The following is a 112045-nucleotide window of genomic DNA, read 5'->3' on the forward strand; positions in this document are numbered from 1 at the left end:
CGGTCACCACGGTCGTCACGCCGGTCGTCCCGGCGGAAGCCACCGCGGTCGTCACGACGCTCGAACGAACGGCCACCACGGTCGTCACGACGCTCGAAGGAGCGACCCCCACGGTCACCACGGTCGTCACGCCGGTCGTCCCGGCGGAAGCCACCGCGGTCGTCACGACGCTCGAACGAACGGCCACCACGGTCGTCACGACGCTCGTTCCGGTCGTCACGGCGGTCGAAGGAACGGTCCCGGCCGTTGCCGCCGCTCCGCTCGGTCTTCTCCACGTCCCGCGCACCGGGCTGCTCGGGCACCACGACCTCGGCCTGGGCCTCGGTCGCGGCGGCCACCTCGGCCAGGACCGTCTCCGGGTCCTCGCCGCGCTCCCGCGCGACCCTGGCGACCAGGCGGTCCGCCTCCTCGCGCAGCTCGGTGGCGCGGCGCTGGGCCCGCTCGAGCTCCTTGGTGAGCTGGGTGACCTCGCGCTCGGCCTGCTGCGCCGCGTTGCCCGCGGACTCGGCCTGGACCTCGGTCATCGACCGGGCGCCGGTGATCTCGGCGACCTCCGGGTCGAAGGCCGCGCCGCCCTGGATGATGTGGCGCGTGGCGTCGACGCCCGCGTCCTCCATCAGCCGGAAGATCTGGCGGCGCTGGTGCGGCAGGGAGAGCGAGACGACGGTGCCGGTACGGCCCGCGCGCGCCGTACGGCCGGCGCGGTGCAGGTAGTCCTTGTGGTCGCCGGCCGGGTCCACGTTCAGGACCAGGTCGATGCCGTCGACGTGGATGCCGCGCGCGGCGACGTCGGTGGCGACCAGGACGTTGACGTACCCGTCCTTGAAGTCGGCCAGCGTGCGGGTGCGCGCGCCCTGGGTCATGCCGCCGTGCAGCGCGTCCGCCTTGGCGCCGGCGTCCCGCAGCTGCTCGGCGACGCGGTCGGCGCCCAGCTGGGTGCGGACGAAGATGATGGTGCGGCCCTTGCGGGAGGCGATGGCCGCGGTGACCGGAGCCTTGTCCTTGGGCTTCACGACCAGGATGTGGTGCGACATGGTCGTCACCGCGCCCTGGGCCGCGTCGACCTCGTGGCTGACCGGGTCCTTCAGGTACCGGTCGACGAGGGTCTTGATCTCGTTCTCCATCGTGGCGGAGAACAGCATCCGCTGACCGCCCGCCGGGACCTGGTCGAGCAGCTCGGTGACCTCGGGCATGAAGCCCAGGTCGGACATCTGGTCGGCCTCGTCGAGGACCGCGATCTGCACGTTCTCCAGGGAGCAGGCGCCGCGGTTGATGATGTCGCGCAGCCGGCCCGGGGTGGCGACCAGGATGTCGACGCCCTTCTCCAGGGCGTAGATCTGGTTGCCCATCGAGGTGCCGCCGCAGACGACCTTCATCCGCAGGCCGACGACGTCGCCGTACGGCTGGAGCGCGTCGGCCACCTGCATGGCCAGTTCGCGGGTCGGGGTGAGGATGACGGCACGGGGCTTGTGCTTCTCGGTGCGGCCGCCGGCGAGCTGCGCCAGCGTCGGCAGACCGAAGGAGAGGGTCTTGCCGGAGCCGGTGCGGCCCCGGCCGAGGATGTCCTTGCCGGCCAGGGCGTCCGGGATGGTCGCGGCCTGGATCGGGAAGGGGGTGGTCACGCCGTTCTGCGCGAGCTTGCGCACAACGCCCTCGGGGAGACCGAGGTCCGCGAAGGTGGCCTCGGGGGCCTGCGGGGTCTCGGGGGTCGCGGAGGCCTCGACGGCCTCCGGGGTGCCCTCGACGCCCTCGGCGTTCTCGGGCACGACGACGTGGTCAGTACTGGTCATGGACATGCGAATGCGAAACCTTCCGGAGTCTCTCGTCGGCACGCGCCCGTCAACTCCGTGAATCGCGATTCGCAATACGACCGCCTCGATGCGGTCCACCACGGCAGGGGGAGAGTACGCGCCACACGGCGCGCTCTGCGGTGGCGCCGGGCAAATGGGATCAAACGATCTACCACCATACGCACCCCACACCCCCGAAGGCAAACCGATCAGCGGCCGAGTAGCACACGCCCAGCTCAGCCGGGCCGCCGGGCTCCGTCCACTACGCCGGTGCCCCGGCCGTCGGCGCCGGCTCCCGTTGCGCGAGTTGCGTTCCCGGCGGCTCGTGCGCCGACGACGACGGCTCCGCCGTCGAGGGCTCCGGCGACGGCGAGGCCGGCGGCTCCGCGGTCGGCGTCGGCTCGGGCTCGGGCGTCCGCGTCGGCTCCGCGGGCGGCGTCCGGGTCGGCGCGGGTTCGTCGTCCCCGCCCTTCACCGGCGGCGGCTGCGTCACACCGGCGGGCGGCTCGGCGGCGGGGGACCCGCCCTTCGGCTTCCCGCCCTCACCACCGCCCTTTTCCTCGTCCTCGCCCTTGCCCTTCTTCCCCTTGCCGCGCCCGCGCTTCTCGTCGGCCGCCGCCGCTCCGTAGCCGACGCTGCCGCCCGACACGGCGGGCCCGCCGTCCGGCACCGCACCGCCCTGCTCTCCGGCGGAGTGCGACGGCCTGGCGCCCCCGCCGGGCGCGTCGTCGCCGACGCTCATACAGCCGGCGGCAGCGGCGACGGCCACGGCGGTGGCGGCCAGACGGACGGGTACGTACAAGGGGCGCACGGGCGGCCACCTCCGGGGGTCAGGAGTCGCCGTGCCCAACTCCCGTCACCCACAAGAGGACACGCGCCACGCCCCCCGGATCTTGACCCGAGCGCGTCAGCGGTATCCGGCCGGCCGAAGAAGATCACCGAACCGGTGACGCTCACCCGTACCCGAGGGCGTGCAGCCGCGCGTCGTCGATCCCGAAGTGGTGCGCGATCTCGTGCACCACCGTGACCTCGGTCTCCGCGACCACGTCCTCGCGCGTCTCGCAGAACCGCAGCGTCGGCCCCCGGTAGATGGTGATCCGGTCCGGCAGCACCCCCGCGTACCACTCCCCGCGCTCCGTCAGCGGCGTCCCCTCGTACAGCCCGAGCAGCTCGGGATCGTCGGCCGGCGGCTCGTCCTCGACGAACACCGCGACGTTGTCCATCAGCCGCGTCAGCTCCGGCGGAATCCGGTCCAGGGCCTCTGCTACCAGTTCCTCGAACTCCTCGCGCGTCATCTCCAGCACAGGCCCATTGTCGGGTACGACCGTGGCGTACGACACAGACCGCACCGAAGCCCACCGCATACCCGTCCCGGGCCTTGGGCATACGGGACCAATGGCCCGCGTCCCCGCCGCAGTCCTGCACGTCCTGGCCGAGGTGATGAAACCCGTCCGCAACGCGCCGCGCGCCCTCATCCACCGCCACCGCACCCGTCGGACGCCCACGGCGGTCGGACTCGCCCCCCGGCCGCGCCCCTGGACCCGCGCCGCCGGCCTCGTCGCCGTCGTCCTGCTCGGGGCCTGGCTCGGCCTGCTGGTGGTGGGCGACGTCCGCGTGCCCGTCGGCCCCATGGACACCACGATGACCCTGCGCCCGTCCGTCAGCGGCGGCACGAAGATCAACGTCTCCCCGCTGGGCGCCCTCCAGCTCGACAGCCACGTCGCCCCCGTACGCCTCGACGTCAACGTCGACCAGCTCGACCCGGACCGCGCCGCCGCACTGGTCGACCGTCCCGAACGCCTCTCCGGCCTCCAGGACGAGGTCGCCCGGGACGTCGAACGCGGCACCCTCGACCTCGCGGTCCGCTCCTGCGTCGCCGTCGTCACCGGTGCCACCGCCCTCGGCCTCGCCGTCTACCGCCGCCCCCGGCGCGCCCTCGCCGCCGGCGGACTCGCCCTCACCCTCCTGGTCGCCTCCGGCGGCACCGCCTACGCCACCTGGAACCCCGACTCCGTCCTGGAACCGAAGTTCTCCGGCCTGCTCTCCTCCGCGCCGTCCCTGGTCGGCGACGCGCGCAGCATCGTCACCGAGTTCGACGTCTACCAGAAGGAGCTGGCCCGCCTGGTCACGAACGTGACCAAGCTCTACGACGCCACCTCCACACTCCCCGCCTACCAGCCGGACCCGACCACCATCCGCGTCCTGCACGTGTCCGACGTCCACCTGAACCCGGCGAGCTGGAAGATCATCGCCTCGCTGGTGGAGCAGTACCAGGTGAACGTGATCGTCGACTCCGGCGACACCATGGACCACGGCACGGCCGCGGAGAACGGCTTCCTGGACCCCATCGAGGACCTCGGCGCCCCCTACGTCTGGGTCCGCGGCAACCACGACTCCCGCGTCACCCAGAAGTACCTCCAGGACATGGAGAACGTGCACGTCCTGGACGACGGCCGCGCCCGGACCGTCGCGGGCCTGCGCTTCGCCGGGATCGGCGACCCGCAGTACACCCCCGACCGCTCCAAGCCGGACGGCGCCGAGGCCTCCCAGGAACTGGCCGGCGCCCGTCTCGCCTCCGCCCTGCGCGACCAGCGCGCGGCCGGCACCCCCGTCGACGTCGCCGTCGCGCACGAGCCGTCGGCCGCCCGCGAGGTCGACGGCGAGGTGCCGCTGGTGCTCGCCGGTCACCTGCACCGCGAGGACATGGAGGTCATGGAGTTCGGCACCCGGCTGCGCATCGAGGGCTCCACCGGCGGCAGCGGCCTGCGCGCGGTCGAGGGCGAGTACCCCGACCCGATCCAGGCGTCGATCCTCTACTTCGACCGCGACAGCCGGCGCCTCCAGGCGTGGGACGAGATCAAGCTCGGCGGCCTGGGCCTGACGACGGCCGAGGTCAGCCGCCACCTCCCCAAGGAGAACCAGCCCGGCGCGACCCCGTCCCCGACCGGTTCCGGCCCTTCGCCCACGGGGAGCACGCCCGCGCCCACCGCCCCTTCCCCGACCGCTCCGTAAACCGTTTTGGCGATACCTCCCGCCATCCCATATGCTTCTCACGTCCCCGACGCGCTGAGAAGCGCCCAGGCGGGCCGATAGCCCTCATCGTCTAGCGGCCTAGGACGCCGCCCTTTCAAGGCGGTAGCACGGGTTCGAATCCCGTTGGGGGCACGCAGTAGATGTGCGACACTGTCGTACGAAGCTTGGTCCTGTGGAGCAGTTTGGAGTGCTCGCCACCCTGTCAAGGTGGAGGCCGCGGGTTCAAATCCCGTCAGGACCGCTGAGGTTTCACGTGAAACCTCGCGGCTGGGTAGCTCAGTTGGTACGAGCGATCGCCTGAAAAGCGATAGGTCGCCGGTTCGACCCCGGCCCCAGCCACAGCAAAGGCCCCGATCTCCGGATCGGGGCCTTGTTGTGTCCGGCCCGTCCGGCCCGTCCGATCCCGCCGCCCGCTGTCCGGCGGACAAAAGCGTTCGCCAGGTTTTTCCGTCGGATGAGATCCTGGAAGCCGTATGTCTACGCATCCCGCCCCCACTCTCGGCACTCTCGCCCCTCGGCTGACCGAGCTGTCGCTGCGCGACGCGCACCGGCTCGGCCGGAGGCTGGAGGGTGCGCGGAAGATCCGTAAGCCGGAGGCCCGGGCCGCCGTTCTCGCCGAGATCGAGGCGGAGGTGGCCAAGGCCGAGCAGCGCGTCGGTGAGCGTCGGGCGCGGGTGCCCGCCGTCAGCTATCCCGAGCAGCTGCCCGTCAGTCAGAAGAAGGACGAGATCGCGGCGGCCATCCGTGATCATCAGGTCGTCATCGTCGCCGGTGAGACAGGCTCCGGCAAGACCACGCAGATCCCGAAGATCTGTGTGGAGCTGGGGCGCGGCGTGCGCGGCATGATCGGGCACACCCAGCCCCGGCGGATCGCGGCACGCACCGTCGCCGAGCGAGTGGCCGACGAGCTGGACACGCCGCTCGGTGAGGCCGTGGGCTGGAAGGTGCGGTTCACCGACCAGGTGAACCCGGACGCCACCTTCATCAAGCTGATGACGGACGGCATCCTGCTCGCCGAGATCCAGACCGACCGCGAGCTGCGCGCCTACGACACGATCATCATCGACGAGGCGCACGAGCGGTCCCTCAACATCGACTTCCTGCTGGGGTACCTGGCGCAGCTGCTGCCGAAGCGTCCGGACCTGAAGGTCGTCATCACCTCGGCGACCATCGACCCGGAGCGGTTCTCCCGGCACTTCGGCGACGCGCCGATCATCGAGGTCAGCGGGCGGACGTACCCCGTGGAGGTGCGGTACCGGCCGCTCCTCGAAGAGGACGGGGACGACGCCGACCGGGACCAGATCACCGCGATCACCGATGCCGTCGAGGAGCTGATGGGCGAGGGGAAGGGCGACATCCTCGTCTTCCTCTCCGGTGAGCGCGAGATCCGGGACACGGCGGACGCGCTGGAGAAGAAGAAGTACCGGTTCACGGAAGTGCTGCCGCTGTACGCGCGGCTCTCGCACGCCGAGCAGCACCGCGTCTTCCAGCAGCACACCGGGCGCAGGATCGTTCTGGCGACCAACGTCGCCGAGACCTCCCTGACCGTCCCCGGCATCAAGTACGTCATCGACCCCGGCTTCGCCCGGATCTCCCGCTACAGCCACCGCACCAAGGTCCAGCGGCTGCCGATCGAGCCGATCTCGCAGGCCAGCGCCAACCAGCGCAAGGGCCGCTGCGGACGTACGTCCGACGGCATCTGCATCCGGCTGTACAGCGAGGACGACTTCGACGCCCGCCCGGAGTTCACGGACGCGGAGATCCTCCGGACCAACCTCGCCTCCGTCATCCTCCAGATGACCGCGGCCGGCCTCGGCGACATCGAGAAGTTCCCCTTCATCGACCCGCCGGACCACCGCAACATCCGCGACGGCGTACAGCTCCTCCAGGAGCTGGGCGCGCTCGACCCCGCGCAGAAGGACGTACGCAAGCGGCTCACCGACACCGGGCGCAAGCTGGCGCAGCTGCCCGTGGACCCGCGGCTGGCCCGGATGGTGCTGGAGGCCGACAAGAACGGCTGTGTCCGCGAGGTCATGGTCATAGCGGCGGCGCTGTCCATCCAGGACCCCCGGGAGCGGCCGGCGGAGAAGCAGGCGCAGGCGGACCAGCAGCATGCCCGCTTCAAGGACGAGACCAGCGACTTCCTGGCGTTCCTGAACCTGTGGCGGTACGTGCGCGAGCAGCAGAAGGAGCGCGGCTCGTCGTCCTTCCGCCGGATGTGCAAGCAGGAGTACCTGAACTTCCTGCGCATCCGCGAGTGGCAGGACATCTACACCCAGCTGCGCACGGTCGCCAAGCAGATGGGCATCCACCTCAACGACCAGGACGCACCCGAGGACCGGGTGCACGTGTCGCTGCTGGCGGGCCTGCTCTCCCACGTCGGCATGAAGGACGTGAAGGAGGGCGCGAAGAACGAGTACCTGGGGGCGCGGAACGCCAAGTTCGCGATCTTCCCGGGCTCGGCGCTCTTCAAGAAGCCGCCGCGCTTCGTGATGTCCGCCGAGCTGGTGGAGACCTCCCGGCTCTGGGCCCGCGTCAACGCGAAGATCGAGCCCGAGTGGGTGGAGCCGCTCGCCGGGCATCTCCTCAAGCGCACCTACAGCGAGCCGCACTGGGAGAAGGACCAGGCGGCCGTGATGGCGTACGAGAAGGTCACGCTGTACGGCGTGCCGATCGTGGCGCAGCGCAAGGTGAACTACGGACGGATCGACCCGGAGGTCAGCCGTGAGCTGTTCATCCGCAACGCCCTGGTCGAGGGCGACTGGCGTACGCACCACAAGTTCTTCGCGGACAACCGCAAGCTGCTGACCGAGGTCGAGGAGCTGGAGCACCGCGCCCGGCGCCGGGACATCCTGGTCGACGACGAGACGCTGTACGACTTCTACGACCAGCGGGTGCCCGAACACGTCGTCTCGGGCGCCCACTTCGACTCGTGGTGGAAGCACAAGCGGCACGACCAGCCCGACTTCCTGGACTTCGAGCGCGAGATGCTCATCAACGAGAAGGCGGGCGCGGTCACCAAGGACGACTACCCGGACTCCTGGCGGCAGGGGCCGTTGAAGCTCCGGGTGACGTACCAGTTCGAGCCGGGCGCGGACGCGGACGGCGTGACCGTCCACGTGCCGCTCCAGGTGCTGAACCAGGTGACGGACGAGGGTTTCGACTGGCAGATCCCGGGGCTGCGGGAGCAGGTGGTCACGGAACTGATCCGGTCGCTGCCGAAGCCGATCCGCCGCAACTACGTCCCGGCCCCGAACTACGCGCAGAAGTTCCTGGAGCGGGCGGTACCGCTCCAGGAACCGCTGACGGTGACCATGGCGCGGGAGCTGAAGCGCATGGTGGGGGTGCCGTTCGACGCGGAGGACTTCGACTGGGCGAAGGTCCCCGACCACCTCAAGATCACGTTCCGGATCGTCGACGAGCGGCGGCGCAAGCTGGCCGAGGACAAGGACCTCGAAGCGCTGAAGCTCCGGCTGAAGCCGAAGGCGCGCAAGGCGCTGTCGCAGGCCGCGGCGGCCACCGCCGTGCGCAGTGGCGGCGAGTCCCTGGAGCGCTCCGGTCTGACCGACTGGACGATCGGCACCCTGTCCCGGGTCTTCGAGACGCGCCGGGCGGGCCAGCCGGTGAAGGCTTACCCGGCGCTGGTCGACGACGGCGACACCGTGTCCGTGCGGCTCTTCGACACCGAGGCCGAGCAGGCACAGGCGATGTGGAAGGGCACGCGCCGGCTGATCCTGCGCAACATCCCCGTCAACCCGGCGAAGTTCGCGTCCGAGAAGCTGACCAACCAGCAGAAGCTGAACCTGTCCGCGAATCCGCACGGTTCCATCCAGGCGCTGTTCGACGACTGCGCCACGGCGGCGGCGGACAAGCTGATCGCCGACTTCGGCGGCCCGGCGTGGGACGAGGAGTCGTACCGGAAGCTCTACGACAAGGTCCGCGCGGAGATCGTCGACACGACCGTCCGCACGGTGGGGCAGGTGCAGCAGGTGCTGGCGGCCTGGCAGGCGTGCGAGCGGCGCCTGAAGGCCGTACGGAGCCCCGCGCTGCTGGCGAATCTCCAGGACGTGCGGGGGCAACTGGACGCGCTGGTGAAGCCCGGCTTCGTGACGGAGGCGGGGATCAGGCGGCTGCCGGACCTGATGCGCTACCTGGTCGCCGCCGACCGGCGGCTGCAGCAGATGCCGACCGGCGTCCAGCGGGACACGTCCCGGATGGAGAAGGTCCACGAGATGCGGGACGAGTACGCCTGGCTGCTGGAGCAGATGCCGCCGGGCCGGCCGGTCCCGCAGCAGGTCCTGGACGTGCGCTGGATGATCGAGGAGCTGCGGGTCAGCTACTTCGCGCACGCGCTGGGCACGGCGTACCCCGTCTCCGACAAGCGGATCGTGAAGGCGATCGACGCGCTGGCGCCGTAACCGCCAGAGGTGACGAGGCGCGCACGGAGGGTGAGTTCGACCCGGGGCTCCCCCTCCTGTACAGTCTCTTCTCGCAGCGCAACGCAGAACAAGCGCCGCGAAACCTGGTCCTGTGGAGCAGTTTGGAGTGCTCGCCACCCTGTCAAGGTGGAGGCCGCGGGTTCAAATCCCGTCAGGACCGCAGCAGAAGAGACCCGCATCCATCGATGCGGGTCTCTTCGTATCTCCCCGCCCGGAAGTGCCCGCCACTCCGTCAAGGCGGAGGCCGCGCCCGCGGCGCAGCCGCTGCCCGGTACGGCAAATCCCGTCAGGACCCCAGCAGCAGGGGCCCGCATCCATCGGTGCCGGCCTCTTCGCGCACTCCACAGCCCCTGGCCCCACCGCCCCCAGAAAGCCCTCAGCGCCGCTCTCCCGGCCTTGACGGCGTCACATTCGCTCGGTACTCCAAAGGACAGGGAACGTCCCTGTACGGCCCTGGAGGTGGCGTATGGCGGCATCGGTCAGGCACGAGACGCGGGCCCTGCTCCGCGCGCATCTGTCGGCCGCGTCGTCCTACCGCCATCTGACGCGCCACTGTCCGATCTGCCACCGGCTGCTGCGGCTGGCGCTGGACTCGCCCGCCCCACAGTCCCCGACGGGCCGTCAAGAGGGCGTCGAGAGCGAGACCGCGTCCCCGGCGTGAGGCCCGCCGGCCCCAACACCCTTGCCACACCAGCCTTCTGGAGCGCGGGCCTCCATTAGCGCACCCGTGCGGCACCCAACAAGGACCGCGCGCTGTGACGGGTGTCACCGCATGAGTTTTTGAAACCGTGGCACTTACGGCTCCCCTACAACTGGTCAATTTAATATGTGCAATTGCACTGCTTCCCCCGGCCTCCCCCCAGCCATCGCACAGCCGTTCCGACACCCCTCCCCAGACTCCGACAAGGCCGCTCACAGAGGGCATCGGACGGCCCCTCACCAGGCACAGGACCGCACCCAAAAAGATCGCGCTGGACCCGGCGGAGTCCAGCGCGATCCACGACGCACCCCTGTTGGGGCAGGAACGGCGTCGTGTGGAGCTGTGGTTCCGAGCGCCTCGGCGGGTTGGGGGACCTGCCGTTTTGCCCGGTTATTCAGTTATTCAGGCCTCGCTGCGCTGCTGCGGGATGCCCGCGAGCAGGGCGCGGACCTCGGCCTCGCGGTAGCGGCGATGCCCGCCGAGCGTGCGGATCGACGTGAGCTTGCCGGCCTTCGCCCAGCGCGTGACCGTCTTCGGGTCGACGCGGAACATGGTGGCGACCTCAGCCGGGGTCAGCAGCGGCTCGGCATCAGGGGTGCGAGCGGTCATGAGCGGCCTCCTCGGGAGAACCGAACCTTCTCGGTTCTTTCCTCTAAATTCTGCACCTTGACCCGCGTTGCCCGGAATGAGAGACGCGAGTCGAGTCGGTTATAGGACGAACGGCTTGTCCTCGGCACTACAACTACACCATCTGTCCAGCCGCGTCGGCCAAACCGATGGAATTGCCCTCCCAGGTGTTCATCAGCGACGGAAGCCGATGGACCATGCCATAGCGGACAGTCACGCCACTGTGACGATCAGTCACAGGACGATCAGGCGTCACCAGACCCCCCAAAGCGTGCAAACCCAGGATTCCGCCCACAGTGCATCACAATGGGACGGAACGAGCCCTCCCCGGGCTCCTTGTCCTATTTTGGCACGAGGAGGGGGAACGGGCGCAAGAGTGATGTACGTGCGGTCCGTCACGCTTGATACATACGCCCGGATCGGGACCTACGTCCCTTGTCGACAAAACATCAGCCCACACCGGGCGAGTGTCGGATCGGAAGACGAAACCTCACATCGGGCGGTACGTCAAACGTCAGTTCGCCGACCGGCGGTCCCGGACCGCGCGCCAGCGCTCCACCAGCCGCCCGTACGCCGCCCCCGCCGCGACCCCGTCGCCGTGCCGCAGCGCCTCGATGCCCTCGGCCACGTCCGCCGCGGAGTGGTCGTCCTCCAACTCACCGGCGGGCACGGCGTGCACGAGCCCGCCGTAGTCGAGCTCGACCAGGGAGCGCGGGTGGAACTCCTCCAGCCAGCGCCCCACGTCCACCAGGCCGTCGATGAGCGGCCCCTCGTCCACGGCCTCCTTGAGCGCCCGCAGTCCCCGCGCCACCCGCCGGCGGGCCTGCACCATCGGCGTCCGGTAACGCAGCACCGGCGCGGCGGCACCCTCCCCGTCGCCGCCCCGGTCGTACTCCCGCTCGGCGTCGGAGACCAGCACGAACCAGTTGATCGGCACCTGCCAGGTGGCGGTGCGGATCCAGGGGCGGGCGTCCGGGTTGCGCTCCAGCCACCGTTCGTAGTCCTGGGCGCTCTGGCGGCGTACGACCGGAGGCAGCAGGGCGTCCAGCACCGGCTCCGGGAAGTCCTCGGCCAGCTCCGCCAGGGCCTGCCAGCCGCGCAGCCGGGTCCGCCAGGGGCAGACGCAGACCACGCCGTCGACCTCGGTCACGAAGGCGTCGGCGCTCTCGTGCACCGGCACCGCGACGGGCGGGGTGGGCAGCAGGTCGGCCAGGGAGCGGCGCAGCTCGTCCTGGTACGAGGGGAGGTCGGTGCGGCGGGCGTAACGGGTCCAGTGGGCGCGCTCGTCGTCGGGGAACGCGGCCAGCGGCTCGTACACGCGCAGGTACGCCGCGTAGGGGACGATCACCGAGGACACCTTGGGCACGCCTGCTCCCTCCCCCGCGCACCGCTACGAAAACCTGCCGGAACCGATCACAAACGCGCGGGAACCTCAGCAAATCGTCGCACGCCCGTACTCCGTGCGGAGGTGATCCTGAGCACTGTGCGGCGGGGGGACGCCTCCAGGCTCTAATCTCATGCCACAGTCCCCGCCACCCCTTGGGGACAGGTCTCCACCCGCCGCAACTACACAGGAGTCACCACCGTGACCGACGTAACCGGCGCACCTGCTGATGTACTGCACACCCTGTTCCACTCGGACCAGGGGGGTCATGAGCAAGTCGTGCTCTGCCAGGACCGGGCCACCGGTCTCAAGGCCGTCATCGCCATCCACTCCACCGCCCTGGGCCCCGCGCTCGGCGGTACGCGCTTCTACCCGTACGCGAACGAGGCGGACGCCGTCGCCGACGCGCTGAACCTCGCGCGCGGGATGTCGTACAAGAACGCCATGGCCGGCCTCGAGCACGGCGGTGGCAAGGCCGTGATCATCGGTGATCCGGAGCAGATCAAGAGCGAGGAGCTGCTGCTCGCCTACGGCCGGTTCGTCGCCTCGCTCGGCGGCCGCTACGTCACCGCCTGCGACGTCGGCACCTACGTCGCCGACATGGACGTCGTGGCCCGCGAGTGCCGCTGGACGACCGGCCGCTCCCCCGAGAACGGCGGCGCGGGCGACTCCTCCGTGCTCACCGCCTTCGGCGTCTACCAGGGCATGCGCGCCTCCGCCCAGCACCTGTGGGGCGACCCGACGCTGCGCGACCGCACCGTCGGCATCGCGGGCGTCGGCAAGGTCGGCCACCACCTGGTCGAGCACCTGCTCGCCGAGGGGGCGCACGTCGTCATCACCGATGTGCGCAAGGACGTGGTGCGCTCCATCACCGAGCGGCATCCGTCGGTGGTCGCCGTCGCCGACACCGACGCGCTGATCCGGGTGGAGAACCTGGACATCTACGCCCCCTGCGCGCTCGGCGGCGCGCTGAACGACGACACCGTGCCGGTGCTGACCGCCAAGGTCGTCTGCGGCGCGGCAAACAACCAGCTCGCCCACCCGGGCGTGGAGAAGGACCTCGCCGACCGCGGCATCCTCTACGCGCCGGACTACGTGGTGAACGCCGGCGGGGTCATCCAGGTCGCCGACGAGCTGCACGGCTTCGACTTCGACCGGTGCAAGGCGAAGGCCGCGAAGATCTACGACACCACGCTGGCCATATTCGCACGTGCGAAGGAGGACGGCATTCCGCCGGCCGCCGCGGCCGACCGGATCGCAGAGCAGCGGATGGCGGAGGCACGGACCCGTCGGTGACCGGACGGTGACCGCGGGGCACCGCGTCGGTGATCCGGGCGGCCGGTATTCGAATGTGTGAGCGGTACCCGCCGGGGGGCGGTTGGAGAGAACTCTCACTTATCCCGGCGGGTCGACCGTCGAAAGGTGGTTAAAATCGCCCTTGACCAGCGAGGACGGGGCACCTCGACGGTCCTGGACGTGGTCACGTCCTGTGGGCGACGTACCGTATGGGCGTGGGCTCAGGTACCGTGGAAGCCCTACGGACCGGTCTCTCCACGGAGAGCCCGTTCCGGACCATGAACGCGTGTCAAGACTCTGGGGCCGTCGAGCCCCGTCGTTGAGGGGGTCGAGCCATGGGGCGCGGCCGGGCCAAGGCCAAGCAGACGAAGGTCGCCCGCCAGCTGAAGTACAACAGCGGTGGGACTGATCTCTCCCGCCTGGCCGAGGAGCTGGGCGCATCGACGTCGAGTCCGCAACCGCCTAACGGCGAGCGGTTCGAAGACGATGAGCAGGACGACGACGTGTACGCACGGTACGCCGACCTTTACGAGGACGACGACGAGGACGAGGACGGCCAGTCCCCGCAACAACGTCGCGGCGCTTGACCTCGCACTGAACACCCGCCCGGTCGGTGACTCAGGTCACCGACCGGGTTCTGTGCTACCCGCGGGTACCGCAGCGGCTCAGGCGGCGTAGTCGCCGACGAGGGCCGCGCCGGTCCCGTGGTCGCCACGGTCGGTGATCTCGCCGGCCACCCAGGCGTCCACGCCGCGGTCGGCCAGGGTCGCCAGTGCGACGTCCGCCGACTCCTCGGGCACGATCGCGATCATGCCCACACCCATGTTCAGGGTCTTCTCCAGCTCCAGGCGTTCGACCTTGCCCGTCGTACCGACGAGGTCGAAGATCGCGCCCGGGGTCCAGGTGGAGCGGTCGACGGTCGCGTGCAGGCCGTCGGGGATCACGCGGGCCAGGTTGGCGGCGAGTCCGCCGCCGGTGACGTGGCTGAAGGCGTGGACCTCGGTGGTGCGGGTGAGGGCCAGGCAGTCCAGGGAGTAGATCTTGGTGGGCTCCAGCAGCTCCTCGCCGAGGGTGCGGCCGAGGCCGTCCAGGTGGGCGTCGAGCGACAGACCGGCCTCGTTCAGCAGGACGTGGCGGACGAGCGAGTACCCGTTCGAGTGAAGACCGGAGGCGGCCATGGCGACGACCGCGTCACCCTTGCGGATGCGGTCGGGACCCAGCAGCCGGTCGGCCTCCACGACGCCCGTACCGGCGCCGGCGACGTCGAAGTCGTCCGCGCCCAGCAGGCCCGGGTGCTCGGCCGTCTCGCCGCCGACCAGGGCGCACCCGGCCAGCACACAGCCCTCGGCGATGCCCTTCACGATCGCGGCGACGCGCTCGGGGTGGACCTTGCCGACGCAGATGTAGTCGGTCATGAACAGCGGCTCGGCGCCGCAGACCACGATGTCGTCCATGACCATGGCGACCAGGTCGTGGCCGATGGTGTCGTAGACGCCCAGCTGCCGGGCGATGTCGACCTTGGTGCCGACACCGTCGGTGGCGGAGGCGAGCAGGGGGCGCTCGTAGTTCTTGAGGGCGGAGGCGTCGAAGAGGCCGGCGAAGCCGCCGAGGCCGCCGAGGACCTCGGGGCGGCGCGTCTTCTTCACCCATTCCTTCATGAGCTCGACGGCGCGGTCGCCCGCTTCGATGTCGACGCCCGCAGCTGCGTAGCTGGCACCAGTTGTGTCAGACATGACGATGAGAACCTTTGTGTCGTACGGCAGGTGGTGCGGGCGGCGCTACGGGCGACGGATGGCGTCGGCGGCGGCCGTCGCGGCGGGCCCGGCGGCCAGCTCGGTCTCCAGGAGCTGCTTGCCGAGCAGCTCGGGGTCGGGGAGCTCCATCGGGTACTCGCCGTCGAAGCAGGCGCGGCACAGGTTCGGCTTGGCGATGGTGGTCGCCGCGATCATGCCGTCGATGGAGATGTACGCCAGGGAGTCGGCGCCGAGCGAGGTGCCGATCTCGTCGATGCTCATGCCGTTGGCGATGAGCTCGGCGCGGGTGGCGAAGTCGATGCCGAAGAAGCACGGCCACTTCACCGGCGGGGAGGAGATCCGGATGTGGACCTCGGCGGCGCCGGCCTCGCGGAGCATGCGGACCAGGGCCCGCTGGGTGTTGCCGCGGACGATGGAGTCGTCGACGACGACCAGCCGCTTGCCCTTGATGACTTCCTTCAGAGGGTTCAGCTTCAGGCGGATGCCCAGCTGGCGGATGGTCTGCGAGGGCTGGATGAAGGTGCGGCCGACGTAGGCGTTCTTCACCAGGCCGTTGCCGAAGGGGATGCCGGAGGCCTCGGCGTACCCGATCGCGGCGGGCGTGCCGGACTCCGGGGTCGCTATGACCAGGTCGGCCTCGGCGGGTGCCTCCTCGGCCAGCTTGCGGCCCATCTCGACGCGCGAGAGGTACACGTTCCGGCCGGCGATGTCGGTGTCCGGGCGGGCCAGATACACGTACTCGAAGACACAGCCCTTGGGCTTCGCTTCCGCGAATCGCGAAGAGCGGAGGCCGTTCTCGTCGATGGCGACGAACTCGCCCGGCTCGATCTCGCGGACGTAGGAGGCGCCGCAGATGTCGAGGGCGGCGGACTCGGAGGCGACCACCCAGCCGCGCTCGAGGCGGCCGAGGACCAGCGGGCGGATGCCCTGCGGGTCACGGGCGGCGTAGAGGGTGTGCTCGTCCATGAAGACGAGGGAGAAGGCGCCCATGACCTGGGGGAGCACCCTGTGGGCGGCCTCCTCGATGGTCAGCGGCTTGCCGTCGTCGTCGACCTGCGCCGCGAGCAGCGCGGTCAGCAGGTCGGTGTCGTTGGTCGCCGCGACCCGCGTGGCGCGGCCGTCCTGCTTGGGCAGGTCGGCGACCAGCTCGGCGAGCTGGGCGGTGTTGACGAGGTTGCCGTTGTGCCCCAGCGCGATGGAGCCCTGCGCGGTGGCGCGGAACGTCGGCTGGGCGTTCTCCCACACGGAGGCGCCGGTGGTCGAGTAGCGGGCGTGACCGACCGCGATGTGACCCTGGAGCGAACCGAGCGAGGTCTCGTCGAAGACCTGGGAGACCAGGCCCATGTCCTTGAAGACGAGGATCTGGGAGCCGTTGCTGACCGCGATTCCCGCGGATTCCTGACCCCGATGCTGGAGGGCGTAGAGCCCGAAGTACGTGAGCTTTGCGACCTCTTCACCCGGAGCCCAGACACCGAAGACGCCGCAAGCGTCCTGGGGGCCCTTCTCGCCGGGAAGCAGATCGTGATTGAGTCGACCGTCACCACGTGGCACGCCTCCGAGTGTAGGCGAGGTCGACCACTGGTCCGAATTGGGGACAACGGCTCACGCGTGGATCACCGATCGGCCCAGGCCTCCAGGGTCTTTCCGTCTTCCCTGGTCAGCGTCAGGCTTTCATGATCGATGCGGTATTCGACCCGGCCCTCGAAGAAGCCCAGGATCCGCTTCTCCGCGTCCATGAGTGAGCCTTCGCACATCATTCGGGTCGTCGCCGGGGCGCCCAGGGTGATGTGGCCGTCGCCGACCGTGGCCTTGGCGTTGACGTGGTTGCAGGGAAGGCGGCCCGCCACGGTCTTCGCGTCCTTGTCGAAGGTGAGGTGGGCCCGGCCCTCGTGACCGGGGGCCGTGACGGTCCACTTCGTGCCGTACAGGGACGCGTCCTCCTGCCTGCTGAGCTCGACGGTGTCGCCCTCGGCGGTGGTGAGGGTCAGGCGGTCGCCCTCGGCCTTGGCGGTGAGGTCGGTGGCGAGGGTCCGTCCCAGGGACTTCTCGAAGTCCGGGGGCGTGTCCGTGCAGCCCTTCTCGGTGAACACGGCGTCGCTGAGCCGGATGCGCTCGCCGTCGACGTCGGCGCGGGCGCTGAAGGTGTTGCAGCCGGTGCTGCCGGACGCCTCACCGCCGTCGTCGATCCGGACCCGCGCGGAGTCGGGGGCCTTGTGGGTGGCACCGTCCACGGTGACGGAGTCGATGCTCCACTGCACGCCGGTGACGGATGTGCCGGCGCCGACGGAGCCGCTGCCGCCGTCGGCCTTCTCGGTGCCGCAGGCCGCCGCGAGCGGCACGAGCGCGGCGACGGCGGCCACGGTCAGGGGGATGCTGCGCTGCTGCTTCTGCCTGTACATGCCGATTCGACGGAGGTCCGGAGGATCTGGTTCCCCTCTTCCGCTCACCTGAGCAACGGCAGCAGGTCCCCCAGGTCGGCCCGCTCCCCGCTCGCGCTCACCTTCGCGTCGGCCACGGCGTCCTTCCAGGCCAGCCGCCCGGCCGCCAGCCGGACCCAGGTCAGCGGGTCGGTCTCGACGACGTTCGGCGGGGTGCCCCGGGTGTGCCGCGGGCCCTCGACGCACTGCACGACGGCGTACGGCGGGACGCGCACCTCGGTCGAGCCGCCGGGCGCCCTCACGGCGAGCGCGTCGGCCAGCAGCCGGGTCGCGGCGGCCAGCGCCTGCCGGTCGTACGGGATGTCGAGGCCGGGCACGGCGGCGTTCAGGTCGTCGGTGTGGACGACCAGCTCGACGGTGCGGGTGACGACGTAGTCGGCCAGCGGGAAGGCGCCGGCGCCGGTGGGCAGCAGCCGGGTGCCGGGGTGGGTGTCGAGGCGGTCGGCGAAGCGGCGCTCGACGCCGTCGAGGTGGGCGTCGAGGTCGGGGTGCTCGGCCGCGAGGCGCCGGGCGGTGGCGGCGATGGCGTCCGCGTCGGCGGCGATCGCGAACGGCCAGTCGAGCAGCCGCCCGTCCTGCCGCGCGGGCTCGGGCTCGCCGAGCAGCCGGTCCACCGCCGTGAGCGCCGTCCCGACGTGCGCCACCAGCTCCCGCACGGTCCAGTCCCCGAGCCGGGTCGGCAGGGCGAACTGCTCGGGGGTGAGGGTGCGCACGGCGGCCCGTACGTTGCCGAACTGGGCCAGTACGGCGGTGCGGGTGCGGGCGGGGTCGTAGGCGCGGGGGCGTTTCCTGGCCGGGGGCATGCAGTGAGCCTATGCGGCCGTGGTGGCCGGTGCGGGCGCCTCGAAGATCTCGCCGTTGCGCGGGACGCCGATGCCCTGCCAGGTGAAGGGGACGCCGCGGGCGGTGTCGGGGTCGGGGCCGTCCATCAGCTGGAAGTGGACGTGCGGTTCGGAGGAGTTGCCGGAGTTGCCGCACCGGGCGATCAGCTGACCGGCGCGCACCCGGTCGCCCTCGCGCACGGCGAACGAACCGCGCCGCACGTGGGCGTACATCGCGTACGTGCCGTCGCCGAGGGCCAGCACCAGGTGGTTGCCGACGATCCGGCGGACCCCGCCCAGCTCGCGCACCGAGCCCTCGACGAGCATCAGGTACAGCAGTCCGGGCAGCGAGTTGCGGCTGAGGTGGTCGCGCTGGCCGTCGGCGGTCCGTACGACCGTGCCGTCGGCGACCGCGAGCAGCGGCGCGCCGAACGCCGGGAAGCGGTGACCGCGGCGCGCGACGGGCCACAGGGCGCGGAAACCCGGGCGGGCGCCGGGCTCCGGCTCGGCGACGAGGTCGATGGCGAAGGTCTGGCCGTAGGCGTGGAGGCCGTGGCTCGGGGTGCGGTCGGCGGGGCTGTTCAGCGCGGACCAGCGGCCGGTGACGGGCGGGCCGGTCTCCACGGGTTCGCGGACGACGCCCGGGGCGTCGGGGGCGCCTCCGCCCCAGCGGTTGACCACGGCGACCAGGACGTATGCCAGGACCAGCGGAAGGAAGTCCAGCCAGAAGGGATGGGCCAGGTCGAAGACGACATCGGCGGCCACCAGGGCCAGGAAGGCGAGTTGCAGCACCCGGAAGGCGGTCATGGCGATCTTGCGTACGGACATCGTTCCCCCTTGTTCGTGACGGTCCCGGTCAGTCCCGCGCGATCGACAGCGCCACCAGCAGCGGTACGACCCGCCCCGCCGGCACCTCGTGGCGGCCCCGGCCGGTGGTGTGCAGCCAGCCGGCGCCGGTGAGCAGGCGCAGGTGGTGGTAGATCTGGCCGGTCGTGCCCATCCCGTCCAGCTCGGCCAGCTCGGCGGCGGTGCGCCGGCCGCCGAGGATCTCGCGCAGCAGCCGCAGGCGGACGGGGTGGCCGAGCGCGGCGAACGCGTCGGCGGACTCGGCCCAGTCGTCGTCCAGCAGGCCGTCGGTGAGCGCGCCGTGCTGCCAGGCGTACTGCTCGCCGGACGGCAGGCGTACCGAGCCGGTGAACAGGACGCCGCCGGCCTCCGCACCCAGCTCGGTGAGCTGCTCCTTCAGCCCCTCAAGGGCCCAGAGGTCGCCCTCCTTGGGGCGGGGTACGGGCCGGTCGGCGGCTTCCAGGGCGGCGAGGCGCCGTTCGAGGTCGGCCACGCGTTGTTCCAGTCGCTCCACTCGTACGAGATTACGTAGCTACGTAATCTCGCGCAAGAGTTACTCGTACGTGTGTCTGGCCGCGAAAGGCGGCCGGGGACGCCGCAGCCCCGGAAACACTGGTCCGCGCCTGGAAGGAGGTGCAGCATGACGGTTATGGCCGAGCACACGTCTCAGATGTCGGTGGGCGAGTTCGAAACGACCGCTTCCGCCGCCCCCGAGACCGTCACGTTGGAGTTCATTGACGGACGGATCGAGGTCAAGCCGGTGACGGACGGGGACCACAACACCATCGTGTCCTGGCTGGCCAAGCGCTGCATGCAGGCCCGGCCCGACTTGGATCTGTACGCCGCACAAGGCCTGCGGGTCGACGCATACCGGCAGAGCAGGGCGCGGCCGGACGCCGTGCTCGCGCCCGAGGCCCACTTCGCGGACACGGCGAGTGGGCCGAACCGGACGGGGCACTGATGGTCGTCGAGGTCACCCCGTACGACTCGGACACCGACCGACGGGACCGGCACGAGAGACCGGCGGCGTACGGGCAGGCCGGAATCCCCCTGTACCTGCTGATCGACCGGGACAGCGGCACAGTCACAGTGCACAGCAGCCCCGACCGGCGGGTCGGCGGCTACCGGGATGCCCGCGTCACGAAGTTCGGCGAGACGTTGGTTCTCCCGGACCCGATCGGCATCGGACTCGACACCGAGGTCCTCAAGAGCCACGTGCGCTGAAGCGGCGGGAACGCCGAGGTCCCGCCCGGAACCGGACGGGACCTCGGGCTCTCGGGGACCTGCGACTACGCCAGCAGCCCCGGGATCGTCGCCTCGTGGGTCTCGCGCAGTTCCGTCAGGGGCAGGGTGAACTCGCCCTGGACCTCCACCGCGTCGCCGTCAACGACACCGATGCGGGTGGCCGGCAGGCCCCGGGCACCGCACATGTCGTTGAAGCGCACCTCCTCCGAGCGCGGGACGGCGACGACCGCGCGGCCCGCCGACTCCGAGAAGAGGAAGGTGAAGGCGTCCAGCCCGTCCGGTACGACCAGCCGCGCGCCCTTGCCGCCCAGCAGCGCCGACTCGACGACCGCCTGGACCAGCCCGCCGTCGGACAGGTCGTGGGCGGAGTCGATCATGCCGTCGCGGGAGGCGGAGATCAGGATCTCGCCCAGCAGGCGCTCGCGCTCCAGGTCGACCTGCGGGGGCAGGCCGCCGAGGTGGTCGTGGATCACCTGGGACCAGGCCGAGCCGCCGAACTCCTCACGGGTGTCGCCGAGGAGGTACAGCAGCTGGCCCTCCTCCTGGAAGGCGACCGGCGTGCGGCGGGCCACGTCGTCGATGACGCCGAGGACGGCCACCACCGGGGTCGGGTGGATGGCGGCCTCGCCGGTCTGGTTGTAGAGCGAGACGTTGCCGCCCGTGACCGGGGTGCCGAGCTGCTGACAGCCGTCGGCCAGGCCGCGCACGGCCTCCGCGAACTGCCACATGACCGCCGGGTCCTCCGGCGAGCCGAAGTTCAGGCAGTCGGAGACGGCCAGCGGCTTCGCGCCGGTCGTCGCCACGTTGCGGTAGGCCTCCGCCAGGGCCAGCTGCGCGCCCGCGTACGGGTCGAGCTTGGCGTAGCGGCCGTTGCCGTCGGTGGCGATGGCGACGCCGAGTCCGGACTCCTCGTCCACGCGGATCATGCCCGAGTCCTCGGGCTGGGCGAGGACGGTGTTGCCCTGCACGAAGTGGTCGTACTGCTGGGTGATCCACTGCTTGGACGCCTGGTTGGGCGAGCCGACCAGCTTGAGGACCTGGTCCTTGAGCTCGTCCGACGTCTGCGGCCGGGGCAGCTTGTTCGCGTCGTCGGCCTGCAGCTCGTCCTGCCAGGACGGACGGGCGTAGGGGCGCTCGTAGACCGGGCCCTCGTGCGCGACCGTGCGCGGGTCGACGTCGACGATCTTGCCGCCGTGCCAGTAGATCTCCAGGCGGTCGCCGTCGGTCACCTCACCGATGACGGTGGCGATGACGTCCCACTTCTCACAGATCTCCAGGAAGCGGTCGACCTTGCCGGGCTCGACGACCGCGCACATGCGTTCCTGCGACTCGCTCATGAGGATTTCCTCCGGCGAGAGGGTCGAGTCGCGCAGCGGGACGTCGTCCAGGGTGACGCGCATGCCGCCCGAGCCGTTCGACGCCAGCTCGGAGGTGGCGCAGGACAGGCCCGCCGCGCCGAGGTCCTGGATGCCGACGACCAGCTTCTCCTTGAACGCCTCCAGGGTGCACTCGATGAGGAGCTTCTCCTGGAAGGGGTCGCCGACCTGGACCGCGGGGCGCTTGGACGGCTTGGCGTCGTCGAAGGTCTCCGAGGCCAGGATCGACGCGCCGCCGATGCCGTCGCCGCCGGTGCGGGCGCCGTACAGGATGACCTTGTTGCCCGCGCCGGACGCCTTCGCGAGGTGGATGTCCTCGTGCCGCATCACGCCGATGGCACCGGCGTTGACCAGGGGGTTGCCCTGGTAGCAGGCGTCGAAGACGACCTCGCCGCCGATGTTGGGCAGGCCCAGGCAGTTGCCGTAGCCGCCGATGCCCGCGACGACGCCGGGCAGGACGCGCTTGGTGTCGGGGTGGTCGGCGGCGCCGAAGCGCAGGGGGTCCACGACCGCGACCGGACGCGCGCCCATCGCGATGATGTCGCGCACGATGCCGCCGACGCCGGTGGCGGCGCCCTGGTAGGGCTCCACGTACGACGGGTGGTTGTGCGACTCGACCTTGAAGGTGACCGCGTAACCCTGGCCGACGTCGACGACACCGGCGTTCTCGCCGATGCCGACGAGCATCGCGTCGGACTCGGGGGCCTTCTCGCCGAACTGGCGCAGGTGGACCTTGCTGCTCTTGTACGAGCAGTGCTCGGACCACATCACGGAGTACATGGCCAGCTCCGCCCCGGTGGGGCGGCGGCCGAGGATCTCCACGACCCTCTCGTACTCGTCCTTCTTCAGGCCCAGCTCGGCCCAGGGCAGCTCGACGTCGGGGGTCTCGGCCGCGTGCTCGACCGTGTCCAGAGGCGTCCGGCTCATGCGTTGACCAGCTTCTTGAGGATCGAGGTGAAGAACGGGAGGCCGTCGGTGCGGCCGGTGCCGATCAGCGGCTCGACGGCGTGCTCCGGGTGCGGCATGAGGCCGACGACGTTCCCGGCGGCGTTGGTGATGCCGGCGATGTCGTTGAGCGAGCCGTTGGGGTTCATGTCCAGGTAGCGGAAGGCGACCCGGCCCTCGGCCTCCAGCTCGTCCAGCGTCCGCCGGTCGGCGACGTAGCGCCCGTCCATGTTCTTCAGCGGGATGTGGATCTCCTGGCCCGCGGTGTAGTCGCTGGTCCAGGCGGTGCCCGCGTTCTCCACCCGCAGCTTCTGGTCGCGGCAGATGAAGTGCAGGTGGTCGTTGCCCAGCATGCCGCCGGGGAGCAGGTGCGCCTCGGTGAGGATCTGGAAGCCGTTGCAGATGCCGAGGACCGGGAGGCCGGCCCTGGCCTGGTCGATGACCGTGTCCATCACCGGCGAGAAGCGCGCGATGGCGCCGGCGCGCAGATAGTCGCCGTACGAGAATCCACCGCACAGCACCACGGCGTCGACCTGCTTGAGGTCCTTGTCCTTGTGCCAGAGGGCGACGGGTTCCGCGCCGGCGACGCGGATCGCGCGCTGCGTGTCGCGGTCGTCGAGAGAGCCGGGGAAAGTGACGACGCCAATACGAGCGGTCACTTCGCGGCCTCCGCGACTACGTCCTCGGCCTCGACCTTGACGGTGAAGTCCTCGATCACGGTGTTGGCGAGGAAGGATTCCGCAAGATCATGGATGCGGGCGAGGGCGGCGTCGTCGACCGGCCCGTCAACTTCCAGTTCGAATCGCTTTCCCTGACGGACGTCCGAGATCCCTTCGAAACCCAGTCGCGGCAGTGCGCGCTGCACCGCCTGGCCCTGGGGGTCGAGGATCTCCGGCTTGAGCATGACGTCGACTACGACGCGTGCCACTGGCACTCCCGGTGTGTGGTGCTGAGCAGGTTCCTTCAGACTACCCGTACAAAATTTCTACGCGCGTAGCCTTGGAGGAAACTACGTGAGCCCAGTCACGATCGGGTATCGGAACGGGGTGGCCACGAAAAGCTTCGGGAAAGATCCCGGATCACCGCCCGCCACCTATTGCGCGCGGACACGCGGAGAGATTTAGTCGGGCTTCCCATTGCAATGCCGGGCACTGTACAAATGAAATGTCATTAGCCGATACTTTGCCCAATTACAGGCGAACAGTCGGCATCATCGCGGCGTCTTGGCACGTTCGGGCACGCCATCGCGGAGATGCCGCACGAAGGGACCGATATTCGTGGCGCAGCGTGTCGTGGTCACTCTCTTTGACGACATCGACGGCTCGGAAGCGGCGGAGACGATCGCCTTCGGAGTCGACGGCCGGATGTACGAGATCGACCTGAACGAAGCCAATGCCCGGAAACTGCGCACGGCCCTCGAGCCGTACGTGTCGGCCGGCCGCAAGCGGTCCCGGTCCGGCAAGGCGTACCGGCAGACGGAGGTCGCCCCCGACCCGGCGGCGGTCCGCGCGTGGGCCCAGGCGAACAAGATGGACGTGCCCGCGCGGGGCCGGATCCCGAAGCGGGTGTACGAGGCGTTCGCCGCGGCGCAGTGAGCCGTACCCGGCCAGGAGGGGCCGACGGGCGCTCAGCCGCCCCTCGCGGCAACCGACTTGCGCGACACCCCGGGTGATCAGCTAAAGTCTGGAGCACGCCGAGGGGCGAGGCCGAAAGGCCCAGCTCACGGAACATGCGGGTGTAGTTCAGTAGTAGAACATCCCCCTTCCAGGGGGAAGGCGCAGTGTGCAATTCCTGTCACCCGCTCTGCACCGCCGTACCGGCCACTCGATTGGATCAGGTAGGCTGGTGCTCGCACCGATCGGTGAAGGCCGGTCGGGGGCAATGCGGACGTAGCTCAGTTGGTAGAGCGCAACCTTGCCAAGGTTGAGGTCGCGAGTTCGAGCCTCGTCGTCCGCTCGGGAATCAGACCCCGGTCCTTCGTGGACCGGGGTCTTTTCGTGCGCCCGGCGCGACTCGCCCCCGGCGGCCGCCGTCTGACATTTGTCATGCCCGGTGATGACGGCCCGCACTGTTCCCGCCCCCGCGCCCCCGGGATGCTTGAGGCATGCAATCAAACGGACACGAACACGTGATTGAGGTCACCGACCTGCGGCGTGTGTACGGGGGCGGGTTCGAGGCCGTGCGGGGGATCGACTTCTCCGTGCGCCGCGGTGAGGTCTTCGCCCTGCTCGGCACCAACGGCGCCGGCAAGACGTCCACGGTCGAGCTGCTGGAGGGCCTCGCCCCTCCGGCGGGCGGGCGGGTGCGCGTCCTCGGGCACGACCCGTACACCGAGCGGGCCGCCGTACGCCACCGCACCGGGGTGATGCTCCAGGAGGGCGGCTTCCCGTCCGAGCTGACCGTCGCGGAGACCGCGCGGATGTGGGCGGGGTGCGTGAGCGGGGCCCGCCCGCCGGCCGAGGTGCTTTCCCTGGTCGGACTGGAGACGAAGGCGAACGTCCGCGTGAAGCAGCTCTCCGGGGGCCAGCGGCGCCGCCTGGACCTGGCGCTCGCGCTGCTCGGCGACCCGGAGGTGCTCTTCCTCGACGAGCCCAGCACCGGACTGGACGCCGAAGGCCGCCGGGCGACCTGGGAGTTGGTGAGCGCGCTGCGCGACGCCGGTACGACGGTGCTGCTGACCACGCACTACCTGGAGGAGGCCGAGCACCTCGCCGACCGGCTCGCGATCATGCACGACGGCCGGATCGCCGCCACCGGCACCCCGGCGGAGGTGACCGCCTCGCAGCCGTCCCGGATCACCTTCGAACTGCCCGACGGCTACTTCGCGGGTGACCTGCCGCCCCTGGGTGAACTGGGCGTGAGCGACCACGAGGTGGACGGCCGGCTGATCCGGCTCCGCACCCACGAGCTCCAGCGCGCGGCCACCGGCCTGCTGACCTGGGCGGAACGGACCGGCGTCGAGCTGCGCCGCCTGGACGTGCGGTCGGCGTCCCTGGAGGAGGCGTTCCTGCGGATCGCCAAGGAGGCCTCCGGGAAGGACGCCTCCGCGCGGAACGCCTCCGCACAGGCCTCCGACGCCACGACGAAGAAGGAGTACGCGGCATGAGCGCCACGGAGACCAAGGCCCCCGCGGCGCGCGCCGCCAAGGGCCCGGCCACCACGCCGATGAGCCGGATGACGGCGCTCGCCCGCGCCGAACTGACCCTGCTGGTACGGAACAAGGGCACCGTCTTCGCCGCCCTGTTCGTGCCGCTGGTGCTGCCGTTCAGCGTGTACTCGGCGTCCCAGGAGATGGACCTCGCCGAGGCCGGGCTGACCCCCGGCATGCTGGTGCTGCCCGCCGCGGTCGGCTTCTCCCTGCTGTTCGCCGTCTACTCCTCCCTCGTCGGCGTCTTCGTCGTCCGGCGCGAGGAACTCGTCCTCAAGCGGCTGCGCACCGGTGAACTGCGGGACGCCGAGATCCTCGGCGGCTCCGCGATGCCGGCGGTGCTCACCGGCCTCGTGCAGAGCCTGCTGCTCGCCGTGGGCTGTGCCGTCCTGCTGGACCTGTCCGCGCCGTCCGCGCCCCACCTCGCCGTCCTCGGCCTGCTGCTGGGCCTCGTGATCTGTACCGCGCTCGCCGCCGTCACCGCGAGCTTCACCCGCACCGGCGAGAGCGCGCAGGTCACACCACTGCCGTTCACGTTCGTCTCGATGATCGGCTCCGGCATGTTCGTGCCGCTGGACCTCTTCCCCGACCAGGTGGCCTCCGTCTGCGAGCTGCTGCCGCTGACGCCCGTCGTCACCCTGGTCCGCGGCGGCTGGGCCGGCGACCTCTCGGCCTCCGAGGCGCTGGGCGCCCTGGCGACGGCGGTGGCCTGGATCGTGGTCGCGGTGTTTGCTGTACGGCGGCGGTTCCGGTGGGAGCCGCGGCACTGACGAGCGGGGCGAACGGGATGAGCGAGGGCATGCGCAGGCCGACGCGCTGGTGGGGGCGGAAGAGCACGCCGGCGAAGGTGGAGACGTACACGCGGTGGTCGTTCCACTTCTTCGGGGTCGCGGAGATCGTCGCCGCGGGGCTGTCCGCGTTCGGTCAGGTCGACGCGCGGCTCGCGGTCGTGCTCTTCCTGGCGGTCACCGCGCACGCCGTCGTCCTCATGGTGGTCGCGTCCCGGACCTTGGACTGGGAGCTCGGCCTGCGGGCAAAGCCCGTGCGACTGCTGTGGGTCCTCGCCGTCCTCACCATGGTGATCGCCGCCGCCGCGCTCACCTTCGCCAAGCGCGGCCCGGACAACGACGCCGCCGCCGCGGCGGCGGGTGGCGTCTTCGGGTGCGTCGTGACCATCGGGTCCGGTGTCCTCGCCCTCGGGGTGCGCAGCCACCGGCACACGGCCGCGCTCGTCCTCGGTGTCGCGGCCGGGGCCGGAGCCCTGTCGCTCGTGCTGGGCGTTCCGGGCCCCGCCGCGCTGTTCACGGCGGGCGTGGTGCTCGTGGGCGGCGGTTTCATCTCCTTCACCTGCGTGTTCTCCGTGTGGCTGCTCAACGCGGTCTACCAGCTCGACGAGGCGCGGGAGACCCGCACCCGGCTCGCCGTCGCCGAGGAGCGGCTGCGCTTCGGCCGGGACCTGCACGACGTGATGGGACGGAACCTGGCGGTGATCGCCCTCAAGAGCGAGCTGGCCGTCCAGCTGTCCCGGCGCGGCCGGCCCGAGGCGGTGGAGCAGATGATCGAGGTGCAGCGCATCGCCCAGGAGTCGCAGCGGGAGGTCCGGGACGTCGTGCGCGGCTACCGGGAGGCCGCCCTGGAGGTCGAGCTGGCCGGTGCCCGGGGCGTGCTCTCGGCGGCCGGCATCGACGCGGAGGTCACCGGCGAGACGGACGGGCTGCCCGCCGAGGTGCAGTCGGCGCTCGGCTGGGTGGTGCGGGAGGCGACGACCAACGTGCTGCGGCACGGGAACGCGCAGAAGTGTGCCGTGGCGGTACGAGTTTCGGAGGGACGTGCGGTGCTGACGGTGGAGAACGACGGCGTGGCGGAGGCGACGGAGGACGGCGGTGCCGCGCGGCCGGGCGGCTCCGGGCTCGCGGGGCTGCGGGAGCGGCTGGCCGCCGTGGACGGCACGCTGGAGGCCGGAAGCGCGGGCAGGGGCGTGTTCCGGCTGAGGGCCGAGGTCCCGCTGCCCGCGCCCGCCGGGGCGGGCGTGCTGGAGGCCGCGTCGTGACGATGCCCGTACGGGTGCTGCTCGCCGACGACGAGCACCTCATCCGCGGGGCGCTGGCCGCCCTGCTCTCCCTGGAGGAGGACCTCACCGTGGTCGCCGAGGCGGCCACCGGGCCGGAGGCACTGGCGATGGCGCGGGCCCACGAACCGGACGTCGCCGTGCTGGATCTCCAGATGCCCGGCGCCGACGGTGTGAAGGTCGCCACATCGCTGCGGGCCGAGCTGCCCGCCTGCCGGGTGCTGATCGTGACCAGTCACGGGCGGCCCGGCCATCTGAAGCGGGCGCTCGCGGCGGGGGTGCGCGGATTCGTGCCCAAGACGGTCAGCGCCCAGCGGCTCGCCGAGCTGATCCGCACCGTGCACGCCGGAAACCGTTACGTCGACCCCGAGTTGGCGGCCGACGCGATCTCCGCCGGGGACTCGCCGCTGACCGCGCGGGAGGCCGAGGTGCTGGAGCACGCCGCCGACGGGGCGCCCGTCGCGGAGATCGCCGAGCGGGCCGCGCTCGCCGAGGGAACCGTGCGGAACTACCTGTCCTCGGCCGCCAGCAAGCTCGGCGCGGAGAACCGGCACGCGGCGGTGCGGCTCGCGAGGGAGCGGGGTTGGGTATAGTGGCTGTCGCGCCACGGGGAAACCCACGGCGCGGAGTGCGAACGTAGCTCAGTTGGTAGAGCGCAACCTTGCCAAGGTTGAGGTCGCGAGTTCGAACCTCGTCGTTCGCTCCACATGAGGAAGCCCCCGGTCCCGGCCGGGGGCTTCTTAGTGCCTACGACCAGCTCAGGCCGGTCAGGCGCTCGTAGGCCTCCACGTACTTGGCGCGGGTCGCGTCCACTACCTGCCGGGGCAGCGGCGGCGGGGGCTGCTCGCTCTTCCGGTCCCAGCCGGACTCCGCCGAGGTCAGCCAGTCCCGGACGAACTGCTTGTCGTACGACGGCTGCGCGCGGCCCGGCTGCCACTGGTCGGCCGGCCAGAAGCGGGAGGAGTCCGGGGTGAGCACCTCGTCGGCGAGGATCAGGTCGTCGCCGTCGAGGCCGAACTCGAACTTGGTGTCGGCCAGCACGATGCCGCGTTCGCGGGCGACGTCCCGGGCGCGGGAGTAGACGGCGAGGGTGGCCTGGCGCAGGCGGGCCGCGGTGTCCGCGCCGACCTGATGGGCGACCTGCTCGTAGGAGACGTTCTCGTCGTGCTCGCCGACCTCGGCCTTGGTGGCCGGGGTGAAGATCGGGGCGGGCAGCTCCGAGCCGTCGACGAGGCCCTCGGGCAGGGCGAGGCCGCAGACCGTACGGGTCTCGTTGTACTCGGCCAGCCCCGAGCCGGTGAGGTAGCCGCGGGCCACGCACTCCACGGGGACCATCCGCAGGGACTTGCAGACCAGGGCGCGGCCCTCCCAGTCGGCGGGGGCGCCGGGGGGCAGCTCGGTGCTCAGCACGTGGTTCGGGACCAGGTCGGCGAGCTGCTCGAACCACCACAGGGAGAGCTGCGTGAGGACCCGGCCCTTGTCGGGGATCTCGGTCGGCAGCACCCAGTCGTAGGCGGAGATGCGGTCGCTGGCGACCATCACGAGGTCGCCCGCCTCGTTCTGGTACAGCTCGCGCACCTTGCCGGTGTGCAGATGCACCAGACCCGGAACCTGGAGCGGCTCGGGCTTTTCGACGAATCCGGACACGGTTCCTCCCCGTGGTTCTGTCCAATGGGTCGATTGTCCCGTACATCCCGGGGAGCGGGGACGGCGGGTCAGTCCCGTTTGCAGATGCGGTCCAGGAGGTTGGCGGTGGCCCGCTGGACGCGCGGGTCGACGTGGCCCGGACGGTCCAGGGCCGGGGACCAGGCGAACGTCCCGGACGCGAAGACCCAGGCGCCCGACGGCGCCCGGTACAGCGACGTCTCCTGGTGGCGGCGGGCGCCGTCCGCGTCGGTGTAGGGGCTGTGCGCCAGCAGGACCCGCTCGTCGTGCTCGGGGAGCGGGGCGCGCGGGAAGTAGCGGTCGGCCTCACCGGCGACCATGTCCTCGATCTCGTCGCCCTCGTGGGCTCCGGTCGCCTCCCACAGCCAGTGGCCGGCGTTGCGGACGATCATCGGATGCGGTTCGGGGACGCGGCCGGCGTACTGGATGCCGAGGAGCTGCTGCTCGGGCCGGTCGATCTCCCGCCACAGCACCGGCTTGCCCGGTCCCTTGCGCTTGCGGCAGGTCAGCAGGCGGTCGGGGGTGCCGGACGGGGACGGGCCGAGCTCCACCTGCCAGTACATGGTGTTGGCGGAGAGGAAGACCAGGGAGGTGCCGTGCTCGCGGGCGAGTTCCGTGGTGCGGCGCATCGGGACGGACCAGTACTCGTCGTGCCCGGGGAAGACCAGGCCCCGGTAGCGGGTGGGGTCGATGCGGCCGGAGTGCAGGTCGCGGGCGTCGGCGTAGGCGAGGTCGTAGCCGTAGCGCTCGGCGAAGCGGATGAAGTCGTAGGCGTGGCCGACGTGCAGGGGGAGCCCGGCGCCCGCGTACGGGCGGTCGAACGAGACGGTCGTCGCGGCGTCCGCCTCGCCCAGCAGGCGGCCCTCCTCGTCCCAGGCGTGATACAGGCTGGCGCCGGTGCGGCCGTCCTCCGGATAGAGGTTGTACGCCTGCCAGGTGATGTCCGGCAGGAGGAGCAGCAGGTCGGCGGGGTGGCTGTCGCGGACCGTGAAGGGCACGTGGGAACGGTGGCCGTCGGCGGTGGTCAGGACGGCGACGTACGCGCCGATGTTCCAGTACGACGGGATCTGCAGCCGCCAGGACAGCCACCAGTGGTGGCAGGAGACCGTGCGGTCGGCGGTCAGCGGCGGGGGCTGGACGATGCCGGACAGGCGGGGACTGGTGGTGATCTTGGCGGCGCCGTCACCGCCGTAGTGGCCGATGCGGTAGACGTCGACGCTGAACTCCTGCGGCGGGTCGACCGTGATGTGGAAGTCGATGGCCTCGCCGGGGGCGGCGGCTCCGGTGGCGGTGAAGCCCTTGATCTGGCGGCGGACGTCGTCGGCGGCGCGCGGGCCGACGCCGACGGTGCGCCGCTCGCGGGCCCTGGTGCCGTCCGTGTCCGGTGCGGCGTCCGGGTCCGCGTACCAGGCGACGACCTGGCCGGTGTCGCCGAAGTACGTCTCGCCGCCGCGCAGCCAGGGCACGGGCCCCTGTCCGAAGGGGTCCGTGACTGCGTGCGCGAGTGCGCCGGACTCCCAGCGGCGGATCTGCTCGGGCCCCATGGGACAGTCCCCTCCCTCGTGCCCCCGTGGTCGTGCGTATGACGAACGCCTTTGCCATGTGCGCGATCGGTCCCAGCACATCACATTTCGCGCGCGTGCGGTCACTGTTCGTCGCGAAGCGGCCGAAAGTGGAATCCAGGGGTCCGCTTTGAGCGGGCGGGATGACATCGAGAGGGGGCGGACCTGAGTCTGGCGCTGGGGCTGCGGCTGGGTCAGACGAGGCGCACCGGCTTCTCGGGGCGCACGCCGAGCTCGGCCAGCCAGGCGCGCAGCGGGTCCGGGTCACCGGTCTCCACGAGGCTGCGGACGTGGGAGGCCAGATCGGCGGCTCGGGCGCCGTCGACCAGGAGGGACGGTCCGTCGAGCCAGTCGAGGCCGGGGGCCGCGCCGACGGTGTCCATGGCCGCGCAGCACACCATCGCCGTGATGTGGGCGGTGAGTATCTCGCGACCGGTGCGCGGGGGCTGCAGGGGGAGCAGGGGGAGCGCGCGGTCGTCCCAGAGGGCGGTGTCCGGGGCAACCGGCCCGGCGTCCGCCCCTGAGACAGCGGACGGGGCCGGGGCTCCCGAGGGCTGTGCCTGTACTTCCTCGCGGGCCAGCTCGGCACTGAGCCCGGCGGCGAGGGCGGCACCGCGGGTGGTGGTACCGGCGAGGTCGTCATCGTCGTCGGGGACGAGAGCGATGTCGTCGGGGACGAGGGCGATGCCGTCGGGGACGAGAGCGATGCCGGTGTCGGTGCAGGACTCGGCCGCCGGGCCGTCCGCGGGTGCGGGGCCGTCCGGGGGCGCGGTCGTGAGGTGGTCCAGGACACGGGACAGGGTCGGACCGTCCGTGCCCGGTGCGGCCCCCTCGGCGGCGCGGCGGACACCCAGCGCGTCCAGGACGCGGTGGAGGCGGGCCGCGTCCGTGCGCCAGGTCCGGTCGACGACCTCCTCGGGATACTCCTCCCAGCCGACCGGCGCCCAGTCCGGGCCGGTCCCGGCCGGGCCCCCGTGGAAGAGACGCGCGGCCAGGAGCGAGACCGCCTCGTCCATCGCCCCGGGCTCCTCCAGCAGGTCGCACGCGGGGCGCTCGCCCAGACGGGAGGTGAAGCCCTCGGCCAGCCGGTCGCGGCGGGACAGCTCCGTGAGCGCGGCGACGACGCCCACGTCCAGCCGGGAGGGCCAGCGGCCCATCCGCCAGGCGGGCAGCGCCACCCGGGTCAGCAGCCGGTCCCAGCCCGCGTAGGCAAGCCCGACCTGCTCCTGGGCGACGATCCGCAGACCGTAGTCCACAGCCTGTGCACGCTCCGCGGCGGCCGCGGCGACCCCGCGCTCCATCTCGGCCGCGTGCACCCGGCAGCTGCGCAGCAGGAGCCGGGACACCCAGCCGAGGCCCGCGCCGACCGCGCGGGACAGCGGCCCCCGCCCGACGTCCGACGCCGCCGCCACCGCCGCGTCCAGGCCCCGTATGAAACGGCGGGCCGCGGCTATGTCGGGGTGGGCCGAGGGCCCCGTACCGGCGACGACCGGGGCGAGGACGGCGCGCAGCTCCCCCACCCGCATCCACCACAGGAAGGGCGAACCGATGACGAGGACGGGCGCGGCGGCACTCCGGCGGCGGGCGGGTCCGCCCGGTACGGACGCGTCGTCGCGCTCCTGGGCGGACGGCGGGCCGTGGGCCGGGTGGGTGCGGTCCTCCAGCCAGCTGTCGCAGTCCGGAGTGAGCGCTATCGCGGAGGGAGCGGGGACGTCGAGCCGGTCGGCCAGGTCGCGGACCATCCGGTAGAGGTCGGGGGCCGACTCCTCGGCGACCGCGACCGTCGGCGTGACGGCGGGCCGGGAGCGGGTGACGACCAGGGCGACCGCGGCGGCGGCAGCCAGAACGAGGAGGGCGAGCACGGACACGGCCCAGCGGACGATGTCCCAGCCCCCGCCCACCAGGTGCCCGGTCGAGCCGCCCGCCAGCAGGATCACGGCGGCGGCAGCGGGCAGCAGGGCGACGGCGATCCCCCTGCTCCGGATGCGCAGCACGGCCAGCGCCCGGGAACGCGCGGCCTGCGCGCCCAGCTCCACTTCACTACCGATAGCGGTCACGACCGGACCTCACCCCCTCCTCGCTGTCCTGTCCGTCCAGGGCTGTCCTGCTGCTCTCCCGCTCTTGCTCACTCACCCCACTGTGGCACCCGCCACTGACATCGCAATGCCGGTGGGCCAAGTGCCGGACGCTTGCGCGGCACCCTAGTTGGGGGTCGTGCACCCGTCAGCCGTATAGCCCATCGGTCACTCGATGGAATGGCTTTGGGGAAAGGTGGGTGACGGACGGCAAGGATCAGGCCCCGGCTCCTGAGACGGAGCCGGGGCCTGTCGGGTTCGGGTTCGGGTTACGCGCCCGCCGCCTTCGCCGCGATGTCCGTGCGGTGCTGGGAGCCGTCGAGGCCGATGCGGGCGACGGCCCGGTACGCGCGGTCGCGGGCCTCGGTGAGGTCGGTCCCGGTGGCGGTGACGGACAGCACGCGGCCGCCGGCGCTGACGACCGCGTCGCCCTCGCGCCGGGTGCCGGCGTGCAGGACGTAGGCGTGCGGGGCGTCCTGGGCGGCGACCTCGTCGAGTCCGGTGATCGGGTCGCCGGTGCGCGGGGTGCCGGGGTAGTTGTGGGAGGCGACGACCACGGTGACGGCCGCGTCGTCGCTCCAGCGCAGCGGCTCGAGGTCGGCGAGGTTGCCGGTGGCGGCGGCCATCAGCAGTCCGGCGAGCGGGGTGCGCAGCCGGGCCAGCACGACCTGGGTCTCGGGGTCGCCGAAGCGGGCGTTGAACTCGATCACGCGGACGCCGCGCGAGGTGATCGCCAGACCGGCGTACAGCAGCCCGGAGAACGGGGTGCCGCGGCGGCGCATCTCGTCGACGGTCGGCTGGAGGACGCTCTCCACGACCTCGTCGACCAGCTTCGGGTCGGCCCACGGCAGCGGCGAGTACGCGCCCATGCCGCCGGTGTTGGGGCCCTCGTCGCCGTCGAGGGCGCGCTTGAAGTCCTGGGCGGGCTGGAGCGGGCGGACGTTCTCGCCGTCGGTGATGGCGAAGAGGGAGACCTCGGGACCGTCCAGGTACTCCTCGATGACGACGCGGTCGCAGGCCGCCGCGTGCGCGCGGGCCGCCTCGACGTCGTCGGTGACGACGACGCCCTTGCCTGCGGCGAGCCCGTCGTCCTTGACGACGTAGGGGGCGCCGAAGGCGTCCAGGGCCGCGTCGACCTCGTCCGCGTTCGTGCAGACGTACGAGCGGGCCGTGGGCACGCCGGCGGCGGCCATGACGTCCTTGGCGAAGGCCTTGGAGCCCTCCAGCCGAGCGGCCTCCCCGGAGGGGCCGAAGACCGGGACGCCCGCCTCACGCACGGCGTCGGCGACCCCGGCGACGAGGGGCGCCTCGGGCCCGACGACGACCAGCTCGGCACCGAGCCGGGTGGCGAGCGCGGTGACGGCCGCACCGTCGAGGGCGTCGACCTGGTGCAGTTCGGCGACCTCGGCGATACCGGCGTTGCCGGGTGCGCAGTGCAGCGCGGTGACGTCGGGGTCGAGGGACAGGGAACGGCACAGGGCGTGTTCGCGGGCGCCGCCGCCGATGACAAGGACCTTCACGGGGGTCAGCCTAATGGGAACGGGCCGGTGTGCTTTGTGCGGGCTTCCGAAGGGACGGGGAGTGGAGGCTTGTACCTTCCTCCAGCTCGGGCTCGGCCGTGCTCGTCACCCGTCCACGTGCTACTCGTTCGCGATCTCCTCGACCACGGTCGCTCCCAGTTCCCGTACCAGCAGCTCCTTGCCGGAGAGGGCCGACTCGTCCAGGTCGGGGTCGTCGTCCTCGGGGATGTCGTCCTCGGGGGAGACCGGTCGCGGCTCGGGCGCCGGGGGTCTGGGCGCGGGGGCGGGTGCGGCGGGCGGGGCGGACGCGGGGGCCGGGGCGGACGGTGCCGGGGCCGGAGGCCGGGCGGCGGGCGAGGGCTCCGACGGGCGCGGCGCGGGCGCACCGCCGCCGAAGCCGCCACCGCCTCCACCGGCGGTGTTCCCGAAGCCGCCGGTGCCGCCGGGACCGCCGTACCCACCGGGGGCCGCGGGTGCCGAGCCGCCCGACGGATCGACGACCGCCTCGATCTTCCACTGCACGTTGAACTGCTCGGTCAGGGCCTGCCGCAGCACGTCCTCGCTGCCGCTGCTCAGGAAGTTGTCGCGGGCACCGGCGTTGACGAAGCCGACCTGGAGGGTGGTGCCGTCGAAGCCGGTCACCTGGGCGTTCTGGCTGAGCAGGATCCAGGTGAACCGGCGGCGGTTCTTCACCGCCTCCAGGATGTTGGGCCAGATCTGGCGGGGGTCCACGCCGGACCCCGGCGGCGGGGCGGCGGGCGCGGCGGCGGCCGGCGCGGGGGCGGCCGGGGTACGGGGCTGGCCGCCGCCCGCGGGTGCCGCGGTGGGCCACCCTCCGGGCCGCCGTCCGCCACCCGCGGGCGTCGCGGTGGGCCACGCACCCGGCGCGGGCGACGAGGCGGGCGGAGCGGCGTCGGGCGCGGGAGCCGGCGCCGGAGGGGAGGCAGGGGCGGGAGCGGGAGTGGCCTGAGGCGAGCCGCCGCCGTCCCCGAGGGAGTGACCGGCACCGCCACCGGCACCGGCAGGCGGCTCCGGGGCGGGGCCGCCCTGGCCGGCCGCCGCCGGGCCGCCGGCCCCGCCCGCGGGCCCACGCACCGCCGCCCGCGCGGCGGCGGGCCCACCGCCCGGCGGAACCGGAGCGACGGGAGTGGAGGCGGAAGCGGAGGGAGCCGTGACGCCGGCGTGCGCCTCGGGCCCGGGCGCGTATCCCATGGCGGGCGCGCCCGCACCTGCCGAGAACTGCACGCCACGCTCGATGCGGTCCAGCCGCGCCATCACCGAACGCTCGTCGCCGTACGCGGCGGGCAGCAGCACGCGCGCGCAGATCAGCTCCAGCTGGAGGCGCGGCGAGTGGGCGCCCCGCATCTCGGTGAGCCCCTCGTTGACGATGTCGGCGGCGCGGCTCAGCTCGGCGGCGCCGAAGGAACCCGCCTGGGCCTGCATCCGCTCCACGACGTCGGCGGGGGCGTCGATGAGCCCCTTCTCCGCGGCGTCGGGCACGGCGGCGAGGATCACCAGGTCACGCAGGCGCTCCAGCAGGTCGGTGACGAAGCGCCGCGGGTCGTTGCCGCTCTCGATCACCCGGTCGACGACCTCGAAGGCGGCCGAGCCGTCCCCTGTGACGAACGCCTCGACGACGGAGTCGAGAAGCGAGCCGTCCGTGTAGCCGAGCAGGGCGGTCGTCATGTCGTACGTCACTCCGTCGGCACCGGCGCCCGCGAGCAGCTGGTCCATGACGGACATGGAGTCACGGACCGACCCCGCGCCGGCCCGCACCACCAGGGGCAGCACGCCCTCCTCGACCGGGATCTCCTCCTTGCCGCAGACCTCGCCGAGGTAGTCGCGCAGGGTGCCGGGCGGCACGAGACGGAAGGGGTAGTGGTGGGTCCGCGACCGGATGGTGCCGATGACCTTCTCGGGCTCGGTGGTCGCGAAGATGAACTTGAGGTGCTCCGGGGGCTCCTCGACGACCTTCAGCAGCGCGTTGAAGCCCTGCGGCGAGACCATGTGGGCCTCGTCGATGATGTAGATCTTGTACCGGCTGGAGGCGGGCCCGAAGAACGCCTTCTCTCGCAGGTCACGGGCATCGTCCACGCCTCCGTGGGAGGCGGCGTCGATCTCGATGACGTCGATGGAACCCGGGCCGTTCCTGGCCAGGTCACGGCAGGACTGGCACTCGCCGCACGGGGTGGGGGTGGGGCCCTGCTCGCAGTTCAGACAGCGCGCCAGGATGCGGGCGCTCGTCGTCTTGCCGCAGCCGCGCGGCCCGCTGAACAGGTACGCGTGATTGACCCGGTTGTTCCGCAGCGCCTGCTGCAGCGGGTCGGTGACATGCCCCTGACCGATGACCTCGGCGAAGGACTCCGGGCGGTAACGGCGGTAGAGCGCGAGAGACGACACGCATACGAGGTTATAGGCGCCCGCTGACAACCGGACCGCCCCGGGAACGCAGGCGCCCCCCACGCACCCGCCAGAGCCAACCTACCCTTGCTGCCTTCCGGCCCTGGGGGAGTTCAGTCAGATAGCGCCGCGTGAGGGGCTGGACCACACGTTACCCGATCCGGGGCCCCGGGAACGAGTTCGCGAGCACTCTCCGACGTCATGTAATGTTCTCTGCGGAGGATTCGCCTAGAGGCCTAGGGCGCACGCTTGGAAAGCGTGTTGGGGGCAACCCCTCACGAGTTCGAATCTCGTATCCTCCGCCAGTGCCTCACCGGGCACGATGTCGAAGGGCCCCCTGGAAACAGGGGGCCCTTCGACATGCCTGGTGCATCAGCGCCGCCGCGCGGGCCACCACGGGCACGGTGACGGCGGACACGCTGCTCGTCCTGCTGTCCTTGGCTTCGGGCGGGGGGACGCGGTCCGCCCGGTCGTCGTCGTCCTCGTGAAGGGAAATGGTCCTTTCCGGCCGTCGTTCATCCCGGACCTCGTGGGAAACGGAGTGTGGCGCGCTACCTCTCGACGCGGATCCGCCTCGACTCGCTCACCTGGTCGATCTCCGACACCCGGACCGTCGTCCTCATCGTCCAGGTGCCGGGGAGCGGGAGGGTGAGGGAGTTGGCGCTCCAGTAGCCGCCCCGGTCCACGAGTTCCGCGTCGATCGGTCCCACCTCCTGGTCGGGCAGGGTGAAGGAGAGGCGCAGTTCGGGTACGGCGGCCAGGCTGCCGTCGGGGCCGAAGACGACGGCCTGGACGGCGTTGTCGCCGGTGCGGCCGGGGTCCAGGGTGATCTGGACGGTGCCGCGGCCGATGTCACCGATCTCGAAGGGGATCGTGGTGACGGACGCGGGCAGCACTCCGCCCGCCGGTGCGGTCCGCGCCGCCTCGGCCGCCGCGCGGCCCGGGACGGTGCTGGTGAGCACGGTCGTGACTGCGAGCACGACGGCCGCGACGGTGGCCTCGGCGACGACCGACCTCCGCAGTCCCCGGCGGTGGGCGTCCACGGCGGTCCCGGCCGCCGGCGCCGGCCCGGGCGGCTCCGGGGCGGGCCCCCCGCCCCCGGCCTCCCCTCCCCCGGGCGGCCCGCCCACCCGTTCCGGCACCCTTTCGGGGGCCCGCTCCCGCTCCCGTTCTCGTAGGACTGTGCCGGAGTCAGCCAGTGCCGCCGTCCACCGTCGCGAGACCGCCGCCGCGGCCAGCAGCACGGCGACCGCCGCCAGCTTGGCCAGCAGCAGCCTGCCGAACGCCGTCCCGGTGAGCGCCTGCCAGGAACCGAGGCCGCGCCAGGACTGGTAGACGCCGGTGACCGCCAGGACGGTCACGGAAGCGAACGCGACTCGGGAGAAGCGGGCGACGACGGCGGCGTCCGTGGTGCCGCGCAGGGTGACGAGGAGGGCGACGAGGCCGCCGAGCCAGACGGCGGTGGCGAGCAGGTGCAGCACGGACGACGTCATCGCGACCGGCACCTGGATGCCGGCGGAGGCGTGCTCGGCCGCGGCCCAGGTCAGGGCGAGACCGACGGCGAGCGCGACGCCCGCCGCGGCGGAGACGGGGGTGCGTACGCGGCGCCGGGCGGCGCGGACCAGGAGGAGCGCCACCGGTACCAGCAGCGCCAGCCTGGCCAGCAGCAGCGCGCCCGGCCGGGTCGACGCCGTGTCGCCGAGGGCGGAGACGTCCAGGACCGCCGACGGTCCCGTCCCCGCCTCGTACGGGGCCCTGAGCAGCAGCAGGGCGGCGGTGGACGCCAGCAGGGTCCACCAGGACGCCACCAGCGGACGGCGCAGCGGGGCGGGGTCCGGTGGGCGGCACAGGGCGACGAAGGCGGCCGCGCCGATGAGCAGGGCGGCGGCGAGGTGGGCGAGGTAGCGGGCGATGTGGTGGAGGGCCGCGGTCGCGGGGTGCTCGGTGGGGCCCGGGTCCACCGCCGCCGTCGCCGCGGAGGGCTTGCCGACGGAGAAGGTGAAGGCGCCGGAGACGGGGTGGCTGTCGGCCGACACCACCCGCCAGGCCACGGTGTACGTGCCCTCGCCGAGCTCGCCCGACAGCGTGACGCGGGCCGTGTCGGAACGGCCCTCGGCACGTCCGGCCTCCCCCGTGCGCACCCGGTGGCCCCCGGGGTCCAGGACGCGGAAGGAGTCGTCGCGCAGGCCGACGGACTCGGTGAAGGTCAGGGTGACGTGGCGCGGGGCCGACCGGAGCACGCTGCCGTCCCCCGGGTCGGTGGAACGGAGGGCGGCGTGGGCGGACGCCGGTCCGGCGGCGCCGACGCCGAGCACGAGCAGGGCGAACACGGCGCCCATGAGCACCGGCCACCGCCGCTCCCATGGCCCCCGCACTCGCCGGTTCACGGCACGCGCACCGCCATCACGCCTCACGTCGCATCTCCGTCGTCGGGACCCACTGCCTCGGGGATACGTACGGTTGCGGGGGCCGCGCCGCTCAGCGGATGTCCGGCCGGTTCCTCACCACGACGAGCGTGCCGTCACCCCGCCGTCCACCACGAGGTCGTGGCCGGTGATCCAGGACGCCAGCCGCGAGGCCAGGAAGACGCAGGCGTCGCCCACGTCCTCCGGCCGGCCCAGCCGCCCCGCGGGCGCCGCCCGCCGCCACCGCCGTACGCCCTCCGGCCAGGCCCGGTCGAGGCCGTCCCGGTCGATGAGGCCGGGCGAGACGGAGTTGACCCGCACCCCCCACGGCCCGTACTCCAGGGCCGCCGAACGGGCGTGCATCACGACCGCCGCCTTGGAGGCGCTGTAGTGCGCGTGGGCGGGGGCCGGCGCGCCCGCCTCGATGGACGCGATGTGGGTGACGGTGCCGCCGCCGTCCTGGTCCCGCATGATCCCGGCGGCGGCCTGCGTGCACGCGAAGACGCCGGTGAGATTGGTGTCCACGACCTCCCGCCATTCGGCGGCCGTCATGCCGGGCAGCTCCCGCAGCGGCTGCACGCCGGCGTTGTTGACCAGCGCGGTCAGCCGTCCGCCGCCCCAGTCGGCGGCGTCCTCGACCAGGGCGCGGCAGGCGTCCTCGTCGGTGAGGTCGGCGCGCAGCACGGTCGCCCGGCCGCCGTGGTCCCGGATCCGTGCGGCCACGTCCCGGGCCGCCGCCACCGCCGTACGGCAGTGCACCGCGACCGCCGCGCCCTCCTCGGCGAACCGCAGCGCGATGCCCCGGCCGATGCCGCCGCCCGCGCCGGTGACCAGGGCGACCTGTCCGTCGAGGAGAGTCATGGGCGGCACAGTTCCACGATCCGCGCCGCCTGGTCCGGGTAGCGCGCCGTGAGTCGGGCCGCGTCGCCGTGCTCGTAGTCCCCGTAGGTGAAGCCGGGCGCCATCGTGCAGCCGAAGAGCGACCACGCGCCGCCCGTCCTCACCCGGCCGCCCATCCAGGTCCCGGCAGGGACGGTGAACTGCACGTGCTGCCCGCCCAGGACGTCCGGCCCCAGCACGGCGGTGCGCGTGCCGCCGTCCGGGTCGAGGAGCAGCAGCTCCAGCGGGTCGCCGAGGTAGAAGTGCCAGACCTCGTCGGAGGGCAGGCGGTGCAGTGCGGAGAAGTCGTCCGGGCGGGCGGTCAGCAGCGCCACGATGGCGGAACCGGCGGGGCGTCCGTCGGGGCACCCGGGACCGGCCCAGGTACGGCGGAACAGGCCGCCCTCTCGGGGGATGGGTTCCAGCCCGTAGTGCGCGATCAGGTCCTCGGCGGTCGGCGTGCGCGTCACGCCGGGAAGGCTACCTCCCGGCGGAGGAAGGCGAGTTGCGCCTTCTTCTCCGGCAGGTACACCTCCGGCAGGTCGACCTCGGGCAGCACGACGGCCGGACCGGCGGTGAAGCCCTGCTTGAGGAAGCGGGCGATCGCCTTCTCGTTGCCGACGTCCGGGTCGACCACGATGCGTTCGCGGTCCAGGCCGATGAGGACGTACGCCATCAGGGCCGACGCCAGCGCGGCCGTCCAGCCGGGGCGCGCGCCCTCCGGCCCCGCGGGCGCGAGCAGCAGGTGGACGCCGATGTCACCGGGTTCGGCCTCGTAGCACTCGCTCACCCGGTCGGCCTCGGGGTCGTAGGTCTGGAGCAGCGCGACCGGCGCGCCGTCCTTCACGACCAGGAAGGCGTGGTGGGTCTCGAGCGTGTCCATGTGGGCGTAGACGCCCGCGACCTGATCGCGCGTGAGGCCGGTCATGCCCCAGAAGGCCGCGCGCTCCTCGCTCACCCAGCGGTGGATCACATCGGCGTCCTCGGCGGGGTCGAGGGGGAGGACGCGGACGGTGCCGAAGCCGCCGAGCTCCTGCTCGTGGACGGGGGTGCGGGAGGCGTACGGCGGCGTGGGAGCGGCCTGGCGCGGGTCAGTCATCGGTTTCCTTCGTGAGCCGGTCGAAGTCGGTGACCACCGGGGCGAGTTCGCCGCCGAGCCACAGGGGCTGCTGGTCGCGGTGGTGGGGTGAGCCGGGGACGCCCGAGGCGCCGAGGGGCACCACCCAGCGGCTGTGCTCCCGGTCGGCCAGGTCCCAGATGTAGCGGGCGGCGGGGCCGCGCGCGGCACGGTCGGTGAGTCCGGGGACGGCGGAGGTGCAGAGCACGCAGTCGTGGTCGCCGGACAGGCCCGGTTCCGGGCGGCCCGAGGTGTCCGGCAGAGCCCGCCAGGGGGCGAGGCGGTGGGTGTCGCCCCAGGTTCCGGCGGGGGGCCGGGCGGCCACCTCCTCCAGCGCGGCGCGGACGGTCTCGGCGCGGTCGATGCCGTAGAGGTCGTCCGCGCGCAGGAGGTGTTCGAGGGCGTAGGCGACGCGTGGGACGAGGGCGAGCCAGGGTTGGAGCACCTCGGGGTACGCGGGCGGGACGGCCGCCGGTGCGAGCGCCGGGTGCGCGACGAGGCGCCGCACGACGGCCGCGCGGACGGCCGCGTACGCCGCCGCGTCGGCGCTGTCCGCGTCCATGTGCCGGTCCCAGGCGAGGAGGCGGTCGCGCAGGACGGCGGCCTCGGGGGACAGGACAGCGGCCTTGGGGGGCGGGGCAGCGGCCTCCGGGGGCGCGGCGGTGGCCTCGCGGGGCGGGCCGTCGAGTGCGGCGAGGCGGTCCAGGAGGGGGCCGGCCGAGGCGAGGTGGGTGTCCGTGTGGATCGCGGACATGTCGGCCGCGGACCAGCGTTCCCTGCCCGCGAGCAGGGCGGCGATGCGGTCGGCGCGGTGCGGCGGGGCGAACTCGACGCCGAGCGGGGTGGCCGGGCCGCGCTGGTTGGCCATCACGGCGACGCCGTCGGTCAGGCCGGCGCGGGGCGGGGTGTGCCAGCCGGTCCACTCGTGGCCGGGCTCCCAGGCGGGTACCGGGCGCAGGCCGTTCGCGGCGGGGCGCACGGGTACGCGGCCCGCCACCCGGTGCAGCAGCCCGCCCTCGGTGTCCGCCGCCTGCACGACGTTGACCGGCTCCGCCCACGCGTCCAGGGCGCGGTCCACGTCGGCGACCCGGCGGGCCCGCAGCAGCGGCAGCAGGGCGCTGAAACCGAGGTCGGCGGTGACACGGGGCGGGTGGCGCAGGCTGAGGGCGGCCGGGGTGCCGTCGTCGAGGCCCTCGGGTCCGCCGGCGATCACCGGGCCGCGGTCGGTCTCGATGATCTCGACCTCCACGGGGTCCTCGCCCGCGACGTGGATGGTCTCCGTGTGCCGGGCGGCGCGGTGCCAGGTGCCGTCGGGGCCCAGCGCCTCGACGCCGGCGCCGGTGCGGCGCAGCCGTTCCCGGTAGAGGTCCTGGTAGTCGGCCATGGCGTTGGTGATGGCCCAGGCGACCGTGCCGGTGTGGCCGAAGTGGGCGATGCCGGGGACGCCGGGCACGGCGAGGCCGACGACGTCGAACTCCGGGCACGACAGGTGGATCTGCTGGTAGACGCCGGGGTCCTCGATGAAGCGGTGCGGGTCGCCGGCGATGAGCGCGTGTCCGGTGACGGTGCGGTCGCCGGATACCAGCCAGCCGTTGCTGCCGGCGGTGCCGGGGCCGTCGGTGGCGAAGAGGGCCACGGCGTCCGGGCCGAGGCGGGCGGTGATGTGCTCGCGCCAGAGCTTGGCGGGGAAGCCGGCGAAGAGGATGTGCGTGGCGAGCCAGACGGCGAGCGGGGTCCAGGGTTCCCAGTGGCCCGGGGTGAGGTCCACCCGGGCGAACTCGGGGGCGTCGCAGGCGGCGAGCCCCTCGTTCACGCCGTCCGCGTACGCCCTTGCCCAGGCGGCCGTCTCCGGGTCCTTGTCCTCCAGCGCGGCGAGGCAGCGGCGGGCGGTGTCGGCGAGGCGGGCGCGGCGGGCCAGGCGGTCCCAGGACAGGGCCTCGGGGCCGAGGAAGGACGCGGAGGTGCCCTGGGCGCGGTGCCGCTCGACCTCCAGCTGCCAGGCGCGGTCCCGGGCGGTGACCCGGCCCTGGGCGTGGGCGAGTTCGTCCGCGTCCTGCGCGCGGAGGTGGGGGATTCCCCAGGCGTCGCGGTATGTCTCGGCGCTCACCCCTGTGCCCCTACTTTCCTTTAGGTTAGGCTCACCTAAGTGTTTGGTCGTGGCCGAATAGTACGTGAAGGGTGAAGAAACGATGGGGCAGGGGCGGGGTTGGGAGGGCGCGGTCCTCAAGCTGATGCGGGGCAAGGACTTCGAGTTCACCGTGACGGACGCTGAGGACGTGACGCCGGACTTCCGGCGGCTGCGGCTGACCGACGGCGGCATGCTGGCGGCGACCGGGGTGCACCCGACGATGTGGGTGCGGCTGTGGTTCGAGAACGCGGGCAAGCCGCACCAGCGGGCGTACACGCTGGTCGACCCGGACCCGGAGGCCGGCACGTTCAGCATGGAGTTCGCCCTGCACGAGGGGTGCGCGAGCGACTGGGCGCGGGCGGCGAAGGCGGGGGACACGATCGAGGCGACGGTCCAGGGCACGGGGTTCGAGGTGCCGCAGCCCCTCCCCTCCCGGGTCTTCGCGGTCGCGGACCCGGCGTCGCTGCCCGCGCTGAACTCGCTGCTCGACGCGATGGGGGCGGTGCCCGCGACCATCTGGTTCGAGGGCGGCGGCGCGGAGGACGGCCTGCCCTTCCGTACCGTCCCCGAGCGGCACGAGGTCCGCACGGTGCCGCGCCGGGACGCGGGCGCGCATCTGGTGGGGCGGGTGAAGGAGGAGCTGCCGGAGCTGCTGCGGGCGGCTCCCGAGCCGTACGTGTGGATCGCCTGCGACACGGCGACGACGCGGGCGCTGGGGGCGTACGTCCGCAAGGAGCTGGGGGTGGCCAAGCAGCGGGTGAACGCGCTGGGGTACTGGCGCGCGACCTGAGCCGTTGCTTGCGATCATCGGGGGTATGGACGTCACACTGCACCTCGCCCAGGACCCCGAGGCCGACGAGCTGCTCGGCCGCAGTCCGCTCGCCGCGCTGGTGGGCATGCTGCTCGACCAGCAAGTGCCCATGGAGTGGGCGTTCAAGGGGCCGTCGACCATCGCGCGGCGGATGGGCGCGGAGGACCTGGACGCGCACGACATCGCGGCGTACGACCCGGAGGCCTTCGCGGCACTGCTCTCCGAGAAGCCGGCGGTGCACCGTTATCCCGGCTCGATGGCGGGCCGGGTTCAGCAGCTGTGCCGGTACCTCGTCGAGACGTACGACGGTGATGCCGAGGCGGTGTGGCGGGGTGTCGGCAGTGGCAAGGAGCTGCTGAAGCGGCTCCAGGACCTGCCGGGCTTCGGCAAGCAGAAGGCCCAGATCTTCCTGGCCCTGCTGGGCAAGCAGCTCGGCGTCCGGCCGGAGGGCTGGCGGGAGGCGGCCGGGGCTTACGGCGAGCCGGATTCCTTCCGGTCGGTGGCCGACATCACCGGGCCCGAGTCGCTGACGAAGGTGCGGGCGTACAAGCAGGAGGCCAAGGCTGCGGCGAAGGCCTCCGGCGGTTGAGCGGGGTGCCTGCGGCGCCTGTGCGGGTTCGGTGGGGGTGCGGGTAGCGCGGGGCGTGGTGTTGTGGGTCGGGGCCGCGCCGGGGGTGTCCGTCCTCGGAACGGCGCGGAATCGGTCGGCTACGGGGCTGAACGGCGCGGACGCGCCAACCGCTGCGGACACCCCCCGACACGTCCCCCTTCCCGCCGTACACGGCTTTCCGCCCGTGCGCGGTGCGCGGGTGGGCGGGGGACCGCGCCATCGCGCGCGGCTGCGGGCGGCGGGGCGCTACGCCGCCGGGCTGCGGACCCGTCCGCTCAGCTGCCCCAGCTGCGGGCAGTCGTGCCGCGGGGGCGCCTCTCGCTCAGGCAGCGCCGGGAGTGGGGGAGGCACCCCGTCGCGCCGGGCCGCGAGACGCATCCCCGCGCCCACCCCCACGCCGGACTCCCCCGGAACACCCGCGCCCCGGGCACCGTCAGCCTGACAGCCCACCCCAAGTGGCGCGGCCCACCGCGCCGTTCCCAGCATGGAGCATGACCGAGCCACCGAGCGGCGCTCCCGGTAGTCAGCCGTACGACGACCGCGGGGTGCACACCCGGACCGCCGGCCGGGGCGAGCGCGAGCACGAACCCGAGCCGGCCCTCGAGGGACCACTGCACCTGCTGTCCCGCACCGCGTGGCAGACCGTGCTGCTCACCGGGGCCGCCTCCCTGGTCCTCGGCGTGCTGGTCCTGGTCTGGCCGGGCGCGTCGCTGCTCGCCGCCGGAGTGCTCTTCGGCCTCTACCTCGTCGTCAGCGGCGTCCTCCAACTGGCCGCCGCCTTCGGCACGCACCGGACGACCTCGCTGCGGGTCCTCGCCTTCATCAGCGGTGCCGTGTCGATCCTGCTCGGCCTGTTCTGTTTCCGCGGGCACCTGCAGTCGGTGCTGCTGCTCGCGCTGTGGATCGGCATCGGCTGGCTGTTCCGCGGTGTCACACAGATCGTGGCCGCCGTGCACGACCCCGCGATGCCGGCGCGCGGCTGGCACGTCCTCCTCGGCGTCGTCACCGTCGTCGCCGGGATCGTCCTGATCGACTCGCCGGTCGAGTCGGCCACCGTGCTCATGCTGGTCGGCGGCTGGTGGCTGGTCGTCGTCGGGGTGGTGGAGATCGTCACGGCCGCGGGCCTGCGCCGTCGCGCCCGCCAGGTCCCGCGCACGCTGTGAACGGCGCGCGCTACGCCGAGCGGGCGGTTCTCGCACCGGCGCGGTGGGCGCGGTGCGCCCGGCGGGGACACGGACCGACGTGAGCTGCGCACCGTACGCCACCCTCCGCACCGGGCGTCGTGTCGCGTGGCTGCGGGTCCTCGTCCTGCTGCTCGCCCTCGCCGTGCCCTGCGCCCACGTCACGGGCCAGGCGGCGCCGCCCGTGACGGTGGCGGGCGCGAGCGGCGGGGGCGCCGGCGAGTACGACCATCTCGACACCGCCACGCGGGCACCGGCCCGAAGCGTCCGGCGCGGGGTCCTGCCCCCGCGCGTGGCACCGGCTCCGGCGGCCGGTCCTCGGCAGTCGTCCTTCGCGCCCACGGTGCCGGCCGGGCTGCCGTCCACCCCTCGTTCCGTGGTCCTGCGCTGCTGACGGGGCCGGTGCCGGGCGTCCGCCCGGTCCGTCCGTCCCACGACAGGATCAGGAAGAGGAACGAGGGAAACAGCCATGCCCAACGACCCCTACGCAGTCCTGCGCGCCCTCCTGCGCGCCGAAGGTGCCCGACGTACTCCGAATCCCGGCACCGGCAAGCCGCAGGTCCCGAGCGAACCCCGGCCGTCCGCGCGTGAGGGGAGGCGGGACTGACCGAGGCGGCCGAGCGGGGCGGTGGCGGTCCGACCGCCTCCGCCCCGGTGCGCCCGGACCTCTTTGCCCCCGTTTACGGCGTCATTTCCAGCGCCGTACTCCGCCGCCATGGCTGCGCCCGCGACGTTCCGGCCGGTAGGCTTTCCGTGTGATCTTCAAGCGCATCGGAAACGGCCGGCCGTACCCCGACCACGGCCGGGAGAGCACCCGGCAGTGGGCGGACGTCGCGCCGCGCCCGGTCCGCCTCGATCAGCTCGTGACGACCAAGGGCCAGCTCGACCTGGAGACCCTCCTCGCCGAGGACTCCACCTTCTACGGCGACCTCTTCGCGCACGTCGTGAAGTGGCAGGGCGATCTGTACCTGGAGGACGGGCTGCACCGCGCGGTGCGCGCGGCCCTGCAGCAGCGGCAGGTGCTGCACGCGCGGGTGCTCGAGCTGGACTGAGCTCGGCCGACCGATCCCGCGGCGTTCGGGTTTGGCCCGTTCGGGTTGCGTCGCACCGGGTTCCGGAACGTCGACTGATCATCTAATAGGCATCGCCGCCGGAGCGCACTACGCTGCGCCCATGAGCATGCTCACTCCCCCTGGCATGGGCGGCCAGTACAAGATCACGGGGGACCGGTACCCGCGGATGCGACCGGCCCGGCGACGCGGCAGGTTCGCGGTCGTCGTCGTCGCCTGCGCCACCGTTCTCGGGGTGCTCGGCTGGGGCACGCTCCAGCTGGTCGACGTCTTCACCGGCGGGGACAAGGCGAGCGCGGTCGGTGCCGCCGCGGACTGCCCGACCACCGGCCCGAAGGCGAGCGCCGCGCCCGTGGCGGCGAAGCTGCCGAAGCCCGCCCAGGTGACCGTCAACGTGCTCAACGCCACGACCCGCAGCGGCCTCGCCCAGAAGACCGCCGACGAGCTGAAGAAGCGCGGTTTCCGGATCGGTGAGGTGAGCAACGCGCCCAAGGAGTACGACAAGAAGATCAAGGGCGCGGGGGTCCTGCTCGGGCCCGCCGCCTCCCTGAAGAGTTCGCTGGCCGTGCTCGGCACCCAGCTGCCCGGCGCCGAACGCCGCACCGACGCGGCACGCGAGGGCGCCGAGGTCGACCTGATGATCGGCGACGCCTTCCAGGGGCTGGCGAAGCCCGCGGCCGCCGACGCGGCGCTGACCGCACTGGCCGCGCCGCAGCCGACGGCCGCCGCGGAGAAGAAGGGCTGCTGAGCAGCCGTACGGCTTATTCGGCCGCGCCGTACATGCGGTCGCCCGCGTCGCCGAGGCCCGGGACGATGTAACCCAGTTCGTTCAGACGCTCGTCGACCGAGGCCGTCACGACCGTCACCGGGGTGCCGGCCAGCTCGCGCTCCATCAGCTCGACGCCCTCGGGCGCGGCGAGCAGCACCACGGCCGTCACGTCGTCGGCGCCGCGCTTGATCAGCTCCTGGATCGAGGCGACCAGGGTGCCGCCCGTGGCCAGCATCGGGTCCAGGACGTACACCTGGCGTCCGGAGAGGTCGTCCGGCATGCGGGTGGCGTACGTGGAGGCCTGGAGCGTCTCCTCGTTGCGCACCATGCCCAGGAAGCCCACCTCGGCGGTCGGCAGCAGCCGGACCATGCCGTCCAGCATGCCGAGACCGGCCCGCAGGATCGGCACCACCAGCGGGCGCGGGTGGGAGAGCTTGACGCCGGTGGTCTGCGCGACCGGCGTGTGGATGTCGACCTGTTCGGTGCGCACGTCGCGCGTGGCCTCGTAGGCGAGCAGGGTGACCAGCTCGTCGGCGAGGCGGCGGAAGGTCGCGGAGTCGGTGCGCTGGTCGCGCAGCGTGGTGAGCTTGTGGGCGACCAGGGGGTGGTCGACGACGTGGAGACGCATGCCCACCACAGTAACCGGGCCCCCGAGCGGACGCTTCACTCGCTCGCTGGAGTCAAACCGCCCGGTCGGGGGAAGGTGGGAGGGACGGACGCTGGGTGGTGAGACTGTGCCTGACCGGGACTTCTACGACACTCCGTCCCTCGGCGAGCAGCCGGGGGCCGGGAGCGGGGCTGAGCGGAGCACGGAGCCGGACCGGGAGGCGGCCCGACGGCGGCGGCGGGCCCAGTTCCTGCGGGACCTGGCGGAGGCCCGGGAACTGCGTGACCGCGTGCAGCCGCGCCGCGCCAAGACCGCACGGCTGCGCCACGCGATGCGCATGCGCACCTTCCGCTGGTAGTTCCGCCGCCCGGTGGGGGAAGATCGCGCGCCGCGCCGGTGTCGGGCGGACGGGAGTACGCGGGTGACGGGAGAAATCCGCGTACGATCCGCACGTGGTGGCGACGAGTCGGGGTCCCCGGTCAAAACTGCCGGACACAGGGCGCCGAAGCCGTCCCCTGACGGCCTTGTTTCTGCCACGATTCCGAGTGGGTGGGGCTCGGAGCACCGCTCCCCCGCCCGCAGCCTCCGCCGGGGGGACCCCCAACCGGCACGCCTATGACCAGTGGGAGAGTCACGGTGTACTTCGCCGCACTGCTCGCGCGCACCGAAGAGGGATGGGTAGCGAGCGACACTGAGCTCGACGATGTGGAGACCCTGTCGGATCTGGCCGACCTGGCCCGGGAAGCCTCTCCCGACGAGGACACGGTGCTCGTGCTGATCGAGCAGGAGGACGCGTGGTTCGGAGTCGTCCGGGTGGACGGCGAGGAGGACCCCCGTATCTACGTGTCGGACGCCGCCGCCGCGGCCCGCAGCAGCTACGGCGAGATCCTGCTCACCGACGAACTGCTGGGCCGCGAGCCCGGTGACGACGGCGCCGACCTCGACGCCCTCGACCTCGACGGCACGGAGGACGGTGAGTCCGAGGACGACGAGGACGGTGCCGACGGCGGTGACGCGGCCGCCGGTGCCGGGGAGGCCGTGCCGCACGGGCCGGTCGGTGACGCCGAGGTCCTGGACGACCTGGGCGTGAGCGAGAAGGAGCTGCGCTCGATGGCCGGGGACGCGGTCGGCGAGATCGCCGAGGCGCTGGGCGCCTCCGAGGTGCTGGAGACCGTGCGCTGACCGGACGTGACGTGGGAGAGCAACCGGCGGAACGTTCCGCGCCGCCCGACCCAGTGCGCGACCCGTGGCGGGCGGCCATGCGGCTCGCCCTGGCCGAGGCCGGGCGGGCCGCGCTCGGCGGTGACGTGCCCGTCGGTGCCGTCGTGCTGGCACCGGACGGGCGGACGGTGCTGGCCGCCGGGCACAACGAGCGCGAGGCCGGCGGCGATCCCACGGCCCACGCCGAGGTGCTCGCCATCCGCCGGGCGGCCGAGGCGCTCGGGGAGTGGCGGCTGGCCGGGTGCACCCTCGTCGTCACCCTGGAGCCGTGCACGATGTGCGCGGGCGCGCTGGTGCAGTCCCGTGTGGACCGCGTCGTCTACGGCGCCCGCGACGACAAGGCGGGCGCGGCCGGCTCCCTGTGGGACGTCGTGCGCGACCGGCGGCTCAACCACCGGCCCGAGGTGATCGAGGGCGTCCTCGCGGACGACTGCGCGCGGCTGCTGACCGAGTTCTTCCGCGACCGCTGACCGGCCCCGAATACCGATTTCGAACCATGCGGCACTGTGCTGTAAGGTCTGTCTCGGTAGCGTGTCCGAGCGGCCGAAGGAGCTCGCCTCGAAAGCGAGTGTGGCGCAAGTCACCGAGGGTTCAAATCCCTCCGCTACCGCAGGTAGACGAAGGGTCCGGCTCATCGAGCCGGACCCTTCGTGCATCTCCGTCTCAGTTTCCGTCTCAGTTGGCCGGTACGAGCGCCCCGGCGGCCCCGTCGTCATCCTCGCCGGAACCCTTGGCGTCCGGCTTCCAGATGAGCCCGTCAACCTGTCGGGCCACGTCCACTCGAACGGTGTCGACCATGTGCTGGTACCGCGCGGCCATAGCCGTTGTGGACCATCCCATGAGGCCCATGACGGCACGCTCCGAGACTCCGAGGATCAGCAGCACCGTGGCGGCGGTGTGTCGGGCGTCGTGCAGACGGCCGTCCCTCACCTTGGCGGCGGCCAGCAACTCCTTCCAGTCGTCGTAGTCGGTGCGGGGCGGAGTGCCGCGCCCGTCCGGGGTGGCGAACAGCCATCCCTCATCCGCCCACTTCTCCCCCGCCGCCGTACGTTCGGCGTCCTGCTTCGCTCGGTGGACCCGGAGCAGGTCAACGAGCTGAGCGGGCAGGCCGACCGACCGCCGACCTGCGCGGGACTTCGTGTCGGCCGTCTCCGGGTTGGTCCGTTGGCGCTGCGGGCAGTACCCCGCCTTTCGGCCGCACGTGTCGCCGCATCCGTGGGCGTATCGCGGGCGGCGTCGACTACGACGGACCATCAAGACACCGCGTTCCATGTCCACGTCGGCCCACTTGAGCCCCAACGCCTCGCCCTGTCGCAGGCCGAGGGCGAGAGCGACGGCCCAGCGAGCGGAGTTGCGCCGGTCATCGGCGGCCCGCAGGAGCCGCTTGACCTCCTCGACGGTGAACGGCTCGATCTCCTCCTCACTGACCCGGGGGGCCTTGGCAAGCTGCACCGGATTGCGGGTGAGGTGGCCACGCCGGACCGCCTCATTGAGCGAAGTGCGGAAGGTGCGGTGAATCTGGTGAATCGTGCCCGCCCGCCGGCCGTCCGCCTGCATCCGCCCATAGAAGCGCTCGATGTGCTCCGGCCCGAGCTTGTCGAGACGGTGGGCCCCGAGCGCTGGGATGAGATGCTTCCGCACGGCGACGCCGTACCCGACCATAGTGTTCTCGTTGACGGCGAGCGGGGCGATGGTCTCGACCCAGTGGGTCAGCCACGCCTCGACCGTCCAGGCGCGGCCCGCCTTGCGTACCGCTCCACCGTCGCGCCGCTTCTCCAGCTCACGGACCGCCGCCGTCACCTCGGCCCGGGTCTTGCGTTCGACATGGCGGCGGTCGGGTCGGCCGTCGTCACGGATTCCGACGGTGACGCGTCCGTGCCACTTGCCGTCTTTGCCCTGGTAGATGGAGGAGCGGCCGTTGGGCTGTCGGGTGCGCTTCTTGTCTTCCGCCACGGGCGGACTCCTTCGAGTTGGGGTGAAAGCGACCGGGACACCACCCGGTGAGGTGGTGTCCCGGTTCGGGGCGAGATCAGGCAGCGCGCTGTTCGGCGCGGCGACGGGCGAGGTAGGCCGCCGGGGCGTCGGCGGGGACGCGTCGGAGTCCGCCGATGGTCAGGGACTCCAGCTCTCCGGTGCGGATGAGGGCGAAGCAGGTCGTTCGACCGATGCGGAGGCAACGGGCGGCCTCTTCGACGGTCAGCAGCACGGGGGTCGGGTCGCCAGACTCAGCGAGCGGTGCGATGTCCACGGTGGCGATGCTCATGGAACGGTCTCCTCTGGGACTGTCCGTCGGGGGCGGAGCCTGTATCGGGAGTTCGCGCCTGTCCGAAGTTCGGATTTCTGCGTCATTGCGTCATCAGCGTCATGCGCGCCTCTGACCTGCGTATTTGCATGACGCAGAGACTCCGGGGTGCGTCATGGGCTGCGTCATTCCATGACGCAGATGACGCAGCCATGACGCAGGCGTGGCCGTCTGCGTCATGGCTGTAGCCGCAGGTCGGGGGCCGTTTTTCCCGCCTGCATGACGCAGATGACGCAGAGTTTCCCTCTTAGGAAAAAGAGGGGGTGTCTGTGGTGGTGTAGTGCGCTCAGGGGCTGATGAAGGAGCCGCTTCGCGGCGCGACCATCGCAGGGCGGCGCCGCCGCCGAACAGCAAGAGGAGCACGCCGCGCCGCGATGGTGCTCCTCTTGCTTGTCCAGTGATCACCAGCGCGGTCAGAACATCCGTTTTGCCTCGTGCGGCTGTGGCGCTTGCAGCCGGGTCATTTCGAGGTAGCGGCCCTCCATGGTCCGGCCCGAGTCGATGACGACGCCACGGGCGGCGAGGGTGGGCTGAAGCCGCTTGAGCCGATCGGACAGCACCTTGCCGGTCGTCGGCCACCCCTTGGGCAAGGGACGGAAGTCCTCGCCGGTGTAGAGCTGACTGAGGCAGTGCAGCCACTCCGTGGAGGTCATCCGCTGCTGTGCGCCCGGTTCGAGGTCGGCGGCGTGCCTCAGGACGGTCTGTGCCAACAGGTCGCCCTCGATCACGTCGTCGTTCAGGTCGTCCAGGCTGGCCCGGTAGGCGGCGAGCGCCCCGAGACCGGTCGCGGCGTCGAGCTGCGCGCACAGGTGCGCGAAGTCCGCCATCCGCAGATCGGTCGGGGTCTCCGCCTCAGCCGCGCGGACCTTGACCGTGAGGTCCAAGAGCGATCCGAGGATCACGGGCAGAACCTCCGCGTACTCCGCCCACAGCTCCGCCTCAGTACGCCGGACCTTCGGCCGTTCCAGGCGGAGCGGCAGGAGGCGTTCGGCGAGGTCGGGCCGGATGACGCCCACGTCGATACCAGTCAGGAGCAGGGGCCGACGGTAGCGGGCGCGGAAGACGTCCCCGTCGGTGAACAGCGCGCGCTTGACGCTCTCGGCACCGGTGACGATGCAGCACATGGCATCCGAAAGGTCTGGGGTCATGTGGGAGAGGTTGTCCAGAGCCGTGACCCACCCGGCGGCCACGGCCGCGATCAGGTTCTCCTCATCCTTCGGTGCCCGGCGCAGGTCCCCCGTCATGCCCTCGATGATCCGCACGAGCATTCGTCCGCCGGTGGACTTGCCGGCGCCCTGCGGGCCGGTGAGGAACGGGGCCGGGACGGGCACGGACGGTCCGAGACAGCCGATCAGCCACGCGATGGCCAGGCACTCAGTCTCGGCGGTGGCGAAGTTGCACAGCCTCAGCAGGAGATCAATGCCCTTGCCGTCGGTGTCCTTGACCGGCAACGGCAGCTCTCCGGTGAGCTGTGTGCGGCGCCAGCACACCTCGCGCGGGTCGGGCACGGCGATGTCCCACCCGGTGGGGTGGATCCGTACCGACCGGCCGTCGGCCCGTCCCAGGTCCAGCCACGTGGCGCCGTCGAATCCCGGGGCGACGCGGATGTGCACGGGCTGTACGTCCTCGGTCAGCGCCAGAGCCTCGATCAGGTCCAGCGCTTCCTTGAGCGCGGTGCCGTTGAACACGCCCTGCCCGTCGCGGAAGAGACCGACCATGAGTTCCTGCCGGTGGCTTCCCGTGGTGCCCTGGGAGCGGATGGGGCGGGCCACGGGGTGGCCGTTGCGCTGCGCGTAGACGGTGCCGTCGGCGGTGCGGAAGTACCGGAAGTGGGATTGGGCGTAGTCGGTGATGATCTCGCGGGCGGGGTTCTTCTCGTCGTCGGCCATGGTCACAGTCCCAACGTGGTGCGGGCGTTGGTCCACGCGTCCGTGCAGTGCCGGGCCGTTTCGCCCTTGCTCTGCGCGGCGGTGAACAGCCGGGCGATGTGGGTGTCGGTGAGGCAGCCGCACCGGCCGTGCCTGGACAGCACGGCCAGGAACGTGCGGTACACGGTCGCGTGGACAGCGCTGGATGCCTCCGTGATGCGCTGCACGGCCATGGCGATGCCCCGTTCCAGGAAGACGGGCGTGCGGTGCGGGCACTCCCCCTGTCCGCCGCTCAGGGGCCCTGAGAGCGTCTGTGACGCCCTGGGGGCGGGGGACGGCTCCTTTACTGCCAGGGCGCGCACAGCGTCCGGGAGGGCGGCGATGGTGCCGGTGCCCGGTCCGAGCCAACGGGCATAGGCCATGGTCGACTTGATGTCGACGCCGGGGCGGACCGCGTTGCGGGAGGTCATGGCGCCCCGGTAGATCCAGTGTTCACCGCGGGTCGTCGGCACGGTCCGGGTGGCGGGCAGGGCGGTGCGGGCCCAGGCGATGGCGTCGGCGTCGTCGAGGTCGACGACGGTCAGTCCGGCGCCGCCGGGGTGGTAGGCGACACACACCGCCTGCCGCCAGGCCGCCGCCCACTCGGGGGAGACGATGACGGCGGGGTCGGTGGTGGCGGCGGCCCATCCGTGGCAGACGCCGGGGCAGCGGCAGGGGCCCGGGGTTTTCATGTTCGGCCGTCCGCCGCACGCGTTGTCGGCGCACGCCGTGCAGTTGCCGAACGGGACCTTGCCCCGGCGCAGGGGCAGCACGGGGACGCCGGATGCCGCGAGACTCAGCGCCGTGTGCTGCGGGTAGAGCGGGGGTTGCGTCATGCTGGGGTATCTCCAGTTCCTTGACGGGTTCTGGCGAGCAAGGGCGGCCCCGCGTTCTTGGCGGAAGGTGGGGGCCGCCCTTGGCGTAGCTAGCCGTGGAAGTGGTTGCGCTTGATCACGGCCTTGCGGATGTTCACGGTCGTGCCGCCCTGGTGGCCGCTCGCGCTGAAGAGCTGCACGGCGATCCATCCGCCGAAGATCACGGCGGCCAGGATGATGAGCTGGGTGATGAACGCGGTGAGCGCGGCGATGAACGAGGTGAGCAGGACCAGCCCGCCACACACCGCGAGGAACCCGGCACCCCCGAGGGCGACGTTCACGGCCGTGCGGGACACGGCCGGTTTGGCGGCGATCGGTTCGGGCTGGGTGGGGTTGATGGCGTAGCCGGTGACGACGCGGCCGTCCGGCAGGACGACGCTCGCCACCGCCGGAACGGCGTTCGGCTGCACCGGAATGACCGGCGCCGTCACCGGCACGGCCAGCGGGAGCGGGGTGGGCTGGTGGACTTCCACGGCCCGCTGTACGGGCACGTGCGGGGTGTGCTCGGGGTACATGCGGAATCCCTTCAGGCCGGTGGCCAGGGAGGCAGAGACACCCCCTTCGGGGTGCTCTGCAGAGGGGTGTTTCGGGGGTCTGACCTGCGTGCCTCCCTGACTCCCTGAGCGATCATTCGCGCAGGTCAGAGCCAGGGAGGCGGATCAGGGAGGCGGTCAGGGAGTTCTCCCTGCCTCCCTGCCCCGTCCGGGGTCGGCTCCCTGCCGTCAGTCGGCGGAAGCGGAACCTTCCCCGTCGCGGTTGGCGAGCGCGCGGGCCACTCGGTCGCGGGAGACGACCATGACGCCGTCGGACTTGTACGGCTCCGCGCCGACGTCGTCGAGAACGCGCTTGAGGTCGAGGAACGACCAACCGCCGTAGGCGTCCGCGTTCCGCGTGGCAAGCCGTGCGAGCACGTCCTTGGTCCGCACCCGCGGTGCGTCGCCGATGACGGCGGCGATGTCGGCGAGCGGGTCGTGCTCCGCGCTCCGGTCGATGGCGTGCAGGGTGGTGACGCCGTCGCGCAGGGCCTTGGCCCGGTCGGTGATGGCCTTGGCGGCGTCGTCGTCGATGTAGTGCGTGCGCACCGTGATGGACGACTGACCCGCCGGAATGCTGATCCCGTCGGAGGCCACGACCAGGGTTCCCCGGTCCAGCCCGGGCCGGAGCAGGTTCGGGGCGGCGCCCCCGTCGACGGCCTTGTCCCCGAGGGCCATGCGGGCCTGCGACTCGGTGCCCAGGGCGAGGGAGGCGCGGGTGTGGGCGCCCTCGCGCACGAGCTTGGGCAGGTTCTCGTTGGTCGGGTCCTGCGTGCCCTGCCACATCAGCACGTTCACGGCACGGCCCTGGTTGTGAATCTTGCGCACGGCCATGAAGTACCGGGAATCGGCCTTCGCTCCGCCGTAGGGCCGCTTGTCCTTGCCCGTGCCCTTGGCGGGGCACATGAACGCGACCTGCGCTTCGTCAACCAGCACGATCAGCGGCGGGAACACCGTCCCGGGCGGCGCCTGGATCCGGCGGTTCATCTCGTCGACCGCGCCCTCGACCATCTCGGTCACCTGGATGACGTGCTCATCCGTCGGCCCCTGGATCAGCGCCGTGGCCAGGCCGTCGAACATGGCCCAGTCGCCCACGCCCTTGAGGTCGCCCATGAGGAACTGCACGGACTTGTCCAGGGACAGCCACAGGGCCAGGGAGCGCAGGGCCACGGTCTTGCCCTGGTTCGACAGACCCGTGATCAACAGGTGGCGCTGGTAGAGGGACAGGGCGGCGGCATCCCCGCGCAGGTCCTGCCCCCACGGCGCCTTCCCCTTGGTGTAGTCGGCAGTCATCGTCTCGTCGGTGACCAGCGGAGACGGCCCGATCGGCTCGTCCAGCGCCCCCGAGTCGGCGACCCACAGCCGCACCGTCCGCGCCGCCTGCGGGATGGTGATGAACACCTCGTGCTCGTGCCGGGTCAGGTTTTCGGCAAGCTTGCGCCGCTTGTTCTGCACCTCGTTGGTCGACACCCCGGAGGGAAGGGTCACGTCGACCTCGACACCGCATCCGGCGATCGTGATCGGGCCGAGCATCGAAGCGCCGGCGTCGCCCATCTCCTTGATGGCGCGGGCCAGGGCCGGGACTCCGAGGTCGCGCAGGGCCTTGACCACGATGGACGGGGTGATCGGCTCACCCTCGCCGTTGCGGACGTTCGCCGGGAGGGCCCAGTTCGGCGCGGCCTGCTGCTTGCGGCCGACCGACCACAGGGCGAGCAGGGCCAGGAAGGGGCCGATCGTGAGCGCCGGACCCCATACGACCTGCACGATCCGCATCAGCAGCGCGATGAAGTCAATGGTCGCCGACAGCGGCGTGATGACGTCACCGACCTGGCCAGTGTTCAGGGCCATCACGACCCCGAGGGCGACCAGGACGCCGATGCTCATCCCGGCGCCGACGGCGACGCCCTTGGCGGCCTCGACCGGGGAGTGCAGGAGGTCCATGCGGCGGTGGTGGCGGGCGGCGCGGAAGCGCTGAAGCCGCTCCTCCCACTCCTCGGCCGCTTCGAGGTTCCCGGCGGCTTCCGCCGCGCGGATCATCCGCTCGTACCGGGAGCCGGTACGGCCGTCCCACGCGCGGCGGGCCACGATCCTGCCGCCGTTGAAGGTGTAGAGGCCGTGCCGGGCCGCCGCGCGGACCGTGGCCCGGGTCGTCTCGTGGGTGGCGGCCGTCTTCACGGCGCGGCCGGAGCGGACCCACAGCGGCACCGGGCGGGCCGGGGGCGCGTCGGGCACGACCGTGAGCACCGTCGGGGCGGTGTCGGCGGTCGGGGGGTCGGTGGCCTTGTGGAGGTGAACGACGTTCTCGGACATGCTGAAACTGCTCCTGACTGCCCCTTCAGGGCGGGAGTAAGGGAGAGCGCCGGGGTGGCCGTGTCCGTGGAAAGTCCCGGTCACCCCGGCGCGGGAAACGGGCTGGTCAGAACCAGCCGGACGACTTCTTGGCGGCCTTGTCGCGGGCGGCCTCGGTCATGAGGCGCTGCCGCTCGCCGTGCAGGGCGGTCAGCTCCGCGTTCAGCCGCATCTCGGCGCTGTCGCCGGTGGCGTCCATGCGCTGTTCCTCGCGGCCCGCGCTGCGGCCCCGGGCGACCTTGTAGCCGCCGACGGCCAGCGAGCGGGCCATGGCCCGGCGCTCACTGCCGTTCAGCGGCCACCACTCGCCCCGGCGGACCGCTTCGAGCTTCTTCTGTGTCGCCTGGATCTCGCGGTCCAGGCGGCGTATGTCGGCGTTGCGCATCGGTTGGCTACTCCTCGAAGGATCGGGACGCCTCAGGCGGCCGTACGGGCGGGGAGGGCGGCGGGCGCGAGGAAGCGAAGCGCGGCGGTGGCCTGTTGCGGGACCACGCCGTTGCCCAGCGCTTTGAGCTGTGCGGAGCGGGACAGGCCGGGGACGTCGGTGACGTGCCCGGCAGGCAGGCCCATGAGCCATTCGACGAAGACGGGGCTCAGCCGTCCCACAGCGTCAACTGGCCCGGGTGCGGGGCGCTGGAGGACCGCCTCCCACCGCGCGACCGCTTCGGCGTACTCGCCCCACCCGACGGGACCGTCGGGAACGCGCTCACCGCCACCTCCGGCAGGTTCGCCGTTCCAGACTGCACCCGCCGGTCCGTCGCTTCCGTGCGCGAGACCGCGCCGTTCGAGCCGTCCGTGGCCCGCGGGGTCGGCAGGAGCGAGCCCATCTCGGCGGCCAGGCTCTTGCCGTGCGTGCCCGCTTCCTGCGAGGGGCTGCGCTTGGTCTGCCGGTTCTCGTTCTCCGACGCGCGCGGGGTGGGCAGCAGCGAGACGACGTGGCGCAGGTTCATCCCGCCCTGTGCCGCGTGTCCGGCTCCGGTGTTCTCCGAGGTCGACGGGGTCGGCAGGAGCGAGCCGACGGCGGTCGGAAGCTGCCCGCGCTGTCCGCCGCCCTTCCAGTCCCGTGCTGCCGGAGTCGGCAGGCCAGGCGAGGACGAAGAGCCGTTTGCGCTGGTGAGCCGCTCCCACGTCAGATGCGCGAAGAGTGCACCACCGCGCATCGAACCCGAGGGCGGCAAGGTCGGAGAGGACGGAGTCGAATCCGAGAGAAAGGTGCCCTGCGACGTTCTCAAACACCGCGAGACGGGGTCGTAGAACCCCAAGGGCACGGGCGATGTCGGGCCAGATGTGCCGCTCATCAGCGGTTCCCCTCCTCTTGCCGGCGGAACTGAACGGCTGGCACGGATAGCCGCCCGTCACGATGTCGACCGGCTCCACCTCGCCCCAGGGGGCGGTGGTGATGTCGCCCAGGTTCGGCACGTGCGGGTGGTGGTGGGCCAGGATGCGGCAGGCTCCGGCGTCGTTGTCCGCGACCCAGGCCAGCAAGCCGCCGAAGACGGCCTGGACGGCCATGTCCAGGCCGCCGTAACCGGAGCAGAGCGAACCGATGCGCGGCCCGCTCATGCCGCCGCCGTCCCGGCGCGCTCCGCCCGCAGGGTGTCGCGCAGCGCCCGTGCGTTGACCGGTGACGTGCGCACCGCCCGCCGGATGCCCTCTGCGGTCACCTTCGCGTCCGGCCAGTCGGCCGTCGCCTCGCGTGCTTCGGCGAGCAACTGATCCGGCGTGCGCTTGGGCCGACTCGACTTCGCCACCGCCGGGACACGGCCCGTTGCACGGCGCGGCCGGGTCGACTCCGCCGCCACCGCACGCCGCTCGATCGAGGCGACCGGAGCGGGGTCGATCTGCGGAAGCGGCTTGGCCAGGAGCGTCGACTTGAGGAAGCCGACGGCCACCGGACGGGGGAGAGCCGTGCCGTTCGGGGTGATCGGCGCGGGGGTCGATACCGGCAGGTCAGCCGTAGACCGTTTCATCTCGGTCTCGGTCGATTCCTCCGCATTCGTGCTCAAGGCGGGAATCGGGGCGGGGCGGTGGTGCAGCACCTTCGCCACGAGGTCGGAACCGAAGTAGATCGACCCGACCGGCAACGAGGTGGCCAGCAGCACGAGCGCCCAGTTCGCCGGGTCCCACTCCGCCAGCCGCGACCAGTCGACCGTACGGCCGTGCAGCTCGGGGACCAGCCCGTGCACGTAGTTCAACACGAGCGAGGCGATCGTGTACGCCCCCAGCACCCGCAGCGCGAACGTGCGGTCGCGGTCGGCCAGAACCAGCGTGGCGATCAGGGCGAGCGCCATGAGGCCGTCGACCACGAACGGGTACAGCATCGCCGCCGTGTCGTCCGCGCCGACAGCGCCGGCGATGTCCCGCAGCGCGTTCCACGACACCCGGAACGCCATACCGACCACGGCGACCAGGGCGAGCACCAGGGCGGCGCGCCCCTTGCGGTGAAGGCTCATGACCGGCCCCCCAGCCACGCGAAGGGGTGGGTGTGGTGCGCTGCGCGGAAGATGCGCAGGGCCACCCCGGCGGGGGCGTCGGGCTTGGCGACCGGGCGGGCGCCGGTGATCGAGGCGAGCATGCGGGCGGCGTGGTGCTCGCATCCGTCGGCGCCGGCGTTGTCCTTGTCGACGATGGTCACGACGACCGGGCCACCGCACGGCGTCGGGTCCTCCGGGTGCGCGGCCGGACACCGGACGACGTTCCCGGAGGGCGTCTCGTCGACCATCTCGATCAGCCGCTCCACGGCGACTTCGAGACGGCCGATCATGCGGGCCATGGCGCTGCCGTCCAGCAGGTTCACGCGGTCCGCAGCCGCCAGGGCTTGGCGGGCGGCGACGATGGTCCAGCGGTCGTACTCGGTGAGGTCGAAGCGGGACATCAGGCGGCACCCCCCGGCACGGACGCGCCGGCCGCGCGGTTGACCAGCGCGACCCGGGCGGCCAGCGCGCGGCGGCGGGCCCGGCGGATGCGCCGCTCGTCCACCTCGGTCGGCGTGCGGTCGAGGGTGACGATGTGCGCGTCCAGCAGGTCGACGTCCGCGAGAATCACGGGCATCTCCTGCTCGATCGCGTCCAGCTCAGCGGCCGTGGGTTCCATCCACGGCTCGAACGCGGTAACAGCGTCCTGAACAGTGACGATGTGGTTCATGGGTCGTGCTCTCCCTTGCAGGTGAAACGGCCCGAACAGCACCCCCGGAGTTGCCGCTCCGGGGGTGCGCGCCGTTGTAGGTGATCAGCCACGCCAGACGCGCGGCACGGCCATATGAAGCGGCCGGAGTGCCCCGGGCGAGATTCGATCTCGCGCCCTTCACGGCTGAATGCCGGGGCGACGTGCATGTCTCCTTCGGGGGTGCCGCGCCCGTATCAGGTAGCGCGGCTTGACCCGTGGTAGGCGTATGGAGACGTGACCTTTCGGTCTAAGCCCTCCCGAATGACAAGGGTCGGGTGCGCCCTCGGCCCGCTCTGTCCCGGGCCCCTTGACCCCGAATGAGCCCTGAAACAGAGCGCATTGAGGTCCGGCACCCGCTTGCCGGGCGAACCGACCGGCGGGTACATCCCTAAGGTTCCCTAGGGTTCCCTGCGGTGTCAAGCGGTAAGCTAGGGAACCCCAGGGAAGTGACGAAGAGGAGCGAGCGACATGGCAGGCCAGGCCGACAATCGGGCCCCGTACGCGAAGATTGCCGCCCACTATATGGAGCTGATTTCGTCCGGTGAGCTACAGCCCGGAACGCTCCTGCCGAGCATCAAGAACCTGTCGGAAGAGTGGAAGGTCAGCACCGCCACAGCCGAGAAGGCGCTTCGCAAGCTGCGCAACGAGGGACTTGTGCGAGGCATCCACGGCATCGGCACCGAAGTCCTGGACCGGCCGACCCCGATGTCCTCGGGTGCCCAGCGGCAGGACCGGGGACGCCGTACCGGCTCTAGCTGGGGGGCAGGAGAACGTTCCGACTCCCACCAGGCGGCCGTGGTGCCTGCCCCGGCCGAAGTGGCGCAGGCTCTGGACATCGAGCCCGGATCGGACGTTGTACGGCGTAGCCGGGTATACAGGGACCGGCATGGCATCGTGGCTCACAGCACCTCTTGGATCCCCGCCCGGTACGGCAAGCTGATCCCGCAACTAGCAGCGAGCGAGCGTCTGACAGGGGGAACCTCGCTTCAGCTCATCGCCCAGGCGACCGGCCACCCGATCAGCCACCGCATCGACACGGCGTCCGCCCGCATGCTGACGCCGGATTACGCACGGCTCTTGGAACTGGACTCTGACAACCCGCCGGCGGAACCGGTGGTCGTGATGACCGCGAAGTTCGTCGACAGCGAGGGCAACATCGTGGAGTACGGCGTCGACCTCGGAGGCCCGGGCCGTACATGGCGCACAGAATCGGAGGTCACCCCGTGACAGTCGCGGACGACACTCTAGTCAGCGTGCTCGAAGACCGACTAGATGCGCTGCTTGCGGCCCGCCGGACTGGCACAATCACGCCGGAAGCCGAAGCAGAGGTGGCCACCATCTCCCGAGCCATGACGAGACCGATGTCCCCACGCCCCCCGTTCTGTGTCCTGATGGCCGGACTCCCCGGGTCAGGCAAGACCACGCTTTCCCGCACCCTCACGGATCGCGGATTCGTACGGCTGTGCCCGGATGAAGAGATGTACCGCCGGCATGGCGTCTACGGGGTCGACTTCCCTCGGGGTACCTTCCCCACCCTCGAACGGCCGGTCCTGGAAGACGTAGCGGTTGAACTACGGGAACACCTCAAGGCCGGGCACGATGTCGTCGTTGACCACGGCTTTTGGACTCCCGAGGACCGGGCCAAATGGCAGGCAATCACCACCGACGCCGGGGCCGTCCCCGTACTCGTCTACCTCGCCGCCAGCCATGAGGAGCTGTGGGCGAGGATCAGCAAGCGCAACGAGTTCCACGCGGACGATCCGAACTCGATCTACTTCGCGGAGAGCGACCTCCAGCGATACCGCAGCCGGTTCGTACCGCCCACCGCAGATGAGCCGCACTTGTTGTACGAGGGTGACCCCGCCGCCGTGGTCGCGGCCGTGGAAGAGTCCGACCACTGACACTCCCAGGGGTAGACGCGCAGGTCAGCCGTGACGCTCTCCGTCTCAGTTTCCGTCTCATTCAACCCCGTTCGGCACCGTCCGGAGCCGTTCACGCGGCGCGCGAGGAACCGGGAACGAACGGGCTTGAACGACCTTGAACAACCCCCTGACCAGCACGAACAGACCTCGAAAGCGAGTGTGGCGCAAGTCACCGAGGGTTCAAATCCCTCCGCTACCGCTTCCGAAGGGCCCCGTCGAAAGACGGGGTCCTTCGTGCGATCATGTGCGATCGAAAGGCGTGCAACAAGGGACAGGGGAGGCCGCGGTGGCGGTGAACGCGAAGAAGATCGCCGTCTACGCAGTCGTTGTCTTCGTGCTGTATGTGATCATCACCGATCCGGAGACTGCCGCCGACTACGTCCTCATAGGCTTCCAGGGCATCTCCGACGCGGCGGGCGCCGTGGGCGACTTCATGACCTGGGCCGCCAAGGGAGGAAATTGATGATCCGCCACCTGGTGCTGTTCAAGCTCAACGACGGTGTGCAGCGCGAAGACCCGCGCGTCGTGGAGGGCGTCGAGGCGTTCCGCGCGCTCGGCGACCAGATCGCTGAGCTGCGTTTCTGGGAGTGCGCCTGGAACATCAGCGACCGGCCCATCGCCTACGACTTCGCCATCAACTCGGCCGTGGACGACGCCGACGCCCTCAAGCGGTACCTGGAGCACCCCGCCCACCAGGCGGGCGTCGCGCTGTGGCGGGAGTTCGCCACCTGGGTGATCGCCGACTACGAGTTCTGACGCCCCGCCGCACCACGTCCCACGACGCCCCGGCCCCGTACCCGCCCGGTACGGGGCCGTTCTGCGTTCACTCAACACGACGTTATGCGGTGCTTGCACACAGTGCACATGTCTTGTGATGCTATGACCGCTTTTGACGGATGAGTGACGGAAGAGTTGACGATCACGAGGTGGAGTTGACCGTGCCGGCCAGTACTGCGCCTCAAGCACCGCCCGCGCCGCCCGCCCAGGCCACTGAGGCGCCCGCGCGGGAGACCACGCAGCAGCGCAGCCGGGGTGCCGACACCCGGGCCCTGACCCAGGTGCTCTTCGGGCAGCTGAAGGGGCTCACACCGGGCTCACCGGAGCACGACCGGGTGCGCGCGGCGCTCATCGAGGCGAACCTGCCCCTGGTGCGCTACGCCGCCGCCCGCTTCCGCTCCCGCAACGAGCCGATGGAGGACGTGGTCCAGGTCGGCACGATCGGGCTCATCAACGCCATCGACCGCTTCGACCCCGAACGGGGCGTGCAGTTCCCGACGTTCGCGATGCCGACCGTCGTCGGCGAGATCAAGCGCTACTTCCGCGACAACGTCCGCACGGTGCACGTACCGCGCCGGCTGCACGAGCTGTGGGTGCAGGTCAACAGCGCCACCGAGGACCTGACGACCGCCTTCGGGCGCTCCCCGACCACCGCCGAGATCGCCGAGCGGCTGCGCATCACCGAGGAGGAGGTGCTGTCCTGCATCGAGGCGGGACGGTCGTACCACGCCACCTCGCTGGAGGCCGCACAGGAGGGCGACGGGCTGCCCGGTCTGCTCGACCGGCTCGGTTACGAGGACCCCGCCCTCGACGGGGTCGAACACCGCGACCTGGTGCGGCACCTGCTGGTCCAGCTCCCGGAGCGGGAGCAGCGGATCCTGCTGCTGCGCTACTACAGCAATCTGACGCAGTCGCAGATCAGCGCGGAACTCGGCGTCTCGCAGATGCACGTCTCCCGGCTACTGGCGCGCAGTTTCCAGCGGTTGAGGTCCGCCAACCGCATCGAGGCGTAGTCTCGCGACAGCGCGGGAAGCATTCGAAGGCGCGAGCGAACGGTCACCGGGGCGAGCGAATCGCTCACCAGGGCCGTTGCGGGCGGATTCGGGCCGAAAGCCCGTCAGACCCCCTGTTTCCAGGGGGAATTCGCGTCTCGGATGTCGACATGTCACTACAGCGCGTTGCCGACATGTGACATTCTGCCGGAGACGCGTTTGCCGGAGCTCCGGCTCCGGTATTCAGGTGAAGGCTGCGTTCCCGTCCCGGGAGCGTGCGCCGTGACCGTCCCGCGACCCAAAGGGGGTGGCATGTCCGCAGACCAGGGCAGCTCGAAGGTGCTCGCGCTCGCGGAGAGCGAGACCGCGCCCGACACGCTCGAGGCGCTCGGCCCCGTCGGCTCCATCGACTCCGTCGGTTCCCTCGACGACGGTCAGGCCGTCGAAGCCGTACCGACCCTCGACGCCGTGCCGGCCCAGGCCCTCGCGGCCCCGGAGGCCATCGACACCCGCACCCTGTCCCGCTCCCTGTTCCTGCGGCTCGCCGCCCTCGACGCGGACAGCCCCGAACGTGCCTACGTCCGGGACACCCTGATCGAGCTCAACCTCCCGCTGGTGCGCTACGCGGCCGCCCGCTTCCGCTCGCGCAACGAGCCGATGGAGGACATCGTCCAGGTCGGCACCATCGGCCTGATCAAGGCGATCGACCGCTTCGACTGCGAGCGGGGCGTGGAGTTCCCGACCTTCGCGATGCCGACCGTCGTCGGCGAGATCAAGCGCTTCTTCCGGGACACCTCGTGGTCGGTGCGCGTCCCGCGCCGGCTCCAGGAACTGCGCCTGGCCCTGACCAAGGCCAGCGACGAGCTCTCCCAGAAGCTGGACCGCTCCCCGACCGTGGGCGAGCTGGCCGCCGTGCTGGGCGTCTCCGAGGAGGACGTCGTCGACGGCCTCGCGGTGGGCAACGCCTACACCGCCTCCTCACTGGACTCCCCGGCCCCGGAGGACGACGGCGGCGAGGGCTCGCTGGCCGACCGCCTCGGCTACGAGGACACGGCGCTGGAGGGCGTGGAGTACCGCGAGTCCCTCAAGCCGCTGCTGGCCAAGCTGCCGCCCCGGGAGCGGCGGATCATCATGCTGCGCTTCTTCGCCAACATGACCCAGTCGCAGATCGGCGAGGAGGTCGGCATCTCGCAGATGCACGTCTCGCGGCTGCTGACCCGCACCCTGGCGCAGCTGCGCGAGGGACTCATCTCGGACTGACGCCCGGTCCTCGGCATTCCGGCGACCGCCGCGGCCCCTCGGGGGGTGCCGCGGCGGTCGCCGTCACACATGCGCGCCCGTGCCCGGAGGCCGGTCGCGTTCCGGCGCTACGCCAGCGCCAGCCAGGCCACGGCCGCGACGACCGCCACGGCGACCACGACGCCGACGATCAGGCCGATGCGGGGGCCGGAGGAGGCGGCGGGGGCCGCCTGCCGGGACTGGGGGGCGTCGTCGACGAACGCGCGGAACATCTGGGTGCTGCCGGCGGGGTCGTGGTTGCCCTGGGGGCCCTGGTTGTTAGCCATGGGCCGAGACACTAGCGAATCCTCGGTGGGGTCCCAAGTGCGGGGCCGCCGAACCCTCTTGAGGTTCCCCACCACTCGCCACCTGCGCGTTTACTTTCGCAATACTTGCCTTTGCCAACTTTTTGTGGCCGCATGACCGTTTTTGTTTGCCTGTAGCAACCAACCGCTTCTATGGTTGCCCTAAGCAACGAATGCGGGAGGTGCGCATGGCCGAGAGGGCGCAGTACGAGGAGCTGATCCGACAGTTCAGCGCCTTCGGCGCCGTCAAACGGGAGATGGGCCGCATCCTGCCGGCCGACTGCCCCAGTGGCTCGGCCGCCGTACTGACCCTCCTCGGCCGCCACGGGGACATGCGCATCAGCAAGCTCGCCGAGCTGCTGGCCGTGGACATGTCGGTGACCAGCCGCCACGTCGCGCACATCGCCGACCGGGGCTGGATCCAGCGCTCCGCCGACCCCGCGGACAAGCGCTCGCGCATCCTGCGCCTGACGCCCGCGGGCCAGGCCCAGCTCGACGAGCTGTCGGAGCGGACGACCCAGCTGCTGGCCCACCGCCTGAGCGACTGGAGCGACGACGAGGTCGGCCAGCTCACCCGGCTGATGACCAGGCTCAGGGCGAGCTTCGACGACTGCCGGTCCGCACCGGCCCGGCCCTCCGCACCACCCGAGGTCGAACAGACCACCCGTACACCCGCGACCACCACGAAGTAAGCAAAGGAAGTCCATGGCAACGACCACACCAGCCGGTGTGCGGGCTCATGCCAAGCACGGGGGAGGCTCCGCCGGAGACGCTCCGATGTCGCACCGGCAGATCATGGAGGCGCTGTCCGGGCTCTTGCTCGGCATGTTCTGCGCCATCCTGTCCTCGACCATCGTCACCAACGCACTGCCCGAGATCGTGGGCGACCTCGGTGGCGGCCAGAGCGCCTACACCTGGGTCGTCACCGCGTCGCTGCTGACGATGACCGCCTCCACCCCGCTGTGGGGCAAGCTCGCCGACCTGGTCAGCAAGAAGGCCCTGGTCCAGATAGCCCTCTGCGTCTTCGTCCTCGGCTCCGTCGTGGCCGGACTGTCGCAGAACGCGGGCATGCTCATCACCGCGCGGGCCATCCAGGGTCTGGGCGCCGGCGGCCTGTCCGCCCTGGCCCAGATCATCATGGCCGCGATGATCTCCCCGCGCGAGCGCGGCCGGTACTCCGGCTACCTCGGCGCCACCTTCGCCGTCGCCACCGTCGGCGGTCCGCTGCTCGGCGGCGTCATCACGGACACCAGCTGGCTCGGCTGGCGCTGGTGCCTCTACGTCGGCGTGCCGTTCGCGATCATCGCCCTGATCGTGCTGCAGAAGACGCTGAACCTGCCGGTGACCAAGCGGAAGGTCAAGGTCGACTGGGCCGGCGCCTTCTTCATCACCGCCGCCGTCTGCCTGCTGCTCGTCTGGGTCACCTTCGCCGACGACAAGTACTCCTGGATGTCCTGGCAGACGGGCGTCATGGTCGGCGGCGCGATCGTGCTGACGCTGATCTTCCTGCTCGTCGAGTCCAAGGCCAGCGAGCCGATCATCCCGCTGCGCCTGTTCCGGAACCGCACCATCACCCTGGCCTCGCTGGCCTCGCTGTTCGTCGGCATCGCGATGTTCGCGGGCACCGTCTACTTCAGCCAGTACTTCCAGCTGGCCCGCGGTGAGTCCCCGACCATGTCGGGCGTCATGACCATCCCGATGATCGGCGGCCTGTTCGTGTCGTCGACCGTCTCCGGTCAGATCATCACCAAGACCGGCAAGTGGAAGGGCTGGCTGCTGGCCGGCGGCGTGCTCCTGACGGCGGGCCTGGGCCTGCTGAGCGGCATGCGCTACGACACCCCCTACTGGCACATCGCGATCTTCATGGCGCTGATGGGTCTCGGCGTCGGCATGATGATGCAGAACCTGGTGCTCTGCACGCAGAACCAGGTGGCCCCGAGCGACCTGGGTGCCGCCTCCTCCGTGGTGACCTTCTTCCGGTCCCTCGGCGGTGCGGTGGGCGTCTCGGTGCTCGGCTCGATCATGTCGTCCCGGATCAGCCACTACGCCCAGGACACCATCGGGCAGCTCAGCCCCGAGGAGCAGGCGGGCGCGGCCAAGGCCACCGGCGGGGGCATCCCCAAGATGGACCTGCTGCCCCCCGGCATCCGCGAGTGGCTGGAGAGCGCCTACGGGCACGGCATCGCCGACATCTTCCTGTACGTCGCGCCGGTGGCCGCCCTCGGCTTCCTCGTGACCCTGTTCATCAAGGAGGTCCCGCTGCGTACGTCGGGCGCCCTCGCCCAGGCCGCGGAGGCCTCGGCCGAGACGGCCTCCCCGGCGGCTCCGGCCCCGGCCGAGGCCACCCGGGTCGCCGCCGAGCCGGTTCCGGCCGGCGTCACGGCCGCCGCCCCGGACTCGTCCGTCGCCGACTCCGGTGACCGGCCCGCGGCCACGCAGCGGCTCGCCGCCGTCGCCACCGCGGCCGGCTCCGGTGGGACCCCGGCACCCGTCTCCGGCGGCATCGCGGTCCGCGGCTTCGTCCGCGGCGCCGAGTCCGCGCCGGTCCCGCAGGCCGCGGTCACGCTGATCTCGCTGGGCGGCCGGCAGCTGGGCCGCTCGGTCGCCCAGGCCGACGGCTCCTACGCCGTGGACGCGCCGGGCGCGGGTTCGTACGTCCTGATCGCCTCCGCCGACGGTTTCCAGCCGCAGGCGTCGACGATCGTCGTCAACGACGAGCCGGTCGCCTACGACATCCTGCTCAGCGGCACCAGCGGGCTCACCGGCCTGGTGCGTGCCGTGGAGAGCGGGCTGCCGGTCAAGGACGCCATGGTGATCGTGACCGACGTGCGCGGTGACCTGCTGGCCACCGCCGCCACCGGCGAGGCGGGCGAGTTCACCTTCACCGAGCTGGTGCCGGGCACGGTGACCGTCGCGGTCAACGCCGCCGGCTACCGGCCGCGCGCCCTGCCCCTGGAGGTGGGCGGCACCGGCGTCACCCGCGTCGAGATCGACCTCCAGGCCGGTGCGCAGGTCCAGGGCGTCGTGCGGGCTCCGCACGGTCCGCTGGCCGACGCCCGCGTCACGCTGGTCGACGCGGCCGGCAACGTGGTCGGCACGGCCACCACCGGCGCGGACGGGGCGTATGCCTTCACCGACCTGGACGCCGGTGAGTACACCGTGATCGCGACCGGCTACCCGCCGGTGGCCACGTCCCTGACGGTCGCCGGCCCGGGTGCCGACGGCCACGACATCGAGCTCGCCCACCCCGGCGAGTAGCGAGTTCCCGGCCCGTGGTGGCGTGCGCGCTCTGAGCGGAGGCGCGCCCGCCCGCCACGGGCCGGCTTCTTCACGACCACTTTCTGAGCCTTTGCAGGGAGAAAACGGGATGGGACTGACCGCGAGGATCCGAACGCGGGACGGATGGGCCGTGTCGCACGCGGTCGTCACGGTGACCGACATGACCGGCACGCAGGTGCTGCGCGCCGAGGCCGGCACCGAGGGCGCCGTGCGGGACACCACCCCACTGGCGCCGGGGGCGTACACCGTGATCGTCACCGCAGTCGGCTACGCGCCGGCCGCGTCCAGCGCGATCGTCACCGCGAGCGGCCGGGCCGAGGTCGGCACCGTGACGCTGGCCCGCCAGGGCGGCACCGAGCTGCCGCCGCCGGGGCCGTGGACCATCGACCCGGCGCACTCCAGCGTCGCCGCGGTCGCCCAGCACCTGGGCATCTCCAGCGTGCACGGGCGGTTCACGGAGTTCGCCGGCACGGTCGAGATCGCGCCGGACGACGTGACCAAGTCCAGGGTCGAGGCGGTGATCCGGGCGGCCTCCGTCGACACCGGCAACGGCATGCGCGACACCCACCTGCGCTCCGCCGACTTCCTGGACGTCGAGCGGTACCCGGAGATCACCTACCGCTCCACCGGCGTGACCGAGGCCGGCCCCGACCGCTGGACCGTCCACGGCGAGCTGGGCCTGCACGGCGTGGTCCGCCCGGTCGACCTGGACCTCGCCTACCTGGGCACCGGCGCCGACCCGTGGGGCGGCACCCGGGCGGCCTTCCGCGCCACCACGGAGCTGCGGCGCGAGGACTTCGCCATGAACTACAACCAGGTCCTCCAGGCCGGCATCGCCGCCATCGGCACGACCCTCAGGGTCGAGCTGGACATCCAGGCGGTCCAGGGGGAGTCACTGCCGGCCGTGTGAGGCGCCGCCGGCCGTCTGGGCCACCAGCTCGCCGCACAGGTCCCGGAGCTTGACGTTCCGGTGCTGCGAGGCACGGCGCAGCCGCGCCAGGGCCCGGTGGGCGTCGATGCGCTCCCGGGCCATGAGGATGCCGACCGCCTGGTCGATGACGCTGCGGGAGAGCAGCGCCGTGCGCACGTCGGCCGCCGAGGCCCGTTGCCGCTCCAGGCGCAGGGCCTCGTTCACCGCGTCGGCGGCCCGCTCCGCGAAGGTGCGGGCCGCTTCGCGCCCCCGGGCCAGCGAGCCGGGCTCCGTGCCGTAGAAGTTGAGCGCGGCACCCGTCTCGCCCTCGACGGCCATCGGCAGCGCCAGCACACAGCGCACGCCGGTGGCCAGCGCGTACTCGGTGTACGCGGGCCAGCGGGTCTCCGTGGCCAGGTCGGGGGAGTACCGGGGGCTGTTCGTCTCGGCGGCGTCCACGCACGGCCCCGAACCGTTCTCGTACTGCCTGAGGTCCAGGCCGCTGGGCAGCCCGGAACTCCCCGCCAGCGTCAGCAGCCGGTCGGCGCGGCGCACGGTGACCGAGCAGGCCACGGCACCGGGTACCTGGCCGACGGCACGGTCGGTCAGGTCGCGCAGCAGGGTGTCGAGACCCTGGCTGCGGGCTATCGCCTGGTCGAGCGTGTCAGAGGTCTCCGAGGTCATGCACGTACGGATATCCCGTCATCGTTCCGTCACGCCTCGGCCGCCCGCGCCGCTGTTCGCGTCGACGATGCGGCGGGCGAGGTCGCGCAGCTTCACGTTCTCCCGCTGGGAGGCCTTCACCAGGGAGTCGAAGGCGCCGGCCGCGTCGATGTCGAGTCTCTCCATGAGGATGCCGGTGGCCTGGCCGATCAGATCCCGGGTGCGCATGGCCTCGGTGAGCTGCTCCCGCACGGTCGCCGAGTCCAGCGCCAGGGAGACGTGCGCGGTGAACAGGCGGCCGACGCGGGTGGCGTCCTCGTCGAAGGCCTGCGGTTTGCGGGCGTAGGCCGTCAGCACGGTCAGGCGGCGCCGGTCGGCGCGCAACCGGAGCGACAGGGCCGAGCGCAGGCCGCGGGCGCGCAGGGCGTTCCCGCCGCCGTCGGCCTCGCTGTCGTCCGTCCGGACCACGGGGGTGGTCCACAGGCGGTCCCAGTCCGGGTGCGGCTCGCGGGTCCCGTGCCGGGACTCGGCGTCGAAGCGTACGGCCTCGTCGGTCCAGGCCAGGGTGCGCAGCCGGCCGCGCTGGATCTCCGAGATGCCCGCGTGCTCGGCGCCGGGCAGCAGGCGCACGGCCAGTTGGACCGCGGCACTCAGCGTGTCGTCCGGGGTGCCCGTCCCATGCAGCTGCCGAGCCGCCGACGTCAGGGCCTCGGCCAGCTCGAAGCCCACCGGAAAACGCGGCAAATCGGTAAATTCGGACGCAGCCACCACGAACCTCTTCGGCGTGCACGGCCCGGTGGCCGTGCGCAGGAGAGCTCCGCAGCACATTCCTGACTGCGAGCACAGGACGGACAGCACTCTAGCTGCTCGGTTGCGCTCCGGTGACGCCTGGTCGACGGAGCGAGCAGGCACCTTCCCCATCCTCCCGGCGGCGTGATGGAATGGGGCACGGGTCAGGAAGCGGCCTTCCCGGAAGCCGGACGGACGTCTGCAGGTGAGTGCCGTGACCTTCCTCCCCCGACCTTGCGAGCCGTGTGATCCGCCCGGCCACGTCGTACTCGCGCTGCCCCCCGACATCGACTTCTGCAACGCCACGGGGCTGCTCCCCCTGATCATGACCGCCGTGGACCACCACTCGGCAGGCCTGCGTGTCCTCGTCCTGGACCTGACGGCGACCCGCTTCATGGACTCACAGGGCGTCCGCCTCCTCGACGAGGTGCGCCGCCTCCTGCCCGGCCGCGCCCGGCTGCGGGTGGTGGCCGCCCCGAAGGGCGTGCCCAGCCGGGTGCTGGAACTGTCCGGGCTGCGCCGCGACGTGCCGGTGTACGACAGCCTGGCGGAGGCGCTGCGCCAGGAGAGCGGCGCGGCGAGCGGGCCCGGGAGCGGGAGCCCGGCCCAGCGGTGACAGCCCCTAGGGTGACGGCATGGCACCGAACATCGCGACGAACACCCGTGTCTCCCTGGACGAGTTGCTGGATTTCGTACGCCCCCGGCACCGGGCGATCCTGCTGACCCGCCGGGCCGACGGCAGTCCTCAGGGGTCGCCGCTGACCTGCGGGGTCGACGACTCGGGCCGGATCGTGGTCTCCACGTACCCCGAACGGGCCAAGACCCGCAACGCGCACCGCGATCCGCGGGTCAGCGTCATCGTGCTCAGCGACGAGTGGAACGGCCCCTGGGTCCAGATCGACGGCACGGCGGAGGTCGTCGACAGCCCCGACTCGGTCGAGCCGCTCGTGGAGTACTACCGCAACATCGCCGGCGAGCACCCCGACTGGGACGAGTACCGGCGGGCCATGGTGGCGCAGGGCAAGTCGCTCATCCGGGTGACGCCGGAGAGGTGGGGCCCGGTGGCCACGGGGGGCTTCCCGGCGCGGCTGGCCTCGGACGGCTGACGCCGGGGCGGGTCAGCCCCGTTCGACCATCGCCTCGATGCCCGCGACCAGCAGGTCCAGCGCGAACTCGAAGTCCCGGTCCAGCATCTCGGCGACCGTCTCACCGCCGCGGGCCGACATGATGGCCCGGGACTCCGCGATGACGTCCGGGGCGGTGTCCGGCGACTCGGCCACCGCGTTCATGGAGTCCTGGAAGTACTCGTCCGGGCTCATTCCGGTGTCGGCCGCCCGGGCGAAGAGGTGGCCCTCGATGGTGCCGTAGCCGTACACGAACTGGAAGACGGCCGAGATCGCCCCGGTCAGCCGGTGCGCGGGCAGTCCGCTGCGCCGCATCACGACCTGCACCGCGCGGGAGAACTCCAGCGAGTGCGGCCCGATGTTGAGATAGGTGCCGGTCAGCTGGGACATCCACGGGTGGCGCACCAGCAGTGACCGGTTCTCCCGGGCCAGTACGCGCAGCTGCTCGCGCCAGTCCCCTCCGGCCTCCGGGCCGGGGCGGCGCAGCTCGCCGAAGACCGCGTCCATGGCGAGTTCGAGCAGCTCGTCCTTGGTGTCGACGTACCAGTAGACGGACATGGCGGTGACGTTCAGCTCGGCGGCCAGGCGGCGCATGGAGAACCTGGCCAGCCCCTCGGCGTCCAGCAGCCGCACCGTGGCCTCGGTGATCCGCTCCCGGTCCAGCCCCGACGGCTGGCCGCCACGCCGCCCCCCACGCCGCCCTTCGCCCACCAGCCACACACTGGCCCGTGCCCCCCGGCCCGCCTTCGCCATACGCACCTCTCCTCGACTCATCACACACCGGCCCGGATCGGCGCCCCCCCCAAGGGGCGCGGGACGGCGTCAATGTACGGCTCCGCCGTGTGGGCGCGGTCAACCACCCACGGCCTGCAGCCGCACAAGGTCAGAAACCACCCGCGCGCTCAGGCGCCCACAGTCTTCGAGTCTGCCCGTTCCGCCCTCCGCAACAACACCGACGCCACCGCCCCGCCGGCCAGCACGGCCACCGCCCCCACCAACTGACTGCTCTCCAGTCCGGAGGAGAACGCGTCGACGACCCGCTTCCGCTCCGCCTCCCCCTCCGCCGAGGCCAGCGCCGCGGGCAAGGAGGCCGCCGCGACCGGTACCAGCGCCGCGAACCGCGAGTTCAGCACCGCGCCCAGCACGGCCACGCCCAGCCCGTTGCCGAACTCCGCGAGCGTCCCGTTGATCCCCGCGCCGACGCCCGCCTTGGCCGGCGGTATCGAGCTCATGATGGCGTGCGCCATGGCCGGGTTGCCGAGCGCGCACCCCACGCCGATCAGCAGCAGACCCAGCAGCGTGCCCGGATAGCCCACGCCGGCCAGCGTGGCGATGGCCACCAGGCCCGCCGACATCAGCACCATGCTCAGCATGACCGCAACCGGCGTACCCAGCCTGACCAGCCACTTGGCCGCGACGCCGGAGAAGTTGAGGACCACCACCGTCGCCGCCAGCGGCGCGGTCGCCAGACCCGCCTCCAGCGGGTCGTACCCGAGCACGAACTGCAGGTGCTGGGTGAGCAGGAACAGCGCGCCGCCCATGCCGAAGGTGATCAGCATCAGCCCGGCGACCGCGCCCGTGAACCGCTGGTTGCGGAAGAAGGCCAGGTCGAGCATGGGATACGGGACGCGGCTCTCCCAGTAAGCGAAAAGCGCGAGGACGCTCAGCGCGACGGCCGCCGTCGTCAGTACCCGGCCGGAGGTCCAGCCGTGCTCGGGGCCGGAGATGATCGCGTAGACCAGCGCGGCCATGCCGATCGTGGAGAGCAGGGCACCCAGCAGGTCGGGCCGGTCGCCCTGCCTGTTCTTCGACTCCGGGACCAGGGTCACGACGGCGGCCAGGCCCAGCGCCACGACCGGCAGGTTGATCAGGAAGATCGCGCCCCACCAGAAGTGGTCCAGCACGAAACCGCCGATCAGCGGCCCGCAGGCGAAGCCCAGCGCGCTCACCGCGCTCCAGATGCCGATCGCCTTGGGGTGTTCCTCGGGCGCGAAGATCTGCATGACCACGGCCAGGGTGGTGGTCAGCAGCAGCGCGCCGCCGACACCCATCCCGGCGCGTGCCGCGATCAGCTGACCGGTGCTGTCCGCGAGGCCTGCCGCCAGTGAGCCCAGACCGAACAGTGCCAGGCCCGCGGTCAGCATCTTCTTGCGGCCGTAGCGGTCGGCGGCGCTGCCCGCGGTGAGCAGCAGGCCGGACTGCACCAGTGAGTAGGCGTTGATCATCCACTGGATGTCGGAGGTGGCCGCGCCCAGCTCGTCGGTCAGCGAGGGGATGGCCACGTTCAGCACGGTGTTGTCCAGCACCACGGTCAGCTGGGCGAGGCTGATGACACCGAGGATCAGCCAGCGCTGCGGGTGGCCCTGGACGGAGGGCGCGGTCTGCGCCCGGCCGGGTTCCCGTTCCTGTCGGGGGGAGGACGTCGTCATGCTGTACAGCGTATAAGGGGTCCTATACGCTGTACAGCAGAGCTGTTTCACCGACCGGTCAGGCGGTCGGCCCGGTCAGGTCGTAGAAGGTGGCCGAACCGACCGTCACCTCCTCGAAGCTGGCCTCGACCCAGGACACGATCTGCGACGAGGCGCCCCGGTCGCCGCCCATGCCGGCCCCCGTTCCGCCACTGATGAAGTAGTGGATCCTGCCGTCCGCGACGTACTCCTTGAACCGGTCGAGGGTCGGCGACGGGTCCGTGCCGTTGAAGCCGCCGATCGCCATCACGGGCTCGCCGGTGGCGAGCTGGTAGCTCGCGGCGTTCTGGGAGCCGATCGCGGCGGCCGCCCAGGTGTAGTCGTCGGCGTCGGCCTCCAGCAGCTTCTTCGCCTCGGTGCCGACCTGGGCGCCGTTGAGCAGGCCGCCCACGCCCATGCCGCCGCCTCCGCCCGCGCCGGGGCCGGACTCGCCGGGCCGGCCGTTCCGGCCGCCGGGTGCCGGCTGGCCGTCCAGGGCCGTCCGGCCGTCCTGGCCCGGTGCGCCCCCGGGGAAGCCACCGCCACCCCCACCGCCGCCCCGGCCACCCGGAGGACCCCCGCCGCCCATCACGCTCGCGCCGGACGGACCGGCCGTGACGATGGAGCCGCTGTGCCCCTCCCGCACGGTGCTCAGCGTGTACGCCGTCGGCGCGGCCAGCGACGTCACGATCCCCAGCCCCGCCGCCGCGAGCGCCGCCCACCGCACCAGCCGCCCGGCGAAGAGCAGCCCGAGCGCGGCGACCAGGCCTCCGGCGAGCACCAGCCACTTCAACCAGGGCAGGTAGTCGGGCGTGCGGTCGAGGAGCACATACCCCCAGGCCGCGGTCGCCGTGACCGCGGCGGCCAGCGCGAGGGACGCCCAGGCCCGCTCTCTGCGCTCCCACAGCGTGGCCGCGCCCATGCCGACCACTGCGGCGAGGTACGGCGCGAGGGCGACCGTGTAGTACTGGTGGAAGATGCCCGCCATGTAGCTGAAGACGGCCGTGGTCATCAGCAGCGAGCCGCCCCAGACCAGGAGGGACGCGCGGGCGGCGTCGGTACGGCCGCCGCGGCGCAGCGCGACCAGGCCGGCGGCCAGCAGGATCAGGGCCGCCGGGAGCAGCCAGGAGATCTGGCCGCCGACCTCGGCGTTGAACATGCGGTCCCAGCCGGTCTCGCCCCACTGCCCGCCGCCTCCGCCGGGGCCGCCACCGCCGCCGACGCTGCCGGTCTCCTCCCCGTTGAGCCGGCCCAGGCCGTTGTAGCCGAAGGTCAGCTCCAGGAAGCTGTTGTTCTGCGATCCGCCGACGTACGGGCGGGACGACGCGGGCCACAGCTCCACGACCGCCACCCACCAGCCGCCGGAGACGACGACGGCGAGGGCGGCGAGCGCGAGCTGCCCGAGCCGCTTCCCCGGCCGCACCGGCGCGCAGACGCCGTGGACGAGGGCGAGCGCGGGCAGGATGAGGAACGCCTGGAGGGTCTTCGTCAGGAAGGCGAGGCCGATCGCGACGCCGGCCCACACCAGCCACTTGGTCCGGCCGTCCTCCAGCGCGCGGACGACGAGGTAGCAGGCCACGGACATCAGCAGCGCGAGCAGCGCGTCCGGGTTGTTGAACCGGAACATCAGCGCGGCGACGGGCGTCAGGGCCAGCACCGCACCGGCGACCAGCCCGGCCGCGGGGCTGAAACCGCGCCGTACGGCCGCGTACACGACGCCGACCGTCGCGACGCCCATCAGCACCTCGGGGACGAGGATCGCCCAGGAGCCGAGCCCGAAGATCCGGACCGCCAGCGCCATCGGCCACAGCGCGGCCGGCGGCTTGTCGACGGTGATGGCGTTGGCCGCGTCGAGCGAGCCGAAGAAGAACGCCTTCCACGACTGGCTGCCCGCCTGCACGGCCGCCGAGTAGAAGGAGTTGGCGTAGCCGGAGGCGCTCAGGTCGTACAGGTACAGCAGCGCCGTGGCGAGCAGCAGGCCGAGGAAGGCCGGTCGCACCCATCGAGGGTCCTCGGGACGGCCCCGCCACATGCGGCGCCACAGATCACGGTGGCTCGTCATCGTCCGTCCTCCGGCTCCGTCGCCGGCGGTGCCGTGTCCGCGAACACCCAGGCGCGGAAGAGCAGGAAGCGCAGCACGGTGGCCGCGAGGTTGGCGGCGACCAGCACCGCCAGCTCGGTGGAGTGGCCGGGGTCCGCGGTCGCCGCGTTCAGGGCGGCGAGCGATCCGCTGGTCAGCACGAGACCGATGCCGAGTACCACCAGACCCTGCGCCTGGTGCCGCACCGCACCGCCCCGCCCCCGCACACCGAAGGTCAGCCGCCGGTTGGCGGCGGTGTTGGCGACCGCCGAGACCAGCAGGGCGAGCGCGTTGGCGAGCTGCGCACCGGCGAAGAGGCGGCAGCCGCTGTAGAGCAGCAGGTAGCCGAGGGTGGACAGGGCGCCGACGACGCAGAAGCCGACGAGCTGCCGGGCCAGGCCCTGCGGTACGCCGGTCAGCTCCCGGTCGCGCGGGTCGTCGCCGAACGGCCGGGCCAGCCGGTCCAGCGGCAGCGAACCGGTGGCCAGCGCCTTGCCGACCCGCCACACGCCCTTGAGGTCGTCGGTCGCCGTCTTGACGATGTGCACGGTCGAGTCGGGGTCGTCGACCCAGTCGACCGGCACCTCGTGGATGCGGCACCCGGCGCGCTCGGCGAGCACCAGCATCTCGGTGTCGAAGAACCAGCCGGTGTCCTCCACCAGCGGCAGCAGCACCTGGGCGACGTCCCGGCGGATCGCCTTGAAGCCGCACTGGGCGTCGGAGAAGCGGGCCTGGAGGGAGCCGCGCAGGATGAGGTTGTAGGAGCGGGAGACGAACTCCCGTTTGGCGCCGCGCACCACGCGTGAGCTGCGGGCGAGGCGGGAGCCGATCGCCAGGTCCGAGTGGCCGGAGATCAGCGGCGCCACCAGCGGCAGCAGGGCGTTCAGGTCGGTGGACAGGTCGACGTCCATGTAGGCGAGCACGGGCGCGTCCGAGGCCGACCAGACGGTGCGCAGGGCCCGGCCCCGCCCCTTCCGCTCCAGACGGCGGGACGTGACCTCGGGCAGTTCCGCCGCGAGCCGGGCGGCCACGTGCGAAGTGGCGTCGGTGGAGGCGTTGTCCGCGACCGTGATGCGGAAGCCGTACGGGAAGGTCCGCGTGAGGTGGTCGTGCAGCCGCAGGACGCACGGCCTCAGGTCCTTCTCCTCGTTGTGGACGGGGACCACTACGTCCAGGACAGGCGTGCCGGCTCCTGCGGCCGGGAGATGTTCCCGCGCCGGCAGGGAGCCGGGAGAAGAGTCGGTTCGCATGGGACCGACACTTCTCAACTCCCCTGTCGCACCCGTGTGGTGGCGCTGTGCTGCGCCTGTGAGTGCGCCGGCGCGTCCTCCGGGGCCGGCAGGCGCAGGGTGAAGACGGTGCGTCCGGGCACGCTGTCGACGGTCACGGCGCCGCCGTGCGCGGCCGCCACGGCCTGCACGATGGCGAGCCCGAGACCCGTCGAGCCGGTGGCGCGGGAGCGGGCCGAGTCGCCGCGCGCGAACCTCTCGAAGACGTGCGGCAGCAGCCCTGCCGGTATCCCCGGCCCGTCGTCCTCCACGTCCGCGCACAGCCATGCCCCCTCGCGCCGCACGCGCGCGGTGACGGTGGTGCCGGACGGGGTGTGGTTGCGGGCGTTGGCCAGCAGGTTGACCAGCACCTGCTGGAGCCGGGCGGCGTCCGCCGAGACGATCGCCGGTTCGTCGGGCAGGTCGAGGCGCCAGGTGTGGTCCAGCCCGGCCGCGCGGGCGTCGCTGACGGTGTCCACGACGAGCGGTACGAGGTCGGTCCGCCCGAACTCCAGCGGCCGTCCGGCGTCCAGCCGGGCGAGCAGGAGCAGGTCCTCGACCAGCCCGGTCATCCGCCCGGCCTCGGACTCGATGCGGCCCAGCGCGTGCCGGGTGTCGGGGCCGACCCGCTCCCCTCCCCGGCGGGTCAGTTCGGCGTACCCGCGGATCGAGGCGAGGGGCGTGCGCAGCTCGTGACTGGCGTCGGCGACGAACTGCCGTACCCGCGTCTCGCTCTCCTGGCGGGCGTGCAACGCCCCGTGCACGTGGTTCAGCATCCGGTTGAGCGCGGCGCCGACCCGGCCGACCTCGGTGTGCGGGTCGCACTCGGACTCCGGGACGCGTTCGTCGAGGTTCACCTCGCCCGCGTGCAGGGGGAGTTCGGAGACGCGGGTGGCGGTCGCGGCGACCCTGCGCAGCGGGCGGGTGGCGACACCGACGATGACGGTGCCGGCGAGGCAGGCGGCGAAGAGACCGGCCGCGGTGACGCCGGCCTCGACGATGACCAGGGTGTTGACGGTGCCGGTGACCTCGGAGGTGGGGACGGCGGCGTAGTAGCCGTCCCGGTACTCCACACGGTAGTCGCCGAGGCCGCCGATCTCGGCCGTGTGCTTGTCCCCGTCGCGGGGCACGGAGGCCAGCGCGGCGCGTTCCGTCTCGGTGAGGGCGACCGGGCCGATACCGCTGAAGTCGGTGCTGTCGTCGTCCTTCTCGCCGTACTTGGCGTCGACGACCACGCCGCCCCGGACCTCGGCGACGATCGTGCCGAGCGGCTGCGGGCCGCGGGTGACGAACGCGTCAAGGTCCATCCGCCGCGGGCCGTCGGCGCCGGGCCGGAGGTCACCGGGACCGGCGTCGCCGGGCGGCCCGAAGCCGGACACCCGCATCGCGACCTCGTCCAGCTGCTTGTCCAGCTGGTCGTACAGGTGCGACCGCAGCGCCACCGTCGTCACCGTACCGATCACCGCGCACACCACGGCGATCAGCGTCACGGACGCGACGACGAGCCGCGTCCGCAAGGTCCGCGGACGCGGTCGCCGCAGTCCGCTCACGACACCGCGGGCTTGATCAGGTAGCCGGCGCCGCGCCGGGTGTGGATCATCGGCTCGCGCCCGGCGTCGATCTTCCGGCGCAGGTAGGAGATGTACAGCTCGACGACGTTGGCCTGCCCGCCGAAGTCGTACGACCACACCCGGTCCAGGATCTGCGCCTTGCTCAGCACGCGCCGCGGGTTGCGCATCAGGAAGCGCAGCAGCTCGAACTCGGTGGCGGTGAGGTGGATGCCCTCGCCGCCCCGCGTCACCTCGTGGCTGTCCTCGTCGAGGGTGAGGTCGCCGACGACCAGCACGGACTCGGAGCGCCGGTCGGCGGCACCGGTGCGCCGGATCAGTCCGCGCAGCCGGGCGACGACCTCCTCCAGGCTGAACGGCTTGGTGACGTAGTCGTCCCCGCCCGCGGTCAGCCCGGCGATGCGGTCCTCCACCGCGTCCTTCGCGGTCAGGAAGAGCACCGGCACGTCCGGCAGGTCGCGGCGCAGCCGCCCCAGCACGCTCAGCCCGTCCATGTCGGGCAGCATCATGTCCAGTACGACCGCGTCGGGCCGGAACTCGCGCGCGGCCTGGACGGCGCCGTGGCCGTCACCCGCGCTGCGGATCTGCCAGCCCTCGTAGCGCAGGGCCATGGAGAGCAGTTCGGTGATGGACAACTCGTCGTCCACTACAAGCACCCGGACGGGGCTCCCGTCCGGCCTCAGCAGTTCGGTGCGCCCCTGGGGCGAGGTCGTGGTCATGGCGGACACCTTGGCGGGGCGCTCTGAGAGCACTCTTGCGTCAAGCTGTGAATTCCCTGAGAAACCCACGGGGGCCTCCCGGGCACCGCCCGGCCGGGGAGCGGCCGCTCGCCGTCAGTGCCCGGGCAGTCTGAACAGCCGGGCCCCGTTGTCGTGGCACACGCCCCGCAGCCATGCGTCGCCGAGCCCCAGCCGCTCCAGCGCTCGCAGCTGGTGCAGGTAGGGGTAGGGGATGTTGGGGAAGTCCGTCCCGAGCAGGACGCGGTCGCCGAGGCCGGCCAGCCGGGGCAGCGCCCGCCGGGGGAAGGGGGCGAGCCGCTCGCTGAAGTCGGTGAACGCCATGGTCGTGTCCAGCCGCACCTCGCCGTACCGCTCGGCGAGGTCCAGGAAGTCCTCGTACTCGGGCATCCCCATGTGCGCGACGATCAGCCGCAGCCGGGGGTGGCGGGCCAGTACGCGGGCGATCGGCTCGGGCCCGGTGTGCTTGCCGGGTGCCGGTCCCGAACCGCAGTGGATGACGACCGGCACCCCGGCCTCGGCGAGCAGCCCCCACGCGCCGTCGAGCAGCTCGTCGGCCGGGTCGTAGGCACCGACCTGGACGTGCGCCTTGAAGACCCGCGCCCCCGCCTCGACCGCCTCGCGGACGTACGCCTCGACGCCGGGCTCCGGGAAGAGGGTGGAGGTGTGCAGGCAGTCGGGGGTCCGGCGGGCGAAGTCCACCGCCCAGCCGTTCAGCCACCGGGCCATGCCCGCCTTGTGCGGGTACAGCATGGCGGTGAAGGACCGCACGCCGAACTCCCGCAGCAACGCCGTCCGTTCGCCCTCTTCCCTCCGGTAGGTGATCGGCCACTGGACGCCGCCGGTCAGCGGCCCGAGGGAGTCGAAGTAGCCCCACACCTTGCGCAGCACGCGCTCGGGCATGAAGTGCGTGTGCACGTCGACCAGCCCGGGCAGCCCGAGCCCCTCCCAGAACCGGCGGACCTGTCCGGCCTCGTGATCACTCATGGGCCCACGATCGCGCCCGGCCCGCCCCCGGAACAAGGGGTCAGAACAGACCGTCCTGCACCCCGTCCGCCGCGCCCCTGAACTCCCGCACGGGCACGGCACACGGCTCACCCCGGGCCGGCACCAGCCCCCACCCGGTCATCAGCCGCGAGTCGAGCACGATCACCCCCCGCTCCGTCGCCAGATGCAGATCTGGGCCGGCGACGGCCACCAGCCCGCCCCCGATCGCACCGCCCGCCACCAGTTCGGTCACCTCCCCCACGGCGCCCGGCCCCTCGGCCCCGCCCTCCGCGACGCCGAAGGCGGCCGCGTGGTCCACGCCCCAAAACGGCGCCGGGGTCAGCGACTCCGGCCAGCCGCCCAGGGCCACCGCCCGCGCGTGCAGCTCCGCGATCTCGGCCGCCCGCTCCTCCGCCGACCCGGGCAGACCGGACCGCACCGCGCGCTTGTGTGCGTAGGGGATGCGGTCGGGCACCCCCAGCGCGGCCCGCAGCAGCTCCTCCGTCCGCCGGGCGGCCATCAGCGGCCCGTGCCCCAGCCAGCTGAAGCAGACGGCGCCCTGCTCCAGCAGCCGGGCGGCCCCCCGCTCGTACGCGGTGATCCCGACCTTGACCAGGCCCGGCCCGAACCACGCCAGGTAGACGCGGTACGGCCGCGGATCGTCCGCGACGGTGTCGGCGGCCACGGAGTGCGCCCGGTCCAGCCGCGAGCACTCCTCGCACCGCGCCCCCGTGCTCCGCCCCGGCACGCCGGCCCGCACCGGGCAGGCGTGCCCCCGTGCCCCCACACAGGTCCGCACGTCCCCCTCGGCGACCCCGAAAGCCACCCTCCCGCCCCGGACCAGCGCACTGCGCCGGCCCCCGACCCACGTCAGCACGGGACCGTCCGCCGCCCACCGCAGCCCCGAGCACTTCCACGTCTGTGCCATCCCCGCCGAGCGTAGAGGGCACCACTGACAACGCCGCAGGCATCACCGCGGACAGCGACGAGGCGGGCACTCACCAGGAGTGAGTGCCCGCCTCGCCGTACGGTATGGGCATGATGGGAAGCGAACCGACGTGTCCGGAACGCCTGGTCATGGAGCACGTCACCAGCCGCTGGGGCACCCTCGCGCTGATCGCCCTCCTGGACCGCCCCTACCGCTTCAGCGAACTGCGCCGGGAGATCGGCCGGGTCAGCGAGAAGATGCTGGCACAGACCCTGCGGACCCTGGAGCGCGACGGCCTGGTCCACCGGGAGGCCAAGCCGGTGATCCCGCCCCGCGTGGACTACTCCCTCACCGACCTCGGCCGGGAGGCCGCCGAACAGGTCCGGGGCCTCGCCCGCTGGGCGGAGCGGCGGATGGCGGCGGTGGAGCAGGCCCGCGAGGCGTACGACGCCGACCGGGCCTGACCCGCCACCGCGCTCCCCGTCACTGCTGCAGGACCGCCTTCATGACGTCCCGGGCGATGGGCGCACCGAGGCGTCCACCGGAGATGTCCGCGCGGGAGATGTCCATGTCGGTCGGGTCGATGAAGACGGCGACGGCGACGGAGGACCCGTCGTCCTTCTTGCCGTAGGAGACGAACCAGCCGTAGGGCACCTCATCGTTCACGTCGACACCGCGCTGCGCGGTACCCGTCTTGCCGCCGACCGTGATGCCGTCGATCAGGGCGCGCTTGGCGCTGCCCTCCTTGGCGGTGAACTCCATCATCTGCTGGACCTTCTGCGCGGTCTCGGCGGAGACCGCCTCGCTCATCACCGCGGGTTCGGTCTTCTCCAGCGTGTCGAGGTCCGGGCCCTTGACCTCGTCGACGATGTAGGGCTGCATCAGCTTGCCGTCGTTGGCCAGCGCGGCGGTGACCATGGCCATCTGCATCGGCGTGCTGGTGAGGCTTCCCTGTCCCATGCCGGTGAGCGCGGTGCCCGGCAGGTCGAGGTCCTCGGGGTAGAGGCTCTTGGTGGCGAGCAGGTCGCCGAAGTCGTCGGAGTAGACGTCCTCGTTGAAGCCGAACTTCTCGGCCGTCTCGCGCATCTTCTCCGGCCCCAGCTCGGCAGCGGCGTCGAGGAAGACGTTGTTGCACGAGTACTGCATCGCGACCTTCATCGAGGCCTTGTCGCAGACGGCGTCGCCGGCCTCACTGCCGATCTTGGTGCTGGACTGCGGCAGCTGGTACGGCGACTCGGCGTCCGTGCGCGCGTCGATGTCGGTGACCGCTCCGTGCTCCAGCGCGGCGGCCGCGGTGAGGATCTTGAAGGTGGAGCCCGGCGGGTAGGTCTCGCGCAGCGCGCGGTTGGCGAGCGGCTTGCGCTTCTCCTTGGTGAGCGCGACGAAGCGGTCCGACTCCTTGAAGGTGCCGCCCGAGAACGCCGACGGGTCGTAGGAGGGCGCCGACACCAGCGCCAGCACCTTGCCCGTACTCGGATCGAGCGCGACCACGGCCCCCCGGGCGCCCTTCAGCTCGGTCAGCCCGTCCCAGGCGGCCTTCTGCGCCTTCGGGTCGATGGTGGTGACCACCGAGCCGGCCCGGCGGCCCTCCCCGCTGACGATGTCGGCGAACCGCTGGAACGCCAGCCGGTCGTCCTTGCCGGTCAGGATGCCGTCGTAGGTCTTCTCCAGCAGCGTCATGCCCTGGGCCTGCGAGGCGTACCCCGTCACCGGCGCGTACATCGGCCCGTTGGCGTAGGTGCGCTTGTACTTGAGGTCGCCCTCGGTCTCGGTGGAGCCCGTGACGGCCCGCCCGCCGACGATGATGTCACCGCGCGGGGTGGAGAACTGCTCGATCTGCACCCGCCGGTTCTTGGTGTCGGAGGCGAGCTCCGGCGCCCGGACGTACTGCAGCCAGTTCGCACGGATCAGCAGGCCGAGCACCAGCAGCCCGCAGAAGATCGCCACGGCCCTCAGCGGCTTGTTCACCGGATGCCTCCGTCGAGGCTCGGCCGGGTGGCGGTCGGCCTGTCGGATATGGAGACGCGTCGTCGCAACATGGGCACACCCTAGACACAGTCACGGGCCGCCTTCACCGGGCGGTGCGACCTTGCGACGCGTCTGCGACAGACCTGTGCCGCGGTATTGCCCGGCACGGAAGGCCCCATTGATCATAAACTCATCACACATTCAGGCCGACCCACACTTCCGGCGGCCGGCCCCCACCGTCTCTCCCCACGAAGGGCCCATTTGTGAGACTCCGTCGTTCCCTGTCCGTGGCCGCCGCGGTCGCGGTGGCCACACCCGTCGTACTGCTCACCGCCGCCCCGGCCTTCGCCGACGGGACGCCCACGGCGCAGACGCAGAAGCAGCCCACTTACGCGGAGTTGGAGAAGGCCGCCGCGGACGCGGCCGAGGAGTACGAGGTCGCCCTCGCCGCCGAGCAGGAGGGGAGGAAGACGCTCGAGGCCACCCTGGCGGCGCTGGAGTCCGACACCCACCCGCTCAAGGCGGCCACGATCACCGCGAAGAAGGCGGCCAAGGACGCGGCCGACGCCGTGGCCACCGCCGAGAAGGCCGTCACGGACGCGCGGGCCGCGGTCGAGGCCGCCGGGACCGACGCCGAGAAGGCCGAGGCGCAGCAGGCCCTGGAGGCCGCCGAGACCGACCTGGCCGAGGCCGTCGAGGCCAAGCAGGAGGCCGACGCCACCGCCGAGGCGGCCCAGACCGCGCTGGACGACGCCCGGGTGGCGGCGGTGCGCGAGTACGGGAAGCTCCAGACCGCCCTCGAGAAGGCTCTCGAGGCGAAGGAAGCCGCCGAGGAGGCGCTCGGCACCGCGGAGGAGTGCGTCCGCGAGGACGGACTGACCGCGCTCGCGGTGGGGTTGCCGTCCAAGGTCGTCGCCGGCGCCACCGTCGACTTCACCCTGCGCGTGACCAACGGGTCCGAGCACACGCTGGACGTGGACCCCCTGGCCTTCGTGCACGTGGAGGGCGAGGGCAGCGGTGCCAAGAGCTCGCTGGAGGTGAAGTGGTCCGACGGCTCAGGCTGGAAGGCCCTCAATGGCAACGAGCCCGAGCACATCGCCCCCATCGACACCATGGAACCCGGTGAGCACAGCGACGTGGAGCTGCGGATGACGGTCGCCTCCGGCGCCGGAGCCGCCGACGCGTTCGCCCTGTTCGCCGCCGACGCCTCCAGCGCGTACAAGCCCTGCGTCCTGGGCCCGATGAAGCGTTACGACTTCGAACTCCTGCCCGCGGACAGCGACCCCGGCACGGTGGACGAGGCCGACCCCGGCAAACCCGGCAAGGACGACGACAAGCGACCGGCCACCGCGGGCACGGGCACCTCCCCCCAGGGCGGCACCCCGAAGCAGACGACGCAGACGGTGCGCACGTCGGCCACCGGCACCGGCACCCTCGCCCAGACCGGCACGTCCCCCGCGCTGGCGCCGCTCGGCATCGCGAGCGCCGTCGCCGTGGCACTCGGCGCCGGCACGGTCGTCGCCGCACGCCGCCGCAGGGCCGCGGACGACGCCTGACGCAGGACACCACCGACCACTACCGCCCGGCCCGATCCACCACACGTGCGCTCGGTCCGGGCGGACCTTTCCGGCCGCGCGAGAAGGGGGGCGTCCGGCATGCCGACGGTCCCCAACGAAGGCGCCACCCGAGCGGCCACGCGTGACGTAGACCCTCGATGCCGACCCCAGCCCTGGGCGCCTCTCTCCTCATCTCCGCTACCGGCTGGCGAGCGGTCGAGTATCCGGACGATGCTCCACGTCCTGTTCAGCGGGAGGCGGTGGTGAGGGGGAATCGCCGGTCCGTGAAGGTACCCGGTCAACTCGGTGAGCTGATCGACGCGATGCTCAGCCATGCTCCCGGGGATCGCCCCGCCGTCTACGAGGTGGGCAAGGCCCTGAGCTGATCACGAGTCCCCGACGACAGGCGCCGGCCAAGCGGACCACGATAAGAGACCGGACCACCCCTCCGGCTCGACTCCCAGCGCTCCGCCTTCGACCGCGTCGGCGACGCGCTGAGGGGTGACGGCAACGGACCGAATGATGACGACGGCGCGAATGGAGCCCTCTCAGCCGGCTAGCCGTGCCCCTTGCAGCCCACCGCTGACGGCACGTCACGGCATCGCTGATCTTGGTGGGCCTGAACCTCAACGCCACCGAAGACAACGATGCAGATCAGGGCGGCCATGACGGCTTGGGAGACAACCGTGACGACGGCTCCGGCCCACGCCGCTGTCGCGGCCGCCGCAACGGCGAGGAGCCCGACTCCACCAGCAGCAGCCAGGTAGTTCCACAACGGGTCGGTCGTGACGCTCTTCGCTGGGTCGAGGTTGAACCCGGACAAGAACCAGAGTCCGAAGATCACCACGAGGATGATCAGCTCCAGGAGCACGAGACCGCACCCGGCCCCGATATCGGCACCGCGGTCCGCACGGCGCCGCGGTCCGGCGCCGGTGGCGGCATCGAAGGCCGGCGGGGCAGCGGGCAGGTTCATCTCGCCACCATGCTCACCTCTGCGCGGCTGGCGCATGAGTACGGCTACTCAGCTCCGCATCGGGTGGATCTCATGATTCACCCGAGCTCAACCGATTCCCCGCCCGCCCCGTGAGGCGGTTGCCGTCATACACTGCCGTCAAGCAAAAGCCAGAGGCCCTGTGGATCACTCCACAGGGCCTCTGGTCTGCTGTGCACTCGGCAGGATTCGAACCTGCAACCTTCTGATCCGTAGGCGGGTGCCCCGCTCATTCGCGGCCCCGCTCCGCCGCACCCGAGCATGTTGCCTCCCTGGTCCCAGACCTGTCGTGTCTGCCGCCATGTGCAGTTGTGCGCCCGTGTTGATGTCAACGGCTGATGTCAAGCGCCACCCAGGGACTTGCGGCTCTGTCACTGACGACCCGGCGATCACTCTCGCCGGGGCACTCCCGTTCCTCACGTTGCGCATTACATGTACATAGAACCTAAATGGTGACACGCGATGCCTCTAGATCTGGCACTTAGTGCCCAATGTGAGCTACATCCGCTCGGACACCGAAACCTCCTGGGTTGTCAGTGGGCCCCCGTAGAATGCGTGTTAGTGGCGATGCTGACGCGACCGCGCGCTTACATCGGGGGAGAGATGCCAAACAAGATCAACCGGAACCAGTTTGCTCACGACGTGCTCAGTCGATACCAGCAGCTTTCATCAGCCTCTGGACTGCTTGAGAAGTCGGCGCGATCACAAGCCCTGGCCCATGCCGCATCGATGCCGGCAACCGGCCACCCCCATTTTGCCCACCTAGGCTTGGGAGAGAGCGACCACTGTTATGGGGTTGCTGTCTTCATCGACCTCGTCGCTTTCACATCTAGAACTTTCTGGGAAAAGCCAGAAAAAGTACTCCGCCTAAACACGGCAGTCATGTCACAGGTAGCCGAGGTAGTGCAGAGCTGCGGAGGATACATTTTGGGCCTCCGGGGTGATGGGGTATTTGCCTGCTTTGGCGACCGGAACGTGCGGGATCCAAAGATCTCGGCCGCGTGCGCCATGGCGGCTTGCGCTTTCGCGTTGGATGCCGTTAAGAACGCTCTGAACCAGCTCTTGGAGCAGTCAAGAATGCGTCCGGTTCAGATCCGGGCAGGCGCCGATTATGGGCGTCTCGACTTTGTTCGAATTGGGAGTCCAGAGGCAAGCGAAGTCAACGTAGTGGGATTTTCCGCGAACTTTGCCGCTAAGTGTGAAAAGTTCGCGCATTCCTGGGAGGTTGTGATCGGCGAGGGACTCGCAGAGTTGCTCCCTGAATCACACTACGAGCGTCACGAGAATTCGCCAAAGACTTATCAACAATCGTACATGACGCGCCATTACCACTACCACCAGGTTAAATGGACGACCTATCTCCATCATTTGGACGGGCTGCGCGAGGACTTGTCCGGCGGGCCTGTGAGTTCAATCATCCTTTAACACAGGCAAGAGAGGAAGTAAGCAAGATGTCCCTTCACTCGCTCCTGCGGCACGTCGGCATCGACGTCCCTCGATACGTCACCGTTAACGGAAGGGTAATTTGCGACACCCCCGCGCATCCGGCCTCCCCCGAGGTGGTGTCCACGGCGACACCGATGGCACCGCACAGATTCCACGGAGGTCCCGACCCAGCTCCGGAGAAGAAGCAGTACAGGGACGCTTGGTGGAACACAGACGCAGACGCGCGACGGCGGGACATCGAGGCCATGAGTAACGCGTTTCCGAGTTTTATACTGTTCGATGAGGAGGATGACTATTGGTACGGCGGACAGATTGATACCGGCAGAGGGAAGTTCCTAATCTCGGTATCTCCCCGCAGTAACGGGGCAATGCCGTCAATTCGCCTGGTGAACAAATTCAAACTGGGGCGACAAGAGGGGCGGCGCTGGCGCACCTCACCGCACCTCTACGACTCGGGGGCCCTCTGCGTAGCAGGACAGGACGACTGGGATCCTGAGGTCCACACCACGGCCACGGTAGTCGCGTGGACGGCACATTGGTTCGCCGCATACACCGAGTGGCGGATGAGTGGCGTATGGCCGACAGAGGGATACGGAAGAAATGCCGCTTAGGCGCAGGAACGGATCGCCAGAGCGCAACTCATCAAGTGAGGGTGTCAGTGTCGACGGTCAAGACCCTGGCGAGGACGTCAGGTTTGTTCTTGAACAGACAGGTGAGTGGATTCGTGCAGCCGACGCTAAGACCGGACTTCTCGGGGCAGCTCTGGCAGTTCTCGTAGCAGCCATTGCAGCAAAGTTCGATAGGGCCCATATAGCTCACTGGTCGGATTTTCCGGGCGACGCTATAAAGGGCGCGATTCTGGTGGCCACGATGCTCGCCTTGATTAAAGCGGCCTACCACATGAAGGGCGTGCTGCTACCACGAACACAATCCGGGGATGAGGACACACGCTTTTCCTGGCCTTGGGTCGAAAAATCAACAACGGAAGACCTTGTCAGACTTTCCGCTGCAACAGCTCGTCGCGAGGCTTGGACACAGGCAAAGACACTTGCGTCCATCGCGAAGGCAAAACACGAGCAGTTCACTTATGCACTGAAGTGGTCCTCCATTACCACTGCGCTATTTTTTGGCTGGGTCGTTTCGCTGGCTTGGTTCGAGTAGTAACAGCCAAAGTACAGTCAGTTCACACGCTCGGGGGTTGCGGTCTCATCTGTGAATCCGTGCGTCGCGAGGGTCGTTGCCCGCTGCGCGAGCCAGCCTGACACTCGCGGACCACCGTTCACGGCGACCCCCCGTTGGACCGTCCGTACGTGCCGGAATCCGTGGCGCAGGTAGTACTCCTGCAAGCCGGTGTTCGTCGTCCAGGCGTCCAGGCGAAGCCACTCGGCACCCGCACGAACACCACGGTCTCCGGCCCAATCGAGCAGCCGGCCGCCAAGGTCCTGACCGGCATGCGTACGCGCCACGGTCAGCTTGTTGATGAACAGGGAGGGTTCCCGTAGCTCCTCCGTGGTCCATAGCCCCTCTTCCGCTTCCGGAGTCAAGGTGATCGTGGCCGCCGTGGCGTCGCCATCGCGAACCATGAAGACCTCCCCCGCCTTGATGGTGGCGAGCAGCTTGTCAGCCGGATACGGACGCTGCCACTGGTCGGTGCCGAGACGAGACAGCCAAGCCGCCGCCTCCTCTCGGAAGGCGAGCAGCTTGGCCAGGTCGTTCGGTTGCGCTGAGCAGATTCTCACTGAGGCTCGTTCTCTTCCCGGCCGGACAAGGTGCCGATCTCGTAGTTCATCTGGTTCAGGTCGCCCCGGAATGTGGTGACCGTGCAGCGGATCGGACGATCCTCCGAGTAGCCGGTGCGCGTCCAGAGCAGCACCGGCACCCCTGCGCCGATCTCCAAGAGGCGTGCCTCCTCAGGAGTCGGCATTCGCGCCGCGATCTCATCGAAGTAGCCCACCTGCTCGATCCCGTGCGACGCGAGATACCGGGTGGTCCCTTCTTCGATGTCGCCCGGCTCAGCGAGGCGCGGGGACCGCTCGGTGAGCCATCCCGGGTACCAGGTCGCCTGCGTCGACCACGGCACGTCATCGACGTACCGGTGGCAGAACCGCAGGACCGTGGTTGACCCCACGTCGACCTTCAGCCGTTCCGCGACATCCGCAGACGCCGGGGTCATCTCGACTCGGAATGTCTGGTGCGGTCGGCGGCCCGCGTTCGTCACGTCCGTGCGGTACGCGTCACCGTTCTGCGGGAAGTCCAGGTTCTCGAACCGAGACGCGTTGAGCTTGAACACCTCGTGCGATCGGACCTCGTAGCCCAACCCCTGACTAGACGAGACGAGACCTTGGCTGACCAGGAGACTTAGCCCGTTCCTCACGGTGTTCCTTGAAGCGTCAAAGCGCTTCATCAGGTCGCTCTCCGACGGCAGCCGCGCGCCCGGCGCGTACGTGCCGCTGTCGATCTCTCGGCGCAGGGCATCGGCGACCTGCCGGTACTTCGGCTGCTTGCTCATGCCCCCATCATGACTCACTCGCTCAACTTGTTGGTACATGTGGGCCCCGATCCCTTGACGACTCACTGTCCGTGGGTGCAGCATCACTGCATCAACTTGTACCAATAAGTTGAGCAAGCGGAGCAATTCCCTTGAGTTGCTTTCGCCTGCGCTGATGCACAGGGCGGGGACGCTGCAATCCCGCTAAAGGCCAGGTGAAACAGGGCTTCGGCCCGTACTGGCGAGGTGGCCCGGCGACCGCGAGCAACGGCCGGAGAGTGGGGACAAGGTCCCCCTTGCAGTGATTCACCCCCGTTGACCTCGCCGAAAGGACCCCCAATGCGCCGACGAAGACCCTGAGCGCCGCCCGATTCGGACCGGTCGGCGGCGCCTGAACAGCTCGGTGCATCACGGCTCGCAGCACGGTTGCTGCGTCGACTGCCTCTCTCGCCCGTCCGTTCCGCGCACCGCGCGAGGACGTACGGGCGAGAGCGCGGGGAGTCGGAATCGACTTCAACGGCGAGCGGCCCCCGGGGTGCCACCCGGGAGCCGCGTACGGGCCGTTCCTCCCTGAAAGGAACCACGACCCATGAACCACATCGTCACTGTTCAGGACGCTGTTACCGCGTTCGCCGACTTCATGGAGCCGACGAACGCGGAGCTGGACGCGATCGAGCAGGAAATGCCCGTGATCCTCGCGGACGTCGACCTGTTGGACGCCCACATCACCACCCTCGACCGCACGCCGACCGAGCTGGACGACCGGCGGATCCGCCGGGCCCGCCGCCGCGCGCTCGCCGCCCGAGCCGCCCTGGTCAACCGCACGTCGAGCACGCGCCTGCCCGGGGGCGCGGCATGAACCTTCACCGCAAGGGCCGCGCGGCCCTGGTGCTCGCCCTGGTCGCCGTGGTCGGTATGGCCTTCCGGGTGTCGTGGAACGCGCTGCGGGACATCGCCGGCGCCGTCGGCGCCGACGACACGGCGGCGATGCTGTACCCGTTCGTGGTCGACGGCCTCATGGCGCTTGCCCTGATCGCGACCCTGGTACTGGCCGACCGCGACCGGACGTTCGCGCTGCGGGTGTTGGGGGCGTACACGGTCGCGTCGCTGGTCCTCAACTACGTGCACGGCCTCGTGCCCGAGCTGCACGGCCGAACCGTCGACTGGGGTCGACTGGCGGACTGGGACCCGGCGAACTGGGCCCTGGTCCTACTCGCCACGTCGCTGCCGGTCGGGTCGATCTACTTCGGTTCCGACCTGGTCGCCAAGGTGCTGCACCACCGGCCCGCCCCGATTCCGGCCGTGAGCACGAATGCGGAGGAATCTACCGGGACCGACATGAAACGGTCTATGGCTGACCTGCCGGTATCGACCCCCGCGCCGATCGCCCCGAACGCGGTGGCGCTGCCCCGTCCGGTGGCTGTCGGCTTCCTCAAGTCGACTCTCCCGGCCAAGCCGTCCCCCTCGATCGCCCCGGCCCCGGTCGCCCCGATCGAGCGGCGTGCGGTAGCGGCCGAGTCGACCCGGCCGCGTCGTGCCACGGGCCGTGTCCCGGCGGTGGCGAAGTCGACCCGGCCGAAGCGGACGCCGGATCAGTTGCTCGCCGAAGCACGGCAGGCGACGGCCGACTGGCCGGACGCGAAGGTGACCGCGGAGGGCATCCGTCGTGCCGTGCGCACGTCTCCGGTGAACGCGCGGGCGCTGCGGGACACCCTGCGGGCGGAGCGCGCCGAGGCGGCGGCGTGAGCGGGCTGCGGATCGGTTCGCTCTGCTCGGGTTACGGCGGCCTGGACATGGCCGTCCAGGCCGTCTTCGGCGGCTCGCTGGCGTGGGTCGCGGACAACGACGCCGGAGCCTGCCGCATCCTCGCCCACCACCACCCGCACGTGCCGAACCTGGGCGACATCACCGCCGCCCCCTGGGCCGAGGTGGAGCCGGTCGACGTCGTGACGGGCGGCTACCCGTGCCAGCCGTTCAGTTCCGCCGGCAAGAGGAAGGGAGTCGCTGATGAGCGGCACATCTGGCCCGACATCGCCCGTGCCCTTGGGGTTCTACGACCCCGTCTCGCGGTGTTTGAGAACGTCGCAGGGCACCTTTCTCTCGGATTCGACACCGTGCTTGGAGATCTTGCCGCCCTCGGGTTCGATGCGCGGTGGTGCACTCTTCGCGCATCTGACGTGGGAGCGGCTCACCAGCGCAAACGCCTCTTCGTCCTCGCCTGGCCTGCCGACTCCGGCAGCACGGGACTGGAGGGGCGGCGGGCAGCGCGGGCAGCTTCCGACCGCCGTCACCTCGCTCCTGCCGACCCCGTCGACCTCCGAGAACACCGGAGCCGGACACGCGGCACAGGGCGGGATGAACCTGCGCCACGTCGTCTCGCTGCTGCCCACCCCGCGCGCGTCGGAGAACGAGAACCGGCAGACCAAACGCAGCCCCTCGCAGGAAGCGGGCACGCACGGCAGGAGCCTGGCCGCCGAGATGGGATCGCTCCTGCCGACCCCGCGGGCCACGGACGGATCGAACGGCGCCGTCTCGCGCACGGAAGCGACGGACCGGCGCGTGCAGTCCGGGACGGCGAATCTGCCGGAGGTGGCGGTGAGCGCGTTCCCGGCGGTGCCGTCGGGTGGGGCGAGTACGGCGAAGCGGTCGCGCGGTGGGAGGCGGTCCTCCAGCGCCCCGCCCCCGGGCCAGTTGACGCTGTGGGACGGCTGAGCCCCGCCTTCGTCGAATGGCTCATGGGCCTGCCCGCCGGACACGTCACCGACGTCCCCGGCCTGTCCCGCTCCGCACAGCTCAAAGCGCTGGGCAACGGCGTGGTCCCGCAGCAGGCCACGGCCGCGCTGCGCTTCCTCGCCCCCGCCGCCCTCCCCTCCCGCACGGCCGCCTGACCGTCCCGAGTCTTCGAGGAGTAGCCAACCGATGCGTAACGCCGACATCCGCCGCCTGGACCGCGCGATCCTGGCGACACAGAAGAAGCTCGACGCGGTCCGCCGGGGCGAGTGGTGGCCGCTGAACGGCAGTGAGCGCCGGGCCATGGCCCGCTCGCTGGCCGCCGGCGGCTACAAGGTCGCCCGGGGCCGCAGCGCGGGCCGCGATGAACAGCGCATGGACGCCACCGGCAACAGCGCCGAACTCCGGCTGAACGCGGAACTGACCGCCCTGCACGGCGAGCGTCAGCGCCTCCTCACCGAGGCCGCCCGCGACAAGGCCGCCAAGAAGTCGTCCGGCTGGTTCTGACCAGCCGTTTCCCGCGCTGGGGTGGCCGCTCTTTCCACGGGCCCGGCCACCCCGGCGCTCTCCCTTACTCCCGCCCCGATCGGGGCAGTCAGGAGCAGTTCCAGCATGTCTGAGAACGTCGTTCACCTCCACAAGGCCACCGCCCCGCCCACCGCCGACACGGCGCCGACCGTGCTCACGGTCGTGCCCGACGCGCCGCCCGCGAGGCCGGTGCCGCTGTGGGTCCGCTCCGGCCGCGTCGTGAAGTCGGCAGCCACGCACGAGACGACCCGGGCCACGGTCCGGGCGGCGGCCCGGCACGGCCTCTACACCTTCAACGGCGGCCGGATCGTGGCCCGCCGGGCGTGGGACGGCCGTACCGGCTCCCGGTACGAGCGGATGATCCGCGCGGCGGAAGCCGCGGGGAACCTGGAGGCGGCCGAGGAGTGGGAGGAGCGGTTGCAGCGCTTCCGCGCCGCCCGCCACCACCGCCGCATGGACCTCCTCCACTCCCCGGTCGACGCCGCCAAGGGCGTCGCCGTCGGCGCCGGGATGAGCATCGGGGTCCTGGTCGCCCTCGGCGTCGTCATGGCCATCAGCACCGGCCACGCCGGCGACGTCATCACCCCACTGTCGGCAACGATCGACTTCATCGCCCTGCTGATCCGCATCGTCCAGGTCGTGTGGGGTCCGGCCCTGTCGATCGGCCCGTTCCTCGCCCTGCTCGCCCTGTGGTCGGTCGGCCGCAAGCAGCACGCCGCCCCCGCCTGGGCCCTGCCAGCCAACGTCCGCAACAGCGAGGGGGAGCCGATCACCCCGTCCATCGTGGTCAAGGCCCTGCGCGACCTCGGCGTCCCGGCCCTGGCCCGGGCCATCAAGGATATGGGCGACGCCGGCGCCTCGATGCTCGGACCGATCCGGATCGCCGGATGCGGTGTCGAGGTCGACGTGACCCTCCCCTCCGGCGTGGCCACGAACGAGGTGCAGGCCAAGCGGCGCAAGCTCGCGGAGAACCTGACCCGGCACGAACACGAGGTGTTCATCACCATCCCCCAGGCCGCGCGGACAGTGCGGCTGTGGGTCGCCGACTCCGGCGCGCTGGACGAGCCGATCGGCCCGTCCCCGCTGGTCACCGACGACACGATGACCGCCGACTACACCAAGGGCAAGGCCCCGTGGGGCCAGGACCTGCGCGGCGACGCCGCCGCCCTGTCCCTCTACCAGCGCCACCTGCTGATCACGGGTCTGTCGAACCAGGGCAAGACCGTGGCTCTGCGCTCCCTGGCCCTGTGGCTGTCCCTGGACAGGTCCGTGCAGTTCCTCATGGGCGACCTCAAGGGCGCGGGCGACTGGAACATGTTCGACGGCCTGGCCACCACGCTGATCCAGGGGCCGACGGATGAGCACGTGATCCAGGTGACCGAGATGGTCGAGGGCGCCGTGAACGAGATGAACCGGCGTCTCCAGGCGCCGCCCGGCACGGTGTTCCCGCCGCTGATCGTGCTGGTCGACGAAGCGCAGGTCGCGTTCATGTGCCCGGCCAAGGGCACCGGCAAGGACAAGCGGCCCTACGGCGGTGCCAAGGCCGATTCCCGGTACTTCATGGCCGTCCGCAAGATTCACAACCAGGGCCGTGCGGTCAACGTGCTGATGTGGCAGGGCACGCAGGACCCGACCAACGAGAACCTGCCCAAGCTCGTGCGCGAGGGCGCCCACACCCGCGCCTCCCTCGCCCTCGGCACCGAATCCCAGGCCCGCATGGCGCTCGGGGACAAGGCCGTTGACGGGGGCGCGGCGCCTAACCTGCTGCGTCCGGGGCTGGACCGGGGAACCCTGGTCGTCGCCTCCGACGGCATCACCATTCCGGCGGGGCAGTCGTCCATCACGGTGCGCACGCACTACATCGACGACGACGCCGCCACCGCGATCACCGACCGGGCCAAGGCCCTGCGCGACGGCGTCACCACCCTGCACGCCATCGACCACAGCACGGAGCACGACCCGCTCGCCGACATCGCCGCCGTCATCGGCGACGCCCCGCGGGTGCGCACCAAGGACGTGCTCGCGCGGCTCGCCGGACGGAACGCGGACGCCTACGGCGACTGGTCGTTCCTCGACCTCAAGCGCGTCCTCGACGACGCCGACGCCAGCCCGTACAAGTCCGACGGCGTCATGTGCGTGGCCCGCGACCGCGTCTCCCGCGCCCTCGCCAACCGCGACAGCGAGGGTTCCGCTTCCGCCGAATGACGTCAGGGAGCCAACCGCCGCCGGGACAGGGAGGCAGGGAGAACTCCCTGAACACCTCCCTGCCCCGCCTCCCTGGCTCTGACCTGCACGAATGATCGCCCAGGGAGGCAGGGAGGCACGCAGGTCACACCCCCCGAACACCCCTCCGCAGGGCACCCCGGAGGGGGTGCCTCTGCCTCCCTGGCCAACGGCCGGAAGGGATTCCGCATGTACCCCGAACACACCCCGCACGCGCCCGCACAGCGGGCCGTAGAGGTCCACCAGCCCACCCCGGTGCCGCCCGCCGTGCCTGTCGCGGCGCCGATCACGCCGGTGCAGCCCGGCACGGTCCCGGCCGTGGCGAGCATCGTCCTGCCCGACGGCCGCGTCGTCACCGGCTACGCCATCGAACCGACCCGCCCCGAGCCGGTCGCCGCCAAACCGGCCGTCTCGCGGACGGCCGTGAACATCGCCCTCGGCGGCGCCGGGTTCCTCGCGGTGTGCGGCGGCCTGGTCCTGCTCACCTCGTTCATCGCCGCACTCACCGCGTTCATCACCCAGCTCATCATCCTGGCCGCCGTCATCTTCGGCGGATGGATCGCCGTGCAGCTCTTCAGCACGCGCGGCCACCAGGGCGGCGGGACCACGGTGCACATCCGCAAGGCCGTGATCAAGCGCAACCACTTCCACAGCTAGCTACGCCAAGGGCGGCCCCCGCATCTCGCCAAAGAACCGGGGCCGCCCTTGCCAACCAGAACCCATCAAGGAACTGGAGATACCCCAGCATGACGCAACCCACCCCCCATCCGCAGCACACGGCGCTGAGCCTCGCCGCGTCCGGCGTGCCCGTACTGCCCCTGCGCCGGGGCAAGGTCCCCTTCGGTAACTGCACGGCGTGTGCGGACAACGCGTGCGGCGGCCGACCGAACATGAAGGTACCCGGCCCGTGCCGGTGCCCCGGCGTCTGCCACGGGTGGGCCGCCGCCTCTACCGACCCGGCCGTCATCGTCTCGCCCTCGTGGGCCACGGCGTGGCGACAGGCGGTGTGCGTCGCCTACCACCCCGGCGGCGCCGCACTGACCGTCGTCGACCTCGACGACGCCGACGCCATCGCCTGGGCCCGCACCGCCCTGCCCGCCACCCGCACCGTGCCCACGACGCGCGGCGAACACTGGATCTACCGGGGCGCCATGCGCTCCATGAACGCGGTCCGGCCCGGCGTCGACATCAAGTCGACCATGGCCTACGCCCGTTGGCTCGGACCCGGCACCGGCACCACGGCTGCTCTGCCAGACGCTGTGCGCGCCCTGGCGGTAAAGGAGCCGTCCCCCGCCCCCAGGGCATCACAGGCGCTCTCAGGGCTCCTGAGGGGCGGTCAGGGGGAGTGCCCGCACCGCACGCCCGTCTTCCTGGAACGGGGCGTCGCCATGGCCGTGCAACGCATCACGGAGGCGTCCAGCGCGGTTCACGCGACCGTGTACCGGACGTTCCTTGCGGTGCTGTCGAGGCACGGCCGGTGCGGCTGCCTCACCGACACCCACGTCGCCCGGCTGTTCACCGCCGCGCAGGCCAAGGGCGAGACCGCCCGGCACTGCGCGGACGCGTGGACCAACGCCCGCACCACGTTGGGACTGTGACATGTCCGAGGACGAAAAGACTCCCGCACGCGAGATCATCACCGACTACGCACAGGCGCACTTCCGGTACTTCCGCACCGCCGACGGCACCGTCTACGCCCAGCGCAACGGCCACCCCGTGGCCCGCCCCATCCGCTCCCAGGGCACCACCGGCAGCCACCGCCAAGAACTCATGGTCGGACTCTTCCGCGACGGACAGGGCGTCTTCAACGGCACCGCGCTCAAGGAAGCACTCGACCTGATCGAGGCCCTGGCCCTGACCGAGGACGTACAGCCCGTGCACATCCGCGTCGCCCCCGGATTCGACGGCGCGACGTGGCTCGACCTGGGACGCGCCGACGGGCAGTCCGTGCGTATCCACCCCACCGGGTGGGACATCACCATCCCCGACCCGCGGGAGGTGTGCTGGCGCCGCACGCAGCTCACGGGGGAGCTGCCGCTGCCGGTCAAGGACACCGACGGCAAGGGCATCGACCTGTTGATGCGGCTGTGCAACTTCGCCAACGCGGAAACCGAGTGCCTGGCCATCGCCTGGCTGATCGGCTGTCTCGGACCGTCCGTGCCCGTCCCGGCCCCGTTCCTCACCGGTCCGCAGGGCGCCGGCAAGTCCACCGGCGGCCGCATGCTCGTACGCATCATCGAGGGCATGACCGGCGACCTGCGCCGGGCACCGAAGGACGAGGAGAACCTGATCGCGGCCGTGGCCGCCGGATGGGTCACCGCCCTGGACAACCTCTCCCACATGACCCCGGACCTCTCCGACGCCATGTGCTGCATCGTCACCGGCGCGGAGAGCGTCAAGCGCGCGCTGTTCACCGACGGGGACGTCTTCCGCGCCCGCTACCGCCGCCCCCTGCTCCTGACCGGCATCGACGTGGGCGTCATCCGTCCTGACCTCGCCGAACGCCTCCTGCCGCTCCGCCTGGAACGGCCGAAGGTCCGGCGCACCGAGGATGAGCTGTGGACGGAGTACGCCGAAGTGCTGCCGGTCGTCCTCGGGTCCTTGCTCGATCTCACGGTAAAAGTTCGCGCGGCTGAGGCGGACACCCCGACCGACCTGCGCATGGCGGACTTCGCGCACCTGTGCGCGCAGCTCGACGCCGCGACCGGACTCGGGGCGCTCACCGCATACCGGGCCGCCCTGGACGACCTCAACGACGACGTGATCGAGGGCGACCTGTTGGCACAGACCGTGCTCCGGCACGCCGCCGACCTCGAACCCGGCGCACAGCAGCGGATGACCTCCACTGAGTGGCTGCACTGCCTCAGTCAGCTCTACACCGGCGAGGACTTCCGCCCCCTGCCCAAGGGGTGGCCGACCACCGGCAAAGTCCTCTCCGACCGTCTCAAGCGCCTTCAGCCCACCCTGGCCGCCCGGGGCGTCCTCATCGACTCCGGCCGCACCAGGGAAGGCCGCTACATCGAAATGACCCGCTCCCTGGTCGCCCTCCCGCACGAACAGCAGGCGTTCTGACCGCACTGCACAACCGCACAAGCAAGAGGAGCACCACCGGCCGCGCGTGCTCCTCTTGCTGTTCGGCGGCGGCGCCGCCCTGCACTGGACGTGCCGCGAAGCGGCTCCCTCTTCAAGCCCCTGAGCCGCGCCACACCACCACAGACACCCCCCTCTTTTCCTAAGTAGGGGAACGCTGCGTCACAGCGTCACACGATCAAGAAAACCGCTCCGTGACCTGCGCATACGGGCGTGACGCAGACGGCCTCTCTCTGCGTCACGCCGCGTCACCTGCGTCACGCGTGACGAACAGCCTGCGTCACCGATGACGCACACCCGGCGCCATGCGTCACGCGAAAACCTCAGCTCAGACGGCATGGGTGACGCACGTGACGCTGTGACGCAGAAATCCGCACCTAGGACACACGCGAACTCCCGGCACGGGAGCCGCCGCAGCGTTCGCCGTTTCCCGAGAGGCCAATGGCCTCGCCTGCCCACGGAGGTTCGACGTGCTCACCGCCGTACCCACGACGCCTGAAGCCTTGACCGTTCCGGAGGTCATGGAGGCTCTGCGGATCAGCCGCTTCAAGGTCTATGACCTGATCCGCTCCAACGAACTCCCCAGCATCAAGATCGGACGGGCCCGCCGCGTACCGGTCGACAGCGTTCGCGCGTACCTGCGCGACCGATTGGAGGAAGCTGCCTGATGGCCAAGCGACGCGCCAACGGCGAAGGCACGATCACCAAGCGCACGGACGGCCGCTATCACGCCGCCGCCTACGTCTACCGCCCGGACGGGACGCGAACGCGGAAGTTCGTCTACGGCAAGACCCGCGAGGAAGTGGCCGACAAGCTCACCGAGTTGCAGGAGAAGACCCGGCAGGGCATCCCGGCCGCGTCCTCAACCATGGGGTTCGGCGACTACCTGACGTACTGGCTCGCCACCATCGCCCCGGAACGGCTCAAGCCCGCCACGCTCAACAGCTACGAGGGGTTGACCCGGCTCTACATCCGGCCGGCGCTCGGCAAGAAGCGGCTCAACCGGCTCTCCCCGGCGGACGTGCGCCGATTCCTGACCGAGTTCAAGGGCTCTTGCCTCTGCTGCCTGCGCGGCGCCGATCACGAGCGCCCGGAGGGAAAGCGCGGATGCTGCGCTGTGGGCAAGTGCTGCAAACGGCTTCCGTCTGCTCGGACCGTCCAGTACGTACACGCCGTGCTGCGGTCGGCCCTACAGCAAGCGATGCGGGAAGAGCTGATCGCCCGGAACGTCGCACGCATCGTTGAGACCCCGACCGTCACACCTAAGGAGGTGCGCCCCCTGGACGGCGCCGAAGTCCGAATCCTGCTCAAGACCGCGCGCACACACCGGCTGTACGCGCTATGGCTGCTGCTCGTATCGACCGGACTACGACGTGGGGAAGCGCTCGCCCTCACCTGGTCGGACGTCGACCTCACGAATAGACAGCTCCGGGTGCGTCGGAACGTGCAGCGCATCCGGCGGGAACTCCTCTTCGGCACGCCGAAGACCACACGGTCAATCCGTACGGTGTCCCTGCCGCAGCACCTCGTACGAGCACTCACCCACTACCGCGAGCAGCAAGAACGCGAACGCAAGGTTGCGGGCAAGAAGTGGCAGCCGGCGCCGGGTCAGCCTGACGGACTGATCTTCACCACACAGACGGGACGGGTCATCGACCCGCGCGGCCTCAACAGGATGCTGACGATCCTGTGCAGGGACGCGAACGTGCGGCGTGTCAGGGTTCACGATCTACGGCACACCTGCGCCTCGCTCCTGCTCTCACGAGGGGTGGACGCTCGCACGATCATGGAGACGCTCGGCCACAGCACCATCACGATGACGCTCGACACGTACGCGCACGTGATGGACACAACGCTGCGAGCGGCTGCTGAGCGCATGGACGACGCGCTGAATCTCGATGTCCCCGACAAGGGGTCGGAGGGGGAAGCGTCGGACGACTGAGGACGCCTCTACGGGCGCACTGATGTCAGCCGTTGATGTCAAAGGCCCCGCCGGATTTCCCGGCGGGGCCTTTGACCTGTGTGCACTCGGCAGGATTCGAACCTGCAACCTTCTGATCCGTAGTCAGATGCTCTATCCGTTAAGCTACGAGTGCTTGTCTTTTCAGTTCTACCGTCGCTCCCGGTCCTTTCGGCCCCGCTCGCGGCGACAGGAAGAACATTACATGACTGCCGCCGTCATGTGAAATCCATTGACCGCACCCCTTGTGACCTGCGAAAACACCGAAGCCCCGGCCAGCGGGCCGGGGCTTCGGTGATCGGGGCGGAGGCGGAGGGATTTGAACCCTCGATGGGGGGTAAGCCCCAAACCGCATTAGCAGTGCGGCGCCATAGACCGGACTAGGCGACGCCTCCAGACAACATCACCGTCTCGCGTGCGAGCGCGAGCGGTGCGTGCCGATGATGACACAGTTGAGCGCGCTGTCACCAATCGACCCCTACGGTACTAGGCGGGCGGGCCGCAGGGCAAAGCCTTACGGCGTGGTCCGCGGCCGGTCGCGCAACGTCCGGCGGGCCCGCGCGTTAGTCAGGTCATGTTGCAGGTCACCCGAGTCCCCGCCGCCCGCCTCCTCGGCGCCGCCGCCCTGTCCGTCGCGAGCCTCGCCGCCCTGTCCGCGCACCCGGCCGCGGCCGCCGGCCCGCACGCCCCCGCCACCGCCGCCGGCCCGGACGTCCGGGCCACGGACCGTCTGACCGTCACCGTCCGGGACGCCGGCCCGGACGCCGACGGCACGTACGAGCTGTCCTGCGGCCCGGCCGGCGGCACGCACCCCGACCCGGCCGGCGCCTGCGCCGTCGTCGAGCGCGACACGCGCTGGGGACGGGACGCCTTCGCGCCGGTTCCCGAGGGCAGCGTCTGCACCATGCAGTACGGCGGCCCGGCCACCGCACACGTCACGGGCGTCTGGGCCGGCCGCCCGGTCGACGTGACGTACGACCGCCGCGACGGCTGCGAGATCTCCCGCTGGGACCGCATGGTGCCGCTGCTGCCCGAGGTGGGGGCGCCGGGACGGTCCTAGGCGGGCCCCGGCGGGTGCCGGAAGAGTGGCACCCGGGGGCATCGGTCACATGTTCTGCGTCATTCCCGCGTGCGACCTCCGTCCCATCCCGCACCGCCCGCCGGGCCCCAACCCTTAGACTCCCTCGCGTGACACGTCGCGGGCCGATTGGCAAGATGGCCCGGGCGGTCGGCAAGTGCGGTAACAGGAGGGAAGCGTCTCGTGAGCAGCAGGCCATCCCGAGGCGCTGCTCGCCTCGCAGCCATACTGGACGCGCTGCCGGACGCGTTGGTCCTGGTCAACGCCAACGGCACCGTCGTCAACGCCAACACCATCGCGCTGGAGGCCTTCGAGACGCCGGGCACGGCACTGGTCGGGCGCGGGCTGCTGGATCTGCTGCCGCAGTTCGACTCGCGGCTCATCCCCGGTTCGATGCGGCGCCCCGACCACATCGACCCCCGCGCGCGCACCAAGCCGACGCGCATGGTCGCCCGGCGCACCGACGGCAGTGAGTTCCCCGTCGAGGTCACCAGCGCCAACCTGGAGACCGGCCAGCAGGCCTACGACAACTACGGCTACACCGGCGACGAACTGCTGATGCTCGTCGTCCGAGACCTCTCCGGCACCGTCGACACCGAGGCCGAACTGGCCCGTTCGCAGCGGCAGACCGAGATGATCCTGCGGGCCGCCGCCGAAGGGGTCGTCGGCACCGACACCGACGGGCGGATCGTCCTCGTCAACCCGGCCGCCGCCCAGATACTGGGCTACCGCGCCAGCGACCTCGGCGGCCGCGAGCTGCACACCCTCGTCCTGCACTCGCGGGCCGACGGCTCCCCCTTCCCGTACGACGAGTCCCCGCTCGCCGACACGCTGCGCTCCGGACGCAAGCACCGGGTGCGCGGGCAGGTGCTGTTCTCCAAGAGCGGCGACCAGGTGCCGGTCGACCTGACGACCGCCCCCGTGCGCGACGGCGACCAGCTCGTCGGCGCTGTCATGACCTTCACCGACCGGCGCCCCTACGACGCGCTGGTCAAGGAGCACGAGGACGCGGAGCGGCGGCACGCCGAGGAACTGGAGCGGCTCGCCGAGGAGCACGCCGCCGAGCTGACCGCCCTGCGCCAGGAACACGTGAGTGAGCTGGAGGAGCTGCGGGAGAAGCACGCGGAGGAGGTCGCCGCGGACGCGGACCGCTACGCCGCGCTCGGCGAACGGGAGAAGGACCGCTACGAGGCGCTCGCCGCCCGGCACGAGCAGCTGCTCACCCTCCTCGGGGGCTCCCTGCGCGGGCCCCTGGACGAACTTCGCCAGGAGCTGGCCGCACTGGCCGCGGACGACGCCGGACAGCTGTGGCCCGAGGCCAACCAGGTGCTGCACCACCTCTCGGCCGGTTACTCGCGCATCACCACGCTCATCGACAACGTCCTCGGCTACCAGCGCCTCGACGTCGGCTCCGAGGGCGTCGCCCGTACGAAGGTGATGCTCGACGCGGTCGTCGCCTCCGGTGTCGACGGTGCCGTCGAGCTGATCGGGCCGGGACGGGTGCAGTTCGCGGTCCACGCGCCGCCCATCGAGGCCGAGGTCGACCACCGGCTGCTCGCGATCGCCCTCGCGCACCTCGTCGCGGACGTCGCGGGCGTCGACGCCACCGGCAACTCGCCCGTGTCGGCGACCGGCGGCTACCTGGACAACACGGTCGTGGTCGCGGCGGCGCAGCGCGGCGAGGTCGTACGCATCGAGGTGCGCGGGCCGTACTCCGGGGGGGACCCGGTGCACGAGCCGATCGTGCGCGGGATCGTGCGGGCGCACGGTGGCGTGCTCCAGACGCACGAGGTGCCGGGGATGAGCGGCAGCGCGTTCGTGCTGGAGGTCCCGATCGGGGGCGGGGCGGGAGCCGTCGCGGACCGGGTTCCGGCACCGGAGTCTGCTCAGGCACCGGCTCCGGTGCCGGGCGGCGCCGAGGATGCGGGTGCCGCGGGCGAGGCCGGTGCGGATCCGGCCGGTTCCGGTGCCGGGCGGCGGCGTGCCCGGCGGGCGTCCGTCGACGCGTTCTTGGAGAGCGGGGTCGCGGGGGCGGCGGGCGAGGGTGCCGACGGGTCCCGTGCCGCCGAGGCCGGTCCCGAGGAGGCGGGTGCCGCGCCGACGGGACGGCGCAGGCGACGCGCGGCCCAGGCCCAGCCCCAGGCTGAAGAGCAGGTGGCGCAGGCGCCCGGACCGCTTCCGGTTCCCGCGCAGGCCGCCCCGGGCGAGGGGTCCGGCGGTACCGGGCGTCGGCGCGGCCGCCCGGCGGAGGACGTGGGTGCCGCAGTCGAGGCCACGCACCCGATGGCGCTGTCCGCCGGGGTGTCCGAGGGCGCCGTCGTCATGGCCGGGGAGCACGGCGGAGGGGCCGCGGCCTCCAACACCGGGCTGGGCGGGACCGTACCGCCGCAGGGCGTTCCCGCGCCGACCGGTCGGCGTGCCCGGCGGGACGGTGCCGCGCAGCAGGCACTGCCGCCGGCCCTGCCCGCCCAGGCCGGTGAGGCGGACCCGGCCGACGCGGACCGGCCCACCGGGCGCAGGCGACGCGCACTGGCCTCCGCGAACGAGCGCGCCGCCGCGCAGGAAGCCGCGCCGCGTCAGGTGTTCGCCCTGCCGCCCGCCGACGCGGACCGGCCGTCCGACGCCGTGGCGGAGCCCCGAGGGGCGGAAGGACAGGGCGCGGCCGGGCCGGTGGGGGCCGCCGGTGGGACGGCGGCAGCGGCCTCGGCGTCCACGGCACCCGATGCGCACGGCCAGGGGCAGGGACCGGAGCACGGGCGGGGGCACGGTCCGCTGCCCGGTCCGGCCGTTCCCGGTGACGCCCTCGTCGACGACGGCCGGCACGACGCCGTACCGCACGACCAGGCCGACGACCACACCCCGCCGCAGCCGCACCCGGCCGAGGCACCCACCGGACGGCGGCGCCGGGCCGGGACCGCACAGCAGGCGGAGGCAGCCCCACCCGGGCCGGCGCAGGATGGTCCGGTCCCGTCCGCACCCGTGCAGGGAGCACCCGTTCCGCCGCAGAGCACCCCCGGTCAGCCCGCGTCCGTCCCGGCCGCACCGGGGGCTGAGCCCGCACCGGCCGCTGCCGCCCACCCCGCAGAACCCCGCCCCGCCGACACGACCGCGGACGCCCAGCCCGCCACCGGTCAGCCCGCCGCCGGTCAGCCCGCCACCGGTCAGCCCGCCGCCGGACAGCCCGCGCCACAGCCCTGGCCGGCGGCCGCCACGGACCTGCCGGGCGCCGGTACTCACGCGACCGCGCCTGGTGCGGCCACTCCCGAGGCACCGGTCGCCGCACCGGGCACGGAGACGCCCGCACCACCCGACGGCGCCACCGGCCCCGCGGCGGCACCCGCTCCGGGGGCCCCCGCCGCGCCCGCTGCCCCGGCACCCCCGCGGGCCGTTCCCGCGACCACGCCGAGCCGGGGCACGCCGCTGCCGCCCGAGAACGCCCCCGCCCCGCGTGCGGCGCAGCCGCTGCCCGCCGAGGCGTCCGCGCCCGTCGACCCGAACTCGACCCAGGGGCGGGCGATCAGCGTGCGGACGCTGGGCCAGGGCGTGCCGTTCAACCGGCAGGCGGCCCAGGTGCAGCAGCCGACGGCCACCCCCGTCCCGCAGCAGCCGGGCGGTTCGGGCCGGCGCCGCAAGCTGGGTACGCCACCCGACCCGGCCACCGCGCGTGCGGACCAGCCGGCCGCCCCCGCGCAGCCGCCGAGCCGCCCCCAGCCGCCCCAGGGCGCGGGCCGGCCCCAGACCGCAGGCCAGACCCAGGGCGCGGGCCAACCCCAGCCGCAGCCCCACCCCCAGGAGCAGCCGCCCCTGACCGGTGGTCAGCCGCGGCGCGTGCCGGGGACTGAGGGCGTCGGACGGTCGTACGCCATAGGCGCGCCGGACCGCAACGCCGCCGAGGGCCCCGAGCCGCTGGACGGTCCCGGCGGTGCCGTGGAGGTCGCCGACCCGCCGCGTCCGCAGCCGATGGACGACGAGTTGCCGCCGGAGCCGCTGGACAACCCGCGGCGGCTGCTGGTGTGGCCCGCTCCGGACGTGTCCACGCAGCAGGCGCTGAGCGACCGTGGTTACCGGCCGGTGATCGTCAACTCGCGCGAGGAGGTCGACGCGCAGATCGCGGCGTTCCCCGCCGCGCTGTTCGTGGACCCGCTGACCGGCCCGATCACCCGTACCGCGCTCCAGTCACTGCGCCAGGCGGCGGTGGCCGCCGAGGTGCCGGTCCTGGTCACGGCCGGACTCGGGCAGGCCTCGCGGGACGCCGCCTACGGCGCCGATCCGGCCGTACTGCTGAAGGCGCTCGCGCCGCGCGACAGCGAGCAGCACCCGCCGCGTGTCCTGCTGATCGAGGAGCACGCGGAGATCGCGCTGGCGCTGACCTCGACGCTGGAACGGCGCGGGATGCAGGTGGCACGGGCGGCGAGTGACGCCGACGCGGTGACGCTTGCCGGGCAGTTCCGGCCCAACCTGGTCGTGATGGACCTGATGCAGATCGAGCGGCGCCAGGAGGGGCACGCGGGGATCATCGACTGGCTGCGCGCGAACGGACAGCTCAACCGCACCCCGCTCGTCGTCTACACCGCCGCCGTCGACCAGGCCGACCTGCCGCGGCTGGCCTCGGGCGAGACGGTGCTGTTCCTGGCGGAGCGTTCCACCAGCGGTGAGGTGCAGTCCCGGATCGTCGAGCTGCTCTCCCGGATCGGGACCAACTGACGCGCGTACGCCGGGCGGCTCGATGCCGCCCGGCGTACGCGCGCTCCGGACCCGGTCAGAGCCGGGTCACGTCCAGCCCTCCGTCGGCGTACTGCCTGCGCAGCACCTTCTTGTCGAACTTGCCGACGCTCGTCTTCGGCACCGCCTCGATCACCGTCCAGCGCTCCGGGAGCTGCCACTTGGCGATCTTCCCGTCCTCGGCGAGGAAGGTTCGCAGTTCCTCGAAGCCGACGCTCGCGCCCTCCCTGAGGACGACGGTGGCCAGCGGGCGCTCGCCCCACTTGTCGTCGGGGACGGCGACGACCGCGGCCTCGGCGACGTCCGGGTGGGACATCAGCGCGTTCTCCAGCTCCACGGAGGAGATCCACTCGCCGCCGGACTTGATGACGTCCTTGGCGCGGTCGGTGAGGGTGAGGAAGCCGTCGGGGGAGATGGTGCCGACGTCGCCCGTCTTCAGCCAGCCGTCCTCGCTGAACTTGTCCTCGGGGCGCAGCGGCTCGGCGCCCGGCCCGTTGTAGTACGCGCCGGCGATCCAGTTGCCGCGCACCTCCAGCTCACCGGCGGACTCGCCGTCCCAGGGCAGGCGCTCGCCGCCGGGACCGGTGAGGCGGGCCTCGACGCCGGCCGGGAAGCGGCCCTGGGTGAGGCGGTAGGCGAACTCCTGGTCGGTGCCGATCGCGTGGGCCGGCGGCCGGGCGACCGTGCCGAGCGGGGAGGTCTCCGTCATGCCCCAGGCGTGGCAGACCCGCATGCCCAGCGCGTCGAACGCCTCCATCAGGGAGGGCGGGCAGGCGGAGCCGCCGATGGTGACCTGGGTGAGGGAGGAGACGTCCCTCGGCTTGGCGGTCAGCTCGGCGAGCAGGCCCTGCCAGATGGTGGGGACGGCGGCGGCGTGGGTCGGCTTCTCGCCCTCGATCATCTCGGCGAGCGGGGCGGGCTGGAGGAAGCGGTCCGGCATCAGCATGTTCACGCCGGTCATGAAGGTGGCGTGCGGCAGTCCCCAGGCGTTGACGTGGAACTGCGGGACCACGACCAGCGAGGTGTCCTCGTCGGTCAGGCCCATCGACTGGGCCATGTTGACCTGCATGGAGTGCAGGTAGATGGAGCGGTGGCTGTAGACCACGCCCTTGGGGTCGCCGGTGGTGCCGGAGGTGTAGCACATGGCGGCGGCGGCCCGCTCGTCCAGCTCGGGCCAGTCGTAGGCGGTCGGCTTCCCGGCGATCAGGTCCTCGTACTCGTGCACCTGGACTGAGGCGCCTTCCAGCAGGGCGCGGTCGCCGGGGCCGGTGACGACGACGTGCTCGACCGTCTTCAGGTGCGGGAGCAGCGGGGCGAGCAGGGGGAGCAGGGAGCCGTTGGCGATCACGACGCGGTCGGCCGCGTGGTTCACGATCCAGGCCAGCTGCTCGGGCGGGAGGCGGAGATTGAGGGTGTGGAGGACCGCGCCCATGGAGGGGATCGCGAAGTAGGCCTCGACGTGCTCGGCGTTGTTCCACATGAGGGTCGCCACGCGCTCGTCGTCGCCGACGGCGAGGTCCTCGCGCAGGGCGTGCGCCAGCTGGGCGGCGCGCTCGCCGATCTCGGCGAAGGAGCGGCGGTGCGGCTCGTCCTCACCGGTCCAGGTGGTCACCTGCGAGCTGCCGTGGATCGTCGACCCGTGGTTCAGGATCCTCGAAATCAGCAGCGGTACGTCCTGCATCGTGCTCAGCACGGTGTCCTCCCGGGGCGACTTTGCCTACGCGGCGGCAAGGGTTGCGCTGATTCTGCGCACATACCGCGCGGTATGTCACTACTCCGGGCTGATCGATCAGTGTGCGGGCGTCTCCGGGGCTTCCCGGCGGGAGCCCTCGACGGCGGCACGGGCGCCGGGCAGAGGAAGAGCGGAGACCGGGTCGGAACCGGACGAACCCCGGCTCAGGCCCGGACGAACCCCAGCTCGGGGTCCTCGCGCAGCTTACCGAGCGCCCGGGACACCGCCGACTTCACCGTGCCCACGGAGACGCCGAGCACGTCGGCCGTCTGGGCCTCGCTGAGATCCTCGTAATACCTGAGGACGACCATCGCGCGCTGCCGGGCGGGCAGCTTCATGATCGCCCGCCACATGGCGTCACGCAGTGCCTGGCGCTCGGCCGGGTCGTCGCTGGCCGGCATGGGCTCCGGCTCGGGCAGCTCGTCGCAGGCGAACTCGTCGACCTTGCGCTTGCGCCACTGCGACGTCCGGGTGTTCACCAGGGCCCGGCGCACATATCCGTCGAGGGCGCGGTGGTCCTCGATGCGCTCCCAGGCCACATAGGTCTTGGTGAGGGCGGTCTGCAGCAGGTCCTCCGCGTCGCTCGGGTTCGCCGTGAGCGACCGGGCCGTACGCAGCAGCACCGGCTGGCGGGCCTTCACGTACGACGAGAACGACGGGTACGGGAAGGTCTGCGTCCTTGCCGAGGCTCTGGCCGGAACCTTGGCCGGGGCCACGGCGGTGGCGGCGTTCGAAGCGCTGGTGCAGACGGGTGCGGTCATGGCTCAACGCTATGAGCGGCAGGGTGCCCGGCGGATCGCCCGCAGGTCCCGAAGCCGCGTCCGCCTCAGGTTGTAGGGGTGGTGCCGACTGCACCTCCTGTAGGTGGACGAGGGGAGGAGAGGCAGTGCGGGTTCACCCCTGGGGGAGCCCCTGCGAGCAGGATCTCCACAAGGTCCCGCGCACACGGAAACGCCTGGGCGGCGGTACCGGAACAACCGGTCCACCGCCGCCCAGACGCCTTGCGACCCCATGAAGCACACCCCGCACGGAGGGACCGGGCGCGGGAGCGCACCCGCGCCCCGGCCCCTCAGCTCACCACCACAGCGGGGAGAAGCTGACGGCCACGTTCTCGTTGCCCTGGTTGATCGCCGTGAACGCGGAGCCGTCGACCTGCGCGGTGTTGCTCTGGTTCGAGGCCCCCGAGCCGACGGCCTGCTGCTGCGTGGTCGACGAGTTGCCATTGTTGTCGTCGCCGACGCCGCTGCCGATGATGCCCGCGAAGGCCTCCGAAGCGGTCGCGTTCGATCCGTCGTCCGCGATGGCGCCGCTGTCCGCCGTCGCGATGCCGCCGAAGAGGGCGGCGGCGAGCGGCAGGGCGGCGACGGCGGCGACGACGCGGGCGGTACGGATGCTTGCCATGTTGTTCCTCCAGAACAAGTGCGCACCGGCTTGCGGCCGTGGGCGCGGTCAGTACGTGAAGCTGCCTGGACCTGCGTGAAGTTGCGTGAAGCGGTTCTGAACTCTGGCTCTTGCCGAGGCAGTTGGCCGTCCGCCCCGACGCTGTGCACGACGTCGCGTGATCAGAATTGCCCACCGAACCCCGGCGAACCACCCCGGAAGGCCTGATTCGCCCTCAAGCGTGATGACAAGTCGATAAACCCCTTTGCTTCCCTTCCGTCCCAGGTCGACACAGTGGGGACACCTGCACCCCAAGTACCGCAAGAGGTGAAGCGTTCCGGCACTTTTTCCGCCCGCCGCCCCACCCCGGCGTGTCACACCCACCCGCTCTTCCCTTTTTCGAACATGCATACGAACATGGAGTCATGGCCACCACCGACCGGCAGGCCACGACGCTGGCCCTCGCACACGCCCTGTCAGCCGCCGAACGCGGGCTGGCCGTCATCCCCCTGTCCCGGACGAAGCTCCCGGCCCTCCGCTCCCCCCACCGCGACGACCCGTCCCCGGCCCCCTGCCACGGCGAGTGCGGCCGCCCCGGCCACGGGGTCTACGACGCCTCCACCGACCCGGCCCGCATCCGCGAACTGTTCGCCGCCGCCCCCTGGGCCACCGGCTACGGCATCGCCTGCGGCCTGCCCCCGCACCACCTCATCGGTGTCGACCTGGACACGAAGTCGGAGACGGACTCCTCGGCCGCCCTGCGCGAACTGGCCTTGCGCCACCTGTTCACGATCCCGCCCACGGTCGTCGTCCTCACCCCGAGCGGAGGCCGCCACCTGTGGCTGAGCGGCCCGCCCGACGCCGTCGTCCCCAACTCGGCCGGCCGCCTCGCCCCCGGCATCGACATCCGGGGCGCCGGCGGCTACCTGGTCGGCCCCGGCTCCCGCACCCGGCACGGCGCGTACGCCGCGGCCCCCGGCACCGCCCACCTCGCCCCCGCGCCCTGCCCGCCCGCGCTCCTGCGCCTGCTCCTCCCGC

Annotated in this window: 103 protein-coding genes, 11 tRNA genes, 1 other RNA gene and 4 pseudogenes (1 of these 119 running past the window's edge); 60 read left to right on the forward strand and 59 right to left on the reverse strand. The window is 71.6% G+C overall.

Annotated elements, in window-relative coordinates:
• The 3 genes from ACFW47_RS08735 to ACFW47_RS08745 form a co-directional block, all read right to left on the reverse strand.
• Nucleotides 1–1796, reverse strand: a 1796-nt coding sequence (locus ACFW47_RS08735; protein WP_386305265.1) for a DEAD/DEAH box helicase, incomplete at its 3' end; no start/stop codon positions are given.
• Between the two features lie 256 nt (nt 1797–2052).
• The gene (locus ACFW47_RS08740; protein WP_386287661.1) at nt 2053–2601 is read right to left on the reverse strand and encodes a hypothetical protein; all 549 of its coding nucleotides are present in this window, start codon (nt 2599–2601) and stop codon (nt 2053–2055) included.
• 142 nt (nt 2602–2743) lie between these two features.
• Nucleotides 2744–3094, reverse strand: coding sequence for a metallopeptidase family protein (locus ACFW47_RS08745; RefSeq protein ID WP_043383624.1), 351 nt, complete (start codon nt 3092–3094; stop codon nt 2744–2746).
• Between the two features lie 91 nt (nt 3095–3185).
• Here ACFW47_RS08745 and ACFW47_RS08750 point away from each other — a divergent pair, with 91 nt between their 5' ends.
• From ACFW47_RS08750 to ACFW47_RS08780, 7 genes are all read left to right on the forward strand, one after another.
• Nucleotides 3186–4802: a metallophosphoesterase gene (locus ACFW47_RS08750; RefSeq protein WP_386305267.1), complete on the forward strand. Its 1617-nt coding sequence runs from the start codon at nt 3186–3188 to the stop codon at nt 4800–4802.
• 80 nt (nt 4803–4882) lie between these two features.
• Nucleotides 4883–4955 (forward strand) — tRNA-Glu (locus ACFW47_RS08755).
• A gap of 34 nt (nt 4956–4989) precedes the next feature.
• Nucleotides 4990–5064, forward strand: a tRNA-Asp gene (locus ACFW47_RS08760).
• A 24-nt stretch (nt 5065–5088) separates the two neighbouring features.
• A tRNA-Phe gene (locus ACFW47_RS08765) sits at nt 5089–5162 on the forward strand.
• 134 nt (nt 5163–5296) lie between these two features.
• Nucleotides 5297–9241, forward strand: coding sequence for an ATP-dependent RNA helicase HrpA (gene hrpA, locus ACFW47_RS08770; RefSeq protein WP_386305269.1), 3945 nt, complete (start codon nt 5297–5299; stop codon nt 9239–9241).
• Nucleotides 9242–9347: 106 nt separating this feature from the next.
• Nucleotides 9348–9422: transfer RNA gene (locus ACFW47_RS08775), tRNA-Asp, on the forward strand.
• A 306-nt stretch (nt 9423–9728) separates the two neighbouring features.
• Nucleotides 9729–9923 carry a DUF6274 family protein gene (locus ACFW47_RS08780; RefSeq protein ID WP_386305271.1) on the forward strand — a complete coding sequence of 65 codons (195 nt, stop codon included), beginning with the start codon at nt 9729–9731 and terminating at the stop codon, nt 9921–9923.
• Nucleotides 9924–10364: 441 nt separating this feature from the next.
• Here ACFW47_RS08780 and bldC read toward each other — a convergent pair whose 3' ends face one another.
• On the reverse strand, nt 10365–10571 hold the full coding sequence (bldC, locus tag ACFW47_RS08785) for a developmental transcriptional regulator BldC (RefSeq protein WP_003949541.1): 207 nt from the start codon (nt 10569–10571) through the stop codon (nt 10365–10367).
• Nucleotides 10572–11103: 532 nt separating this feature from the next.
• The gene (locus tag ACFW47_RS08790) at nt 11104–11955 is read right to left on the reverse strand and encodes a hypothetical protein (RefSeq protein WP_386305273.1); all 852 of its coding nucleotides are present in this window, start codon (nt 11953–11955) and stop codon (nt 11104–11106) included.
• 219 nt (nt 11956–12174) lie between these two features.
• Between ACFW47_RS08790 and ACFW47_RS08795 the strand changes: the two genes are divergently transcribed.
• Together ACFW47_RS08795 and ACFW47_RS08800 are read left to right on the forward strand one after the other, a co-directional pair.
• Nucleotides 12175–13269: a Leu/Phe/Val dehydrogenase gene (locus ACFW47_RS08795; RefSeq protein WP_386305275.1), complete on the forward strand. Its 1095-nt coding sequence runs from the start codon at nt 12175–12177 to the stop codon at nt 13267–13269.
• Between the two features lie 335 nt (nt 13270–13604).
• A complete protein-coding gene (locus ACFW47_RS08800) occupies nt 13605–13856 on the forward strand; it encodes a DUF3073 domain-containing protein (RefSeq protein ID WP_019330669.1) in 252 nt (83 codons plus the stop codon).
• Between the two features lie 78 nt (nt 13857–13934).
• On the opposite strand, the gene purM is transcribed toward ACFW47_RS08800, so the two are convergent.
• From purM to ACFW47_RS08830, 6 genes are all read right to left on the reverse strand, one after another.
• Nucleotides 13935–15002, reverse strand: a complete 1068-nt coding sequence (purM, locus tag ACFW47_RS08805) for a phosphoribosylformylglycinamidine cyclo-ligase (RefSeq protein WP_386287673.1) — start codon at nt 15000–15002, stop codon at nt 13935–13937.
• Between the two features lie 45 nt (nt 15003–15047).
• A complete protein-coding gene (purF, locus tag ACFW47_RS08810; RefSeq protein WP_386305277.1) occupies nt 15048–16574 on the reverse strand; it encodes an amidophosphoribosyltransferase in 1527 nt (508 codons plus the stop codon).
• Nucleotides 16575–16636: 62 nt separating this feature from the next.
• Nucleotides 16637–17422, reverse strand: a complete 786-nt coding sequence (locus ACFW47_RS08815; protein WP_386287676.1) for an META domain-containing protein — start codon at nt 17420–17422, stop codon at nt 16637–16639.
• 44 nt (nt 17423–17466) lie between these two features.
• Nucleotides 17467–18264: a sterol carrier family protein gene (locus ACFW47_RS08820; protein WP_386287678.1), complete on the reverse strand. Its 798-nt coding sequence runs from the start codon at nt 18262–18264 to the stop codon at nt 17467–17469.
• 9 nt (nt 18265–18273) lie between these two features.
• Nucleotides 18274–19110, reverse strand: coding sequence for a M23 family metallopeptidase (locus ACFW47_RS08825; RefSeq protein ID WP_386305279.1), 837 nt, complete (start codon nt 19108–19110; stop codon nt 18274–18276).
• 28 nt (nt 19111–19138) lie between these two features.
• Nucleotides 19139–19621 (reverse strand): ArsR/SmtB family transcription factor, encoded by a 483-nt coding sequence (locus ACFW47_RS08830; protein WP_386287797.1) that lies wholly within the window; start codon nt 19619–19621, stop codon nt 19139–19141.
• 147 nt (nt 19622–19768) lie between these two features.
• On the opposite strand from ACFW47_RS08830, the pseudogene ACFW47_RS08835 reads away from it, so the two are divergent.
• Nucleotides 19769–20352 (forward strand): annotated as a pseudogene (locus ACFW47_RS08835) (Uma2 family endonuclease).
• 65 nt (nt 20353–20417) lie between these two features.
• On the opposite strand, the gene purL reads toward ACFW47_RS08835, so the two are convergent.
• Genes purL through purS form a run of 3 tightly spaced genes read right to left on the reverse strand, consistent with a single transcriptional unit; the run spans nt 20418 to nt 23622 of the window.
• On the reverse strand, nt 20418–22676 hold the full coding sequence (purL, locus tag ACFW47_RS08840) for a phosphoribosylformylglycinamidine synthase subunit PurL (protein ID WP_386305281.1): 2259 nt from the start codon (nt 22674–22676) through the stop codon (nt 20418–20420).
• Nucleotides 22673–23353, reverse strand: a complete 681-nt coding sequence (gene purQ, locus ACFW47_RS08845; protein WP_272586315.1) for a phosphoribosylformylglycinamidine synthase subunit PurQ — start codon at nt 23351–23353, stop codon at nt 22673–22675. The genes purL and purQ overlap by 4 nt, the downstream gene beginning before the upstream one ends.
• Nucleotides 23350–23622 carry a phosphoribosylformylglycinamidine synthase subunit PurS gene (gene purS, locus ACFW47_RS08850; RefSeq protein ID WP_386287685.1) on the reverse strand — a complete coding sequence of 91 codons (273 nt, stop codon included), beginning with the start codon at nt 23620–23622 and terminating at the stop codon, nt 23350–23352. Before purS ends, purQ begins: the two co-directional genes overlap by 4 nt.
• A 349-nt stretch (nt 23623–23971) precedes the next feature.
• Between purS and ACFW47_RS08855 the strand changes: the two genes are divergently transcribed.
• The 8 genes from ACFW47_RS08855 to ACFW47_RS08890 all read left to right on the forward strand — a co-directional run bounded on the left by ACFW47_RS08855 (nt 23972) and on the right by ACFW47_RS08890 (nt 28616).
• Entirely contained in the window at nt 23972–24289 is a 318-nt protein-coding gene (locus ACFW47_RS08855; RefSeq protein ID WP_073725856.1) for an Lsr2 family protein, read from the forward strand.
• Nucleotides 24290–24425: 136 nt separating this feature from the next.
• Nucleotides 24426–24497: transfer RNA gene (locus ACFW47_RS08860), tRNA-Gly, on the forward strand.
• 80 nt (nt 24498–24577) lie between these two features.
• Nucleotides 24578–24650, forward strand: a tRNA-Gly gene (locus tag ACFW47_RS08865).
• A gap of 148 nt (nt 24651–24798) precedes the next feature.
• Nucleotides 24799–25800 (forward strand): ABC transporter ATP-binding protein, encoded by a 1002-nt coding sequence (locus tag ACFW47_RS08870; protein ID WP_386305283.1) that lies wholly within the window; start codon nt 24799–24801, stop codon nt 25798–25800.
• A complete protein-coding gene (locus ACFW47_RS08875; RefSeq protein ID WP_386287689.1) occupies nt 25797–26612 on the forward strand; it encodes an ABC transporter permease in 816 nt (271 codons plus the stop codon). The genes ACFW47_RS08870 and ACFW47_RS08875 overlap by 4 nt, the downstream gene beginning before the upstream one ends.
• Nucleotides 26613–26641: 29 nt before the next feature.
• Nucleotides 26642–27892 (forward strand): sensor histidine kinase, encoded by a 1251-nt coding sequence (locus tag ACFW47_RS08880; RefSeq protein ID WP_386287691.1) that lies wholly within the window; start codon nt 26642–26644, stop codon nt 27890–27892.
• Nucleotides 27893–27894: 2 nt separating this feature from the next.
• Nucleotides 27895–28503: a response regulator transcription factor gene (locus tag ACFW47_RS08885; RefSeq protein ID WP_217248849.1), complete on the forward strand. Its 609-nt coding sequence runs from the start codon at nt 27895–27897 to the stop codon at nt 28501–28503.
• Between the two features lie 37 nt (nt 28504–28540).
• Nucleotides 28541–28616 (forward strand) — tRNA-Gly (locus ACFW47_RS08890).
• 41 nt (nt 28617–28657) lie between these two features.
• Here the strand turns inward: ACFW47_RS08890 and ACFW47_RS08895 are convergent.
• The 6 genes from ACFW47_RS08895 to ffs all read right to left on the reverse strand — a co-directional run bounded on the left by ACFW47_RS08895 (nt 28658) and on the right by ffs (nt 37276).
• Nucleotides 28658–29557 (reverse strand): phosphoribosylaminoimidazolesuccinocarboxamide synthase, encoded by a 900-nt coding sequence (locus tag ACFW47_RS08895; RefSeq protein ID WP_386287693.1) that lies wholly within the window; start codon nt 29555–29557, stop codon nt 28658–28660.
• 68 nt (nt 29558–29625) lie between these two features.
• Complete coding sequence (locus tag ACFW47_RS08900; protein WP_386287695.1) at nt 29626–31119, reverse strand: N,N-dimethylformamidase beta subunit family domain-containing protein; 1494 nt, start codon at nt 31117–31119, stop codon at nt 29626–29628.
• Between the two features lie 212 nt (nt 31120–31331).
• Nucleotides 31332–33194, reverse strand: coding sequence for a hypothetical protein (locus ACFW47_RS08905; RefSeq protein ID WP_386305285.1), 1863 nt, complete (start codon nt 33192–33194; stop codon nt 31332–31334).
• A gap of 287 nt (nt 33195–33481) precedes the next feature.
• Entirely contained in the window at nt 33482–34732 is a 1251-nt protein-coding gene (gene purD, locus ACFW47_RS08910; protein WP_386287699.1) for a phosphoribosylamine--glycine ligase, read from the reverse strand.
• A 120-nt stretch (nt 34733–34852) separates the two neighbouring features.
• On the reverse strand, nt 34853–37132 hold the full coding sequence (locus ACFW47_RS08915) for a DNA polymerase III subunit gamma and tau (protein WP_386305287.1): 2280 nt from the start codon (nt 37130–37132) through the stop codon (nt 34853–34855).
• Between the two features lie 47 nt (nt 37133–37179).
• Nucleotides 37180–37276: signal recognition particle sRNA small type (ffs, locus tag ACFW47_RS08920), an RNA gene on the reverse strand.
• A 73-nt stretch (nt 37277–37349) separates the two neighbouring features.
• Between ffs and ACFW47_RS08925 the strand changes: the two genes are divergently transcribed.
• Nucleotides 37350–37437 (forward strand) — tRNA-Ser (locus tag ACFW47_RS08925).
• Between the two features lie 246 nt (nt 37438–37683).
• Here the strand turns inward: ACFW47_RS08925 and ACFW47_RS08930 are convergent.
• The 5 genes from ACFW47_RS08930 to ACFW47_RS08950 all read right to left on the reverse strand — a co-directional run bounded on the left by ACFW47_RS08930 (nt 37684) and on the right by ACFW47_RS08950 (nt 43640).
• Nucleotides 37684–39471, reverse strand: a complete 1788-nt coding sequence (locus ACFW47_RS08930; RefSeq protein ID WP_386305289.1) for a copper resistance protein CopC — start codon at nt 39469–39471, stop codon at nt 37684–37686.
• Nucleotides 39472–39633: 162 nt separating this feature from the next.
• Entirely contained in the window at nt 39634–40398 is a 765-nt protein-coding gene (locus ACFW47_RS08935; RefSeq protein ID WP_386305291.1) for an SDR family NAD(P)-dependent oxidoreductase, read from the reverse strand.
• On the reverse strand, nt 40395–40886 hold the full coding sequence (locus ACFW47_RS08940) for a cupin domain-containing protein (protein WP_386287707.1): 492 nt from the start codon (nt 40884–40886) through the stop codon (nt 40395–40397). Before ACFW47_RS08940 ends, ACFW47_RS08935 begins: the two co-directional genes overlap by 4 nt.
• Nucleotides 40883–41515 (reverse strand): GNAT family N-acetyltransferase, encoded by a 633-nt coding sequence (locus tag ACFW47_RS08945; protein WP_386287708.1) that lies wholly within the window; start codon nt 41513–41515, stop codon nt 40883–40885. The genes ACFW47_RS08940 and ACFW47_RS08945 overlap by 4 nt, the downstream gene beginning before the upstream one ends.
• A complete protein-coding gene (locus ACFW47_RS08950; protein WP_386305293.1) occupies nt 41508–43640 on the reverse strand; it encodes a penicillin acylase family protein in 2133 nt (710 codons plus the stop codon). Before ACFW47_RS08950 ends, ACFW47_RS08945 begins: the two co-directional genes overlap by 8 nt.
• An 82-nt stretch (nt 43641–43722) precedes the next feature.
• On the opposite strand from ACFW47_RS08950, the gene ACFW47_RS08955 reads away from it, so the two are divergent.
• From ACFW47_RS08955 to ACFW47_RS08980, 6 genes are all read left to right on the forward strand, one after another.
• Nucleotides 43723–44451, forward strand: coding sequence for a siderophore-interacting protein (locus ACFW47_RS08955; RefSeq protein WP_386287712.1), 729 nt, complete (start codon nt 43723–43725; stop codon nt 44449–44451).
• A gap of 25 nt (nt 44452–44476) precedes the next feature.
• A complete protein-coding gene (locus tag ACFW47_RS08960; protein ID WP_386287714.1) occupies nt 44477–45061 on the forward strand; it encodes an HhH-GPD-type base excision DNA repair protein in 585 nt (194 codons plus the stop codon).
• 512 nt (nt 45062–45573) lie between these two features.
• The gene (locus tag ACFW47_RS08965) at nt 45574–46245 is read left to right on the forward strand and encodes an HdeD family acid-resistance protein (RefSeq protein WP_386287716.1); all 672 of its coding nucleotides are present in this window, start codon (nt 45574–45576) and stop codon (nt 46243–46245) included.
• 79 nt (nt 46246–46324) lie between these two features.
• Nucleotides 46325–46657 carry a hypothetical protein gene (locus ACFW47_RS08970; protein WP_386287718.1) on the forward strand — a complete coding sequence of 111 codons (333 nt, stop codon included), beginning with the start codon at nt 46325–46327 and terminating at the stop codon, nt 46655–46657.
• A gap of 361 nt (nt 46658–47018) precedes the next feature.
• A complete protein-coding gene (locus tag ACFW47_RS08975) occupies nt 47019–47315 on the forward strand; it encodes a type II toxin-antitoxin system VapB family antitoxin (protein WP_003999914.1) in 297 nt (98 codons plus the stop codon).
• A 145-nt stretch (nt 47316–47460) separates the two neighbouring features.
• On the forward strand, nt 47461–48081 hold the full coding sequence (locus tag ACFW47_RS08980; RefSeq protein ID WP_386287799.1) for a LytR C-terminal domain-containing protein: 621 nt from the start codon (nt 47461–47463) through the stop codon (nt 48079–48081).
• 13 nt (nt 48082–48094) lie between these two features.
• Here the strand turns inward: ACFW47_RS08980 and upp are convergent, their stop codons facing one another.
• Nucleotides 48095–48730: a uracil phosphoribosyltransferase gene (upp, locus tag ACFW47_RS08985; protein ID WP_029393037.1), complete on the reverse strand. Its 636-nt coding sequence runs from the start codon at nt 48728–48730 to the stop codon at nt 48095–48097.
• 106 nt (nt 48731–48836) lie between these two features.
• Between upp and ACFW47_RS08990 the strand changes: the two genes are divergently transcribed.
• From ACFW47_RS08990 to ACFW47_RS09005, 4 genes are all read left to right on the forward strand, one after another.
• A complete protein-coding gene (locus tag ACFW47_RS08990; protein WP_386305295.1) occupies nt 48837–49067 on the forward strand; it encodes a hypothetical protein in 231 nt (76 codons plus the stop codon).
• A gap of 278 nt (nt 49068–49345) precedes the next feature.
• Complete coding sequence (locus tag ACFW47_RS08995) at nt 49346–49891, forward strand: hypothetical protein (RefSeq protein ID WP_386305658.1); 546 nt, start codon at nt 49346–49348, stop codon at nt 49889–49891.
• 77 nt (nt 49892–49968) lie between these two features.
• On the forward strand, nt 49969–50400 hold the full coding sequence (gene tadA / locus ACFW47_RS09000; RefSeq protein ID WP_386287802.1) for a tRNA adenosine(34) deaminase TadA: 432 nt from the start codon (nt 49969–49971) through the stop codon (nt 50398–50400).
• A 55-nt stretch (nt 50401–50455) separates the two neighbouring features.
• Nucleotides 50456–50540: transfer RNA gene (locus tag ACFW47_RS09005), tRNA-Ser, on the forward strand.
• A 65-nt stretch (nt 50541–50605) separates the two neighbouring features.
• Here ACFW47_RS09005 and ACFW47_RS09010 read toward each other — a convergent pair.
• The 13 genes and pseudogenes from ACFW47_RS09010 to ACFW47_RS09070 all read right to left on the reverse strand — a co-directional run bounded on the left by ACFW47_RS09010 (nt 50606) and on the right by ACFW47_RS09070 (nt 61040).
• Nucleotides 50606–51883 (reverse strand): tyrosine-type recombinase/integrase, encoded by a 1278-nt coding sequence (locus ACFW47_RS09010; RefSeq protein ID WP_386305297.1) that lies wholly within the window; start codon nt 51881–51883, stop codon nt 50606–50608.
• Between the two features lie 76 nt (nt 51884–51959).
• Entirely contained in the window at nt 51960–52193 is a 234-nt protein-coding gene (locus tag ACFW47_RS09015) for a helix-turn-helix domain-containing protein (protein WP_115743212.1), read from the reverse strand.
• 452 nt (nt 52194–52645) lie between these two features.
• Complete coding sequence (locus ACFW47_RS09020; RefSeq protein WP_386305299.1) at nt 52646–54121, reverse strand: ATP-binding protein; 1476 nt, start codon at nt 54119–54121, stop codon at nt 52646–52648.
• A 2-nt stretch (nt 54122–54123) separates the two neighbouring features.
• Entirely contained in the window at nt 54124–54975 is an 852-nt protein-coding gene (locus tag ACFW47_RS09025) for a bifunctional DNA primase/polymerase (protein WP_386305301.1), read from the reverse strand.
• A gap of 89 nt (nt 54976–55064) precedes the next feature.
• The gene (locus tag ACFW47_RS09030) at nt 55065–55529 is read right to left on the reverse strand and encodes a hypothetical protein (RefSeq protein ID WP_386305303.1); all 465 of its coding nucleotides are present in this window, start codon (nt 55527–55529) and stop codon (nt 55065–55067) included.
• Between the two features lie 207 nt (nt 55530–55736).
• Nucleotides 55737–57857, reverse strand: a complete 2121-nt coding sequence (locus ACFW47_RS09035; RefSeq protein WP_386305305.1) for an FtsK/SpoIIIE domain-containing protein — start codon at nt 57855–57857, stop codon at nt 55737–55739.
• A 106-nt stretch (nt 57858–57963) separates the two neighbouring features.
• Nucleotides 57964–58281 carry a hypothetical protein gene (locus ACFW47_RS09040; RefSeq protein WP_386305307.1) on the reverse strand — a complete coding sequence of 106 codons (318 nt, stop codon included), beginning with the start codon at nt 58279–58281 and terminating at the stop codon, nt 57964–57966.
• A 32-nt stretch (nt 58282–58313) separates the two neighbouring features.
• Entirely contained in the window at nt 58314–58502 is a 189-nt protein-coding gene (locus ACFW47_RS09045) for a hypothetical protein (RefSeq protein ID WP_386305672.1), read from the reverse strand.
• A complete protein-coding gene (locus tag ACFW47_RS09050) occupies nt 58490–59056 on the reverse strand; it encodes a hypothetical protein (protein ID WP_386305674.1) in 567 nt (188 codons plus the stop codon). Before ACFW47_RS09050 ends, ACFW47_RS09045 begins: the two co-directional genes overlap by 13 nt.
• Nucleotides 59031–59459: pseudogene (locus ACFW47_RS09055) on the reverse strand (DNA cytosine methyltransferase); the annotation flags it as partial. The pseudogene ACFW47_RS09055 and the gene ACFW47_RS09050, both read right to left, overlap by 26 nt.
• Complete coding sequence (locus ACFW47_RS09060; RefSeq protein ID WP_386305309.1) at nt 59456–60349, reverse strand: DUF2637 domain-containing protein; 894 nt, start codon at nt 60347–60349, stop codon at nt 59456–59458. The pseudogene ACFW47_RS09055 and the gene ACFW47_RS09060, both read right to left, overlap by 4 nt.
• Nucleotides 60346–60771 carry a hypothetical protein gene (locus ACFW47_RS09065; RefSeq protein WP_386305311.1) on the reverse strand — a complete coding sequence of 142 codons (426 nt, stop codon included), beginning with the start codon at nt 60769–60771 and terminating at the stop codon, nt 60346–60348. The genes ACFW47_RS09060 and ACFW47_RS09065 overlap by 4 nt, the downstream gene beginning before the upstream one ends.
• Nucleotides 60771–61040: a DUF6284 family protein gene (locus ACFW47_RS09070; RefSeq protein ID WP_386305313.1), complete on the reverse strand. Its 270-nt coding sequence runs from the start codon at nt 61038–61040 to the stop codon at nt 60771–60773. Before ACFW47_RS09070 ends, ACFW47_RS09065 begins: the two co-directional genes overlap by 1 nt.
• Before the next feature lie 489 nt (nt 61041–61529).
• Between ACFW47_RS09070 and ACFW47_RS09075 the strand changes: the two genes are divergently transcribed.
• From ACFW47_RS09075 to ACFW47_RS09100, 6 genes are all read left to right on the forward strand, one after another.
• The gene (locus tag ACFW47_RS09075) at nt 61530–62288 is read left to right on the forward strand and encodes a GntR family transcriptional regulator (RefSeq protein WP_386305315.1); all 759 of its coding nucleotides are present in this window, start codon (nt 61530–61532) and stop codon (nt 62286–62288) included.
• Nucleotides 62285–62962, forward strand: coding sequence for an AAA family ATPase (locus tag ACFW47_RS09080; RefSeq protein ID WP_386305317.1), 678 nt, complete (start codon nt 62285–62287; stop codon nt 62960–62962). Before ACFW47_RS09075 ends, ACFW47_RS09080 begins: the two co-directional genes overlap by 4 nt.
• Before the next feature lie 307 nt (nt 62963–63269).
• Entirely contained in the window at nt 63270–63446 is a 177-nt protein-coding gene (locus ACFW47_RS09085; protein ID WP_272586338.1) for a hypothetical protein, read from the forward strand.
• Complete coding sequence (locus ACFW47_RS09090) at nt 63446–63739, forward strand: Dabb family protein (protein ID WP_386287722.1); 294 nt, start codon at nt 63446–63448, stop codon at nt 63737–63739. Before ACFW47_RS09085 ends, ACFW47_RS09090 begins: the two co-directional genes overlap by 1 nt.
• A 140-nt stretch (nt 63740–63879) precedes the next feature.
• Nucleotides 63880–64773 (forward strand): RNA polymerase sigma factor SigF, encoded by an 894-nt coding sequence (locus ACFW47_RS09095; RefSeq protein ID WP_031017799.1) that lies wholly within the window; start codon nt 63880–63882, stop codon nt 64771–64773.
• Nucleotides 64774–65064: 291 nt separating this feature from the next.
• Nucleotides 65065–66012, forward strand: a complete 948-nt coding sequence (locus ACFW47_RS09100; protein WP_386287724.1) for an RNA polymerase sigma factor SigF — start codon at nt 65065–65067, stop codon at nt 66010–66012.
• Between the two features lie 107 nt (nt 66013–66119).
• Here ACFW47_RS09100 and ACFW47_RS09105 read toward each other — a convergent pair whose 3' ends face one another.
• Complete coding sequence (locus ACFW47_RS09105; protein ID WP_386287726.1) at nt 66120–66317, reverse strand: hypothetical protein; 198 nt, start codon at nt 66315–66317, stop codon at nt 66120–66122.
• A gap of 206 nt (nt 66318–66523) precedes the next feature.
• Between ACFW47_RS09105 and ACFW47_RS09110 the strand changes: the two genes are divergently transcribed.
• The 3 genes from ACFW47_RS09110 to ACFW47_RS09120 all read left to right on the forward strand — a co-directional run bounded on the left by ACFW47_RS09110 (nt 66524) and on the right by ACFW47_RS09120 (nt 70524).
• The gene (locus tag ACFW47_RS09110; RefSeq protein ID WP_386305319.1) at nt 66524–67027 is read left to right on the forward strand and encodes a MarR family winged helix-turn-helix transcriptional regulator; all 504 of its coding nucleotides are present in this window, start codon (nt 66524–66526) and stop codon (nt 67025–67027) included.
• Between the two features lie 13 nt (nt 67028–67040).
• Nucleotides 67041–69593: an MFS transporter gene (locus ACFW47_RS09115; protein ID WP_386305321.1), complete on the forward strand. Its 2553-nt coding sequence runs from the start codon at nt 67041–67043 to the stop codon at nt 69591–69593.
• A 109-nt stretch (nt 69594–69702) separates the two neighbouring features.
• Entirely contained in the window at nt 69703–70524 is an 822-nt protein-coding gene (locus tag ACFW47_RS09120; RefSeq protein ID WP_386287732.1) for a YceI family protein, read from the forward strand.
• On the opposite strand, the gene ACFW47_RS09125 is transcribed toward ACFW47_RS09120, so the two are convergent.
• Together ACFW47_RS09125 and ACFW47_RS09130 are read right to left on the reverse strand one after the other, a co-directional pair.
• Nucleotides 70507–71208, reverse strand: a complete 702-nt coding sequence (locus tag ACFW47_RS09125; RefSeq protein ID WP_386287734.1) for a GAF and ANTAR domain-containing protein — start codon at nt 71206–71208, stop codon at nt 70507–70509. The genes ACFW47_RS09120 and ACFW47_RS09125 overlap by 18 nt on opposite strands.
• A gap of 18 nt (nt 71209–71226) precedes the next feature.
• On the reverse strand, nt 71227–71931 hold the full coding sequence (locus tag ACFW47_RS09130; protein WP_386287736.1) for an ANTAR domain-containing protein: 705 nt from the start codon (nt 71929–71931) through the stop codon (nt 71227–71229).
• Nucleotides 71932–72190: 259 nt separating this feature from the next.
• Here ACFW47_RS09130 and ACFW47_RS09135 point away from each other — a divergent pair, with 259 nt between their 5' ends.
• On the forward strand, nt 72191–72592 hold the full coding sequence (locus ACFW47_RS09135) for an STAS domain-containing protein (protein WP_386287738.1): 402 nt from the start codon (nt 72191–72193) through the stop codon (nt 72590–72592).
• A 19-nt stretch (nt 72593–72611) separates the two neighbouring features.
• Nucleotides 72612–73082, forward strand: coding sequence for a PPOX class F420-dependent oxidoreductase (locus ACFW47_RS09140; RefSeq protein ID WP_386287739.1), 471 nt, complete (start codon nt 72612–72614; stop codon nt 73080–73082).
• 12 nt (nt 73083–73094) lie between these two features.
• Here the strand turns inward: ACFW47_RS09140 and ACFW47_RS09145 are convergent, their stop codons facing one another.
• The 8 genes from ACFW47_RS09145 to ACFW47_RS09180 form a co-directional block, all read right to left on the reverse strand.
• Nucleotides 73095–73853, reverse strand: coding sequence for a TetR/AcrR family transcriptional regulator (locus tag ACFW47_RS09145; RefSeq protein ID WP_386287741.1), 759 nt, complete (start codon nt 73851–73853; stop codon nt 73095–73097).
• Nucleotides 73854–74002: 149 nt separating this feature from the next.
• Entirely contained in the window at nt 74003–75529 is a 1527-nt protein-coding gene (locus tag ACFW47_RS09150; protein WP_386287743.1) for an MFS transporter, read from the reverse strand.
• A 58-nt stretch (nt 75530–75587) separates the two neighbouring features.
• Complete coding sequence (locus ACFW47_RS09155; protein WP_386305323.1) at nt 75588–77609, reverse strand: glycosyltransferase family 39 protein; 2022 nt, start codon at nt 77607–77609, stop codon at nt 75588–75590.
• A complete protein-coding gene (locus tag ACFW47_RS09160; protein WP_386287747.1) occupies nt 77606–78877 on the reverse strand; it encodes a glycosyltransferase in 1272 nt (423 codons plus the stop codon). Before ACFW47_RS09160 ends, ACFW47_RS09155 begins: the two co-directional genes overlap by 4 nt.
• A gap of 14 nt (nt 78878–78891) precedes the next feature.
• Nucleotides 78892–80445 carry an ATP-binding protein gene (locus tag ACFW47_RS09165; protein ID WP_386305325.1) on the reverse strand — a complete coding sequence of 518 codons (1554 nt, stop codon included), beginning with the start codon at nt 80443–80445 and terminating at the stop codon, nt 78892–78894.
• Nucleotides 80442–81182 (reverse strand): response regulator transcription factor, encoded by a 741-nt coding sequence (locus ACFW47_RS09170; protein WP_386287751.1) that lies wholly within the window; start codon nt 81180–81182, stop codon nt 80442–80444. Before ACFW47_RS09170 ends, ACFW47_RS09165 begins: the two co-directional genes overlap by 4 nt.
• Before the next feature lie 114 nt (nt 81183–81296).
• The gene (locus tag ACFW47_RS09175) at nt 81297–82187 is read right to left on the reverse strand and encodes an amidohydrolase family protein (protein ID WP_386287753.1); all 891 of its coding nucleotides are present in this window, start codon (nt 82185–82187) and stop codon (nt 81297–81299) included.
• A gap of 40 nt (nt 82188–82227) precedes the next feature.
• Entirely contained in the window at nt 82228–83115 is an 888-nt protein-coding gene (locus ACFW47_RS09180) for a DUF2797 domain-containing protein (RefSeq protein WP_386305327.1), read from the reverse strand.
• 104 nt (nt 83116–83219) lie between these two features.
• Between ACFW47_RS09180 and ACFW47_RS09185 the strand changes: the two genes are divergently transcribed.
• Nucleotides 83220–83579 carry a winged helix-turn-helix transcriptional regulator gene (locus tag ACFW47_RS09185; protein WP_386287803.1) on the forward strand — a complete coding sequence of 120 codons (360 nt, stop codon included), beginning with the start codon at nt 83220–83222 and terminating at the stop codon, nt 83577–83579.
• Nucleotides 83580–83598: 19 nt separating this feature from the next.
• Here the strand turns inward: ACFW47_RS09185 and ACFW47_RS09190 are convergent, their stop codons facing one another.
• Nucleotides 83599–85083, reverse strand: coding sequence for a peptidoglycan D,D-transpeptidase FtsI family protein (locus tag ACFW47_RS09190; protein ID WP_386287757.1), 1485 nt, complete (start codon nt 85081–85083; stop codon nt 83599–83601).
• Nucleotides 85084–85346: 263 nt separating this feature from the next.
• On the opposite strand from ACFW47_RS09190, the gene ACFW47_RS09195 reads away from it, so the two are divergent.
• Together ACFW47_RS09195 and ACFW47_RS09200 are read left to right on the forward strand one after the other, a co-directional pair.
• A complete protein-coding gene (locus ACFW47_RS09195; protein ID WP_386305329.1) occupies nt 85347–86639 on the forward strand; it encodes a hypothetical protein in 1293 nt (430 codons plus the stop codon).
• Between the two features lie 170 nt (nt 86640–86809).
• Nucleotides 86810–87025: pseudogene (locus ACFW47_RS09200) on the forward strand (protein kinase family protein); the annotation flags it as partial.
• A 170-nt stretch (nt 87026–87195) separates the two neighbouring features.
• Here ACFW47_RS09200 and ACFW47_RS09205 read toward each other — a convergent pair.
• Entirely contained in the window at nt 87196–87612 is a 417-nt protein-coding gene (locus tag ACFW47_RS09205) for a DUF6234 family protein (protein ID WP_386305331.1), read from the reverse strand.
• A gap of 585 nt (nt 87613–88197) precedes the next feature.
• Between ACFW47_RS09205 and ACFW47_RS09210 the strand changes: the two genes are divergently transcribed.
• Both ACFW47_RS09210 and ACFW47_RS09215 read left to right on the forward strand, forming a co-directional pair.
• Complete coding sequence (locus ACFW47_RS09210; RefSeq protein WP_366472958.1) at nt 88198–89055, forward strand: adenylate/guanylate cyclase domain-containing protein; 858 nt, start codon at nt 88198–88200, stop codon at nt 89053–89055.
• Between the two features lie 621 nt (nt 89056–89676).
• On the forward strand, nt 89677–90237 hold the full coding sequence (locus tag ACFW47_RS09215; RefSeq protein WP_386305333.1) for a hypothetical protein: 561 nt from the start codon (nt 89677–89679) through the stop codon (nt 90235–90237).
• 17 nt (nt 90238–90254) lie between these two features.
• On the opposite strand, the gene ACFW47_RS09220 is transcribed toward ACFW47_RS09215, so the two are convergent.
• Together ACFW47_RS09220 and ACFW47_RS09225 are read right to left on the reverse strand one after the other, a co-directional pair.
• On the reverse strand, nt 90255–90815 hold the full coding sequence (locus tag ACFW47_RS09220; protein ID WP_366472913.1) for a GNAT family N-acetyltransferase: 561 nt from the start codon (nt 90813–90815) through the stop codon (nt 90255–90257).
• On the reverse strand, nt 90812–91585 hold the full coding sequence (locus tag ACFW47_RS09225; RefSeq protein WP_053914645.1) for a GntR family transcriptional regulator: 774 nt from the start codon (nt 91583–91585) through the stop codon (nt 90812–90814). The genes ACFW47_RS09220 and ACFW47_RS09225 overlap by 4 nt, the downstream gene beginning before the upstream one ends.
• A 568-nt stretch (nt 91586–92153) precedes the next feature.
• Between ACFW47_RS09225 and ACFW47_RS09230 the strand changes: the two genes are divergently transcribed.
• The 12 genes and pseudogenes from ACFW47_RS09230 to ACFW47_RS09285 all read left to right on the forward strand — a co-directional run bounded on the left by ACFW47_RS09230 (nt 92154) and on the right by ACFW47_RS09285 (nt 102077).
• Nucleotides 92154–92423, forward strand: a complete 270-nt coding sequence (locus ACFW47_RS09230) for a DUF6284 family protein (protein ID WP_386305335.1) — start codon at nt 92154–92156, stop codon at nt 92421–92423.
• The gene (locus ACFW47_RS09235; RefSeq protein ID WP_386305337.1) at nt 92420–93310 is read left to right on the forward strand and encodes a DUF2637 domain-containing protein; all 891 of its coding nucleotides are present in this window, start codon (nt 92420–92422) and stop codon (nt 93308–93310) included. Before ACFW47_RS09230 ends, ACFW47_RS09235 begins: the two co-directional genes overlap by 4 nt.
• A 47-nt stretch (nt 93311–93357) precedes the next feature.
• A pseudogene (locus ACFW47_RS09240) lies at nt 93358–93735 on the forward strand (DNA cytosine methyltransferase); the annotation flags it as partial.
• A gap of 184 nt (nt 93736–93919) precedes the next feature.
• A complete protein-coding gene (locus ACFW47_RS09245; RefSeq protein WP_386305675.1) occupies nt 93920–94276 on the forward strand; it encodes a hypothetical protein in 357 nt (118 codons plus the stop codon).
• Nucleotides 94264–94452 (forward strand): hypothetical protein, encoded by a 189-nt coding sequence (locus ACFW47_RS09250; RefSeq protein WP_239081349.1) that lies wholly within the window; start codon nt 94264–94266, stop codon nt 94450–94452. Before ACFW47_RS09245 ends, ACFW47_RS09250 begins: the two co-directional genes overlap by 13 nt.
• A gap of 31 nt (nt 94453–94483) precedes the next feature.
• Complete coding sequence (locus ACFW47_RS09255; RefSeq protein ID WP_386305339.1) at nt 94484–94801, forward strand: hypothetical protein; 318 nt, start codon at nt 94484–94486, stop codon at nt 94799–94801.
• Nucleotides 94802–94906: 105 nt separating this feature from the next.
• A complete protein-coding gene (locus ACFW47_RS09260; protein ID WP_386305341.1) occupies nt 94907–97027 on the forward strand; it encodes an ATP-binding protein in 2121 nt (706 codons plus the stop codon).
• Nucleotides 97028–97234: 207 nt separating this feature from the next.
• On the forward strand, nt 97235–97702 hold the full coding sequence (locus ACFW47_RS09265) for a hypothetical protein (protein ID WP_386305343.1): 468 nt from the start codon (nt 97235–97237) through the stop codon (nt 97700–97702).
• Between the two features lie 89 nt (nt 97703–97791).
• Nucleotides 97792–98643: a bifunctional DNA primase/polymerase gene (locus tag ACFW47_RS09270; RefSeq protein WP_386305345.1), complete on the forward strand. Its 852-nt coding sequence runs from the start codon at nt 97792–97794 to the stop codon at nt 98641–98643.
• A gap of 1 nt (nt 98644) precedes the next feature.
• Nucleotides 98645–100117: an ATP-binding protein gene (locus ACFW47_RS09275; protein ID WP_386305347.1), complete on the forward strand. Its 1473-nt coding sequence runs from the start codon at nt 98645–98647 to the stop codon at nt 100115–100117.
• Nucleotides 100118–100605: 488 nt separating this feature from the next.
• The gene (locus tag ACFW47_RS09280; protein WP_040251532.1) at nt 100606–100803 is read left to right on the forward strand and encodes a helix-turn-helix domain-containing protein; all 198 of its coding nucleotides are present in this window, start codon (nt 100606–100608) and stop codon (nt 100801–100803) included.
• Nucleotides 100803–102077 (forward strand): tyrosine-type recombinase/integrase, encoded by a 1275-nt coding sequence (locus ACFW47_RS09285; protein ID WP_386305349.1) that lies wholly within the window; start codon nt 100803–100805, stop codon nt 102075–102077. The genes ACFW47_RS09280 and ACFW47_RS09285 overlap by 1 nt, the downstream gene beginning before the upstream one ends.
• Nucleotides 102078–102158: 81 nt before the next feature.
• Here the strand turns inward: ACFW47_RS09285 and ACFW47_RS09290 are convergent.
• Nucleotides 102159–102231, reverse strand: a tRNA-Arg gene (locus tag ACFW47_RS09290).
• 168 nt (nt 102232–102399) lie between these two features.
• Nucleotides 102400–102490, reverse strand: a tRNA-Ser gene (locus tag ACFW47_RS09295).
• Between the two features lie 179 nt (nt 102491–102669).
• Between ACFW47_RS09295 and ACFW47_RS09300 the strand changes: the two genes are divergently transcribed.
• Both ACFW47_RS09300 and ACFW47_RS09305 read left to right on the forward strand, forming a co-directional pair.
• Nucleotides 102670–103155 (forward strand): SSI family serine proteinase inhibitor, encoded by a 486-nt coding sequence (locus ACFW47_RS09300; protein WP_386287762.1) that lies wholly within the window; start codon nt 102670–102672, stop codon nt 103153–103155.
• Between the two features lie 201 nt (nt 103156–103356).
• Nucleotides 103357–107877 (forward strand): PAS domain-containing protein, encoded by a 4521-nt coding sequence (locus ACFW47_RS09305; RefSeq protein WP_386305351.1) that lies wholly within the window; start codon nt 103357–103359, stop codon nt 107875–107877.
• A gap of 55 nt (nt 107878–107932) precedes the next feature.
• On the opposite strand, the gene ACFW47_RS09310 is transcribed toward ACFW47_RS09305, so the two are convergent.
• The 3 genes from ACFW47_RS09310 to ACFW47_RS09320 all read right to left on the reverse strand — a co-directional run bounded on the left by ACFW47_RS09310 (nt 107933) and on the right by ACFW47_RS09320 (nt 111028).
• Nucleotides 107933–109588, reverse strand: coding sequence for a long-chain fatty acid--CoA ligase (locus ACFW47_RS09310; protein ID WP_386305353.1), 1656 nt, complete (start codon nt 109586–109588; stop codon nt 107933–107935).
• A 203-nt stretch (nt 109589–109791) separates the two neighbouring features.
• A complete protein-coding gene (locus ACFW47_RS09315) occupies nt 109792–110388 on the reverse strand; it encodes a SigE family RNA polymerase sigma factor (protein ID WP_386305355.1) in 597 nt (198 codons plus the stop codon).
• A 313-nt stretch (nt 110389–110701) separates the two neighbouring features.
• Complete coding sequence (locus tag ACFW47_RS09320) at nt 110702–111028, reverse strand: hypothetical protein (protein ID WP_386287770.1); 327 nt, start codon at nt 111026–111028, stop codon at nt 110702–110704.
• Nucleotides 111029–111432: 404 nt separating this feature from the next.
• On the opposite strand from ACFW47_RS09320, the gene ACFW47_RS09325 reads away from it, so the two are divergent.
• Nucleotides 111433–112045: the 5' portion of a bifunctional DNA primase/polymerase gene (locus ACFW47_RS09325; protein ID WP_386305357.1), read on the forward strand. Its footprint extends 260 nt past the window's final position; the window shows 613 of its 873 coding nt (coding positions 1–613); the start codon lies at nt 111433–111435; its stop codon lies beyond the right edge, outside the window.

The sequence above is a fragment of the Streptomyces sp. NPDC058796 genome (assembly GCF_042745235.1).
Lineage (GTDB): Bacteria > Actinomycetota > Actinomycetes > Streptomycetales > Streptomycetaceae > Streptomyces.

What these genes read in the sequence shown, in the direction of transcription:
- ACFW47_RS08750 (WP_386305267.1), top strand. Translation starts at nt 3,186, where the DNA reads ATGGCCCGCGTCCCCGCCGCAGTCCTGCACGTCCTGGCCGAGGTGATG.
- hrpA (WP_386305269.1), top strand. Translation starts at nt 5,297, where the DNA reads ATGTCTACGCATCCCGCCCCCACTCTCGGCACTCTCGCCCCTCGGCTG.
- ACFW47_RS08780 (WP_386305271.1), top strand. Translation starts at nt 9,729, where the DNA reads ATGGCGGCATCGGTCAGGCACGAGACGCGGGCCCTGCTCCGCGCGCAT.
- bldC (WP_003949541.1), bottom strand. Translation starts at nt 10,571, where the DNA reads ATGACCGCTCGCACCCCTGATGCCGAGCCGCTGCTGACCCCGGCTGAG.
- ACFW47_RS08800 (WP_019330669.1), top strand. Translation starts at nt 13,605, where the DNA reads ATGGGGCGCGGCCGGGCCAAGGCCAAGCAGACGAAGGTCGCCCGCCAG.
- purM (WP_386287673.1), bottom strand. Translation starts at nt 15,002, where the DNA reads ATGTCTGACACAACTGGTGCCAGCTACGCAGCTGCGGGCGTCGACATC.
- ACFW47_RS08815 (WP_386287676.1), bottom strand. Translation starts at nt 17,422, where the DNA reads ATGTACAGGCAGAAGCAGCAGCGCAGCATCCCCCTGACCGTGGCCGCC.
- ACFW47_RS08820 (WP_386287678.1), bottom strand. Translation starts at nt 18,264, where the DNA reads ATGCCCCCGGCCAGGAAACGCCCCCGCGCCTACGACCCCGCCCGCACC.
- ACFW47_RS08825 (WP_386305279.1), bottom strand. Translation starts at nt 19,110, where the DNA reads ATGTCCGTACGCAAGATCGCCATGACCGCCTTCCGGGTGCTGCAACTC.
- purL (WP_386305281.1), bottom strand. Translation starts at nt 22,676, where the DNA reads ATGAGCCGGACGCCTCTGGACACGGTCGAGCACGCGGCCGAGACCCCC.
- ACFW47_RS08870 (WP_386305283.1), top strand. Translation starts at nt 24,799, where the DNA reads ATGCAATCAAACGGACACGAACACGTGATTGAGGTCACCGACCTGCGG.
- ACFW47_RS08875 (WP_386287689.1), top strand. Translation starts at nt 25,797, where the DNA reads ATGAGCGCCACGGAGACCAAGGCCCCCGCGGCGCGCGCCGCCAAGGGC.
- ACFW47_RS08880 (WP_386287691.1), top strand. Translation starts at nt 26,642, where the DNA reads ATGCGCAGGCCGACGCGCTGGTGGGGGCGGAAGAGCACGCCGGCGAAG.
- ACFW47_RS08885 (WP_217248849.1), top strand. Translation starts at nt 27,895, where the DNA reads ATGCCCGTACGGGTGCTGCTCGCCGACGACGAGCACCTCATCCGCGGG.
- ACFW47_RS08900 (WP_386287695.1), bottom strand. Translation starts at nt 31,119, where the DNA reads ATGGGGCCCGAGCAGATCCGCCGCTGGGAGTCCGGCGCACTCGCGCAC.
- ACFW47_RS08930 (WP_386305289.1), bottom strand. Translation starts at nt 39,471, where the DNA reads ATGGGCGCCGTGTTCGCCCTGCTCGTGCTCGGCGTCGGCGCCGCCGGA.
- ACFW47_RS08935 (WP_386305291.1), bottom strand. Translation starts at nt 40,398, where the DNA reads ATGACTCTCCTCGACGGACAGGTCGCCCTGGTCACCGGCGCGGGCGGC.
- ACFW47_RS08945 (WP_386287708.1), bottom strand. Translation starts at nt 41,515, where the DNA reads ATGACTGACCCGCGCCAGGCCGCTCCCACGCCGCCGTACGCCTCCCGC.
- ACFW47_RS08955 (WP_386287712.1), top strand. Translation starts at nt 43,723, where the DNA reads ATGGGGCAGGGGCGGGGTTGGGAGGGCGCGGTCCTCAAGCTGATGCGG.
- ACFW47_RS08960 (WP_386287714.1), top strand. Translation starts at nt 44,477, where the DNA reads ATGGACGTCACACTGCACCTCGCCCAGGACCCCGAGGCCGACGAGCTG.
- ACFW47_RS08965 (WP_386287716.1), top strand. Translation starts at nt 45,574, where the DNA reads ATGACCGAGCCACCGAGCGGCGCTCCCGGTAGTCAGCCGTACGACGAC.
- ACFW47_RS08980 (WP_386287799.1), top strand. Translation starts at nt 47,461, where the DNA reads ATGGGCGGCCAGTACAAGATCACGGGGGACCGGTACCCGCGGATGCGA.
- upp (WP_029393037.1), bottom strand. Translation starts at nt 48,730, where the DNA reads ATGCGTCTCCACGTCGTCGACCACCCCCTGGTCGCCCACAAGCTCACC.
- tadA (WP_386287802.1), top strand. Translation starts at nt 49,969, where the DNA reads ATGCGGCTCGCCCTGGCCGAGGCCGGGCGGGCCGCGCTCGGCGGTGAC.
- ACFW47_RS09015 (WP_115743212.1), bottom strand. Translation starts at nt 52,193, where the DNA reads ATGAGCATCGCCACCGTGGACATCGCACCGCTCGCTGAGTCTGGCGAC.
- ACFW47_RS09020 (WP_386305299.1), bottom strand. Translation starts at nt 54,121, where the DNA reads ATGGCCGACGACGAGAAGAACCCCGCCCGCGAGATCATCACCGACTAC.
- ACFW47_RS09025 (WP_386305301.1), bottom strand. Translation starts at nt 54,975, where the DNA reads ATGACGCAACCCCCGCTCTACCCGCAGCACACGGCGCTGAGTCTCGCG.
- ACFW47_RS09030 (WP_386305303.1), bottom strand. Translation starts at nt 55,529, where the DNA reads ATGTACCCCGAGCACACCCCGCACGTGCCCGTACAGCGGGCCGTGGAA.
- ACFW47_RS09035 (WP_386305305.1), bottom strand. Translation starts at nt 57,857, where the DNA reads ATGTCCGAGAACGTCGTTCACCTCCACAAGGCCACCGACCCCCCGACC.
- ACFW47_RS09040 (WP_386305307.1), bottom strand. Translation starts at nt 58,281, where the DNA reads ATGCGCAACGCCGACATACGCCGCCTGGACCGCGAGATCCAGGCGACA.
- ACFW47_RS09050 (WP_386305674.1), bottom strand. Translation starts at nt 59,056, where the DNA reads ATGCGCGGTGGTGCACTCTTCGCGCATCTGACGTGGGAGCGGCTCACC.
- ACFW47_RS09060 (WP_386305309.1), bottom strand. Translation starts at nt 60,349, where the DNA reads ATGAGCCTTCACCGCAAGGGGCGCGCCGCCCTGGTGCTCGCCCTGGTC.
- ACFW47_RS09065 (WP_386305311.1), bottom strand. Translation starts at nt 60,771, where the DNA reads ATGTCCCGCTTCGACCTCACCGAGTACGACCGCTGGACCATCGTCGCC.
- ACFW47_RS09070 (WP_386305313.1), bottom strand. Translation starts at nt 61,040, where the DNA reads ATGAACCACATCGTCACTGTTCAGGACGCTGTTACCGCGTTCGAGCCG.
- ACFW47_RS09075 (WP_386305315.1), top strand. Translation starts at nt 61,530, where the DNA reads ATGGCAGGCCAGGCCGACAATCGGGCCCCGTACGCGAAGATTGCCGCC.
- ACFW47_RS09090 (WP_386287722.1), top strand. Translation starts at nt 63,446, where the DNA reads ATGATCCGCCACCTGGTGCTGTTCAAGCTCAACGACGGTGTGCAGCGC.
- ACFW47_RS09095 (WP_031017799.1), top strand. Translation starts at nt 63,880, where the DNA reads ATGAGTGACGGAAGAGTTGACGATCACGAGGTGGAGTTGACCGTGCCG.
- ACFW47_RS09100 (WP_386287724.1), top strand. Translation starts at nt 65,065, where the DNA reads ATGTCCGCAGACCAGGGCAGCTCGAAGGTGCTCGCGCTCGCGGAGAGC.
- ACFW47_RS09105 (WP_386287726.1), bottom strand. Translation starts at nt 66,317, where the DNA reads ATGGCTAACAACCAGGGCCCCCAGGGCAACCACGACCCCGCCGGCAGC.
- ACFW47_RS09110 (WP_386305319.1), top strand. Translation starts at nt 66,524, where the DNA reads ATGGCCGAGAGGGCGCAGTACGAGGAGCTGATCCGACAGTTCAGCGCC.
- ACFW47_RS09115 (WP_386305321.1), top strand. Translation starts at nt 67,041, where the DNA reads ATGGCAACGACCACACCAGCCGGTGTGCGGGCTCATGCCAAGCACGGG.
- ACFW47_RS09120 (WP_386287732.1), top strand. Translation starts at nt 69,703, where the DNA reads ATGGGACTGACCGCGAGGATCCGAACGCGGGACGGATGGGCCGTGTCG.
- ACFW47_RS09125 (WP_386287734.1), bottom strand. Translation starts at nt 71,208, where the DNA reads ATGACCTCGGAGACCTCTGACACGCTCGACCAGGCGATAGCCCGCAGC.
- ACFW47_RS09140 (WP_386287739.1), top strand. Translation starts at nt 72,612, where the DNA reads ATGGCACCGAACATCGCGACGAACACCCGTGTCTCCCTGGACGAGTTG.
- ACFW47_RS09145 (WP_386287741.1), bottom strand. Translation starts at nt 73,853, where the DNA reads ATGGCGAAGGCGGGCCGGGGGGCACGGGCCAGTGTGTGGCTGGTGGGC.
- ACFW47_RS09150 (WP_386287743.1), bottom strand. Translation starts at nt 75,529, where the DNA reads ATGACGACGTCCTCCCCCCGACAGGAACGGGAACCCGGCCGGGCGCAG.
- ACFW47_RS09155 (WP_386305323.1), bottom strand. Translation starts at nt 77,609, where the DNA reads ATGACGAGCCACCGTGATCTGTGGCGCCGCATGTGGCGGGGCCGTCCC.
- ACFW47_RS09160 (WP_386287747.1), bottom strand. Translation starts at nt 78,877, where the DNA reads ATGCGAACCGACTCTTCTCCCGGCTCCCTGCCGGCGCGGGAACATCTC.
- ACFW47_RS09170 (WP_386287751.1), bottom strand. Translation starts at nt 81,182, where the DNA reads ATGACCACGACCTCGCCCCAGGGGCGCACCGAACTGCTGAGGCCGGAC.
- ACFW47_RS09175 (WP_386287753.1), bottom strand. Translation starts at nt 82,187, where the DNA reads ATGAGTGATCACGAGGCCGGACAGGTCCGCCGGTTCTGGGAGGGGCTC.
- ACFW47_RS09180 (WP_386305327.1), bottom strand. Translation starts at nt 83,115, where the DNA reads ATGGCACAGACGTGGAAGTGCTCGGGGCTGCGGTGGGCGGCGGACGGT.
- ACFW47_RS09185 (WP_386287803.1), top strand. Translation starts at nt 83,220, where the DNA reads ATGGGCATGATGGGAAGCGAACCGACGTGTCCGGAACGCCTGGTCATG.
- ACFW47_RS09205 (WP_386305331.1), bottom strand. Translation starts at nt 87,612, where the DNA reads ATGAACCTGCCCGCTGCCCCGCCGGCCTTCGATGCCGCCACCGGCGCC.
- ACFW47_RS09210 (WP_366472958.1), top strand. Translation starts at nt 88,198, where the DNA reads ATGCTGACGCGACCGCGCGCTTACATCGGGGGAGAGATGCCAAACAAG.
- ACFW47_RS09215 (WP_386305333.1), top strand. Translation starts at nt 89,677, where the DNA reads ATGCCGCTTAGGCGCAGGAACGGATCGCCAGAGCGCAACTCATCAAGT.
- ACFW47_RS09225 (WP_053914645.1), bottom strand. Translation starts at nt 91,585, where the DNA reads ATGAGCAAGCAGCCGAAGTACCGGCAGGTCGCCGATGCCCTGCGCCGA.
- ACFW47_RS09230 (WP_386305335.1), top strand. Translation starts at nt 92,154, where the DNA reads ATGAACCACATCGTCACTGTTCAGGACGCTGTTACCGCGTTCGCCGAC.
- ACFW47_RS09235 (WP_386305337.1), top strand. Translation starts at nt 92,420, where the DNA reads ATGAACCTTCACCGCAAGGGCCGCGCGGCCCTGGTGCTCGCCCTGGTC.
- ACFW47_RS09245 (WP_386305675.1), top strand. Translation starts at nt 93,920, where the DNA reads ATGAACCTGCGCCACGTCGTCTCGCTGCTGCCCACCCCGCGCGCGTCG.
- ACFW47_RS09255 (WP_386305339.1), top strand. Translation starts at nt 94,484, where the DNA reads ATGCGTAACGCCGACATCCGCCGCCTGGACCGCGCGATCCTGGCGACA.
- ACFW47_RS09260 (WP_386305341.1), top strand. Translation starts at nt 94,907, where the DNA reads ATGTCTGAGAACGTCGTTCACCTCCACAAGGCCACCGCCCCGCCCACC.
- ACFW47_RS09265 (WP_386305343.1), top strand. Translation starts at nt 97,235, where the DNA reads ATGTACCCCGAACACACCCCGCACGCGCCCGCACAGCGGGCCGTAGAG.
- ACFW47_RS09270 (WP_386305345.1), top strand. Translation starts at nt 97,792, where the DNA reads ATGACGCAACCCACCCCCCATCCGCAGCACACGGCGCTGAGCCTCGCC.
- ACFW47_RS09275 (WP_386305347.1), top strand. Translation starts at nt 98,645, where the DNA reads ATGTCCGAGGACGAAAAGACTCCCGCACGCGAGATCATCACCGACTAC.
- ACFW47_RS09285 (WP_386305349.1), top strand. Translation starts at nt 100,803, where the DNA reads ATGGCCAAGCGACGCGCCAACGGCGAAGGCACGATCACCAAGCGCACG.
- ACFW47_RS09300 (WP_386287762.1), top strand. Translation starts at nt 102,670, where the DNA reads ATGTTGCAGGTCACCCGAGTCCCCGCCGCCCGCCTCCTCGGCGCCGCC.
- ACFW47_RS09315 (WP_386305355.1), bottom strand. Translation starts at nt 110,388, where the DNA reads ATGACCGCACCCGTCTGCACCAGCGCTTCGAACGCCGCCACCGCCGTG.
- ACFW47_RS09320 (WP_386287770.1), bottom strand. Translation starts at nt 111,028, where the DNA reads ATGGCAAGCATCCGTACCGCCCGCGTCGTCGCCGCCGTCGCCGCCCTG.